109 protein-coding genes and 1 other RNA gene (1 of these 110 running past the window's edge) are annotated in these 113,975 nt (G+C 65.3%); 71 read left to right on the top strand and 39 right to left on the bottom strand.

Annotated elements, in window-relative coordinates:
- Positions 1-212 precede the first annotated feature (212 nt).
- A complete protein-coding gene (infA, locus tag XF30_RS08660) occupies positions 213-500 on the bottom strand; it encodes a translation initiation factor IF-1 (RefSeq protein ID WP_035998101.1) in 288 nt (95 codons plus the stop codon).
- Positions 501-523: 23 nt separating this feature from the next.
- On the bottom strand, positions 524-2,107 hold the full coding sequence (locus XF30_RS08665; protein ID WP_109142430.1) for a DEAD/DEAH box helicase: 1,584 nt from the start codon (positions 2,105-2,107) through the stop codon (positions 524-526).
- 480 nt (positions 2,108-2,587) lie between these two features.
- Here XF30_RS08665 and urtA point away from each other — a divergent pair, with 480 nt between their 5' ends.
- The 15 genes from urtA (at position 2,588) to XF30_RS08740 (ending at position 16,577) form a co-directional block, all read left to right on the top strand.
- The gene (gene urtA / locus XF30_RS08670) at positions 2,588-3,910 is read left to right on the top strand and encodes an urea ABC transporter substrate-binding protein (protein ID WP_035998103.1); all 1,323 of its coding nucleotides are present in this window, start codon (positions 2,588-2,590) and stop codon (positions 3,908-3,910) included.
- An 84-nt stretch (positions 3,911-3,994) separates the two neighbouring features.
- A complete protein-coding gene (urtB, locus tag XF30_RS08675; RefSeq protein WP_109142431.1) occupies positions 3,995-5,602 on the top strand; it encodes an urea ABC transporter permease subunit UrtB in 1,608 nt (535 codons plus the stop codon).
- A complete protein-coding gene (gene urtC / locus XF30_RS08680) occupies positions 5,599-6,768 on the top strand; it encodes an urea ABC transporter permease subunit UrtC (RefSeq protein WP_109142432.1) in 1,170 nt (389 codons plus the stop codon). The genes urtB and urtC overlap by 4 nt, the downstream gene beginning before the upstream one ends.
- 6 nt (positions 6,769-6,774) lie before the next feature.
- On the top strand, positions 6,775-7,536 hold the full coding sequence (gene urtD, locus XF30_RS08685; RefSeq protein ID WP_036021617.1) for an urea ABC transporter ATP-binding protein UrtD: 762 nt from the start codon (positions 6,775-6,777) through the stop codon (positions 7,534-7,536).
- An 88-nt stretch (positions 7,537-7,624) separates the two neighbouring features.
- Positions 7,625-8,320, top strand: coding sequence for an urea ABC transporter ATP-binding subunit UrtE (gene urtE / locus XF30_RS08690; protein WP_036021619.1), 696 nt, complete (start codon positions 7,625-7,627; stop codon positions 8,318-8,320).
- 38 nt (positions 8,321-8,358) lie between these two features.
- Positions 8,359-9,189 (top strand): urease accessory protein UreD, encoded by an 831-nt coding sequence (locus tag XF30_RS08695; protein WP_109142433.1) that lies wholly within the window; start codon positions 8,359-8,361, stop codon positions 9,187-9,189.
- Between the two features lie 38 nt (positions 9,190-9,227).
- Positions 9,228-9,530 (top strand): urease subunit gamma, encoded by a 303-nt coding sequence (locus XF30_RS08700; RefSeq protein ID WP_007605424.1) that lies wholly within the window; start codon positions 9,228-9,230, stop codon positions 9,528-9,530.
- Between the two features lie 9 nt (positions 9,531-9,539).
- Positions 9,540-9,845, top strand: a complete 306-nt coding sequence (locus tag XF30_RS08705; RefSeq protein ID WP_026202067.1) for an urease subunit beta — start codon at positions 9,540-9,542, stop codon at positions 9,843-9,845.
- A gap of 57 nt (positions 9,846-9,902) precedes the next feature.
- Positions 9,903-10,442 (top strand): HD domain-containing protein, encoded by a 540-nt coding sequence (locus tag XF30_RS08710; protein ID WP_036021623.1) that lies wholly within the window; start codon positions 9,903-9,905, stop codon positions 10,440-10,442.
- Between the two features lie 34 nt (positions 10,443-10,476).
- Entirely contained in the window at positions 10,477-12,192 is a 1,716-nt protein-coding gene (gene ureC, locus XF30_RS08715; RefSeq protein WP_035998126.1) for an urease subunit alpha, read from the top strand.
- 130 nt (positions 12,193-12,322) lie between these two features.
- On the top strand, positions 12,323-12,622 hold the full coding sequence (locus XF30_RS08720) for a putative quinol monooxygenase (RefSeq protein WP_035998129.1): 300 nt from the start codon (positions 12,323-12,325) through the stop codon (positions 12,620-12,622).
- 13 nt (positions 12,623-12,635) lie between these two features.
- Positions 12,636-13,247, top strand: coding sequence for an urease accessory protein UreE (locus XF30_RS08725; protein ID WP_109142434.1), 612 nt, complete (start codon positions 12,636-12,638; stop codon positions 13,245-13,247).
- Complete coding sequence (locus XF30_RS08730; protein ID WP_109142435.1) at positions 13,228-13,956, top strand: urease accessory protein UreF; 729 nt, start codon at positions 13,228-13,230, stop codon at positions 13,954-13,956. The genes XF30_RS08725 and XF30_RS08730 overlap by 20 nt, the downstream gene beginning before the upstream one ends.
- Before the next feature lie 39 nt (positions 13,957-13,995).
- Complete coding sequence (gene ureG / locus XF30_RS08735) at positions 13,996-14,619, top strand: urease accessory protein UreG (protein WP_025033975.1); 624 nt, start codon at positions 13,996-13,998, stop codon at positions 14,617-14,619.
- A 299-nt stretch (positions 14,620-14,918) separates the two neighbouring features.
- The gene (locus XF30_RS08740; protein WP_109142436.1) at positions 14,919-16,577 is read left to right on the top strand and encodes a CHASE domain-containing protein; all 1,659 of its coding nucleotides are present in this window, start codon (positions 14,919-14,921) and stop codon (positions 16,575-16,577) included.
- Here the strand turns inward: XF30_RS08740 and XF30_RS08745 are convergent.
- The 5 genes from XF30_RS08745 to XF30_RS08765 form a co-directional block, all read right to left on the bottom strand.
- Positions 16,574-17,182 (bottom strand): TetR/AcrR family transcriptional regulator, encoded by a 609-nt coding sequence (locus XF30_RS08745; RefSeq protein ID WP_036021630.1) that lies wholly within the window; start codon positions 17,180-17,182, stop codon positions 16,574-16,576. The genes XF30_RS08740 and XF30_RS08745 overlap by 4 nt on opposite strands.
- A gap of 92 nt (positions 17,183-17,274) precedes the next feature.
- Positions 17,275-18,423, bottom strand: a complete 1,149-nt coding sequence (locus XF30_RS08750; protein ID WP_035998141.1) for an OpgC domain-containing protein — start codon at positions 18,421-18,423, stop codon at positions 17,275-17,277.
- 168 nt (positions 18,424-18,591) lie between these two features.
- Positions 18,592-19,047 (bottom strand): hypothetical protein, encoded by a 456-nt coding sequence (locus tag XF30_RS08755; protein ID WP_057028148.1) that lies wholly within the window; start codon positions 19,045-19,047, stop codon positions 18,592-18,594.
- Positions 19,048-19,135: 88 nt separating this feature from the next.
- Positions 19,136-19,507: an ElaB/YgaM/YqjD family protein gene (locus tag XF30_RS08760; RefSeq protein WP_035998171.1), complete on the bottom strand. Its 372-nt coding sequence runs from the start codon at positions 19,505-19,507 to the stop codon at positions 19,136-19,138.
- Between the two features lie 78 nt (positions 19,508-19,585).
- Complete coding sequence (locus tag XF30_RS08765; protein WP_035998174.1) at positions 19,586-20,698, bottom strand: AI-2E family transporter; 1,113 nt, start codon at positions 20,696-20,698, stop codon at positions 19,586-19,588.
- A 208-nt stretch (positions 20,699-20,906) separates the two neighbouring features.
- Here XF30_RS08765 and XF30_RS08770 point away from each other — a divergent pair, with 208 nt between their 5' ends.
- The 3 genes from XF30_RS08770 to XF30_RS08780 all read left to right on the top strand — a co-directional run bounded on the left by XF30_RS08770 (position 20,907) and on the right by XF30_RS08780 (position 22,697).
- Positions 20,907-21,722: a L,D-transpeptidase gene (locus XF30_RS08770; protein ID WP_109142437.1), complete on the top strand. Its 816-nt coding sequence runs from the start codon at positions 20,907-20,909 to the stop codon at positions 21,720-21,722.
- Between the two features lie 13 nt (positions 21,723-21,735).
- Positions 21,736-22,386, top strand: coding sequence for a DUF2865 domain-containing protein (locus XF30_RS08775; RefSeq protein ID WP_035998181.1), 651 nt, complete (start codon positions 21,736-21,738; stop codon positions 22,384-22,386).
- 155 nt (positions 22,387-22,541) lie between these two features.
- Complete coding sequence (locus XF30_RS08780; RefSeq protein ID WP_008546817.1) at positions 22,542-22,697, top strand: Thivi_2564 family membrane protein; 156 nt, start codon at positions 22,542-22,544, stop codon at positions 22,695-22,697.
- A 156-nt stretch (positions 22,698-22,853) separates the two neighbouring features.
- Here XF30_RS08780 and XF30_RS08785 read toward each other — a convergent pair whose 3' ends face one another.
- From XF30_RS08785 to cysD, 4 genes are all read right to left on the bottom strand, one after another.
- Positions 22,854-23,054, bottom strand: coding sequence for a CsbD family protein (locus XF30_RS08785; protein ID WP_008546815.1), 201 nt, complete (start codon positions 23,052-23,054; stop codon positions 22,854-22,856).
- A 178-nt stretch (positions 23,055-23,232) separates the two neighbouring features.
- The gene (locus XF30_RS08790; protein WP_109142438.1) at positions 23,233-25,398 is read right to left on the bottom strand and encodes a malate synthase G; all 2,166 of its coding nucleotides are present in this window, start codon (positions 25,396-25,398) and stop codon (positions 23,233-23,235) included.
- Positions 25,399-25,687: 289 nt separating this feature from the next.
- A complete protein-coding gene (gene cysC / locus XF30_RS08800; RefSeq protein WP_109142440.1) occupies positions 25,688-27,604 on the bottom strand; it encodes an adenylyl-sulfate kinase in 1,917 nt (638 codons plus the stop codon).
- 14 nt (positions 27,605-27,618) lie between these two features.
- Positions 27,619-28,413, bottom strand: coding sequence for a sulfate adenylyltransferase subunit CysD (cysD, locus tag XF30_RS08805; RefSeq protein WP_035998209.1), 795 nt, complete (start codon positions 28,411-28,413; stop codon positions 27,619-27,621).
- A 244-nt stretch (positions 28,414-28,657) separates the two neighbouring features.
- Between cysD and cysG the strand changes: the two genes are divergently transcribed.
- The 12 genes from cysG (at position 28,658) to XF30_RS08865 (ending at position 39,884) form a co-directional block, all read left to right on the top strand.
- Positions 28,658-30,082, top strand: a complete 1,425-nt coding sequence (gene cysG / locus XF30_RS08810) for a siroheme synthase CysG (RefSeq protein ID WP_109142441.1) — start codon at positions 28,658-28,660, stop codon at positions 30,080-30,082.
- Entirely contained in the window at positions 30,079-30,396 is a 318-nt protein-coding gene (locus tag XF30_RS08815) for a DUF2849 domain-containing protein (protein ID WP_036021663.1), read from the top strand. Before cysG ends, XF30_RS08815 begins: the two co-directional genes overlap by 4 nt.
- A gap of 11 nt (positions 30,397-30,407) precedes the next feature.
- Entirely contained in the window at positions 30,408-32,063 is a 1,656-nt protein-coding gene (locus XF30_RS08820; RefSeq protein ID WP_109142442.1) for a nitrite/sulfite reductase, read from the top strand.
- A complete protein-coding gene (locus XF30_RS08825) occupies positions 32,050-32,565 on the top strand; it encodes a DUF934 domain-containing protein (RefSeq protein WP_035998199.1) in 516 nt (171 codons plus the stop codon). Before XF30_RS08820 ends, XF30_RS08825 begins: the two co-directional genes overlap by 14 nt.
- Positions 32,562-33,287 carry a phosphoadenylyl-sulfate reductase gene (locus XF30_RS08830; protein WP_109142443.1) on the top strand — a complete coding sequence of 242 codons (726 nt, stop codon included), beginning with the start codon at positions 32,562-32,564 and terminating at the stop codon, positions 33,285-33,287. The genes XF30_RS08825 and XF30_RS08830 overlap by 4 nt, the downstream gene beginning before the upstream one ends.
- A 120-nt stretch (positions 33,288-33,407) precedes the next feature.
- Positions 33,408-34,409, top strand: a complete 1,002-nt coding sequence (locus tag XF30_RS08835) for a sulfate ABC transporter substrate-binding protein (protein WP_192893080.1) — start codon at positions 33,408-33,410, stop codon at positions 34,407-34,409.
- 37 nt (positions 34,410-34,446) lie between these two features.
- Positions 34,447-35,283, top strand: a complete 837-nt coding sequence (gene cysT, locus XF30_RS08840) for a sulfate ABC transporter permease subunit CysT (RefSeq protein ID WP_074447692.1) — start codon at positions 34,447-34,449, stop codon at positions 35,281-35,283.
- Between the two features lie 9 nt (positions 35,284-35,292).
- Complete coding sequence (cysW, locus tag XF30_RS08845; RefSeq protein ID WP_109142445.1) at positions 35,293-36,204, top strand: sulfate ABC transporter permease subunit CysW; 912 nt, start codon at positions 35,293-35,295, stop codon at positions 36,202-36,204.
- A complete protein-coding gene (locus tag XF30_RS08850; RefSeq protein ID WP_035998225.1) occupies positions 36,194-37,228 on the top strand; it encodes a sulfate/molybdate ABC transporter ATP-binding protein in 1,035 nt (344 codons plus the stop codon). The genes cysW and XF30_RS08850 overlap by 11 nt, the downstream gene beginning before the upstream one ends.
- Positions 37,229-37,335: 107 nt before the next feature.
- Positions 37,336-37,839, top strand: coding sequence for a CAP domain-containing protein (locus XF30_RS08855; RefSeq protein WP_035998228.1), 504 nt, complete (start codon positions 37,336-37,338; stop codon positions 37,837-37,839).
- Between the two features lie 79 nt (positions 37,840-37,918).
- Positions 37,919-39,094, top strand: a complete 1,176-nt coding sequence (locus tag XF30_RS08860) for a DUF3734 domain-containing protein (protein ID WP_036036932.1) — start codon at positions 37,919-37,921, stop codon at positions 39,092-39,094.
- 1 nt (position 39,095) lies between these two features.
- Complete coding sequence (locus XF30_RS08865) at positions 39,096-39,884, top strand: 3-hydroxybutyrate dehydrogenase (protein ID WP_057028138.1); 789 nt, start codon at positions 39,096-39,098, stop codon at positions 39,882-39,884.
- A gap of 156 nt (positions 39,885-40,040) precedes the next feature.
- Here XF30_RS08865 and XF30_RS08870 read toward each other — a convergent pair whose 3' ends face one another.
- Entirely contained in the window at positions 40,041-41,408 is a 1,368-nt protein-coding gene (locus tag XF30_RS08870; protein ID WP_502696158.1) for a flippase, read from the bottom strand.
- Positions 41,409-41,484: 76 nt separating this feature from the next.
- Positions 41,485-42,324, bottom strand: a complete 840-nt coding sequence (locus XF30_RS08875; RefSeq protein WP_109142447.1) for a protein-disulfide reductase DsbD domain-containing protein — start codon at positions 42,322-42,324, stop codon at positions 41,485-41,487.
- Positions 42,325-42,466: 142 nt separating this feature from the next.
- Here XF30_RS08875 and XF30_RS08880 point away from each other — a divergent pair, with 142 nt between their 5' ends.
- Positions 42,467-43,111 carry a YqgE/AlgH family protein gene (locus tag XF30_RS08880; protein ID WP_036021679.1) on the top strand — a complete coding sequence of 215 codons (645 nt, stop codon included), beginning with the start codon at positions 42,467-42,469 and terminating at the stop codon, positions 43,109-43,111.
- A 235-nt stretch (positions 43,112-43,346) separates the two neighbouring features.
- Here the strand turns inward: XF30_RS08880 and XF30_RS08885 are convergent, their stop codons facing one another.
- Both XF30_RS08885 and XF30_RS08890 read right to left on the bottom strand, forming a co-directional pair.
- Complete coding sequence (locus XF30_RS08885) at positions 43,347-44,234, bottom strand: TauD/TfdA dioxygenase family protein (RefSeq protein WP_035998242.1); 888 nt, start codon at positions 44,232-44,234, stop codon at positions 43,347-43,349.
- 96 nt (positions 44,235-44,330) lie between these two features.
- Positions 44,331-45,110 carry an SDR family NAD(P)-dependent oxidoreductase gene (locus XF30_RS08890; protein ID WP_035998245.1) on the bottom strand — a complete coding sequence of 260 codons (780 nt, stop codon included), beginning with the start codon at positions 45,108-45,110 and terminating at the stop codon, positions 44,331-44,333.
- Positions 45,111-45,210: 100 nt separating this feature from the next.
- Here XF30_RS08890 and XF30_RS08895 point away from each other — a divergent pair, with 100 nt between their 5' ends.
- Positions 45,211-45,948: an SDR family NAD(P)-dependent oxidoreductase gene (locus tag XF30_RS08895; RefSeq protein ID WP_036021684.1), complete on the top strand. Its 738-nt coding sequence runs from the start codon at positions 45,211-45,213 to the stop codon at positions 45,946-45,948.
- A 64-nt stretch (positions 45,949-46,012) separates the two neighbouring features.
- The gene (locus tag XF30_RS08900; RefSeq protein ID WP_035998251.1) at positions 46,013-46,387 is read left to right on the top strand and encodes a CsbD family protein; all 375 of its coding nucleotides are present in this window, start codon (positions 46,013-46,015) and stop codon (positions 46,385-46,387) included.
- Positions 46,388-46,550: 163 nt separating this feature from the next.
- Here the strand turns inward: XF30_RS08900 and XF30_RS08905 are convergent, their stop codons facing one another.
- Together XF30_RS08905 and XF30_RS08910 are read right to left on the bottom strand one after the other, a co-directional pair.
- Complete coding sequence (locus XF30_RS08905; protein WP_109142448.1) at positions 46,551-48,260, bottom strand: SGNH/GDSL hydrolase family protein; 1,710 nt, start codon at positions 48,258-48,260, stop codon at positions 46,551-46,553.
- Positions 48,261-48,430: 170 nt separating this feature from the next.
- Positions 48,431-49,813, bottom strand: a complete 1,383-nt coding sequence (locus XF30_RS08910; RefSeq protein ID WP_109145627.1) for a lytic murein transglycosylase — start codon at positions 49,811-49,813, stop codon at positions 48,431-48,433.
- 208 nt (positions 49,814-50,021) lie between these two features.
- Between XF30_RS08910 and XF30_RS08915 the strand changes: the two genes are divergently transcribed.
- Positions 50,022-50,897: a UTP--glucose-1-phosphate uridylyltransferase gene (locus XF30_RS08915; protein ID WP_109142449.1), complete on the top strand. Its 876-nt coding sequence runs from the start codon at positions 50,022-50,024 to the stop codon at positions 50,895-50,897.
- A 57-nt stretch (positions 50,898-50,954) separates the two neighbouring features.
- Here the strand turns inward: XF30_RS08915 and XF30_RS08920 are convergent, their stop codons facing one another.
- Positions 50,955-52,451, bottom strand: a complete 1,497-nt coding sequence (locus XF30_RS08920; RefSeq protein WP_109142450.1) for a sensor domain-containing diguanylate cyclase — start codon at positions 52,449-52,451, stop codon at positions 50,955-50,957.
- 143 nt (positions 52,452-52,594) lie between these two features.
- Between XF30_RS08920 and XF30_RS08925 the strand changes: the two genes are divergently transcribed.
- A complete protein-coding gene (locus XF30_RS08925; protein ID WP_035998268.1) occupies positions 52,595-52,858 on the top strand; it encodes a DUF7662 domain-containing protein in 264 nt (87 codons plus the stop codon).
- A 159-nt stretch (positions 52,859-53,017) separates the two neighbouring features.
- Here XF30_RS08925 and XF30_RS08930 read toward each other — a convergent pair whose 3' ends face one another.
- Complete coding sequence (locus XF30_RS08930) at positions 53,018-55,894, bottom strand: EAL domain-containing protein (RefSeq protein ID WP_035998272.1); 2,877 nt, start codon at positions 55,892-55,894, stop codon at positions 53,018-53,020.
- A 153-nt stretch (positions 55,895-56,047) separates the two neighbouring features.
- Positions 56,048-57,046: an NAD(P)H-quinone oxidoreductase gene (locus XF30_RS08935; RefSeq protein ID WP_109142451.1), complete on the bottom strand. Its 999-nt coding sequence runs from the start codon at positions 57,044-57,046 to the stop codon at positions 56,048-56,050.
- A gap of 119 nt (positions 57,047-57,165) precedes the next feature.
- On the opposite strand from XF30_RS08935, the gene XF30_RS08940 reads away from it, so the two are divergent.
- Both XF30_RS08940 and rcdA read left to right on the top strand, forming a co-directional pair.
- Complete coding sequence (locus XF30_RS08940; protein WP_036021698.1) at positions 57,166-57,357, top strand: DUF1192 domain-containing protein; 192 nt, start codon at positions 57,166-57,168, stop codon at positions 57,355-57,357.
- Positions 57,358-57,834: 477 nt separating this feature from the next.
- Positions 57,835-58,344 carry a protease adaptor protein RcdA gene (gene rcdA / locus XF30_RS08950; RefSeq protein ID WP_035998279.1) on the top strand — a complete coding sequence of 170 codons (510 nt, stop codon included), beginning with the start codon at positions 57,835-57,837 and terminating at the stop codon, positions 58,342-58,344.
- A 200-nt stretch (positions 58,345-58,544) separates the two neighbouring features.
- Here rcdA and rpmE read toward each other — a convergent pair whose 3' ends face one another.
- Entirely contained in the window at positions 58,545-58,772 is a 228-nt protein-coding gene (rpmE, locus tag XF30_RS08955) for a 50S ribosomal protein L31 (protein WP_027573780.1), read from the bottom strand.
- Positions 58,773-58,969: 197 nt separating this feature from the next.
- Here rpmE and XF30_RS08960 point away from each other — a divergent pair, with 197 nt between their 5' ends.
- A complete protein-coding gene (locus XF30_RS08960; protein WP_109142452.1) occupies positions 58,970-60,817 on the top strand; it encodes an ABC transporter ATP-binding protein/permease in 1,848 nt (615 codons plus the stop codon).
- 31 nt (positions 60,818-60,848) lie between these two features.
- Here the strand turns inward: XF30_RS08960 and XF30_RS08965 are convergent, their stop codons facing one another.
- The 3 genes from XF30_RS08965 to XF30_RS08975 all read right to left on the bottom strand — a co-directional run bounded on the left by XF30_RS08965 (position 60,849) and on the right by XF30_RS08975 (position 63,484).
- Complete coding sequence (locus XF30_RS08965; protein ID WP_109142453.1) at positions 60,849-61,295, bottom strand: GNAT family N-acetyltransferase; 447 nt, start codon at positions 61,293-61,295, stop codon at positions 60,849-60,851.
- Positions 61,295-62,323: a peptidoglycan -binding protein gene (locus XF30_RS08970; protein WP_036021776.1), complete on the bottom strand. Its 1,029-nt coding sequence runs from the start codon at positions 62,321-62,323 to the stop codon at positions 61,295-61,297. Before XF30_RS08970 ends, XF30_RS08965 begins: the two co-directional genes overlap by 1 nt.
- Before the next feature lie 147 nt (positions 62,324-62,470).
- Positions 62,471-63,484, bottom strand: a complete 1,014-nt coding sequence (locus XF30_RS08975) for a hypothetical protein (protein ID WP_036021706.1) — start codon at positions 63,482-63,484, stop codon at positions 62,471-62,473.
- A gap of 168 nt (positions 63,485-63,652) precedes the next feature.
- On the opposite strand from XF30_RS08975, the gene XF30_RS08980 reads away from it, so the two are divergent.
- The 3 genes from XF30_RS08980 to XF30_RS08990 all read left to right on the top strand — a co-directional run bounded on the left by XF30_RS08980 (position 63,653) and on the right by XF30_RS08990 (position 69,441).
- Complete coding sequence (locus tag XF30_RS08980) at positions 63,653-64,672, top strand: SAM-dependent methyltransferase (RefSeq protein WP_109142454.1); 1,020 nt, start codon at positions 63,653-63,655, stop codon at positions 64,670-64,672.
- Positions 64,673-64,901: 229 nt separating this feature from the next.
- Positions 64,902-66,095, top strand: a complete 1,194-nt coding sequence (locus XF30_RS08985; protein ID WP_085968706.1) for an efflux RND transporter periplasmic adaptor subunit — start codon at positions 64,902-64,904, stop codon at positions 66,093-66,095.
- 184 nt (positions 66,096-66,279) lie between these two features.
- Positions 66,280-69,441 (top strand): multidrug efflux RND transporter permease subunit, encoded by a 3,162-nt coding sequence (locus XF30_RS08990; protein WP_109142455.1) that lies wholly within the window; start codon positions 66,280-66,282, stop codon positions 69,439-69,441.
- Positions 69,442-69,582: 141 nt separating this feature from the next.
- On the opposite strand, the gene XF30_RS08995 is transcribed toward XF30_RS08990, so the two are convergent.
- The 8 genes from XF30_RS08995 to tkt form a co-directional block, all read right to left on the bottom strand.
- On the bottom strand, positions 69,583-70,374 hold the full coding sequence (locus XF30_RS08995) for an inositol monophosphatase family protein (RefSeq protein WP_109142456.1): 792 nt from the start codon (positions 70,372-70,374) through the stop codon (positions 69,583-69,585).
- Positions 70,375-70,459: 85 nt separating this feature from the next.
- Positions 70,460-71,533, bottom strand: a complete 1,074-nt coding sequence (locus XF30_RS09000) for a tetratricopeptide repeat protein (protein ID WP_035998306.1) — start codon at positions 71,531-71,533, stop codon at positions 70,460-70,462.
- A gap of 8 nt (positions 71,534-71,541) precedes the next feature.
- Entirely contained in the window at positions 71,542-72,246 is a 705-nt protein-coding gene (locus XF30_RS09005) for a thiamine phosphate synthase (RefSeq protein ID WP_109142457.1), read from the bottom strand.
- A 3-nt stretch (positions 72,247-72,249) separates the two neighbouring features.
- Entirely contained in the window at positions 72,250-73,275 is a 1,026-nt protein-coding gene (locus XF30_RS09010; RefSeq protein WP_109142458.1) for a class I fructose-bisphosphate aldolase, read from the bottom strand.
- A 218-nt stretch (positions 73,276-73,493) separates the two neighbouring features.
- Positions 73,494-74,561, bottom strand: a complete 1,068-nt coding sequence (gene fba, locus XF30_RS09015; protein ID WP_109142459.1) for a class II fructose-bisphosphate aldolase — start codon at positions 74,559-74,561, stop codon at positions 73,494-73,496.
- Positions 74,562-74,600: 39 nt separating this feature from the next.
- Entirely contained in the window at positions 74,601-75,797 is a 1,197-nt protein-coding gene (locus XF30_RS09020) for a phosphoglycerate kinase (protein WP_109142460.1), read from the bottom strand.
- A gap of 182 nt (positions 75,798-75,979) precedes the next feature.
- Positions 75,980-76,987, bottom strand: coding sequence for a type I glyceraldehyde-3-phosphate dehydrogenase (gene gap / locus XF30_RS09025; protein WP_035998321.1), 1,008 nt, complete (start codon positions 76,985-76,987; stop codon positions 75,980-75,982).
- Positions 76,988-77,135: 148 nt separating this feature from the next.
- A complete protein-coding gene (tkt, locus tag XF30_RS09030; protein WP_109142461.1) occupies positions 77,136-79,121 on the bottom strand; it encodes a transketolase in 1,986 nt (661 codons plus the stop codon).
- Between the two features lie 368 nt (positions 79,122-79,489).
- Between tkt and XF30_RS09035 the strand changes: the two genes are divergently transcribed.
- From XF30_RS09035 to XF30_RS09055, 5 genes are all read left to right on the top strand, one after another.
- Positions 79,490-79,810: a DUF4164 domain-containing protein gene (locus tag XF30_RS09035; RefSeq protein WP_020608063.1), complete on the top strand. Its 321-nt coding sequence runs from the start codon at positions 79,490-79,492 to the stop codon at positions 79,808-79,810.
- Positions 79,807-80,190, top strand: coding sequence for a cell division protein ZapA (locus XF30_RS09040; RefSeq protein WP_035998340.1), 384 nt, complete (start codon positions 79,807-79,809; stop codon positions 80,188-80,190). The genes XF30_RS09035 and XF30_RS09040 overlap by 4 nt, the downstream gene beginning before the upstream one ends.
- 282 nt (positions 80,191-80,472) lie before the next feature.
- Positions 80,473-80,633, top strand: a non-coding RNA gene (gene ssrS, locus XF30_RS09045) — 6S RNA.
- A gap of 170 nt (positions 80,634-80,803) precedes the next feature.
- Positions 80,804-81,400, top strand: coding sequence for a 5-formyltetrahydrofolate cyclo-ligase (locus tag XF30_RS09050; protein ID WP_109142462.1), 597 nt, complete (start codon positions 80,804-80,806; stop codon positions 81,398-81,400).
- Positions 81,378-82,202, top strand: coding sequence for a TIGR00282 family metallophosphoesterase (locus tag XF30_RS09055; protein WP_192893083.1), 825 nt, complete (start codon positions 81,378-81,380; stop codon positions 82,200-82,202). The genes XF30_RS09050 and XF30_RS09055 overlap by 23 nt, the downstream gene beginning before the upstream one ends.
- Positions 82,203-82,366: 164 nt before the next feature.
- Here the strand turns inward: XF30_RS09055 and XF30_RS09060 are convergent, their stop codons facing one another.
- From XF30_RS09060 to XF30_RS09075, 4 genes are all read right to left on the bottom strand, one after another.
- Positions 82,367-82,954 (bottom strand): GNAT family N-acetyltransferase, encoded by a 588-nt coding sequence (locus tag XF30_RS09060; RefSeq protein WP_085971997.1) that lies wholly within the window; start codon positions 82,952-82,954, stop codon positions 82,367-82,369.
- Positions 82,955-83,058: 104 nt separating this feature from the next.
- Positions 83,059-84,195: a DSD1 family PLP-dependent enzyme gene (locus XF30_RS09065; protein ID WP_109142463.1), complete on the bottom strand. Its 1,137-nt coding sequence runs from the start codon at positions 84,193-84,195 to the stop codon at positions 83,059-83,061.
- A 281-nt stretch (positions 84,196-84,476) separates the two neighbouring features.
- Positions 84,477-85,901, bottom strand: a complete 1,425-nt coding sequence (locus XF30_RS09070) for a methyl-accepting chemotaxis protein (protein WP_109142464.1) — start codon at positions 85,899-85,901, stop codon at positions 84,477-84,479.
- 140 nt (positions 85,902-86,041) lie between these two features.
- A complete protein-coding gene (locus XF30_RS09075; RefSeq protein ID WP_109142465.1) occupies positions 86,042-87,790 on the bottom strand; it encodes a methyl-accepting chemotaxis protein in 1,749 nt (582 codons plus the stop codon).
- Positions 87,791-88,006: 216 nt separating this feature from the next.
- On the opposite strand from XF30_RS09075, the gene XF30_RS09080 reads away from it, so the two are divergent.
- From XF30_RS09080 to XF30_RS09110, 7 genes are all read left to right on the top strand, one after another.
- Complete coding sequence (locus XF30_RS09080; RefSeq protein ID WP_035998371.1) at positions 88,007-88,753, top strand: YebC/PmpR family DNA-binding transcriptional regulator; 747 nt, start codon at positions 88,007-88,009, stop codon at positions 88,751-88,753.
- 79 nt (positions 88,754-88,832) lie between these two features.
- Positions 88,833-89,360 (top strand): crossover junction endodeoxyribonuclease RuvC, encoded by a 528-nt coding sequence (gene ruvC / locus XF30_RS09085; protein ID WP_057028112.1) that lies wholly within the window; start codon positions 88,833-88,835, stop codon positions 89,358-89,360.
- Positions 89,357-89,974 carry a Holliday junction branch migration protein RuvA gene (ruvA, locus tag XF30_RS09090; protein WP_035998377.1) on the top strand — a complete coding sequence of 206 codons (618 nt, stop codon included), beginning with the start codon at positions 89,357-89,359 and terminating at the stop codon, positions 89,972-89,974. The genes ruvC and ruvA overlap by 4 nt, the downstream gene beginning before the upstream one ends.
- A 131-nt stretch (positions 89,975-90,105) precedes the next feature.
- Complete coding sequence (gene ruvB, locus XF30_RS09095) at positions 90,106-91,164, top strand: Holliday junction branch migration DNA helicase RuvB (RefSeq protein WP_109142466.1); 1,059 nt, start codon at positions 90,106-90,108, stop codon at positions 91,162-91,164.
- Positions 91,165-91,293: 129 nt separating this feature from the next.
- Positions 91,294-92,214, top strand: a complete 921-nt coding sequence (locus XF30_RS09100; RefSeq protein ID WP_109142467.1) for a metallophosphoesterase — start codon at positions 91,294-91,296, stop codon at positions 92,212-92,214.
- 68 nt (positions 92,215-92,282) lie between these two features.
- Positions 92,283-92,732 (top strand): tol-pal system-associated acyl-CoA thioesterase, encoded by a 450-nt coding sequence (ybgC, locus tag XF30_RS09105; protein ID WP_036021745.1) that lies wholly within the window; start codon positions 92,283-92,285, stop codon positions 92,730-92,732.
- 79 nt (positions 92,733-92,811) lie between these two features.
- Entirely contained in the window at positions 92,812-93,279 is a 468-nt protein-coding gene (locus tag XF30_RS09110; RefSeq protein ID WP_035998395.1) for a nuclear transport factor 2 family protein, read from the top strand.
- Positions 93,280-93,473: 194 nt separating this feature from the next.
- Here the strand turns inward: XF30_RS09110 and XF30_RS09115 are convergent, their stop codons facing one another.
- Positions 93,474-94,181: a type 1 glutamine amidotransferase gene (locus XF30_RS09115; protein WP_109142468.1), complete on the bottom strand. Its 708-nt coding sequence runs from the start codon at positions 94,179-94,181 to the stop codon at positions 93,474-93,476.
- A 28-nt stretch (positions 94,182-94,209) separates the two neighbouring features.
- Positions 94,210-95,136: a LysR family transcriptional regulator gene (locus XF30_RS09120; RefSeq protein WP_109142469.1), complete on the bottom strand. Its 927-nt coding sequence runs from the start codon at positions 95,134-95,136 to the stop codon at positions 94,210-94,212.
- Between the two features lie 151 nt (positions 95,137-95,287).
- Here XF30_RS09120 and XF30_RS09125 point away from each other — a divergent pair, with 151 nt between their 5' ends.
- The 8 genes from XF30_RS09125 to XF30_RS09160 are packed head-to-tail and all read left to right on the top strand — an operon-like array spanning position 95,288 to position 103,381.
- Positions 95,288-96,244: an N-carbamoyl-D-amino-acid hydrolase gene (locus XF30_RS09125; protein WP_074447730.1), complete on the top strand. Its 957-nt coding sequence runs from the start codon at positions 95,288-95,290 to the stop codon at positions 96,242-96,244.
- Between the two features lie 37 nt (positions 96,245-96,281).
- Positions 96,282-97,109 carry an ABC transporter substrate-binding protein gene (locus XF30_RS09130; RefSeq protein ID WP_109142470.1) on the top strand — a complete coding sequence of 276 codons (828 nt, stop codon included), beginning with the start codon at positions 96,282-96,284 and terminating at the stop codon, positions 97,107-97,109.
- On the top strand, positions 97,106-97,963 hold the full coding sequence (locus tag XF30_RS09135) for an amino acid ABC transporter permease (protein WP_036021759.1): 858 nt from the start codon (positions 97,106-97,108) through the stop codon (positions 97,961-97,963). The genes XF30_RS09130 and XF30_RS09135 overlap by 4 nt, the downstream gene beginning before the upstream one ends.
- The gene (locus tag XF30_RS09140) at positions 97,960-98,742 is read left to right on the top strand and encodes an amino acid ABC transporter ATP-binding protein (protein WP_109142471.1); all 783 of its coding nucleotides are present in this window, start codon (positions 97,960-97,962) and stop codon (positions 98,740-98,742) included. The genes XF30_RS09135 and XF30_RS09140 overlap by 4 nt, the downstream gene beginning before the upstream one ends.
- Complete coding sequence (locus XF30_RS09145; protein WP_192893084.1) at positions 98,742-99,557, top strand: ABC transporter substrate-binding protein; 816 nt, start codon at positions 98,742-98,744, stop codon at positions 99,555-99,557. The genes XF30_RS09140 and XF30_RS09145 overlap by 1 nt, the downstream gene beginning before the upstream one ends.
- Positions 99,544-100,428 carry a polysaccharide deacetylase family protein gene (locus XF30_RS09150; RefSeq protein ID WP_109142473.1) on the top strand — a complete coding sequence of 295 codons (885 nt, stop codon included), beginning with the start codon at positions 99,544-99,546 and terminating at the stop codon, positions 100,426-100,428. The genes XF30_RS09145 and XF30_RS09150 overlap by 14 nt, the downstream gene beginning before the upstream one ends.
- Entirely contained in the window at positions 100,428-102,011 is a 1,584-nt protein-coding gene (locus XF30_RS09155; protein WP_109142474.1) for an ABC transporter substrate-binding protein, read from the top strand. Before XF30_RS09150 ends, XF30_RS09155 begins: the two co-directional genes overlap by 1 nt.
- A complete protein-coding gene (locus XF30_RS09160; protein WP_109142475.1) occupies positions 102,008-103,381 on the top strand; it encodes an amidohydrolase family protein in 1,374 nt (457 codons plus the stop codon). Before XF30_RS09155 ends, XF30_RS09160 begins: the two co-directional genes overlap by 4 nt.
- Here XF30_RS09160 and XF30_RS09165 read toward each other — a convergent pair.
- Positions 103,371-104,291: a LysR substrate-binding domain-containing protein gene (locus XF30_RS09165; RefSeq protein WP_036021792.1), complete on the bottom strand. Its 921-nt coding sequence runs from the start codon at positions 104,289-104,291 to the stop codon at positions 103,371-103,373. The two genes, XF30_RS09160 and XF30_RS09165, sit on opposite strands and share 11 nt — an antisense overlap.
- Positions 104,292-104,568: 277 nt before the next feature.
- Between XF30_RS09165 and XF30_RS09170 the strand changes: the two genes are divergently transcribed.
- From XF30_RS09170 to XF30_RS09215, 10 genes are all read left to right on the top strand, one after another.
- A complete protein-coding gene (locus XF30_RS09170) occupies positions 104,569-105,603 on the top strand; it encodes an ABC transporter substrate-binding protein (protein ID WP_109142476.1) in 1,035 nt (344 codons plus the stop codon).
- Between the two features lie 23 nt (positions 105,604-105,626).
- On the top strand, positions 105,627-106,667 hold the full coding sequence (locus XF30_RS09175) for an ABC transporter ATP-binding protein (RefSeq protein WP_192893085.1): 1,041 nt from the start codon (positions 105,627-105,629) through the stop codon (positions 106,665-106,667).
- A complete protein-coding gene (locus XF30_RS09180) occupies positions 106,664-107,539 on the top strand; it encodes an ABC transporter permease (RefSeq protein WP_109142478.1) in 876 nt (291 codons plus the stop codon). Before XF30_RS09175 ends, XF30_RS09180 begins: the two co-directional genes overlap by 4 nt.
- Positions 107,536-108,342: an ABC transporter permease gene (locus tag XF30_RS09185; protein ID WP_109142479.1), complete on the top strand. Its 807-nt coding sequence runs from the start codon at positions 107,536-107,538 to the stop codon at positions 108,340-108,342. Before XF30_RS09180 ends, XF30_RS09185 begins: the two co-directional genes overlap by 4 nt.
- A gap of 8 nt (positions 108,343-108,350) precedes the next feature.
- On the top strand, positions 108,351-109,487 hold the full coding sequence (locus XF30_RS09190; protein WP_109142480.1) for an NAD(P)/FAD-dependent oxidoreductase: 1,137 nt from the start codon (positions 108,351-108,353) through the stop codon (positions 109,485-109,487).
- A gap of 31 nt (positions 109,488-109,518) precedes the next feature.
- Positions 109,519-109,815 (top strand): (2Fe-2S)-binding protein, encoded by a 297-nt coding sequence (locus XF30_RS09195; RefSeq protein WP_025034065.1) that lies wholly within the window; start codon positions 109,519-109,521, stop codon positions 109,813-109,815.
- Positions 109,812-111,230 (top strand): FAD/NAD(P)-dependent oxidoreductase, encoded by a 1,419-nt coding sequence (locus XF30_RS09200; RefSeq protein WP_109142481.1) that lies wholly within the window; start codon positions 109,812-109,814, stop codon positions 111,228-111,230. Before XF30_RS09195 ends, XF30_RS09200 begins: the two co-directional genes overlap by 4 nt.
- Positions 111,227-112,348, top strand: a complete 1,122-nt coding sequence (locus tag XF30_RS09205) for an NAD(P)/FAD-dependent oxidoreductase (RefSeq protein WP_109142482.1) — start codon at positions 111,227-111,229, stop codon at positions 112,346-112,348. Before XF30_RS09200 ends, XF30_RS09205 begins: the two co-directional genes overlap by 4 nt.
- Before the next feature lie 13 nt (positions 112,349-112,361).
- Positions 112,362-112,709, top strand: a complete 348-nt coding sequence (locus XF30_RS09210) for a RidA family protein (protein WP_109142483.1) — start codon at positions 112,362-112,364, stop codon at positions 112,707-112,709.
- 171 nt (positions 112,710-112,880) lie between these two features.
- Positions 112,881-113,975 carry the 5' portion of an ABC-F family ATP-binding cassette domain-containing protein gene (locus XF30_RS09215; protein ID WP_109142484.1) on the top strand. It continues 519 nt past the right edge of the window, so the window shows 1,095 of its 1,614 coding nt (coding positions 1-1,095); the start codon lies at positions 112,881-112,883; the stop codon falls past the right edge of the window.

Raw genomic sequence — 113,975 nt, forward strand, 5'->3', positions numbered from 1 at the left:
GGGCAGGGTTAGGATCGAATTTCTGGAAGGGTCGTCAGCGTGTCTGAACCGGCTGTACCGGTGGATGCCAATGTCGTCCGGCCGAAAATCGATTAATTCATTTTATCGGAAGCAACGGTTCGAAACAATCCGGACGCGCACGATTTTTTGATCCGCCGATGTCAACGGCGGATCAATCTACAGATCGGAATTCGAACCCGCGCCGCAGCCGACTAGCGGCGGCGGAATTGGCCGCCGCGCTGTCCGGGACGGGGCGGTCCGCCCGGCGTGCTGGGACGTTCGTCCTTGTGGCGGAAAATCAGCCGGCCCTTCTCGAGGTCATAGGGCGACATCTCCACCGTCACGCGGTCGCCCGCGAGCGTCTTGATGCGGTTCTTCTTCATCTTGCCGGCGGTATAGGCAACGATCTCGTGTCCGGCGTCGAGCTGCACGCGGTAGCGGGCATCGGGGAGGATTTCGGTGACCAGTCCTTCGAACTGGATCAGCTCTTCCTTAGCCATTGATATCTCCAGGTCGTGGACGGCTAGTGCGAATAGGGTTTGCGGTTCGGTTGGCTGTTTGGCCGACTCTGGCGGCGCAAAAAGGCAACGCCTTGTATCCCATCAGGGGTCCCGGCGCTATGCGCGGAACGCTGTTCCGGACGGTCGACAGGCGATGAATGCATCTTACCACCGGAGCGGCGGCGGCGAGAACCCTTGGAAGCATTCGGGCCACTGCCGGGCCGTCCGTCGGCATGCCTCGCCTCGGCGTGCCGGCCTTCACCGTGCCTGCCGTCGCCTTGCTTACCGGCACTATGGTGGCGCCCGTCGGCATGCCGTTCGTCGGCGCGACGTCCGTCACCGTGGCGTGCGCCTTGCGGGCGCTGGCCCGGACGACCGCCCGGCCGGCCCTGTCGTTGCTGCGACGGGGCGGGACCAGCATCGCGGCGGCCGGCGTCGGTGCGGTGGTCCTCCCGCGGCAGGGCGACGCGAATCAGCCGCTCGATGTCGCGCAGATAGCCGAGCTCCTCGCCGCCCGCGACCAGCGAGATTGCGGTGCCGTCGGCTCCTGCGCGCGCGGTGCGGCCGATGCGGTGGACGTAGGTCTCCGGCACGTTCGGCAGGTCGAAGTTGATGACGTGACTGATGCCGTCGACGTCGATGCCGCGAGCGGCGATGTCGGTGGCGACCAGGGTGCGGATCTCTCCCGAGCGGAACTGGGCCAGCGTGCGCTCGCGATGGTTCTGCGACTTGTTGCCGTGGATGGCGTTGGCGGCGATCCCGGCCTTGGCCAGCGTCTTCACCACCTTGTCGGCGCCGTGCTTGGTGCGGGTGAAGACCAGCGCGCGGTTGATCGCCTCGTCCTGCAGCAGCTTGGTCAGGAAGGCCGGCTTGGCCGCGAAGTCGACCTGCAGGATGCGCTGGTTGATCCGCTCGGCGGTCGAGGACACCGGGGTCACCGCGACACGGGCGGGGTCGCGCAACATGGAATCGGCGAGCTCGGCGATGTCCTTCGGCATGGTGGCCGAGAAGAACAGGGTCTGCCGCTTGATCGGCAGCTTGGCGACGATTTTGCGGATGTCGTTGATGAAGCCCATGTCGAGCATGCGGTCGGCTTCGTCGAGCACGAGGAACTCGACGCTTGAAAGCTTCAAGCCGTTGCTCTGCACGAGGTCGAGCAGGCGGCCGGGGGTGGCGACCAGCACGTCGACGCCCTGCATCAGCGCACGGACCTGGCGGCCCATCGGCACGCCGCCGATCGCGAGCGTCGAGGACAGGCGGATGTGGCGGCCGTAGGCGTTGAAGCTGTCGAGGATCTGCCCGGACAGCTCGCGGGTCGGCGACAGCACCAGCACGCGGGCGGTCTTGGGCTGCGGCTTGATGCGGTTCTCGAGCAGACGATGCAGGATCGGCAGCGCGAAGGACGCGGTCTTGCCGGTACCGGTCTGGGCGATGCCGACGACGTCGCGGCCGGTCAATGCCAGCGGGATGGTTTGGGCCTGGATCGGAGTGGGGGTGACGTAATTCTCTTCACGAAGAGCGCGCGCGATGGGTTCGGCGAGGCCGAAGTCCTGAAACGAAGTCAAAAGAGGGGTTCTTTCCATGTCAAAAGCGAACGCCCGGCGCATCAGCGCGGCGCGCGCAAAAGGGTGTCGAGAAGACACCTGCGTGTTTGGGGTGTCGGATGGCTTGGATGATATGGGGCAAGCCAGAGGCCCGTAGAGGGCTTAAGAACACGCGGCTCGCTACGACCCCTTGATTCGCAAGAGGTCTCGGACGCTCATATGGAACATCGAGGGGGCGCTTTCAAGGCACTTGCCTCCAAAACAGCGGGTGCGGTGCAAAAATACTGCTGCCAGAAATTTAGCCAGCATTAGCGATTTGCTTAGAAAGTAGTCTGACTGCCGCTTTCGCATACATTTATGTTGCCTATGATTTAGGCTGCAAGTCTGCGGAGAAACTTCGATTTCTGGCAATTAGTTTTGCAAATTCAATAAGTTGATGGGTGTCCAGCCCATGGCATGGTTCTTGCGATTCCGTTAACCGCAGGCGGCCGTGGGGCCGTTTCGCAGCGTTTTTCACGTCTGCGTCAGGGAGATGAGGCACTCATGTTTAACAAATCCACTCACGATATAGCGGCGTCATTTAGCCGCCGCGGCGTGCTCGCTGCGACCGCCGGACTGATGCTCGGTCTGGCTTCATTGACTGGCGCAAAGGCCGCCGACGACACCATCAAGGTGGGTGTACTCCACTCCCTGTCCGGCACGATGGCAATCAGCGAAACCACGCTGAAGGACACCATCCTCTTCCTGATCGACGAGCAGAACAAGAAGGGCGGCGTGCTCGGCAAGAAGCTGGAGGCCGTCGTCGTCGATCCCGCATCGAACTGGCCGCTGTTCGCCGAGAAGGCGCGCGAGCTGATCACCAAGAACAAGGTCTCGGTCGTGTTCGGCTGCTGGACCTCGGTGTCGCGTAAGTCGGTGCTCCCGGTGTTCAAGGAGCTCAACAGCATCCTGTTCTACCCCGTGCAATACGAGGGTGAGGAGAGCGAGCGTAACGTGTTCTACACGGGGGCTGCGCCGAACCAGCAGGCGATCCCTGCCGTCGACTACCTCATGAAGGACGAGAAGGTGAAGCGCTGGGTGCTCGCGGGAACCGACTACGTCTATCCGCGCACCACCAACAAGATCCTGGAGGCCTATCTGAAGTCCAAGGGTGTCGCCCAGGAAGACATCATGATCAACTACACGCCGTTCGGTCATTCCGACTGGCAGACGATCGTGGCCGACATCAAGAAGTTCGGCTCGGCCGGCAAGAAGACCGCGGTGGTCTCGACCATCAACGGCGACGCCAACGTTCCCTTCTACAAGGAGCTCGGCAACCAGGGCATCAAGGCCAAGGACATCCCGGTGGTGGCGTTCTCGGTGGGTGAGGAAGAGCTCGCCGGCATCGACACCAAGCCGCTGGTCGGCCACCTCGCCGCCTGGAACTACTTCCAGTCGATCAAGTCGCCGGAGAACGAGAAGTTCATCAAGGCGTGGCAGGCCTACACCAAGAATCCGAAGCGCGTGACCAACGATCCGATGGAAGCGCACGTGATCGGCTTCGACATGTGGGTCAAGGCGGTCGAGAAGGTGAAGTCGACCGATCCCGACAAGGTCATCGACGCTCTCCCGGGCATCGAAGCCAAGAACCTGACCGGCGGCACCTCCAAGATGCTCCCGAACCACCATATCACCAAGCCGGTGTTCATCGGCGAGATCAAGGGCAACGGCCAGTTCGACGTGGTTTGGAAAACCCCGAGCCTCGTCCCCGGTGACGCCTGGTCGAAGGAGCTCGACGGCTCCAAGGACCTGATCGGCGACTGGGTCGGCAAGAAGTGCGGCAACTTCAACACCAAGTCCAACAAGTGCCTCGGCTCGGGCTCCTGATCCCGATCTGACGCTCCATTGCAAGACCGGAGAGGGCGGCGATCCCGCCGCCTTCTCCACTCATTTCTGCCGGGGTCATTCACAGTGCCAGCCCATTTGTCCGCTCGTCTCTGTTCGCTTGCACTCTCGTTGTTCCTGATTGCGTTCGCGCTGCCGGCCTTCGCCGGTCCGTTCGAGGATGCGGTCGCCAAATTCGCCAACGACGATTTTTCCGACACGGAAGAAGCGATCGGTGTGATCGCGGGCAGCGGCAGCAAGCTGGCTTTTCCCATCATCAATGCGCTCCAGGACGGCCGTCTCATGGCCGATCCCGACAGCAAGAAGGTCTACGTGACCGATGCAGACGGCAAGTCGATCGACGCTGCGACCGGCGAGGCCGTCGCCAGCGTTCCCGACAGTGCGACCGCGGTTCGCCTCAACAACCGCCTGCGCCGCAGCGTCGATGCCGCGCTGGGCAGCCTGACGCTGCAGTCTCCGGATCTGGGAACGCGCCTGCAAGCCGCGCAGTCCGTCTTCAAGTCGCACGAGGAGACCGCGCTCGAGGCCGTCGACGCCGCGCTTGCCAAGGAAGCCAACAAATCCGTCAAGGCGGCGCTGGGTGAGGCCCGCGCGGCGATCCTGCTGTTCAAGTCCGACGCCACCGAGGTCGAGAAGCTCGAAGCGGTCGCGACCCTCAAGGCGCGGGGCGACCAGGATGCGCTGGCGCTGCTCACCGGCATGGGCGATCAGCCGGCCTCGGTCACCAAGGCCGCCGCGAGCGCGATCGGCTCGATCCAGAATTCGCTCGCGGTCTGGTCGATGGTGCAGAATGCCTGGTACGGCCTCTCGCTCGGCTCGGTGCTGCTGCTCGCCGCGATCGGGCTCGCCATCACCTTCGGCGTGATGGGCGTCATCAACATGGCGCATGGCGAGATGGTGATGATCGGGGCCTACACCACCTTCGTGGTGCAGGAGGTGATCCGCACCCGCTATCCCGGCCTGTTCGACTATTCGCTCTTGATCGCCGTGCCGCTCGCCTTTCTCGTCGCCGGCGCGATCGGCGTGCTGATCGAGCGCAGTATCATCCGCTTCCTCTACGGCCGCCCGCTCGAGACGCTGCTCGCGACCTGGGGCCTGTCGCTGGTGCTGCAGCAGGCGGTACGCACCATGTTCGGCCCGACCAATCGCGAGGTCGGCAACCCCTCCTGGATGAGCGGCGCGTTCGAGCTCGGCCAGATCACCATCACCTATAACCGGCTCTGGATCCTTCTCTTCACGCTCGCCGTGTTCGCGATCCTGCTCGCGATGCTGCGCTACACCGCGCTGGGCCTCGAAATGCGCGCCGTGACGCAGAACCGCCGCATGGCGGCTTCCATGGGCATCGCCACCTCGCGCGTCGACGCGCTGACCTTCGGCCTCGGTTCGGGCATTGCCGGCATCGCCGGCGTCGCGCTGTCGCAGATCGACAATGTCAGCCCCAATCTCGGCCAGAGCTACATCATCGACAGCTTCATGGTCGTGGTGTTCGGCGGGGTCGGTAATCTCTGGGGCACGCTGGTCGGCGCCTTCACGCTCGGCATCGCCAACAAGTTCCTGGAGCCGGTCGCCGGTGCCGTGCTCGGCAAGATCGCCATCCTGGTCCTGATCATCCTTTTCATTCAAAAGCGGCCGCGCGGCCTGTTCGCGCTCAAGGGCCGTGCGGTGGAAGCATGACCCCTCACATGCTGACGCGATCGCTGGACCGCAGCGCGACGATCTTCCTTGCCGTCGTCGCGGCCTGCGGCATCCTCATTCCGCTCTCCAACCTGCTGCTTCCCGCGGGCTCGATCCTGCAGGTGCCGACCTATCTCGTCGCGCTCTGGGGCAAGTATGTCTGCTACGCCATCCTGGCGCTGTCGATCGACCTGATCTGGGGCTATTGCGGCATCCTCTCGCTCGGTCACGGCGCCTTCTTCGCGCTCGGCGGCTACGCCATGGGCATGTACCTGATGCGGCAGATCGGCACCCGCGGCGTCTACGGCAATCCGATCCTGCCCGACTTCATGGTGTTCCTGAACTGGGAGAAGCTGCCCTGGTACTGGTACGGCTTCGACATGTTCTGGTTCGCGGCGCTGATGGTGCTGGTCGTACCGGGCCTGCTCGCCTTCTGCTTCGGCTGGCTCGCCTTCCGCTCACGTGTCACCGGCGTTTATCTGTCGATCATCACGCAGGCGATGACCTACGCGCTGCTGCTCGCCTTCTTCCGCAACGACTTTGGTTTCGGCGGCAATAACGGCCTGACCGACTTCAAGGACATCCTGGGCTTCAACGTCCAGGCGGAGGGGACGCGCGCCGCGTTGTTCGCGCTGAGCTGTCTGGCGCTGATCATCGGCTTCCTGATCTGCCGCGCCATCGTCTCCTCCAAGCTCGGCAAGGTCTTGATTGCCGTGCGCGACGCGGAATCGCGCACGCGCTTCCTCGGCTACCGCGTCGAATCCTACAAGCTGTTCGTGTTCACGGTGTCGGCCTGCATGGCCGGCGTTGCCGGCGCGCTCTACGTGCCGCAGGTCGGCATCATCAACCCGAGCGAATTCGCCCCCGGCAATTCGATCGAGGCGGTGATCTGGGTCGCGGTCGGCGGCCGCGGCACGCTGGTCGGCGCGGCGCTCGGCGCCGTCGTCGTCAACTACGCCAAGACGTTCTTCACCTCGGGCGTGCTCGCGCCGTACTGGCTGTTCATGCTGGGCGCATTGTTCATCCTGGTGACGCTGCTGCTGCCCAAGGGCATCGTCGGCACCTTCAATGCCTGGTGGGATCAATCGAAGGAAAGACGCACCTCCGCCACCTCCATGAGTGCCGCGGCCGAAGACGGCGTCACCGAACCCAAGATGGCGGAGTAAGCGGTCATGAACGTCATGGACACCCGCGCGACCTCCGCGATGCTTTATCTGGACGGCGTGCACGTCTCGTTCGACGGCTTCCACGCCATCAACAATCTGTCGCTGACGCTCGAGCCCGGCGAGATGCGCGCCATCATCGGCCCGAACGGCGCCGGCAAGACCACGATGATGGACATCATCACCGGCAAGACCAAGCCGGATGAAGGCACCGTGCTGTTCGACGGCGTCACCGACCTGACGCGCCTCGACGAGACCCGCATCGCCGAGCTCGGCATCGGCCGCAAGTTCCAGAAGCCGACCGTGTTCGAGAGCCAGACCGTGCAGGACAACCTCCTGCTGGCGCTCAATGTCGACCATTCGGTCCGCGGCACGCTGTTCTGGCGCGGCAGCAAGGCGGAGGCCGAACGCATCGACAAGGTGCTGGAGACGATCCGCCTCACCGAGGCTCGCAATCGTCTCGCCGGCAGCCTCAGCCACGGCCAGAAGCAATGGCTGGAGATCGGCATGCTGCTGGCGCAGGATCCGAAACTGCTGCTGGTCGACGAGCCCGTCGCGGGAATGACCGACGTCGAGACGCATCTCACCGCCGAGCTGCTGAAGGAAATCAACAAGACCCACACCGTCATGGTGGTCGAGCACGACATGACCTTCGTGCGCGAGCTCGGCGTCAAGGTCACCTGCCTGCACGAAGGCACGGTGCTCGCGGAAGGGACCATCGACCAGGTCTCGTCCAACGAGAGGGTCATCGAAGTGTATTTGGGAAGGTAGCGAATGGCGAATAGGGAATGGCGAATGGACTGGCCGCTTCTCCTATTCGCTACTCGCCATTCGCTATTCGCCCGCAAAGGTGTTTCCGATGCTTGAAGTGAAAGACATCAACCTGTTTTACGGTGCTGCCCAGGCGCTGCGCGGCGTCTCGATCTCGGCCGAGCCCGGCAAGGTCACGTGCGTGCTCGGACGTAACGGTGTCGGCAAGACCTCGCTCCTGCGCGCGATGGTCGGGCAATATCCGATCTCGTCGGGCGCAATCGTGTTCGACGGCAGCGATATCACCGGCCTCAAGCCGTACGAGCGGGCGCGCAAGGGCATCGGCTTCGTGCCGCAGGGCCGCGAGATCTTCCCGTTGCTGACAGTCGAGGAGAACCTCAAGACCGGCTTCGGTCCGCTCAAGCGCGAGGACAAGCACATTCCGGACGATGTGTTCTCGCTGTTTCCGGTGCTGCAATCCATGCTGGGCCGGCGCGGCGGCGACCTCTCCGGCGGCCAGCAGCAGCAGCTCGCGATCGGCCGCGCGCTGGTGATGCGGCCGAAACTACTTTTGCTCGACGAGCCCACCGAAGGCATCCAGCCCTCGATCATCAAGGACATCGGCCGCGCCATTTCGTATCTGCGCAACCTCGGCAACATCGCCATCGTGCTGGTCGAACAATATCTCGACTTTGCCTGCGAACTCGGCGACAGTTTCGCGGTGATGGATCGCGGCGCGGTGAAGTTCACCTGCGACCGCTCCAATCTCGATCCGGGCGAGATCAGCCGCCAGATGGCGCTGTAAGCCGGAACAGACCTGCCGCGACCGGTTGGGGGAGACGGATGCGCAGCGAATTGTCAGCCACGTCCACGCTGTTCGAGGCCAACCGTGCCCGTGGCACCGTGCGCTTCGACGTGCATGCGCGCGACGGGGTGACACGGCGCGGCACCTTGCATGAATCCGGTTCGCTCCGCGTCCGCTTTCCCTCGCCGGAAGATCAGGGCCTGTCCGGCGTGTTCGTCAACACGGCCGGCGGTGTTGCCGGCGGTGATCGCTTTGATATCGAGATAGCGGCGGCGGATGCAGCGCGGCTGACGCTGACCACAGCGGCCGCCGAAAAGGTCTATCGCACGCCCGGAGCGGCAGCGCAGCTCAACATCGCCCTGAAGGTCGGCGCGGACGCGCATCTTGCCTGGCTGCCCCAGGAGACGATTCTGTTCGACCGTGCCCGCGTCCAGCGCCGCTTCGACATCGACCTCGACGAGGCGGCCTCGCTCCTGTTCTGCGAGATCGTGGTGTTCGGCCGCACCGCCATGGGCGAGCGGATGGAGCAGGGCGAGTTCGTCGACCGCTGGCGGCTACGCCGCGGCGGGCGGCTGGTGTTCGCCGAGACGGTCCGGCTCGACGGCGATATCGGTGCCAAGCTTGCACGGCCCGCGGTCGCCAAAGGTGGCGCGGCGATCGGCACAGCCCTGATCGTGCCCGGCGACGAAGCCCTGGTCGAGCGCATCCGCGAGGCGTCGGAATCGTTCTCCGGCGAAGCCGGAATCTCGGCCTGGAATGGCTTTGCAATGGCGCGGTTCTGTGCCCAAGATGCGGCGCGCTTGCGCGCCGACATGATGACGGTGCTGGCGCGCACCGGTGCGGCCCTGCCGCGGCTCTGGCTGAACTAGACTGGTTGAATTGACGTGTTGAACGGAAGAGATGTCGCATGAATCTGTCTCCCCGCGAAAAGGACAAGCTTTTGATCTCGATGGCGGCGATCGTGGCCCGCCGCCGGCTGGACCGCGGCGTCAAGCTCAACCATCCCGAGGCGATCGCGATCATCTCCGACTTCATTCTGGAAGGCGCGCGTGACGGCCGCACCGTCGCCGAGCTGATGCAGTCAGGCGCGCAAGTTCTGACCCGCGACCAGGTGATGCCGGGCATTCCCGAGATGATCCACGACATCCAGGTCGAGGCAACTTTTCCTGATGGCACCAAGCTCGTCACCGTGCACGAGCCGATCAGGTAGGAGCAGAGCATGATCCCCGGCGAACTCTTCATCCAGGACGGCGAGATCGAGCTCAATGCCGGCCGCAAGACGGTGACGTTGACCGTGGCCAATACCGGCGACCGCCCGATCCAGGTCGGCTCGCACTACCACTTCTTCGAGACCAACCCGGCGCTGAAGTTCGACCGCAAGAAGGCGCGCGGCATGCGCCTCGACATCGCCGCCGGCACCGCCGTCCGCTTCGAACCCGGCCAGACCCGCGACGTCCAGCTCGTCGCCATGGCGGGGAAGAAGACGATCTACGGCTTCCGCGGCGACGTGATGGGAAAGCTGTGACCTCCGCAGGAACGAGCACGGCGCGGCATGGTTGAGGCGGAAACGGAGGTATTTTCCATGCTTTCACCAATCCGCCTCGTCTCGGAAGCTGCCGAGCTCGCCGCGCAGCGCCATAACGGCATGGCGCGCAAGGGCCGCGGCAACGAGCCCTATATCAATCATCTCGCCGAGGTCGCGAACCTGCTCGCGACCGCGACCAACGGCGCCGATGCCGAGCTGGTCGCGGCCGGCTGGCTGCACGATACCATCGAGGACACCGACACCACGCGCGAGGAACTCGCGCAGAGATTTTCCGATCGGGTAGCGTCCCTCGTTGCCGAGTGCACCGACGACATGAGCTTGCCGAAAGCGAAGCGGCGGCAGAAGCAGATCGAGGACGCGCCCCACAAATCGCCGGGCGCCAAGCTGATCAAGATCGCCGACAAGATCAGCAATACGGGCGCGCGCATTCAAACCGATCCGAGTGCTGGGGAGCGCGAAGATCTCGCCGACTATATCGCCTGGGCCACGCAGGTCGTGGCGGGGTGCCGCGGCGGCAATGCGTGGCTCGACGAAAAATTCGATGACGCCGTGAAAGCAGCAAAGGCCTTGCTGTGACCAACCAGACATTCAATCGCAAACGGGGCTTGTGATGTCCGTCAAGATGAAGCGTTCCGTCTATGCCGACATGTTCGGCCCGACCACCGGCGACAAGGTGCGGCTGGCCGACACCGACCTCATCATCGAGGTCGAGAAGGATTTCACCACCTATGGCGAGGAGGTGAAGTTCGGCGGCGGCAAGGTGATCCGCGATGGCATGGGGCAGTCGCAGGTCACCAACAGGCAGGGCGCGGCCGATACCGTCATCACCAATGCGCTGATCGTGGACCATTGGGGCATCGTGAAGGCCGACGTCGCTATCAAGGACGGCATGATCGCAGGCATCGGCAAGGCCGGCAATCCCGACATCCAGCCCGGGGTCACCATCATCATCGGCCCCGGCACCGACGTGATCGCGGGTGAGGGCAAGATCCTCACCGCCGGCGGCTTCGACAGCCACATCCATTTCATCTGTCCGCAGCAGATCGAGCACGCGCTGATGTCAGGGGTCACCTCGATGCTGGGGGGCGGCACCGGCCCGTCGCACGGCACCTTCGCGACCACCTGTACGCCGGGGCCCTGGCATATGGGGCGGATGATCCAGTCGTTCGACGCCTTCCCGGTCAATCTCGGCATTTCCGGCAAGGGCAACGCCTCGCGGCCCGCCGCGCTGGTCGAGATGATCAAGGGCGGCGCCTGTGCGCTGAAGCTGCACGAGGATTGGGGCACCACGCCGGCCGCGATCGACAATTGCCTGTCGGTCGCCGACGATCACGACATCCAGGTGATGATCCACACCGACACGCTGAACGAATCCGGCTTCGTCGAGGACACGATCAAGGCGTTCAAGGGCCGCACCATCCACGCCTTCCACACCGAAGGCGCCGGCGGCGGCCATGCCCCTGACATCATCAAGGTCGCCGGCCTGAAGAACGTGCTGCCGTCCTCGACCAACCCGACCCGGCCCTTCACCCGTAACACCATCGACGAGCATCTGGACATGCTGATGGTGTGCCACCATCTCGATCCCTCGATCGCCGAAGATTTGGCGTTCGCCGAAAGCCGCATCCGCAAAGAGACGATCGCGGCCGAGGACATCCTGCACGACCTCGGCGCGCTCTCGATGATGTCCTCGGACTCGCAGGCCATGGGCCGGCTCGGCGAGGTCATCATCAGGACCTGGCAGACCGCCGACAAGATGAAGAAGCAGCGCGGGTCGTTGCCGCAGGACAAGGGCAAGGACAACGACAATTTCCGCGTCAAGCGCTACATCGCCAAGTACACCATCAATCCGGCGATCGCCCACGGCGTGTCGAAGCTGATCGGCTCGGTGGAGAAGGGCAAGATGGCCGATCTCGTGCTGTGGTCGCCGGCCTTCTTCGGCGTCAAGCCGGACTGCATCGTCAAAGGCGGCACGATCGTCGCCGCGCCCATGGGCGATCCCAACGCTTCGATCCCGACGCCGCAGCCGGTGCACTACCAGCCGATGTTCGGCGCGTTCGGCAAGGCACGTACGGCATCCTCGGTGGTGTTCACCTCCAAGGCCGCGATCACCGGTGGCCTCGCGCGAAAGCTCGGCATCGAGAAGAAGCTCTATGCGGTCCAGAACACCCGCGGCAAGATCTCCAAGAAGAGCATGATCCACAACGACGCGACGCCCAATATCGAGGTCGATCCGGAGACTTATGAAGTGCGCGCCGACGGCGAGCTCCTGACCTGCGCTCCGGCGGAGGTGCTGCCGATGGCGCAGCGATATTTCATGTACTGAAATAGCGCCTCAACGCATGTCCCCGGCGGTGTCCGGAGACGGCTTTTTTGCGGTTTTGCGTTCGGTCCCGCCTGGTCTAATGTCCCGCCCGGTATCGTAACCCTCAGAAGAAAAGCCGGGAGGATTTCTCGTGATCTATGTCGTTGCCACCTTGACCATCAAGCCCGAGACGCGCGCCGAATTCATTGCAGCCGCCACCGCCTGCATCAAGGAGACGCGGAAAGAGCCCGGCAATATCGCCTATGACTTGCATGAGAGCGTCACCGACCCCGCCAAGATGGTGTTCGTCGAGCAGTGGGAGAATATGGAGGCGCTGGGGCCGCATCGCGCTGCCGAGCACATGAAGACGTTCGGCCGCGTGGCGGTGAAATGCTTCACGGCGCCGCCGAAGATCGAATACATCACGCCCGAGAAGGTCGAGACACGGTAAAGAGGTACGACGCATGATCCGGGCGACGCAGGTCAGGGGACAGCACCGCTTCACGGAAGCGCCAGTGGACACGGTCGTGCTCGGTTTCGACGACCGGCACCGCCGCCGCATGGCGATGACCGGCACCCGGGGCCTCGAATTCCTGCTCGACCTGGAGCATGCCGTCGCGCTGCGCGGCGGCGATGCGCTGGTGCTGGAGGACGGAAGGCTGATCGAGGTGGTCGCGGCGCCCGAGCCGCTGCTCGAAATCCGCGGCCGCGATCCGCACCACCTCGTCCGCGTCGGCTGGCATCTCGGCAACCGTCATCTGCCGACCCAGATCATGGCCAAGGCCCTGCGCATCCGCCGCGATCACGTCATCGAGGCGATGGTGAAGGGCCTTGGCGCGCGTGTAATCGAGATCGAGGCGCCGTTCGATCCCGAAGGCGGCGCCTACGCCGATGCCGGCCACGCGCATGGACACGACCATGCGCATCACGATCACGGCCATCATCACCATGACCATGGCCACCACCATGATCATGGCTCGCACGACCATAGCCACGAGCACCACCATCACCACGACGAGCATTGCGATCATCCCGACCATCACCACGGCCACAAGCATGCTCATGACCACAAATGAGCCGGTCGGCGCCGGTGATCTTGCCGAGGGCGAGGCGGCGGCGTTGTACCGGCTGATGACCTGGCTTTCGCCGGCATTTCCCGTCGGCGGCTTCTCCTATTCCAGCGGCATCGAATGGGCGGTCGAGGCGGGCGACGTCACCGACACGACGACGCTGGCGGATTGGCTCGATGCGATGCTCGGCGACGGCTCCGGCTTCTGTGACGCCACGTTTCTGGTCCACGCCTATCGCGCCACGGAATCGGGCGAGACGGCCGCTTTGAACGAGATCGCCGAGCTCGCGAGCGCCTTCGTGCCGTCGCGCGAGCGGCAGCTGGAGACGACCTCACAGGGCCGCGCCTTCATCGACATCTCGCGCGCCGCGTGGGATGCCGACGGACTGGACGCGACGGTCGCGGCATGCAGCGCGCCATTGGTCTATCCGGTCGCGGTCGGTGTGGTTGCCGCGATGCACGCCGTGCCGTTGGCGCCGACGCTGCACGCCTTCCTGCATGCGCTGGTCTCGAACTGGATTTCCGCCGCCAGCCGGCTCATTCCGCTCGGCCAGACCGATAGCCAGCGTGTGCTGGTGAAGCTGGAAGCCGCCGTCGCCGCCACCGCCAATCGCGCGCTGAATGCAACCTTGGACGATCTCGGCAGCGCGACGTTTCGCGCCGATCTCGCCAGCTTGCGGCACGAGACGCAATATACCCGCTTGTTTCGGTCGTGAGCGGTGCGGCCGTCAAGTCATCAGGAGAGAACAAGTCACATGGCGAAATCTCACGGTCCCTTGCGTGTCGGCGTCGGCGGTCCGGTCGGATCCGGCAAGACCGCGCTGATGGACCTGCTCTGCAAGACCATGCGCGAGCGCTATGACATTGCGGCAATCACCAACGACATCTACACCAAATGGGATGCGGAGTTCCTGGTGCGTTCGGGATCGCTGACGCCGGATCGCATCGCCGGCGTCGAGACCGGCGGTTGTCCGCACACGGCGATCCGCGAGGATGCCTCGATGAATCTCGCTGCGGTCGCGGACATGCGCGCCAAGTTTCCCGGACTTGACCTCGTGCTGATCGAATCCGGCGGCGACAATCTCGCTGCCACTTTTTCCCCGGAGCTGGCCGACCTTACCATCTATGTCATCGACGTCGCCGCCGGCGACAAGATCCCGTCCAAGGGCGGCCCGGGTATCACCCGGTCCGACCTCCTGGTCATCAACAAGACCGACCTTGCGCCCCATGTCGGCGCCTCCCTGGAGAAGATGGAGACGGATGCCAGGCGCATGCGCGGCGAGCGGCCCTTCGTCATGACCAACCTCAAGAAGAGTGAGGGGCTCGACCGAATCGTCGGTTTCATCGAGGCCAAAGGCGGCCTGAAACGGGCCGGCTAACCGGACGCGACCAGTTGGCGCAGGCGTTTTTCGCCGTTAACGCCTGGGCCATGCCGCAACCGCGGAACAAATCTCGCACGCGGCGATTAACTACCTCCGGCGCCCGGGGCGAAGATCAACCCGGCCAGACCATCGGCCGGGCGGATTAAGCTTTTCAGGCGACCCAAGTTGCGTACTGATGCCTCCTCCTTCATTATCTCCGCCACTGGGGTTTACCCTGCTTCGGCCTCTGGCCGTTCGAGCGGCGTTCATGTGCTCCGTGTTCATTGCCGACGTCCTGCTTTCGCCTGAGTAATCGCGTGGTCAGGCTGGGTTTCATCATCGGCTTCATCGCTCTGCTCGGGGCCTTGCTCTCCGGGCTTGCGGCTTATCGCGTCCACGACCAGGAGCTGGCGCTGGACCGGATCGCGCTGGCGCGTGCGATCGACGTGCATGCGAGCCTGGTTCAGGACCGCCTGACCGAGCGGGAGCTGCTCGCGCGTGTCGCCTCGGGCCTGTTCCGCGCGCCGTCGGTGATCAAGCCGAACATGCTGGAGCCGCTGCGCTCGGCGATCTACGCCTTCAAGACCGACTTTGTGGTGGCCGGCTGGATCGCCCGGCTGAAGCCGAACGAGCTTGCGGACGCGCAAGCCGCCATCGCCAGCGCCGGCTTCCCGAATCCGCAGATCCGCTCGTTTGACGACAAGCCGATCAATCCTGCCGATGTCACCCAGCCGATCGACGTGCTGTTGGATCTCGAGCCGCGCAGCAACGAGACCACGGCCTTGCCCGGCCGCAGCTACGATCAGGATCCGGTTCGCAGCGCGATGCTCACGCGGGCGCGCGCCGAAAAGAGGTCGGTTGCCTCCGACCCGGTGCCGTTGATCCGCGGCAACGGTCCGATCGGCATCATCGTGGCCGCGCCCGTCGTTCCCGAGGGCGCGACGGAGCCGGCCGGGTTCGTCACATTTTCCTACGAGCTCGCCTCGCTGATGCTGGCCAATGACGACATGTCGCTGTTCGCGGTGGCGCTCAGGGATCCGCGCAAGGACGGCGGCGAGCTGATCGCCAATGATCAGGGCGTGGTCTCGACGCGGATCGCGGCGGCGGACGGGGCGCCGTCGGCGACGCGCACGGTGAGCTTCGGCGGCCGCGATTGGCAGCTCGGCTATTACGCGAAGACCAATTCGGTGCGCCGCGCCGAGCAGACCGCCATCATCGTGGCGGCGATCGGCTTTGCCATCACCGCAATGGTGTGCGGCCTGTTCGGTTACGTCGCCTACAACAATCTGCGGCTCAGCCGGGAGATCCAGGTCAGGATCGGCTTCGAGCGGCGGTTGACCGCGGTGATCGACGAGCTCAACCACCGCGTCAAGAACATCCTGGCGGTGATCCAGTCGATCGTGACGCGCACCTTGCGCCACGGCTCGGACATCGACATCGCGCGCGAGCTCCTGATCGGGCGCATCCACGCCATGTCCAATGTGGTGTCGCTGCTCAGCGAGAGCCAGTGGCAGGGTGTCAAGTTGAAGGGCCTGTTCGAGGCGCGCGCGATTCCGCATGCCGATCGCATCGCCGTCACCGGCCCCGACATCGCGGTCAGCGCGCGTGCCGCACAGAGCCTGTCGCTGCTGTTCTTCGAGCTCGCCTCGCATTCCGACGAGGGCCTGTCGCTGGTCGGCAAGCACCCGCACATCACCGCCAACTGGACGGTGACCGGCGAGGAGGGCGACGAGGTCTTCCATTTCCGCTGGGAGGAGTTCAACACCAGCGAGGCGACGCGCCGGCCCGATTCTGATTTCGGCCTGATCCTGCTCGACCGCGTCGCGCCCGAGGCGCTGGGCGGGACCGCCAAGCGCTTCTTCACCGACGTCTCCTACGTCTATGAATTGACCGCGCCGATGGAGACGGTGGTCGACATGACCGAGCGCGACCGCACGGATAAAATCTCGGCGCCGGTCAGGCCGGTGCGAAGTTAGCCCTTCGGCCGCAACACCAGATCGACGAGGCTGCGCGCGTAGCCGGGTGTGATCGGTGCGATGCCGAAGATATAGCGGTAGAACAGGCTGCCATAGATCGCGTCGTAGAGATTCTCAGGAGGACCCTCGGCCTGAATGCTGCCGTCCTTCTGGCCGGCGGCGATCATGTCCACCAGCGCGTCGCGGCGGAATTGCAGGTACCGGGCGTAGAACAGCTCGGCCGACCCGGTCTTGGAAATGCATTCGGAGACGACGGCGAGCTGGACCTTGCCGAACTCGCCCTGCAGCGCCTCGGCATAGGCGGCGGCGTGGCGCCGCGCGCGCGCCGCGGGCGTGCCGGCGCTCGCGGGCGGCAGCGGCAGCATTTGCGCGGCATGGTGGAGGAAGGCGTCGATCAGCAGCGCTTCCCGCGACGGCCACCATTTGTAGATCGTCATCTTGGACACGCTGGAGTGGCGTGCGATCGCATCGATGGTGGTGGCGGCAAGGCCGGTGGCCGCCATCAGCGCATAGGCGCTTTCGAGGATGGCGTTGGTGGTCTCGATCGACCTTGGCCGGCCGCGCCGGGGCGCGCGCTCCGCCTCTTCACGCCCGTCTTTCGCCATCGCCACGCCCGGTCTCCTCACGCAGGGTCCCGGCATAGCGCAGGGGCGGCATTCGGCCTAGCAGAATCACACGATGTTGTCGCGAGAAGCGATCAGCTCTGGGCCTGCTGCCGCAGGGCTGCCGGCAGATCCTGCCGTTTCGACCAGGCGATGTAGTAGGCGAGCCCGGTCATCGCCGCGAAGCCGGTGATGCTCACTGCCACCTGCATCACCGCCAGGTTCGGCCCGGTGATCAGGATGAGGTGGCCAGCGAAGGATAGGAACACGGCGACGCAGAATACCGCGAGCCATTCCTCACCACATGCGATCACCGCTTGCAGCGGTTTCCATCTCAGGCCGGGGTGATCTGCCGGAATGAGATGGGTGGCAATGAATGCGAGGGCGAGGAAGTGGACCACCCGATAGGGAGCGAGGTTTTCCTTGTCGGTCGGAGCGATGCTGTTGAGGAGCAGATCGGGCAGGTAAGCCGACAGCGCCGGCGAATGGCGCATCAAGGTGACGGCCATCGCGAAGACCAGGTAGGCGCCGGCGAGGATCCGCAGCCAGGACATGCCGTGCAGCGCACGTCCCGGAGCGCCCGTCACGGCGAACCAGCCGCCCAGCACCATCAACATCTGCCAGCACAGCGGATTGAAGGTCCATTCCCCGTCCGGATAGATCCGAAAGTTCCAGTCGAACCAGCGTGCGGCGAGATACAGCGCGACCGATGCCGCCAGCGTCAGGTTCGGGCCCCGCAGCAGGCCCCACAACGCGAACGGAAAGAACGCCATCAGCGGGACCATCAACTGCAGCAGGTCGAGGTTCAGCGGCTCTTCCTGGAGCACGAGACCGCGGACCAGGATGCGCAGTGGATGCTCGAGAATTCCGGAGATGTTGTACTGGTGGATGATCTCCGGCGCCATCGATTGCCTGGCGACATAGGCGATGGCATCGATATAGATCACGAACAGCACGACATAGGCGGCATAGAGCCGCCAGACCCGGCGAAAGATGCGCGTCGCCGCGACCAAGTAGCCGCGTTCCAGCGCCATCCTGCCATGGATGATGGCGACCCCGTAGCCCACCACGAACACGAACAGGTCCGCCGCGCCGCTGAAGCCGAAATTGCGCAGCGTCAGCAGGTTGACGACGTTGTTGGGAATATGGTCGACGAATATGGACCAATTGGCGATGCCGAGCGTCAGATAGAGCCTGGCGTCATGCTGGAATGCGGCGAGGTTCGCCTTGACGGACGGTTTCATTGAGCAAAATAGCTTTGGGAATCAGGATGATGCTTTTAACGGCAACCGCCTGCTCGTCCGAGTAGCGTTTGCGTGAGCAGGGAAGAACCGCGCCAAACGGCGTCAAATGTGCCGCTTGCTCTATGAAATGCAGATAGATGCGCGCGCAGTAATTATAGCGCCGGACCTCTACTCGGCAGGTTCGGCCGACACCTCGTCGGACACGCCGGCGCGGCTCGCCAGGATGCCCAGGGCGACGCCCCCGATCGCCAGGATCGGCAGCAGCCGCTTGACGCCGATGGCACGAACGATCTGGAGCCCGGTGGCGAGGAGCATCGGATCTGCAAGCATGCTCTGCGCGGCCGATTTCGCGGCGCGCTCGGCCGCGATCTGGGCGCGTTTCTGCACCTCGCGCTTGTAGCTCCAATAGGAGCCTGCCGCGGCCAGGGTCAACAGGAAGAAGATGCCGGCGCCGGCAAGACAAGCCTGCACCGGGCCATATTTCTGCAGCACCCAAATGAAGACGGCGGCACAGAGGAAGCCTGTGGTCACGAGCAGCGCGAAGGCAGCGCCCGCGGCAAGGGAGGTCAGCCGAACCGTCGTGCCGGTTGATGCGCTGATGCCGTCGATGATGCGCTGAAACATGGCCTTGCTCCTCAATCCCCGCCAGCCGAATGGTCACGAGCCAACAGCGGCGGCGTGCCGCCGCCGTATCAAATGGGCGTCGACATCCTTAGCGACGCCAGGCGACGCCGATCAGGAAGCCGATGCCGAGCGCCAGCCCGACGGTCGCCAGCGGCCGCTGCGTGATCGCCTCTTCCAGCGTCTCCTCGATCGAGCCGTAGGCGTCATGTGCAGCTTCCATCATCGCGCTGCCGCGCTCGGACATGTCGTCCATCGCGGAGTCCATGTTCTCGCGCGCCTGGCGATAGCCGCGGCGAGCCTGCTTGCTGGTGGAGTTGGCGAAAGTATTGAGCGCGTCGGTGATCTGGTCGGTGAGGGCGGCGATATCGCTTTTCACGGCTGCTACATCCTTTTCGAGGCGGTCTCGGGTGGCTTTGTCGGTCCAGTCTCTCATCCCGGCTTCGGCATTGGGCGTGGACATCGGGAGCTCCGAACTGTTGACGGCTGAGATGGGCGGAGAACGTTTCGTCGCCGGGTAAGTTCCGTTCGCTGAAACCGGTCAGGCTTGCGGCAGCTGCGGCGAATTCTCCGGCAGCAGGTGGTCCTTCAGGATCAGCGCGACGATCAGGAGCGGCGACGACAGGAACGCGCCCATCGGCCCCCACAGCCAGGTCCAGAACGCGAGCGCGAGCAGCACGGCGAGCGCGTTCAGGGCGAGCCGCCGCCCGATGATCGTCGGCGTGATGAAGTGACCCTCAAGAAAGGTGAGGCCACCGAAGGCGAGCGCGGCCATCAGGCCGCCGCCGAGGGTCGGGAAGGCGATCAGCCCGACCACGACCAGCACCACGAACATCGCCACGGGCCCGATGATCGGGATGAAGTTGAGCGTGGCCGCCAGTGCGCCGAGCCCGGCCGGATTGGGCATTCCGGTCAGCGCACAGATCAGGCCGGTGGCGACGCCGACGCCGACATTGATGAGGGTGACGGTCAGCAGATAATTGCCGAGATGGACCTCGATCTCGTTGAGGATCCGGAGCGTGCGCAGCCGCGCGTCGTGATTGCTGAAGGTCATGATCATGGCCCGCCGCAGGTCGCGCCAGCTTGCGATGAACAGGATCAGGGTGACGAAGAACAGCAGGAATTCGGTAAAGGTCGGTGACAGGAATTCCAGCGTCGGCTGCACCCACTCGATCTTGGGCATGTGCAGGCTCGGCAATCCCTCCGAGCCGCCGAGCATGGCTTGAAGCTCCCGCCAGAGCGCAAGCGGCCGGTCGAACACGTGCAGCTTGTCCTTCAATTGCGCGCCGAGCTCTGGCAGGCGCGTGCTCCACGCCATGACCGGCGAAGCGATCAACGCGACGGCGAAAGCGACCACCGCGCTCACTGCGACCACGATCAGCACGGCGCCGACGCTGCGTGGGACCTTGCTTCGCTCCAGGAAGGTGGCCGCCGGAGACAGCATGGTCCCGATGACGAACGCCATCACGACCGGCAGGAAGAACGCCCGGCCGACATAGAGCACGGCGACGATGGCGATCAGCAACAGCCCGGCCAGCGCGAACGCGACGAATTCAGTGCGGCGGATCACCGGCGGCAGCTCGACATGGCTCTCGGGAAGCGGATCGCCTTCGCTGTTGCCGGAAATCAAACGTTCACTGGGTAGGACGCGCACAATATCTCTCCCGCACGGAATCCGTGATCCGCGCGCCCATTGATGACGTGACTAATGCTTGGGCGGCGTGCTGGTTCCATCGCGGCTTCGTGAACGGATGCTCGCTTGACTGTGACGTCGCTGCCGCACGCTGCGCCGGAACTTCGATCGAGGCGGCGGAGTTTGTTGAGGCAGCGCATCACCTGATGCACATCCAACGGGGCAGCTCATGACAAAGTTGTTTGCAGTCCGTCGCAGCTTCTCGCCGCGCGCCGTCGGCGCGTTCGCCTTCGCAACCGCTCTTCTCGCAGTGCCGGTGGGCACCGCAAGCGCCCAAACCTTCGGCTATGCGCCGATGCAGCGGGTGTATCCGCAGGACGTTTACTCGCAGGGCCAATACTTGCAGGGCCAACACTTGCAGGACCAAGGCTATTCACAGGATGACATCAACGAGGCGCCGCAGGTCGCCGATGAGGATACCCAATTGCCCGACCGGCTGCGCAGGCAGATCGTCGGCTTCGACCGGAGCGAGCCGGCCGGTACCATCGTCATCGATACCAACAGCACCTATCTCTATTACGTGCTCGGAGGCGGCCGCGCGATCCGCTACGGCGTCGGCGTCGGCCGCGAGGGCTTTACCTGGTCGGGCGTGCAAAGCGTCAGCCGCAAGGCCGAGTGGCCGGACTGGCATCCGCCGGCCGAGATGATCGCGCGCCAGCCCTATCTGCCGCGCTTCGTCGCCGGCGGGCCCGGCAACCCGCTCGGTGCGCGCGCGATGTATCTCGGCTCGAGCCAATACCGCATCCACGGCACCAATGATCCCTCCACCATCGGCAAGTTCGTCTCGTCCGGCTGCATCCGCATGACCAACGAGGACGTCGTCGACCTGTATAGCCGCGTCAATGTCGGCGCCAAGGTCGTGGTGCTGCCGAAGAACGCGCCGTTAATGGCGAAGGGAGGTGATCCCGTGCGCAAGCGTCCGGCCGTGACGACACTGCCTTCGGGTCGGCAGGCGCTGAACATGACCACGTCGGCCGTGAATTAGTCTGCGAGGTCCTATGGCGAGACGGCTGATTGACAAACTGGCGGGCGGAGCGGCGATTGTCGTCGTCGTCTCCAGCGGGCTGGCGATGGCGCCGTCGGCGCATGCGCAGGATTTCTTCTCGGGCCTGTTCGGCGGCTTTCGGATGCGGCCGCCGCCGGAAATCCGGATGCCTTTCCCCACCGACGATATGCCGCGCTATGAGGCGCCACGCCAGCGCGCGTCCTACGGCGGCGGCACCGCCTATTGCGTGCGCAGCTGCGACGGTCGCTACTTCCCGGCACAAGGCAATGATGCCGAGAGCAAGGCGCAATCCTGCAAGAGCTTCTGCCCTGCCTCGGAGACCTCGCTCGTCTATGGCGGCAACATCGACGATGCCACGACTGAGAAGGGAAAGTCCTATTCCGACCTGCCGAACGCGTTCCGCTATCGCAACGAGATCGTCGCGGGCTGTACCTGTAACGGCAAGGACCCGGTCGGGCTCGCATCGGTCAAGGTCGAGGACGACCCGACCCTGCGCAAGGGCGACATCGTCGCCGGCGCCAATGGCCTCGTGGTCGCCAGCCGCAATGCCAATGACCGCCGTGGCGTCGCGATGAACTTCTCGCCGCTGCCGGAATCGGTGCGTGCCAGATTCCGTCAAGTCCCGGTGGTGGCGAAGGAGTAGGGAGCGCCCGATCGGACGGCGTCCGAACCTTGTCGGACGGCCAAATGCTGGACTAGGCCCGCCGCGGGACGTTGCGCGGCAGGGTTTCCGAGATGGAACCGGCTTGGGTGCAGCGCGTTAGAACAGCGTAGCAATTGCCTGAAGGGGGCCTCGCGATGCTGGTCGGCGTACTCGTCACCTTTCTCGTCGTCATTCTTGTGCTTTATCTCATCAACATGCTGCCAATGGACGGCCGCGCCAAGCAGATCGCGCGCGTCATCGTCATCATCATCGGCATTGTCTCATTGCTGAAATATCTCGCGGTGTTCTAGCGGGGGTAGGCGCGTAGCCCGGATGGAGCGAAGCAAATCCGGAGTCTTGCCACAGCGAAACCGATCCCGGATTGCGCTACGCTGCATCCGGGCTACGAATGCAAATGTTTTCAAATCAAAAGCCCCGGCTTTCGCCGGGGCTTCGTTCGTGCTGCTTCAGTGCAGCGACTTCAGCCAGTCGTCGACATCCTGACGGACCTGGTCCTTGGCCTTGCCGTAACGCTCCTGCAACCGGCCCTCAAGCTGCTCGCGGCGGCCCTCGATCAGCTGGAGGTCGTCGTCAGTGAGCTTGCCCCATTTCTCCTTGGCCGATCCCTTGAACTGCTTCCAGTTTCCTTCGATCCGATTCCAGTCCATGACCATCTCCCGTTGGTTGATGGCCCGACAACGCGAGGCGCACGCAGCCTGTTCCGTGACACAGCGCGACGTTTCGCCCAACGAAAAAGCCCCGGTTTCCGCCGGGGCTTTCGATGTTCCGTGACTCTGCTCAGCCGAGCGCCTCTTTATCCAAGAGCCTCTTTATGCAAGAGCCTTTTTATGCAAGAGCCTTGGCCTCGCGGCGGCGCGCGGTGAGGATGTATTCGGTGTAGCCGTTCGGCTGCTCGCGCCCCTTGAAGATGAGGTCGCAGGCGGCCTTGAAGGCGACGCCGTCGAAGGCGGGCGCCATCGGCTTGTAGATGGGATCATCCGCGTTCTGCTTGTCGACGACGACGGCCATGCGCTTAAGCGATTCCATCACCTGCGCCTCGGTGATGACGCCCTGATGCAGCCAGTTGGCAAGGTGCTGGCTGGAAATGCGCAAGGTGGCGCGGTCTTCCATCAGGCCGACGTCGTGGATGTCGGGCACCTTCGAGCAGCCGACGCCCTGGTCGATCCAGCGCACGACATAGCCCAGGATGCCCTGGCAATTGTTGTCGATCTCCTGCCTGACGTCATCGGGCGCCCAGTTCGACTTCGACACCGGAATGGTGAGGATGTCGGACAGCTTTGCGCGCGGTCCGCCCTTGGCGAGTTCCTCCTGGCGCGCGATGACGTTGACCTGGTGGTAGTGCAGCGCGTGCAGCGTCGCCGCGGTTGGCGAGGGCACCCAGGCGGTGGTGGCGCCGGCCTGCGGATGGCCGAGCTTCTGGGCCAGCATGTCCGCCATCTTGTCGGGCGCGGCCCACATGCCCTTGCCGATCTGGGCGTGGCCGGGCAGGCCATCGATCAGGCCCATGTCGACGTTCCAGTCCTCATAGGCCTTGATCCAGGCCTGCGCCTTCATCTCGTTCTTGCGGATCATCGGACCCGCTTCCATCGAGGTGTGGATCTCGTCGCCGGTGCGGTCGAGGAAGCCGGTGTTGATGAACATGATGCGCTTGGAGGCGCGCTGGATGCAGGCCTTGAGGTTGACGGTGGTGCGTCGCTCCTCGTCCATGATGCCGACCTTGAGCGTGTTCTCGGGCAGGCCGAGCATCTTCTCGACGCGGTCGAAAATCTCGCAGGTCAGCGAGACCTCGTCCGGGCCGTGCATCTTCGGCTTCACGATGTAGGCAGAACCGGTGCGGCTGTTCTTGACCTTGGAATTGCCCTTGAGGTCGTGGATCGCGAGCAGGCCCGAGACGGCGGCGTCCAGCAGGCCCTCCGGAACCTCTTCGCCCTTCTCGTCGAGCACCGCGTCCGTGAACATGTGGTGACCGCAATTGCGCATCAACAGCAGGCTGCGGCCGTGCAGCTTGAGCTCGCCCTTGCCGTCCGGCGTCTTGTAGAGGCGGTCGGAATTGAGCGAACGCGTCAGCGTCTTGCCGCCCTTCTCGAAATCGGCCGACAACGTGCCGTTCATCAGGCCGAGCGTGTTGCGGTAGACCAGCACCTTGTCCTCGGCATCGACAGCGGCGACCGAGTCCTCCATGTCCAGAATGGTGGAGACCGCAGCCTCCATGATCATGTCGGCGACGCCGGCCGGATCGTCCTTGCCGATCGCGCTGCTGCGGTCGATCTTGACCTCGATATGCAGGCCGTTGTTGACGAGCAGCACGGCGCTCGGCGCGGCTGGATCGCCCTGGAAGCCCGCGAACTGCGCGGCGTTCTTCAGCGCGGTGGCGTTGCCGCTCTTCAGCTTCACCGCGAGCTGGCTCGCGACGATGCTATAGCCGGTCACGTCGGTGTGGCTGCCGGTCGCGAGCGGCACCGCGTTATCGAGGAACGCCTTGGCCTTGGCGATCACCTTGTCGCCACGCGCCTTGTTGTAGCCCTTGCCGCTCTCGGAAGGGTCGTGCGGGATCGCATCGGTGCCGTAGAAGGCATCATAGAGCGAGCCCCAGCGCGCATTCGCCGCGTTCAGCGCGTAGCGCGCATTGGTGAGCGGCACCACGAGCTGCGGGCCGCAGATCTTGCCGATCTCCTCGTCGACATTGGCGGTCTCGACCTTCTGCGTCGCCGGCTCCGGGACGAGATAGCCGATCTCCTTTAGGAAGGCGGTATAGGCATCGAGGTCGAACGCCTTGCCCTTGCCCGCGCGGTGCCAGTCGTCGATCTTGGCCTGCAGATTGTCGCGGAATGCGAGCAGCTCGCGGTTCTTCGGTCCCAGCTCCTTGATGATGCCGGCCAGCCCGGCCCAGAACGCATCCGGCGCGATCCCCGTTTTCGGGGCCGCTTCCTTGGCGATGAAGTCAAACAGGACGGGTGCGATCTTCAATCCGTGGGCGTCGACGCGTTTCATGATGGGCTTTCTTGTTGGAAATGGCTGTTTTTGGCTGCTTTTGACCCGACAGCAGCAAAATGCGCCCGCGCGGGGCAGCTTTCGGGGGCCTATTAGCCCCAAAAAAGAGGCCGTGAGAAGACCCCCGGGAGCTTGTCAAAATGTCAAGGAGAGGTGGGAGACGGTCCCACGCACCGGTGTCATTCCCCGCGAAAGCGGGGAATCCAGTACGCCGCGGCTTCTTCGTATTCCAACGCTGTCTCTGGAATACTGGGTCGCCCGGCCGAGCCGGGCGACGACTAGGGCCGCCTCAAATGTTCGCGGCGAGGTCCACGAGCTCGTCGAACAGCACGCCTGATGCCTTCAGCATCTGCTCGATCTCGTCGGCCGCTTCCGCAACCGTCCGCTTCGACGTATCGATCACGAGCTCGGCGGCCTCAGGCTTCTCGTAGTCGTTGCCAATGCCAGTGAACGAGGCGAGCGCGCCGGCGCGGGCTTTCTTGTAATGGCCCTTGGGATCGCGCTCCTCGCACACCTCGGCGGGCGTCGCGACATGGATTTCGCGAAACGCGGTGTCGGCGATGCGACGCGCGGCGGCGCGATCTTCGCGCGCGGGCGAGACCGCCGCGACGATGGCGATGTGGCCGTTGCGGGCGAGATGCGTCGCGACCTCGGCGAGGCGGCGGATGTTCTCGCTGCGATCAGTGGCGGAGAAGCCGAGATCGCTGTTGAGCCCGGCGCGCAGCGTGTCGCCATCGAGCAGGATCGGCGAGCCGCCATTGGTGAAGAGACGCCGCTCCAGCGCCCGCGCCAGCGTCGACTTGCCGGAAGCCGGCAGGCCGGTAAGCCAGACCACGGCGCCATTGTGGCGGTAGCGGGCTGAACGCTCGTCGCTGCGCAGCGCCGATTCCACCGGCACGATGTCGACAGGCACGGCACGCTGGCCGGCATCGACCGACAGCACCAGGCCACCGCCGGCGATGCGCCCGGACACCTCGATCACGAGGCGGCCGGTGCGCGGATTTTCGGTGTAGGGATCGGTCGCGATCGGATTGGACAGGGAGATGTCGATCTCGCCGACATGGTTGCGACCGATCGCCTTGTTCTCGCTGCTTGAGAGCTCGCCGGGATCGACCGCCTTCTCGATGGCGACCACGGTGGCGCGGCTTTCCTTGGGGCCGCAGCGCACCAAAAGCTGGTCGCCCTTGGCAAGCGGCTTGTCGTGCAGCCAGAAGATGCGCGCGCGCAGCCGCCGCGTCTCGCGCGGGGCGCTGCCCGCATGCGCGATGATGTCGCCGCGCTCGATGAACAATTCGCGGTCGAGCGTGATGCCGACCGAGCGGCCCGCGCCCTGCCGTCCTGCCACCGGCGTCGCCGGCCAGCTCTCGACCGTCTTGATCTTGGCGATCTTACCGGCCGGCATGATCACGATCTCGTCGCCGGCAATCAGGCTGCCGGATTCGATGCGGCCGGCGACGATGCGGCGGTCGTCGAACTTGTAGATCGCCTGCACCGGCAGCCGCAGCGCCAGCGCTTCCAGCGGACGCGCCGGCTCGAGGCGATCAAGCGCCTCGACCACGGTCGGCCCCTTGTACCAAGAGATGCGGTCGGTGTGCATCGCGACGCCGTCGCCGTCACGCGCGGAAATCGGGATCACGGCCGTGGGGGTCACGCCGAGGCCGTTCAGATGCGCGGAGATCTCGTCGCTGATGTCCTTGAAGCGTGCGGCGGAGAAATCGACGCGGTCCATCTTGTTGACGACGACCGCAACCTGCTTCACCCCGAGCAGATGCAGGAGATAGCCGTGCCGCCTGGTCTGGTCGCGCACGCCCTCCAGCGCGTCGATGATCAGCACCGCACCGTCGGCCTGCGAGGCGCCGGTGATCATGTTGCGCAGGAATTCGGCGTGACCGGGCGCATCGATCAGCACGATGTCGCGCGAATTGGTGCGGAAGCGGATCTGGGTGGTGTCGATGGTGATGCCCTGGTCCCGCTCGGTCTGCAGCGCGTCGAGCAGGAACGACCATTCGAACGGCATGCCGCGCCGCGCGCTGACGGCCTTGAGCATTTCGAGCTTGCCCTCGGGCAGGCTGCCGGTTTCATGCAGGAGGCGGCCGACCAGGGTCGACTTGCCGTGGTCAACATGGCCGACGATGACGATGCGGACCTGGGGACGCGTGGTGCCGTTCGGCGTGCCGGGCGAGGCTGACGTGACGATCATGTTCATGGCCGCGTCCTTGATCAGAGATAGCCGGCGACGCGAAGGCGCTCGAAGGCGTCCTCGGTCTCGTGGTCGAGCGCGCGCCCCGAGCGCTCCGGCACCTTGGTCTGTTCGAGCTCGATCAGGATCTCGTCGATGTTCGAGGCATTCGAGGCAACCGGATTGGTGATGTCCTGGTCACCTAGCGAGCGATAACGCTTGCCGTTCTTGGCGAGGTACAGCGGAATAATCGGGATGTTCTCGCGCTTGGTGTAGGCCCAGATGTCGGCCTCGGTCCAATGCAGGATCGGATGGATGCGCAGATGCGCGCCTTGCGGCGGCGAGGCGTTGAAATGATCCCAGAATTCCGGCGGCTGGTCGCGCACGTCCCAATTGCCCTCCAAGCCGCGCGGCGAGAACACCCGCTCCTTGGCGCGCGTTGCTTCCTCGTCGCGGCGGATGCCGGCGATCAGGCCGTCAAAGCCATACTTTGCGAGCGCCATCTTGAGGCCCTCGGTCTTGCGCGCGGCGGAACGGGCGGCCGGCGGCAGCGTTGGGTCGACGGCATCGATCGGCGGGCAGGGCTCGACGCGCAGATCGAGATCCCATTCCTTGCCGTAATGATCGCGGAAGCGATACATCTCCGGAAACTTCTTGCCGGTATCGACGTGAAGGGCCGGGAACGGCATCTTGCCGAAGAAGGCTTTCCGCGCCAGCCAGATCATGACGTTGGAGTCCTTGCCGAGTGACCACAACAGGGCAATCTTCTTCAGCCGGGCAAAGGCCTCACGGAAGATGTAGATGCTCTGCGCTTCGAGCTGGTCGAGATGGTCCATGCTCGAGGCAAGTTCGGTAGCAAATTCTTGCGCGCGCACGCGCTCAGCCAGCGCCGGATTGCTCAGTCGATCAGCAGCGGAATCGTCCTTGAGAAGATGCATCTCTGCCACTTTGCGTTTGGAGGCGAAAATTCTATAGTTGCGGTGCGGAAGAGAAGAAAAAATTTTCTCTTTGCGCGCTCGAAACGAGACATATATAGAAAATAATTCCAGTCAACCCCGTTTGTGGGGAAGCGAGTATCACATGCGGTTCTTGCCGGTGTTTCTCGATCTCAAGGCCGGCCCGGTGGTCCTAATCGGGACGGGCGAGCTTTTGCGCGCCAAGCTGCGCGTGCTCGCCGCTGCCGGCGCGCGCCTGCGCGTGCATGCGATCGATGGCAATCACGACCTTGGCCTCGGCTCCGAAGACTTGGCGCGCATCGAGATCGCGGCAGGCGATCCGCTCACGGCGGATATTTCCGGCGTCATCGCCGTCGTCTGCGCGGGCGCAGGTGATGTCGGTGTCGCCATGTCGGCTCGCGCCAAGGCGGCTGGCCTGCCCGTCAACGTCATGGACGACCTCGAGCATTCCAGCTTCATCTTTCCGGCCATCGTCGATCGCGGCGATGTCGTGGTCGCGGTCGGCACGGGCGGCACCTCCCCGGTGGTGGCGCGGCGCGTGCGCGAGAAGATCGAGGCGCTGCTGCCGGCGCGCATTGGCGAACTCGCCGAGTTCATCGGCACCTTCCGCAAGTCGATCAACGAGCGCATCGCCGAGTTTCCGCTGCGCCGCCGCTTCTGGGAGCGCGTCATCGACGGTCCGATCGGCGCCGCCGTGCTCGCCGGCCGCAACAGCGAAGCCGATGCATCGCTCAAGGCGATTGCCGACCTTTCCGCATTCGCGCGCGCCGACAAGCCGGAAGGCTCCGTCGCACTGGTCGGCGCCGGACCCGGCGATCCCGATCTGCTCACCATCAAGGCGCTGCGCGCTTTGCAGGACGCCGACATCGTCTTCCATGACGAGCTGGTCTCGCCCGAGATTCTCGACCGCATTCGCCGCGACACCACGCGCGTTGCGGTCGGCCGCCGCGTCGGCAAGCCCGGCATCGGCCAGGACGCCATCAACAAGCGCATGATCGAGGCCGCGCAATCGGGCCAGCGCGTCGTGCGGTTGAAGGGCGGCGATCCCTTCGTGTTCGGCCGCGGCGGCGAAGAAGTGGAAGCGCTGCGCGCCGCCGGCATCGCCTATTCGATCATTCCCGGCATCACCGCAGGGCTCGGCGCCGCCGCCGATTTCGAGGTGCCGCTCACTTACCGCCACGAAGCGACCCGCATCACCTTCCTCACCGCACACAAGGCCCGCGATGCAGAGAACGTGGATTGGTCGACACTGACCGACACCAAGATGACCGTCGTGGTCTACATGGGCATGACCGCAGCGCCCGCCGTGCGCGCAGGCTTGTTCGCGGCCGGCCGCTCGCCGGAGACGCCGGTCGGCGTGTTCGCCCGCGTCACGCGGCCGGATGCGCAAGGCGCAATTGGCACGCTGCGCGATCTGCCGGAACTGGTGCGGCGGATCCATGGCGGTCCCGCCATCCTCATCATCGGCGACGTGGTCCGGCATGCCGGCTCGCTTCGCCGCCAGACACCCAAACAAATCATCTCTGACCTATTGGATGCAGCCGAATGACCTCTCCGCTCGAACAAAAGAAGATCCGTATCGCCGGCCCCTCGGTCGTGACCGCCAACCGCACCTGGGACGGCATCGTGGTCTACCGCACCGCCGCCAACAGCTGGTCCGCCGAGCTGTCGGAAGCCGCGATCGTGCGCAACTCCGACGAGGCCAAGGCGTTGCTTGCGGAAGCCGTGGCCGATGACGTCGGCGCCATCGGCCCCTATATCGCGCCGGTGCAGATCGGCGACGATGGCAAGGTCCAGCCCGGCAATCTGCGCGAGCAGATTCGCCGCACCGGCGTCACCATCGGACAGCCGGCCCAGGTTTAAGGCACCCACTTATGTATGCTTACGACGAAATCGACCGCACGCTCGTCAACGAGCGCGTCTCGGAGTTCCGCGACCAGGTGAAGCGGCGCCTTTCCGGCGAGCTCACCGAGGACGAGTTCAAGATCCTGCGTTTGCAGAACGGCGTCTATCTGCAGCTGCACGCTTATATGTTCCGCGTCGCGATTCCCTATGGCACTCTGGCGACGAACCAGATGCGGGCGCTCGCCCATGTCGCGCGCAAATACGATCGCGGCTACGGCCACTTCACCACGCGGCAGAATATCCAGTTCAACTGGATCAAGCTCGCCGAGCTGCCGGATGCACTCGAAGACCTCGCCAAGGTCGGCATCCACGCGATGCAGACCTCCGGCAACAACATGCGCAACGTCACCTCGGACCAGTGGGCCGGCGTCGCGCCGGGCGAGATCGAGGATCCGCGCATCTGGTCGGAGCTGATCCGCCAGCACACCACGTTGCATCCGGAATTCTCGTTCCTGCCGCGCAAGTTCAAGATCGCGATCACCGCCTCGGACCACGACCGCGCCGCGATCAAGATCCACGACATCGGCCTGCGCTTGATCAAGAACGAGAAGGGCGAGACCGGCTTCGAGGTTCTGGTCGGCGGCGGTCTCGGCCGGACGCCGTTCATCGCCAAGACCATCAAGCACTTCGTGCACGGCCGCGACATCCTCAGCTACATCGAGGCGATCTTACGCGTCTACAATCAGTACGGCCGCCGCGACAACATCTACAAGGCGCGCATCAAGATCCTGGTGCACGAGCTCGGCATCGAGAAATTCTCGCGCGAGGTCGAGGACGAGTGGCAGCATATCCGCAACTCCTCGCTCCAGATCGACGAGGAGGTGATCGAGGACATCCGCTCGCGCTTCACCTATCCGGCTTACGAGAAGCTGCCGCATATGCCGGACGAGCTGCGCCAGGCCGCGGCCGACCCCGATTTCGAGGCATGGCGCAAGAACTCGGTGGCCCCGCACAAGGTGCAGGGTTACTCCATCGTCACGATCTCGCTGAAGCCGACCGGCGGGCCTCCGGGCGATGCCACCGCCGAGCAGATGGACGCGCTGGCAGATCTTGCCGACAAATATTCCTTCGGCGAGATCCGCGTCGGCCACGAGCAGAATCTAGCGCTGCCGCACGTCGCCAAGCGCGACCTGCCGGCACTGTGGAAGGCGCTCGACAAGCTCGGGCTGGCGACGCCCAACGTCAACCTGATCACCGACATCATCGCTTGCCCCGGGCTCGACTATTGCTCGCTGGCGAATGCCCGCTCGATTCCGATAGCGCAGGAGCTGACGCGGCGCTTCGCCAATCACGAGCTCGCTAACCTGATCGGCCGTCTGCACATCAACATCTCCGGCTGCATCAATGCCTGCGGCCATCACCATGTCGGCCATATCGGCATTCTCGGCGTCGAGAAGAACGGCGAGGAGGTCTACCAGATCACCATCGGCGGCCGTGCCGACGAGAACGCCGCGCTCGGCACCCTGATCGGTCCCGGCGTCAAGTTCGACGAGGTCGCCGACGTGGTCGAGGACATCGTGGAAGCCTATCTGGCGCTGCGCGAGCGGCCCGAAGAGCTGTTCATGGACACGGTGAAGCGCCTCGGCGTCGAACCCTTCAAGGAGCGCGTCTATGCCACTCGTTAATGGCGGAAAGATCACGGACGACCGCTTCGTCAAGCTCGCCGTCGACACGCCGCTGCCCGAGGGCGGCGACATCCTGGTGCCCGCCGAGCGCTTCCTCGGCGAGGCCGAGGGCTTGCTCAAGCGCGCCGGAAAGGTCGGGGTGATCTGGCCCAACAATCGCGACATCGCCGAGCTCGTGCCGTATCTCGGCCAGATCGCCGCCGTCGCGCTGGTGTTCCCGACCTTCCGTGACGGGCGCGCCTACAGCCAGGCGCGGCTGCTGCGCGAACGTTACAACTACCGCGGCGAATTGCGCGCGACCGGTCAGGTGCTGCGCGACCAGTTCGTGTTCATGCTGCGCGCCGGCTTCGATGCCTTCGAGGTCAAGAAGCAGGCCGATGCGGAGGCCTTCATGCAGACCGCGAAGCGCTATTCGGTGTTCTACCAGCCGACCGGCGATGGCCGCATCACAGCGCTGCACCGGCGCATGCAATTGCGCCACTCCGAAGGGGTCGGCACGTGAACGCGATCGCGCCTCAGGTTTCGCCCGTGTCTGCGCTACCTTCGGCGGACGAGCTCGATCGCGCCTTGCGCGATGCCTCGCCTGCGGAGGTCATTGCCGCGGCGCTGAAGACGGTCGGGCGCGAGAAGCTTGCGCTGGTGTCCTCGTTCGGTACTGAATCGGCGACGCTGTTGAAGGTCATGTCGGATGTCGATCCCGCAATCCCCGTGATCTTTCTCGACACCGGCTGGTTGTTCGAGGAGACGCTGGCCTATCGCGATACGCTCATTGCGACGCTGGGCCTGAAGGACGTTCGCTCGATCAAGCCGGCCGAGGAGACGCTGTCGCGCGAAGATCCCGACCGCGACCTCTGGTTCTCCGATCCCGACGCCTGCTGCCGCATCCGCAAGGTCGAGCCGCTGGCGCGTGCGCTGAAGCCGTTCGGCGCCTGGCTCAACGGCCGCAAGCGCTTTCAGGGCAATGCGCGCGCCGACATTCCGGTCGTCGAGGACGATGGCGCGCGGCTGAAGTTCAATCCCTTCGCCAACGTCTCGCGCGAGGAGATCGAGGCGATCTTCACCCGCGCTAAATTGCCGCGGCACCCTCTGGTTGTGTCAGGATTCCTGTCGGTTGGGTGTATGCCTTGCACCAGCAGAACGACTGAGGGCGAGGATGCACGCGCCGGCCGGTGGCGCGGCCGGGCCAAGACAGAATGCGGCATCCATACGATGAAGACTTCGTAGCACAGTCACGCTGCGAGCTAGCGAACAAGAAAATCGGGTTCCGTTGACACAAGAGCGTTTCGCCACGAGTTATGCCTGCCGTCGATGACGCCGATGTCGTCGAGGTGAATGGAGATGGACATGATGCGCCGTATCGTTCCGCTCGCCGCAGGATTGCTCGCGACGGGGTTCTGGGCAGGCTCGGCTCTGGCCGCCGACATCAATTTGCTGAACGTGTCGTACGATCCGACGCGCGAGCTCTATGTCGAGTTCAACAAGGCGTTCGCGAGCGCCTACCAGAAGGAAACCGGCAAGAGCGTCGAGATCAAGCAGTCGCACGGCGGCAGCGGCTCGCAGGCGCGCGCGGTGATCGACGGCTTGCAGGCTGATGTGGTGACGCTGGCGCTCGCCTATGACATCGACGCCATCGCGAGCAAGCGCCTCACCGCGACGGATTGGCAGAAACGGCTGCCACAGAATTCGTCGCCCTACACGTCGACCATCGTGTTCTTGGTGCGCAAGGGCAATCCCAAGGGCATCAAGGACTGGGATGATCTGATCAAGCCGGGCGTTGCCGTCATCACGCCGAACCCGAAAACGTCGGGCGGCGCGCGCTGGAATTATCTTGCCGCCTGGGGCTTTGCGCAAAAGAAATACGGTTCGGCCGACAAGGCCAAGGACTTCGTTGGGAAGCTCTTCCAGCAGGTGCCGGTGCTCGATACCGGCGCCCGGGGCGCCACTGTGACCTTTGTCGAGCGCGGCGTCGGTGACGTGCTGCTCGCCTGGGAGAACGAGGCGTTCCTGGCCCTCAAGGAATTCGGTGCGAACAAGTTCGAGATCGTTGCACCGCCGCAGTCGATCCTCGCCGAGCCGCCGGTCGCGATCGTGGACAAGGTTGCCGACAAAAAGGGCACCCGCAATGCGGCTGACGCCTACCTCCAATACTGGTACACCAAGGAAGGGCAGGAAATCGCCGCGCGCAATTTCTACCGTCCGCGTGATGCCGAGACCGCCAAAAAGTACGAAAATGCCTTCGCCAAGGTCGAGCTGTTCACGATCGACGACGTCTTCGGCGGCTGGACCAAGGCACAGAAGGAACATTTTGCAGACGGCGGCGTTTTCGATCAGATTTACAAGAACTGATCGGGCGCTGTCGTAGGGGGCTTTAGCAGGGGGCCTGGTGAGCGCACTCGCAGCACGACGCCGGACATTGCCGGGCTTCGGTCTCACCATGGGACTGACGCTTTCCTGGCTGTCCGTGATCATCCTGATTCCACTCGCCGGCCTGTTCCTGAGATCGCTTGAGCTCAGCCCCGAGCAGTTCTGGAACATCCTCTCCAGCCGCCGCACCCTGAACGCGCTCCGCGTCTCGTTCGGCCTCGCCTTTGCGGCGGCTTGCGTCAATCTGGTGATGGGTAGCATCATCGTCTGGGCGCTGGTGCGCTACCGCTTCCCCGGCCGCCGCATCTTCGATGCCATCGTCGACGTGCCGTTTGCGCTGCCGACGGCGGTGGCCGGCGTCGCGCTGACGGCGCTGTTCGCCGAGAAGGGCTGGCTGGGGGCGCCGCTCGCCGCGCTCGGCCTCAAGGTGGCGTTCACGCCGGTCGGCATCTTCGTCGCCATGATCTTCATCGGCATTCCCTTCGTTGTCCGCACCGTGCAGCCGGTGCTGCAGGATCTCGACCCTGAAATCGAGGAAGCCGCGGGCAGCCTGGGGGCCAGCCGCTTGCAGACCATCGTTCGCGTGATCCTGCCTTCGCTCGCGCCGGCGCTGCTCACGGGCCTCGCGCTCGCCTTCGCCCGCGCGGTCGGTGAATACGGCTCGGTGATCTTCATCGCCGGCAATCTGCCCAACGTCTCCGAGATCGCGCCGCTCTTGATCGTGATACGCCTGTCCGAATTCCGTTACGCCGATGCGACCGCGATTGCGGTGGTCATGCTGGTCGTCTCCTTCGTCATCATCTTCGCGGTCAATCGGCTCCAGCGCTGGGCGCAGAGCCGGATCCCGGCGCGCTGAGGGCGGACCATGACGATGCAGATCGCAGATTCCGTGTCGCTCTCGGCCTCCGACTCGCAGGCACGCGCGCACGCGGCGGCGGCGCGGAACAATTTGCGCACCGAGCCGCGCGCTGTCCGCATCGTCATCATCACGCTGGCGTTGCTGTTTCTCACCGTCTTCGTCGTGCTGCCGCTGGTCGTCGTGTTCGCGCAGGCATTTTCGCGCGGCATCCTCGCCTATTTCGCCGCGCTCGCCGAGCCGGAGGCGAAGGCGGCGATCAAGCTGACGTTGATCGTCGCGGCGATCTCGGTCGGGCTCAATCTGGTGTTCGGCCTCGTCGCCGCCTGGGCGATTGCAAAATTCGAGTTTCCGGGCAAGACCTTCCTGATCACGCTGATCGACCTGCCGTTCTCGGTCAGCCCGGTGATCTCGGGCCTCGTCTTCGTGCTATTGTTCGGCGCGCAAGGCTATTTCGGCAGCTGGCTGCGCGAGCACGACATCCAGATCCTGTTCGCGGTCCCCGGCATCGCGCTCGCCACCACCTTCGTGACCTTCCCCTTCGTGGCGCGCGCGCTGATCCCCCTGATGCAGGAGCAGGGCACGCAGGAGGAGGAGGCCGCGATCTCGCTCGGCGCCTCCGGCCTGCAGACCTTCTTCCGCGTCACCCTGCCCAACATCAAATGGGGCGTGCTCTACGGCGTCCTGCTCTGCAACGCGCGCGCGATGGGCGAGTTCGGTGCGGTCTCCGTCGTCTCCGGCCACATCCGCGGCGAGACCAACACCATGCCGCTCTTGGTCGAGATCCTCTACAACGAATACCAGTTCGTCGCCGCTTTCGCGATCGCCTCGCTGCTCGCAATGCTGGCGCTGATCACGCTGATCGCAAAAACCGTTCTCGAACGTCATCTCGACGAAGGACAAGACGCCAGTGACCATTGAAGTCAAGAATCTCGTCAAGAAATTCGGCAGTTTTGCAGCCCTCGACGGCGTCGATCTCAAGGTCAATGACGGTGAGCTGCTGGCGCTGCTCGGCCCGTCCGGCTCCGGCAAGACCACCTTGCTGCGGATCATCGCCGGCCTCGACTGGCCGGACTCGGGCGAAGTCTCCTTCAACGGTGAGGACGCGCTGGCGCAAGGAGCCCGCGAGCGCCACGTCGGCTTCGTGTTCCAGCACTATGCGTTGTTCCGCCACATGACGGTGTTCGAGAACGTTGCCTTTGGCCTCCGCGTGCAGCCGCGCGCGGTCCGAAAGGATGAGGCTGCGATACGCTCGCGCGTCAAGGAGCTGCTCGATCTGGTGCAGCTCGACTGGCTCGCCGACCGCTATCCAAGCCAGCTCTCCGGCGGCCAGCGTCAGCGCATCGCGCTCGCCCGTGCGCTTGCGATCGAGCCGCGCATCCTCCTGCTCGATGAACCCTTCGGCGCGCTCGACGCCAAGGTGCGCAAGGAGCTGCGCAAATGGCTGCGCTCGCTGCATCACGAGATCCACGTCACCTCGATCTTCGTCACGCACGATCAGGAGGAGGCGCTGGAAGTCGCCAACCGCGTCGTGGTGATGGACAAGGGACGGATCGAGCAGATCGGCTCGCCCGACGACGTCTACGACAATCCGGCGACTGCGTTCGTGCACGGCTTCATTGGCGAATCCATCGTGCTGCCGATCCAGATCGGCGATGGTGCGATCCGGCTCGGCGACCGGCAGCTCGATCTGGCGGCCGATGGGCTTGCGCCTGGCGCGTCGAAGCTGTTCGTGCGGCGACATGACATGCTGGTCGGCCCGCCCGGCAGCGGCGCCTTCGAGGGCGCGGTCCAGCACGTCCGCAATTTCGGTCCGGTGCAGCGGGCGGAAGTAGCCCTGTCCGGCGGCGAGACCATCGAGATCGACGCCCCCCGCGACAAGGAACTGCGCGCCGGCGACACCATCGGCCTCAATCCGCGTCGCTACCGGATTTTTGCGGGCTGAGCCCACCGTCATTCCGCCGCGGAATGACGGCTCAAATTCTCTTCAAAATTCACCTTTCAGCCATTGTTGGTATGCAACAACAGCCCCTCATTTGGGGGCCCCGATTCATGCGCGCTGCGGCCGCAATTCTCATCATGTTGCTGCTCGCCGGTTGTGCCGGCAACGAAGCACCGGTCCAGCAGCCGTCGATGTATGCCGATATGGCGGTGCCGGGCTCCAAGCTCGACGTCCAGGCAGCTGCGATCATGATCTCGCAATACCGCCAGAACAACGGGCTCGGTACGGTCGTGGTCGACCCGGATTTGACGCGGCTCGCCGAATCCCAATCGGGCGCGATGGCGGCGGCCAACAAGATGGACCACGACGTCCGCGCGCCGCTCGCCAAGCGTCTGGCCTCTGGCGGTTATCCTGCCACCGTGGCGGTCGAGAACATCTCGGCCGGCTATCATACGCTGGCGGAAGCGTTTTCCGGCTGGCGCGACTCGCCTCCGCACCGCGCGAACATGCTCAAGAGCGGTGTCACAAAATTGGGCATCGCGGCGAGCTATGCTCCAGGCACCAAATACAAGGTGTTCTGGACCATGATCCTGGCCTCCACCGAGCCTCGATAAGCCAGACTTGATCCCGGGGATGCATTGACGTCGCGGCGGAGTGTCGCCACGGTGGCCAGCCTTTTGCTATTGTTCCCGCATGACCGATCATAGTCCGGAAACCGCAACAATCCCCACGAATGCGCAACGCGTCCTGGTCCTCCAGGGCGGCGGCGCGCTCGGCTCGTACCAGGCTGGCGCCTTCCAGGCGCTGTGTGGCTACGGCTTCGATCCGGAATGGGTCGCCGGCATCTCGATCGGCGCGGTCAATGCCGCCATTATCGCCGGCAATGAGGGGCACACCCGCGTCGAGCGGCTCAAGGAATTCTGGGAAATGGTGTCGGCCCCGGTGCCGTGGAAGCCGGTCGGCAAGAGCGACCGCAGCCGCGAGCTGTTCAATTCCACCAGTGCCGCGCTGATTGCGACGTTCGGCGTGCCCGGCTTCTTCACCCCACGCATTCCGCCGGCGCCGCTGTGGCCGCCGGGGCATCCCGAGGCCGAAAGCTATTACGATACCTCGCCGCTGAAGAAGACGCTGGAGCGACTCGTCGATTTCGACCGCATCAACGATCTGAAGACACGCCTGTCGGTCGGCGCGGTCGGCGTCACCTCGGGCAATTTCAGATATTTCGACAATTACGCGTTCAAGAAGCTCGGCAAGAAGATCGGCCCCGAGCACATCATGGCCTCCGGCGCGCTGCCGCCGGGCTTTCCCTCCGTCGTCATCGACGGCGAGCATTATTGGGACGGCGGCATCGCCTCCAACACTCCGCTCGACTACGTGCTCGATGCCGAGGTCGAACGCGACATGCTGATCTTTCAGGTCGATTTGTTTTCCGCGCGCGGCGACCTGCCGAACTCGCTGCTGGAGGCGGCCGAGCGCGAGAAGGACATCCGCTATTCCAGCCGCACGCGGATGAACACCGACAAGAACAAGCAGCTGCACAACGCCCGCAGGGCCGTGCGCGATCTGATCGGCAAATTGCCGGACTATCTCAAGAACGATCCTTCCGTCGAATTCCTGGCGAAAGTGTCGCGCGAAAGCACCGTCACCGTGGTGCATCTGATCTATCGCAGCAAGAACTACGAATCCTCGTCCAAGGATTACGATTTCTCGCACATTGCCATGGTCGAGCATTGGGAGGCCGGCGTGCGTGACGTGCACCTGTCGATGCGCCACAAGGACTGGCTGGAGCGGCCGCAGTCCGGCGAGACCATGGTGACCTACGATCTCACGGGGGACGTCACCGCGCCCCCGGCAAAAAGGAGCGAATAGAATGGGTACTCTGTCAGGCAAGAACGCCGTCGTGACCGGATCGACCAGCGGCATCGGGCTCGCTTACGCACGCGCCTTCGCCGGCGCCGGTGCCAACGTCGTCATCAACGGTTTCGGCTCGCCGGAGGACATCGAGAAGGAGCGCGCCAAGATCGAATCCGATTTCGGCGTCAAGGCGGTCTACTCGCCCGCCGACATGACCAAGCCCGCCGAGGTCGCCGGCATGATCGCGCTCGGCGAGAAGACGTTCGGCTCGGTCGACATCCTCGTCAACAATGCCGGCATCCAGTTCGTTTCGCCGATCGAGGAATTCCCGCCGGAGAAATGGGACCAGATCATCGCGATCAATCTGTCCTCGGCCTTCCACGCCATCCGCGCCGCAGTGCCCGGCATGAAGAAGAAGGGCTGGGGCCGCATCATCAACACGGCGTCGGCGCACTCGCTAGTGGCCTCGCCATTCAAGTCGGCCTACGTCTCGGCCAAGCACGGCATCGCCGGCCTCACCAAGACCGTGGCGCTGGAAGTCGCGACCCACAAGATCACCTGCAACTGCATCAGCCCCGGCTACGTCTGGACCCCGCTGGTCGAGAAGCAAATCCCCGACACGATGAAGGCACGCAATCTGACGCGCGAGCAGGTCATCAACGATGTGCTGCTCGATGCGCAGCCGACCAAGGAGTTCGTCACCTCCGAGCAGGTCGCCGCGCTCGCCCTGTTCCTGTGCAGCGACGACGCCGCCCAGATCACCGGCACCAACCTCTCGATAGACGGCGGCTGGACCGCGGAGTAATTCGTGCCGACCTGACAACTCTCGGTCATGCCCCGCGAAGGCGGGGCATCCAGTACACCGCGGCCTCTCGGTTAATCACAGCCGCCTCGGAGTACTGGATCGCCCGGTCAAGCCGGGCGATGACAGCGAGAGTGGATCGGCGTTTTCGATCGTCGTCTATTTGCCGAACGCCAGCACGTGCAGCCCCAGCCGCTGCCGCACGATCCAGAACAGCAGCACCGTCTCGAAGGTGAGGGAGATCGAGGTTGCAGCCGCGGCGCCATGGCCGCCGTAGCGCGGCACCAGCGCGATGCAGAGCACGAGGTTCATCATGAAGGCTAGCGCATAGGCGAGCGCGCAGATCTTCTGCTGGCCGAGCATGTTGAGCAGGCGCTCGACCGGCCCGATCGCAGAGCGGACCACGAGCCCGATCGCGGCGACGAACATGATGTCGTAGCCGACGGTGAATTGCGGCCCGAACAGCCAGAGCAGCGGCTTGCCGAGCGCGAGCAGCACGATGGTCGCGGCCAGCGACGGCCAGAACGTCCAGGTGATGGCATGCGCGACGTAGGCCGACAGGCGCGCCTTGTCGCCGCTGGCATTGTATTCGGCGAAGCGGTGTGCCGTCGTGGCTGACATCGCGTAGTGGATGAACGAGACCAGCGCCAGCGTCTTCACCACGGCGAAATAGACGCCGACCTCGTCCGAGGGACGGAATTGCTGCAGCACCAGCACGTCGGTGTAGGACAGGAGCAGGTAGAAGCTCTCGACCAGCAGGATCGGTAGCGAGACGGCGAGCCAGCCCTTGACGTCATAGGCCTTCGGTCCCGGTGTGATGTGATCGGCGAGCTTGCGGTTCAGCACCACCATCTGCCCGGCCATCGCGATCCATACCGCGCAAAGGCTTGCGACCATCGCGGCGACGGCGCCGAGGTGATAGCCGAGCAGGAAGGCGAGCGCCGTGATGCCGATGATCAGCGCCTGGCGGATGATGAATTGCGGCATCAGGCCGAGTTGCACCCAGTCGTGCGAGCGCGCGATGCCGTCCTGGGTGTTGGCGACCACGAAAGCGGGCAGCGTCATGCAGCCGATATAGAGCGGCAGCACCTCGGCGGGATCGATCCAGGGCGACAGCAGTTTGACGATGCCAGCAAGGCCGAGCGACGTCAGCGTGGACACGGCAAAGGTCAGCCAGCGGCTGCCGGACAGGAAGCCGCGCAGCAGCGCGTGCGCGCCGTTGGCGCGGTACTCCGGAATGATTTTCTGCGCGGAGGCCGAGATGCCGAAATCCATCATGCTGCCGAGCAGCAGCACCCAGGTCCAGACATAGACGTAGATGCCGTAATCGGACGTGCCCATCCAGCGCGCCAGCAGCACCTGCGAGACATAAGCGAGGCCGGCGCTGATGACGCGAATGATGAAGATGGTGCCGGCGAGCCGCCGCGTCAGCGACGCCTCGCTCGATCCGCCCGCGAGCTTGGCACGCAGCCGCGCGACCAGCCCGGCCGGTCCGGTCGTTGCGGGTGGTGCATCCATCACGGCCAATTCGAACAATCCCCAGCGACCTGCAGCGGCAGGCGAGGGATTAGCAACCATTCGTTAAGATTCGGTTGGGCGGACGCTAGTTCAAATTCGTGTTGAACTCGTACGCCTTCTCCGGCCCGACCAGCGTGAACTTCAGCGCCGCGCCCTCGGGCTTGGCGCCCGGCGGCAGCCCGTCGAGCTCGAACGAGAAGCGCACGACCCCGGGCGGGCTGGGCTGCACCGGCGCCGGAATCGGCAGCGCCCAATCGGGCGTCGGGCCTTCCACGAACAGATTGACCTTGCGGCTGTCCGGCGCCACCACATCGACCACTACGTTCTTGGGCCCGTCCCGCTTGACGTCGCGAATGGTGAGCGGATTGGGGTCGCCGATATTGGCGGGCTTCGGCACGGTGTCGAGCGCGGCACGCAAGTTCGCGTCCTCGGTCGAGGCGACGCTGTTGAAGCCGAGCTCGGCGCTGGCCTCTACGGGAATGCAGAGCTTCTCGCACACCGCGTAGTTGATCTCGGCCCTCAAGGTCACCGGCTTGTCCGCGGCCTTGGCGACGATGCGCAGGGGCAGCACGACTTGGTCGCGATAGCCGATGGAATGGCCGCCCGCGCCGTCGTCGAACTTCAGCGGCGCCGGCCACATCACCGTCACCGCCTCTACATTGTCGGACTTGGAGAAGTCGAACCGGGGTGGAACGCCGGAATCGCCGGGCGACCGCCAGTAGGTCTTCCAGCCGGGCTGCAGCTGGAAGGCGATACCGCCGAGCAGCACCGCGCCGCTGCGCGAGCCCGCCAGGAGCCGCACCGCGGAATGTCCATCGCGCTGCCAAGGCGATGCGTCATCGGCACGGGCCGCGATAGCCAACGACGACGCGAGCAGGGTTGCCGCGACGCCAATCGCCGCACGCAGGGGAACAATGCTGGACATGGCACGTCTTTACAGGGTCACCCAGGGCCAAACCATTGAATTGCTTGTGATGGATGCACTCGAATCAACTCGCCGCAAGCCTTGATTTGACAGCCGCCCGGCCCGACATCAGGATAGGAATTGAAACCGGAGTGCTCGAGCGATGGCTCCCACAGGCAAGAGGACGGGCGAAAGCACCCGCAGCTCGGGCGCCGCGCTGCCCAGTTCCGGCGGCTATCTCGACGGCCGGCTCCTGATCGCAATGCCCGTGATGGGCGATTCCCGCTTCGAGCGCTCGGTGATCTATCTTTGCGCCCATTCGGCGGAGGGGGCGATGGGCATCATCGTGAACCACCCCGCCGGCAGCATCGATTTCCCCGAGCTCTTGCAGCAGCTCGGCATCATCAAGAAGGGCGAGCACATCAAGCTGCCGGAGAATGCCGAAAGTATGAAGGTGCTGCGGGGCGGGCCGGTCGACACCGGGCGCGGCTTCGTGCTGCATTCCAGCGACTTCTACATCGAGAACGCCACGCTGCGGATCGATGACGGCGTCTGCCTGACCGCGACGGTCGACATTCTGCGCGCCATCGCCAACGGCTCCGGCCCCAAGCACGCCATCCTCGCGCTCGGCTATGCCGGCTGGGCGCCGGGCCAGCTCGAGACGGAGATCCAGAGCAACGGCTGGCTGCATTGCGACGCGGACGCGGATCTGATTTTCGGCGACGACGTCGACGACAAGTACAACCGCGCTTTGCAGAAGATCGGCATCGACCCCGGCATGCTCTCGAACGAGGCCGGGCACGCGTAGCTGGTGCTGCAACACTCTCAGCTGTCGTCCCGGACAAGCGCGCCAAGCGCGCGCAGTCCGGGACCCATAACCCAAGGGAGCAGTTCGAGGCAGGCTGGTCACCACGAGTCTTCGCCAAACCACTCCCTGTGGTTATGAGTCCCGGATCGGCGCTTCGCGCCGGACAACGCTACGCGTTGCCCAGCGCTCCGCTTGTCCGGGACGACGACCGAATTTGTGGCTACTCCGACCCGGCCTACTCCGCCGCCTGCTGCTGCACCGTCGGCTCCGTCCCCGCCACCGTCGCGCGGCGCATGTCGCGGGGCTGGGACTGGTCGTAGCGGCGGACGCGGTGCATGGTCTGGCGGTTGTCCCACATCACGAGGTCATGCAGCTTCCATTTGTGCACGTAGACGAACTCGGGTTGCGTGGCGTGCTCGGTCAGATCGCGCAGCAATAGCCGCCCCTCGGGCATGCTCATGCCGACGACCTTGCCGGCATGCGATGACAGATACAGCGACTTGCGGCGATGCACGGGGTGCGTGCGCACCAGCCGTTGCAGCACCGGCTTGAACATCTCCTTCTCTTCGTCGGTGTATTCGGTGAAGCCGAGCGATCCCCGCGAATACATCAGCGAATGCTCGCAGACGAGATCCTCGATCTCCGCCTTGGTCTCGTCGTCGAGCGCGTCATAGGCCGCGCGCATGTCGGCGAACTCGGTGTTGCCGCCCTTCGGGTTCACCACGCGCGCCGATAGCAGCGAGAATTTTGCGGGGATCGGACGGAACGAGCTGTCCGAGTGCCACAGGCAATTGCCGAGGTTGAACAGATTGGCGCGGCTGTCCTTGGGCAGCGGCTTGCCGTCCTTGCCGAGGTTGGAGACGTCGTTCAGGCCTGAGGTGAGGCGGTGTTCATCCGCCTTGGTGATGTTGCCGCCGCGCGCCTCCTCGCGCTGGCCAAAATTCAGCGCGAATGCCATCTGCTGCTCGTCGGTGATGTCCTGGTCGTGGAAGACGAGCACCGCGTACTTGTCCATGGCGGCCTCGATCTCGCGCGCCTGATCCGGCGTGAGCGGCTTGCGCAAGTCGAGGCCGGACACCTCGCCGACGAAATGTTTCTGAAGCTGCCGGATGGCGATGGTCATTGCGTTCCTCCCGCATCTACGAGCGGTTTCCCCGCTCTGTTTGTGGAAAAAATGACTCCCGCATCCGGCGATGTCAACGCGCCGCGCGCATGGCTCTCACGCGTTCCGCGCCATCAGCCCGCCATCGACCGGGATCACCGCGCCGGTGAGGAAGGACGCCGCCGGAAGGCACAGGCTCAGCGTCATATGCGCGACCTCTTCAGGGTCGCCGTAGCGGCCGAGTGCGGTGCGGCGCTTGGCGTAGATGGTCTTGTGCTCCTCCGGGATGCGGTCGGTGATTTTTGTGCGGATCGGTCCGGGGCAGATGCAGTTGACGGTGATGCCCTCGCGGCCGAGCTCCACCGCCAGCGAGCGGGTGAGGCTCACGACGCCGCCCTTCGCGGCCGAATACGGGCTGTGCAATGCGGTGGCGCCGAGCGCCTCGGTCGAGGCGATGTTGACGATGCGGGGACTCTTCGACTTGCGCAAGTGCGGCAGCGCGGCGCGGATGATGCGTGGGTGCGCCGTCAGCATCACGGCGATGCCCTTCGCCCAGGCGTCCTCAAAGCCCTCATCGTCGATCGCGACGCGCACGGAGATGCCGGCATTGTTGACGACGATGTCGAGGGCGCCGAAATGCGCGGCGACATCGCCGACCACACGTTTGATTTCGCCGCCGTCGGCGACGTCGAGCTTCCACGCCCTTGCCGCGCCTCCGCTTGCCGCAATCTCCCTGGCGACGTCCTGCGCGCCTTGCTCGTCGAAATCGGTGACGGCGACGTTCGCACCTTCGTTTCCGAACACGCGCGCTGTGGCGCGCCCCATGCCGCTGGCTGCGCCAGTGACGAGCACGGTGAGCCCCTTCACGGACCGGCTGAGCTCCCTGACGTCGGACATGCTGTTCCCTCGCGCCGAGCTGGTTCTTGTTGTGATTGACAAGGCTGGCATCGATCCGCAGACAGGTCAAACAAGCAGAAAACAAAAGGGGAGGCCGACAATGGCAAATGAGCTCGATTACTCAGGCAAGCAGGTGCTGGTGGTCGGCGGTTCCAGCGGCATCGGCAACGGCATCGCGCAGGCCTTTCGCGCCAAGGGCGCAGCTGTTGCCGTCTGCGGCACGCGTGCTCGCGCAACGGAATATTCAGCCGACGAAGGCTCCGATCTCGAAGGTCTTGCTTACGCGCAGCTCGATGTCGGCAATTCCGGTGCGATCGAAGCATTCAAGCCGTCGTTCGACCGTCTCGACATCCTGGTGCTCGCGCAGGGCGCGGTGATCTACCGCCGCGGCGAATTCGAGATGGCGGGCTTCCGCAAGGTCGTCGAGATCAATCTGATGAGCCTGATGGCCTGCGCGACGCGCTTTCATTCCATGTTGCGGGACGCGAAGGGCGCGCTGATCATCGTGTCCTCGACCGCGGCCTATCATTCCACCATGGGCAATCCCGCCTACAATGCCTCGAAGACCGGTGCGGTCGGATTGACGCGGACGCTGGGCGAGGCCTGGGCCGAGGACGGCATCCGCGTCAACGGCATCGCGCCAGGGCTCGTCGACACCAAGATGACGAAGGTGACGACCGACAATCCGAAGCGGCTCGAAGGCGCGCTCGCACGCATCCCGTTGCGGCGATTGGGTACGCCGGCCGACATGGCGGGCGCGGCGCTGTTCCTGGCCTCGCCGCTGTCGTCCTACATCATCGGCCAGACGCTGGTCGTCGATGGCGGCCTGATTCTATAGGAGAGCCTAAGGAACCGCGCTGCGTCTGATCGGTTACTTCGGCTGACCACCGAGGAGGATCATCATGGACACGGATCGGATTGTTGGATCGGCGAAGGAATATGCCGGACGCGCGGAAGGCGCGATCGGAGACATGGCAGGCGATGCCAAGACGCAGGCGTCGGGCAAGGCGCGGGAAGCCGCGGGCACGGTGCAGAATCTCTACGGCCAGGCCAAGGATGCCGTGCGCGACGCGACGGACACCGCCGCGGGCTATGCCAAGGACGCCTACGAGAACAGTGGTGAGACTTTCCGCGACGGCTCGAAGGCCATTGCGCAGAAGGTGCAGGACAATCCGCTCGGCGCGCTGCTGGTTGCCGGCGGCATCGGCTTCGCGCTGGCGCTGCTGATGTCGCGTCCCGCCCGCCGTCCGCCGTCACGCTGGCGCTATTACGGCTAGTTGCCGAAACGCCTGTCACGCGTGCCCCGGCTCAGCGATGCAGCGTGAGACGCTGCATCGCTGAGCCGGGGCCATCTTTTCTGAATGCCGCACGAATTGGGTCCCGACTCTGCGCCGCATCACCAGAAGGTGCAGCGTCGCGTCCGGGACACGAGATCTTACCTTACCGGAACATCTCGGCGGAACGGCCGACGTTAGCCGGCGGACGCGGGATCCCAGGATTGGGATTCGGATTGCGCGGCCCGGGCGGCGGCGCCATTTGGCGCGGCGGCGGGGGCTGCGGCGAGCCGAAGCCGAAGAAATCACGGAATGTGGGCGTTGCCTGGGCCGGCAGTTGCGGGGCGACCTGCGGCTTCTTCGGCGCGAGCTTTGGCGGTGCGATCGCGGCGGCCGCGCCCGATACGCCTTGAGCTGCCCCGCCGTCCGGCGTCGTTGCCGCCATCGGCGTATCGCCCTTGGCCTGCTCGCGGCCGACTTCCCGGCGCGGCCAGGCATAATCGTCGGCGCGGCCGGCCGGGGCTGCCAGCGGTTCACCCTTTACCATGGTCTTGGCGGCGAGCGCATCGACGGCGGCGGGACGCGTGCCCGGTCCGCCCAGCAATTGATCGGTCGAGATCGAGGCTGCAACCAGCGGCACGATCGGTCCGGCCAACGGCCGCGGCGCGGGCTTGCCCGGCTCGGCGCTGGTGTCGGGCGTCGCGGGCTCGCTCGGCAGCGCGATCGGGCCGGAGCGTCCGGCAAGCAGACGCGTGATCTCGCGCTCGACATAATGCGCGAGCTTGCGCGCGCCGGCCTTGGTGAAATAGATGCCGTCGGAGCTGCGGAGCTGGCGGATCTGGCCTTCGAAGTCCGGGCCCTTCTGCAGGAAGCGGCCGGCTTCGTCGACGAAGCCGTCCCATACGTCGACATAGGTGATGCCGGCCTTGGCCGCGCCCTCACGGTACAGCGAATCCAGGAACAGCGTGTCCGCGGTGCCCTTCGGTCCGCGGACCGCGGGCAGGCCGACCCAGAGCACCGGCACGCCCTTGGTTTTGAGGACGGCCGCGAGCTCCTCGATCTTCTTGCCGTAGAGCTCGACCCAGCGCTCGTCACGGAATTCGTAGAGGCCGTTCGGATTGCGCGCGGTCTTTTCCGGCGCGGCTGCCGGCGTGTCGGCATTGTCGGCGTCGTCCTGCGGCAGGTCGGCGTCGGCAGGCTTATCGTCCGGCTTGGCGGCGCTGTCGCCGGGCTTGGCGTCGCTGGGCTTGCCTTGCGGCTTTGCGCGCGCACCCTTGTCGTTCTTCTTATCTTTGTCCTTCTCCGCGGCCGGCTTGTCGGGTTTGTCGGCGGCCGGCTCGCGGATCGCGACGCGGTCGTTGAGGCCGAGCATGACGACGATCACGTCGGGCTTTTCGGTCTCGAGAATGCCCTTGGCCGCCGCGGCCCAGTCCGCGGGCTCGCCCTTGGGCTGGTACCTGATCAGGCCGGACGTGGTCTTGTGCTTGCGGATCACGCCCATGTCGGGCTGCTCGGCGTAGGCGTCTTCGAGGCCATAAGCGAGCCAGTCGGCCATGGCATCGCCGATCACCAGCACGTTCTTCTCAGGAATGGTGTCGCGCTTGGCCGGTGCCGGCGCGCGCGAAAAATCCTGGCGCGGCGCCTGCGGCGGCGGCTGGAAGGGTGCGAAGAAGTCGCCGCCGAACCATCCGCCACCTCCGCCGCCCCGTGGTGGCGGTGGTGGGGCCGAACGCTGCGGCGGACCGCCGAAGCCGGGGAAGTTGAAGAACTGCGCCGAAGCGGGTGCCGCCACCGACACCAGGATCGCAAGCGCCGTCCCCAGCGCGATCAACGGGCCGGTCTCGGTCAGCGCCTTGAACAGGGACTTCTTCGACATGCGATCTCGGGCACGTGCAATGGGGGATCGAAGTTAGCTCAATATAATAACGGAATCAGGCGCCAAACGGGCAAATTCCATCGCAGATTCTTGTCTATAGACCGGGGAACACCAGTCCCGGTCAAGGCTATCAGCCAAAATCCCCCTTCAAGGTTACGTCAGGCGCGATTTTACCGCCCGCGCAGCCGGTCCAGCACGTCGGAGGAGGCAAAGCCATCGGCGGGGACCCCGATCGAGGCCTGGAAGTTGCGCAGGGCCTCCCTGGTCATGCCGCCGAATTGGCCGTCCGGGGTGCCCTTGTAGTAGCCGCGCTGAGCCAGCAGCTGCTGCAGCTCCAGCCGTTCGGTGCGGGACAGCTCGCGCTCCTGCCGCGGCCAGGGCTGCACGAAAGGCTGTCCCCCGCGCAGGCGGTCGGCGAAATGGCCGATCGCCAGCGCATAGGCCTCGGCCGGGTTGTACTTCATGATGACGCGGTAATTCTGCAGCATCAAAAAGCCCGGTCCCTGCGCGCCGGCGGGTGCCAGCAGGTAGGCCTTGTCCGCAGGATGCGGGAAGGCCTGGTTGTTCGGACGCTTGAGCCCGAGCTTCTCCCATTGCGCGATCGGCATCGCCTTGGCGCGGTCGGCCAGCATGTAGTTGAAGCCTTGCGGCACCACGACCTCGTAGCCCCAGGTCTGGCCGGGCTGCCAGCCGTCCTTCTTCAGATTGTTGGCGGTCGACGCGATCAGGTCGGTCGGATTGTCGACGACGTCGCGCCGGCCGTCGCCGTCGCCGTCCACCGCGAAGCGCTTGAACGCGGTCGGCATGAACTGGGTCGGGCCGAAGGCGCCGGCCCAGGAGCCGCGCAGCTGCTCCGGACGCAAATCGCCGCGGTTGAGGATCTCCAGCGCGGAGAGGAATTCGTCCTTGAAATAGGCTTGGCGGCGGCCGATGCAGGCGAGCGTCGCAGTCGATTGCAGCACGCTGCGATCGCCGATCTGCGTCGAGTAATTGGACTCGATGCCCCAGATCGAGGCGATGATGTAGCGGTCGACGCCGGTGGCTTTCTCAGTCGCGTCGAACTGCGCCTTGTATTTGGCGAGGACCTCGCGGCCCTTGGCGAGGCGGTTGTCGTTCACCAGAATGTCGAGATAGGCCCAGATCGACTTGGTGAATTCCGGCTGCGAATCCATGAGGTCCATGATGCGCAGGTCGGGCGACAGTCCGGCGGTGAAGCGCTGAAAGTTCTCCTGCGTGACGCCGCGCCGTGCGGCATCGGGCCACATCGCAGCGACGCAATTGTTGAAATTGCCGGCAGCCTCGCGGATCGCGGCGGCCGTCATCAAGGGATGGCCGGAGGCGCCGTCCTCGCCGCTCCACGGCAATGGACCCGTCGGCGCGCCGCTCGGGCCCGGCGAGGGCTGCGCCGGTGCCGGGTTCGATCCGGAGAAGATGCCGCCGAACAGGTTGGACAGGCCGTTCTGCGCCTGGGCGTGTGCGCCGGCCGGCAGCAGCAAAGCGGCCGCAACGACTGCGCCGCCAGCCCGTCTCGCCAGTCCTGCCATTGATTGCATCATGTTCCACCCGTCGGCCTGAAAAACCCGCCACAGGAGGCCTGGTTAGCGTTGCCAATAGCTTAACAAAGGTGAAATTTTGGTGGCGGCCTTTTTCTTAACTCCGTCGGGGCGAGGCCCCACATCCGCCTTTGTTGGCGGCTGCAAACAGGCTAGCAAGGATGCCATTGCTCCCGTCCCATGTGCCCCAAGGTATTCGATCGATCCCATGAAGATTCGCAAAGCCGTATTCCCCGTCGCCGGCCTCGGCACCCGCGTTCTGCCTGCCACCAAGGCGATGCCGAAGGAAATGCTGACCATCGTCGACAAGCCGCTGATCCAATACGTCTATGACGAGGCGAAGGAAGCCGGCATCGAGCACTTCGTCTTCGTCACCGGCCGCAACAAGGCTGTCATCGAGGATCACTTCGACCGGATGTTCGAGCTCGACACGACGCTGGCCGCGCGCGGCAAGAAAGCGGAGCAGGACATCCTGGCGCAGAACCAGCCCGAGGCCGGCGCGGTCAGCTTCACCCGCCAGCAGGCGCCGCTCGGCCTCGGCCACGCGGTCTGGTGCGCGCGCGACATCGTCGGCAACGAGCCGTTCGCCGTGGTGCTGCCGGACGAGCTCGTGCTCAACACGCCCGGCTGCCTGAAGCAGATGATCGAAATGGCGTCCTCGCTCGGCGAGAAATCCAATCTGATCGCGGTCGAGGCGGTGCCCGATCACCTGACCCATCAATACGGCATCTGCGGCGTCGGCAAGCGCAACGGCAAGATGTTCGAGGTCGACGGCATGGTCGAGAAGCCGGCCAAGGGCACCGCGCCCTCCAACCTTTCGATCACCGGCCGCTACATCCTGCAGCCGGAGATCTTCAAGATCCTGGAGACCCAGGAGCGCGGCGCCGGCGGCGAGATCCAGCTCACCGACGCCATGATCGGGCTTGCCAAGACGCAGAAATTCTACGGCGTCGAGTTCGAGGGCGAGCGCCATGATTGCGGCTCCAAGCCCGGCTTCCTGCGCGCCAACATCGCCTATGGCTTGAAGCGGCCAGAATTGCGCGACGGCCTGGTCGCGGAGATGAAGAAGTATCTGGGGCAGTAGCTCCCGCCGTCATCGCGAGCCAACGGATCCGCGCGAAGCGCGGCCCAGAAGGGAGCCTCACGCCACCAGCGACAGCTGCGGCAGGCTCGCCACCACCGACTGGTTGCGCCCGCCGGCTTTGGCGGCGTAGAGCGCCTTGTCGGCGGCGGCAACCAGTAGCGGCCAGTCCATGCCGGCGGCCGGGACGAGGCTCGCGATGCCGCAGGACACCGTCGACATCGCCTGATCGTCGGACCAGCCCTGCACCTTGAGGCGGATCATCTCCGCCACCTTGTGGGCCTCAGTGGCCGAGGTGTTCGGCAGCAGCACGGCGAATTCCTCGCCGCCGTAGCGCGCCGCGCAATCGCCGGCGCGGCTCACCGAATCGGAAATGCAGATGGCGATGCCGACCAGCACCTGGTCGCCGGCCTGATGGCCGAACGTGTCGTTGTAAGCCTTGAAGTGATCGGTATCGATCATGAGCAGCGCGATCGGCGCCTTCTGGCGCATGGCGCGCCGCCATTCGACGTCGATGACGGAATCGAATTTGCGGCGGTTTTTCAAGCCCGTGAGCGCGTCGGTCGTCGCCAACTCCTCGAGCTTGCGCTCGGCCTCGGCGCGCCGGCCGATCTCGCGCGCGAGCACGAGGGTCGATCCCAGCACGAACAGGATGAGCGCCAGCACCACGGTGCCGATGCGGAGCGCCTCCCTTTGCCAGAGCGCGAACACCGCGGCCAAAGGCTTGCCGGCGACCACGAACAGCGGACCATTGTTCTTGCTGCGGACATAGAGCCGCGGCGTCGCATCGACCGGGCCCTGTCCCGAATAGGCGGCGCCGACCCTGAGATTGTCGGCCTTCCAGTTCTGACGGTCGTTCAGGTTCGTGCCGATGATGTCGAGATCGAACGGCCGCCGCATGATGATGGTGCGGTCGCGCTTGAGCACGGTGATGGTGTCCTCAGGGTCGAGGGTGAGCCGATCGAACAGCTCGTGGAAATAGCTGAAGCGGATCGAGCCGGCGACGACGCCCATGAAGCCGCCGTCAGCGTCACTGATGCGCCGGCTCAGCACGATCGAGTAGGCGCCGCGAAACAGCATGGGACGGCTGATGAACAGGCCTGCGCCGGGACTGTCCCGGTGAGCCCTGAAATAATCCTCCTCACTGCGGTCCTCGGGCAGGGGATCGAGCGTGGAGGCATCGATGGTCAGCCGGCCCTCGGCGTCGAACACCTGGATGGCGCCGAAATGTTTGGCGGTGGTCGCGTGGTCGAACAGGATCAGGTGACGGATCGTCTTTGAGACCGTCGCCAGCTCGGGCAGCAGCATGTTGCTGGCCACCGCCTTCAGCGACAAATCGTAGATCTCGACGTTGCGGCTGACGTCGGACTCGATCGTGGTCGCGAGGTTCTCCAGCGTCTGGCGGGCGAGTGCCTCCTCGCCGCGGCGCATGTCGAGCATGACGTTGACGCAAATGGCGGAAAAACCGATCACCGTCACCACGGACGAGATGATCAGCAGCTTCGCCGAAATCCGCCACGGCCGGCGGGCCGCAACGTCGCGCCATCCAGAGAACATTTTTCGCTCCTGTCCATAGTGGATGCGCCCGAAAGCTTGCGTAGTGTTTAAGCCGCGACGGCGCTGCCGCAATGAGTTAAGAATCGGTTTATGCGGCTGACGGTTTTGAGCAGCCTGACTTCGCCCCGGACGAGAGGACGAGTGTGAACGACTACGACGCGTTGCGCGATTATCTGCTGCGGCAGAAGCAGGAGGAGCTTGTGCTGAGCTTTGAGCAGATCGAGGAGATCATCGGCGCGGCGCTGCCGCGCGCGGCCCAGCGTGCCTCATGGTGGGACAGCCTTCGCAGCCCCGACATCCAGATGCCGCAACGCGAAGCCTGCCTCGCCGCCGGCTTCGTGGCGACACGCATGCCGGACGGCCAGAGCGTCCGGTTCAGGAAGCAGAAGGGTGAGCGGCGGCGCTAGTGCGTGACTTCCCTTCTCCCCTTGCGGGAGAAGGTGGCGCGAAGCGCCGGATGAGGGGTATGTCTCCGCGCATTCAGATGGATTTGGACGTGGGGAGAGATACCCCTCACCCCCGCTCGCTTGCGAGCGGACCCTCTCCCGCAAGGGGAGAGGGGAAGATCAGCTCGCAGCTTCCAGCCGCACTTCCGTGAGCAGCCGCATCGCCGCGTCCGCGTCCATCGGCTCGCCGAAGGCAAAACCTTGCGCGTATTCGCAGCCCATCTGGTAGAGCTCGACGGCGTCCGAATCGGTCTCGGCGCCTTCGGCGACGACGTCCATGCCGAGGTCATGCGCGAGCGCGATGATCGACTTCAGGATCACGGGGCGGGTGCCGCGGCTGGTGGTGCGCACGAACGACTGATCGATCTTGATAGTGTCGAACGGGAAGCGCTGCAGATAGGCCAGCGAGGAGTGGCCTGTGCCGAAATCGTCGAGCGACAGCCCGGTGCCGAGCTCGCGGATCCGGGTCAGCATCTGGGCTGCGTGCTCCGGATTCTCCATCACCAGCGATTCCGTCAATTCCAGCTTCAGCGTGCCGCGCGCCACCGAGGAGCGCGACAGCACGGTACGGACATCGTGGATCAAATCGTGGCGCAGCAGCTGCCGCGAGGATACGTTGACGGAAGCGAAGATCGGCTCGCGCGAGCGCATCGCCCGCTGCCACACCGAAAGCTGCTTGGCGGTCTGGTCGAGCACGAACATGCCGAGGTCGACGATCAACCCAGTCTCTTCGGCGATGGTGATGAACTCGGAGGGCGCCATGCGCCCGAGCTTCGGGTGGTCCCAGCGCGCCAGGGCCTCGAAACCGGCGATCGAGCGATCCTCCAGCCGCACGATCGGCTGGTACAGGATCGTGATCTCCTGCCGCTCGATGGCGCGGCGCAATTCGCTCTCCAAGGTCAGGCGATCGGTCTTGCGCGCCCGCATCGCCGGCTTGTAGACGTCGATGCGGTCGCCGCCGATCCGCTTGGAGTGATACATCGCCAGCTCGGCGTCCTTGATGATCTCGTCCGTGAGCTGGGTTTGCGGATCGGAGAGCGCGAGACCGATCGACGCGGTGAGGAAGATCTCGCGGTCGTTGAAGGCGATCGGCGCGCGGATGGTCTTGCGGATGGTCTCGGCGAAAGCGGTGATGCGGGCCGGATCCTGCTCCGACAGCAGGATCAGGCCGAACTGGTCGCCGGCCATCCGGGCCAGCGTGTCCTGCGGCTTCAGGATGCGGGTGAGACGGCGCGCCAGCGTGAGCAGGATGGAATCGCCGACCGCGATCCCGACGGAATCGTTGACCTGCTTGAAGCGGTCGAGGTCGATCACCATCAGCGTCGGCCGCAGCGTCGGCATGGTCTTGGCGAAATGCGCGACCGCGCCCAGCCGGTCCATGAACAGTTTTCGGTTGGGCAGGCCGGTGAGATTGTCATGCACGGAATCGTGCAGCAGGCGCTCCTCGGCGTTGCGCAGCTCGGTGACGTCGGTCAGCGTGCCCACCACGCGCGAGACCTCGCCGTCCGAGCCGACCACCGGGCGCGCCTTGAGCGCGAACCACATGAAATGACCGTCCGGCGTGCGCAGACGGAAATCCTGCACGAGGCGGCCGCGGCGCTGGTCGAGCACGCTGTCGAGCGCGGCGCGGAAACGGTCCTGGTCGAGCGGATGCAGCACCTCTAGCCAGGACGCCGCCGGGCCTTCCAGCGTGCCGCGCTTCAGCCCGAGCAGGGCTTCGGTCTCGGGACTGGTGAACACCTTGTCGGCGGATACGTCCCAGTCCCAGATCAGGTCGCCGGAGCCGGCCAGCGCCAAAGCGCGCCGCTCGATGTCGGAGACGACGCCCGTGCTGGCGCCGCCGCCGGCAAAGGCGTGCTGCATCACCGTAAAGCCGATCAGCATCACGATCAGCACGAGGCCGCCGAGCAGGGCCGGGCCGACGATGTCGTTGGTGACCGAGCCCGCCACCGTCATGCCGGCCGCGACCACCCAGACCACGAGGAGGAACCAGGTCGGGATCAAGAGCACGGCGCGGTCGAAGCCGTGGGTGGAGAGATAGACGATCAGCGCGAAGCCGGCGAAGGCGATCAGCACCAGCGAGATGCGGGCGATGCCGGAGGCCACCGCCGGGTCGAACAGCGCGAGCGCCACCAGCGAGCCGAGGAACGCGAGCCAGCCGACCGTGATGTGCGAATAGCGCACGTGCCAGCGGCTGAGATTGAGATAGGCGAACAGGAACACCAGGAGTGTCGCCGCCAGGATCGCTTCGCCCGCCGCGCGCCAGATGCGCTCGGCGTTGTTCGACATGTCGAGCACCTTGCCCCAGAAGCCGAAATCGACGCCGATGTAGACCAGCACCGCCCAGGCCAGCGCCGCCGCGGCCGGGAACATGATGCTGCCCTTCACCACGAACAGGATGGTCAGCACCAAGGCAAGCAAGCCGGAGATGCCGATCACGATGCCCTGGTACAGCGTGAAGGAGTTGACCTTGTCCTTGTAGGCTTCCGGCTCCCACAGATAGAGCTGCGGCAGCTTGTCGGTGCGCAGCTCCGCAACGAAGGTGACGACGGCGCCGGGGTCGAGCGTGATGCGGAACACGTCCGCGGTGGCGCTTTCCTGCCGTTCCGGGCGGTCGCCGATCGAGGGCGTGATGGTCGCGATGCGCGACAGGCCGAGGTCGGGCCACAGCAATCCCGAGGAGACGATGCGGTAATGCGGAGCGACGATCAGGCGGTCGAGCTGGTCGTCGGTGTTGTTGGCGAGCGCGAACACCACCCAGTTCTGTCCGCCCTCGCGGGCGCGCACCTCGATGCGGCGGACGATGCCGTCGGTGCCGGGTGCGGTGGAGACCTGGATACGATCGGCATCGCTGCGCTGATGCTCGAGCACGCCGGTGAGGTCGATCGCGGGCGCGTCGCTACGGACGCTGACGGCGTCGAGCGCGCGCGCGGGATACGCGGCGACAAGAATCATGAGGCCCAGCGCGATGGGCGCGAGGCACCTGATCAGACGCAAGGTCAGTTCTCCGCGTTCGACGCAAACTCGTCAGTGCAAGGCAAATCTAGAAGGCGATTTCTGACCGGACCGATGCGGTTCGGTGCGTCGCGATAGATGCCACGAAAGCGAGGAAAATCAAAGGGTTTCCGGCTTGCCCTGTCGGCCAGCGGCCTAGGCCTCCAACACAATTTTGCCAATATGTGCGCTCGTTTCCATGCGCCGGTGGGCGTCTGCCGCCTTTTCCAGCGGGAAAGTGCTGTCCATCACCGGCTTGACGCGGCCTTCGCGCAAAAGCGGCATCACTTTCTGCTCGATAGCAGCCACCATCGCCGCCTTGTCCGCATTACTACGGGGGCGCAAGGTCGAGCCGGTATGGGTCAGGCGCTTGACCATCACCTTGGCGATGTTGACGCTGACCTTGGGGCCGTTGAGGGTCGCGATCTGGACGATGCGGCCGTCGACCGCGGCGGCATCATAGTTGCGGTCGACATAGTCGCCGGCGACCATGTCGAGGATCAGGTTGATGCCAACGTTGTTGGTCTCCGCCTTCACCACGGCCACGAAGTCTTCGGTCTTGTAGTTGATGGCGCGGTCGGCCCCCAGTTTGAGGCAGGCGTCGATCTTGTCCTGCGATCCCACGGTGACGAACACTTTCGCACCGAAGGCTTTGGCAAGCTGAATGGCCATAGTGCCGATGCCGGACGAGCCGCCATGGATCAGCAGTGTCTCGCCGGCCTTGAGGCCGCCGCGTTCGAACACATTGTGCCAGACCGTCATCAGGGTTTCCGGCAGCGCGCCGGCTTCCTTCATCGACAGCGCCGGCGGCACTTTCATCGCCTGGGCGTCCTGGGCGATGCAGTACTGCGCATAGCCGCCGCCGGCGACCAGCGACATCACCTTGTCGCCGACCTTGTGCCGCTTGGCGTTGCTGCCGACCGCGACGACTTCGCCCGATATCTCGAGGCCGGGCAGGTCGCTGGCGCCGGGCGGCGGCGGATAGGCGCCGGAGCGCTGCGCCACATCGGGCCGGTTGACGCCGGCAGCCATCACCTTGACCAGGATCTCGTCGGGACCGGGCTGCGGAACACTGCGTTGCTCCGGCACCAGCACCTCCGGCCCGCCGGGCTTGGAGATGGCGACCACGGTCATTTGCGCGGGCAGCTTGTCCATGATGTGTCCTTGAGCAAAAGTGCGGGAGGAAACGAGGCCCTTGCTTAGCCAGCGCGGTGCAGGCTGGCAACCGCCTTAGGCCATGTGGTCCGACCCGCGGACGGAGAGGAGCAACGACGATGCCGATCGAAGACGACGACCGCCCGCGCAAGAAGATCAGTCATGAAATTGGACAGGACCTCTCACTTTTGTCAGTGGAGGAACTGACCGAGCGCGTGGCGCTGCTCAAGACCGAGATCGCAAGACTGGAAGAAGCCGCCACCAAAAAGCGCGCCTCGCGCGATGCGGCGAACAGTATTTTCAAGTCTTAGTGGTCGCCACACAGCGACTGTCGTCCCGGACGCGTGGGCCGAACTTTCCCCGCCTCGTCATTCCGGGCTCGCGACTTCGTCGCGCCCCGGAATGACGACGGAGAGTCTGTTCCCGCAGCACACTCGGCCACTGGCTCACATGACTAATGAACTCTGAAAAAATTAGCTCGTTTACTTCAGATTAAGCTTTCGGGTTTATGACTGGAACTGTCCTCGTTTGGACACCGAGTGGCTCCTGTCCACTCTGTTTGACGCCTCCCTGTTATCAACTTTCAAAGCCGCCGGTCTCCGGCGGCTCTTTTTTGCGTTCACTGCCCGGTTTGCACCTCTCATCCCGGTTGCATTCGAAAGGATTGACCCGCGGAAACCATATCCGCGCTTGTCACTGGACTCCGCGTCCCGCCCGCGCAATGATTTGTTCATCATAAGCCGGCGGCAAAGCCGGGCAGTCAAACAGTTGCGTAAGAGGCGTTAACCATGGAACGTTTGCAGGCCGACGGCGCGCTCGTTCAGCTCAGTGAGCGATTCACCAATTCTGCGGCGTTCGGCAATTTGTTCCGTGAGGGCATGGACCTCGTCGAGGAGACCGCCGCCTATCTCGACGGCGCCGGCCGCGTCGAGGCCAAGGCGCTCGACCGCGCCGTCAGCCTCACCTATGCGACCGAGAGCATGCGCCTCACCACGCGCCTGATGCAGCTCGCCTCCTGGCTGCTGCTGCACCGCGCGGTCAAGGAAGGCGAGATGACGCTAAGCCAGGCCAATCGCGAGAAGACCAAGGTCAAGCTCACCGCCGCCGATCCCGGTCCCGCCGACACCATCGAGAAGCTGCCCGCGCAGCTTCAGGACCTGATCCATCGCTCGATGAGCCTGCAGACCCGCGTCCGCCGCCTCGACAGCACGATCCACACCCCGCCGGCCGAGCAGGCCACGATCGGCAACCCGCTGGTGCCGCACCTCAACGCGCTGAAGGCCGCGTTCGAGCGGTAGGGTCTATCAACAATCGTAATTCCGGGACGCGCCTCTTGGCGCGGGCCCGGAATCCATACTCCCGATCGAGGTTATGGATTCTCAGATGCGCAATTGCGCATCGTAGCTCGCGACTTCGTCGCGCCCCGGAATGACGGCTAGAAACAAAAAACGCCCCCGGTCTCCTCGGGAGCGTTTTCATCTCCAGCCTTGTGGCCGGCTCAATCCTTCTTGAGAAAGCCCGAAAACTTCTTCTGGAAGCGCGAGACGCGGCCGCCGCGGTCCATGATCTGGGCGGAGCCGCCGGTCCAGGCCGGGTGCGACTTCGGGTCGATGTCGAGGTTCAGCGTGTCGCCTTCCTTGCCCCAGGTCGAGCGGGTCAGGTACTCGGTTCCGTCGGTCATGACGACCTTAATCGTATGATAATTCGGGTGAATTTCGGCTTTCATGGCAATTCCTCGGCGCTCCGGCGCCTTCTTGGGTGGCTCGCGAATGACGGATTTGGGCGGCTCTATACCTCACGAAACCCCGCAAAACAAGCCATGCCCGCGCGCTGGACCGGGTTTGCCCCTAAGGGACTTCCCGGATTTGCCACTACTCCTGCACCGGCCTATTGGGAGCAGATCAATGCAACGGGTCGGATCTCATGAGCGCAGTGGAACGGCTGGATGACCACGATGTCGAACGGCCCGCAATGAACGCCGCGGACAATCCGATCGAGGCCGAGCTGATCGAAGCGCCGGCCAAGGGCCGCGCCAAGCTGCGGCCGCTGCTCGCGCTCGCGCCGTATGTGATCCGCTATCGCGGCCGGGCGGCGCTGGCCTTCGTCGCGCTCACGATCGCCGCGCTGACCACGCTGCTGGTGCCGGTCGCGGTGCGCCGGATGATCGATTTCGGCCTGACGCCCGAGGGCATCGAGCTGATCAACAGCTACTTCTCGGTGATGCTCGCGGTCGTCGCCGTGCTCGCGATCGCCAGCGCTGCGCGCTACTACCTCGTGATGAGCATCGGCGAACGCATCGTCGCCGATCTCCGGCGCGACGTCTTCGCCCATCTATTGTCGCTCTCTCCCGCCTTCTTCGATTCCGCCCGCAGCGGCGAATTGATCTCGCGCCTCACTGCCGACACCACCCAGCTGAAATCGGCGGTCGGTGCCTCCGTCTCGATCGCGCTGCGCAACCTGATGATGTTCCTCGGCGCGACGGCGATGATGGTGATCACCAGCCCGAAGCTGTCGGGCTTCGTGCTGCTGGCCATCCCTTTGATCGTGCTGCCGCTGGTGGCGTTCGGGCGCTGGGTGCGGCGCCTGTCGCGCAATGCGCAGGACACGCTCGCCGACGCCTCCGCCTATGCCGGCGAGCTGGTCGGCGCGATCCGCACCGTGCAGGCCTATACCAGCGAGCAATTTGCCGAGAAGCGTTTCGGCGGCGAGGTCGAGCAGGCCTATGAAGCCGCGCGCACCTCGACCCAGGCCCGCGCCGTGCTCACGGCGATCATCATCTTCATCGTGTTCGCAAGCGTGGTCGCCATCCTCTGGATCGGCTCGCATGACGTGCTCACCGGCGCGATCACGCCGGGCCGGCTCGGCCAGTTCGTTCTCTACGCCGTGTTCGCCGCAGCGGGCCTCGGCCAGCTCAGCGAGGTCTGGGGCGAGGTCTCGGCGGCGTCGGGCGCGGCCGAGCGCCTGTTCGAGATCCTCCACGTCAAGCCCGAGATCACCGCGCCTGCGACGCCGCTTGCGCTGCCGGTGCCGGCGCGCGGCGAGGTCGGCTTCGATCGGGTCAGCTTCGCCTATCCGGCGCGGTCCGACGTCAAGGTGCTCGACGCGGTGTCGTTCACCGTGCGCCCCGGCGAGAAGGTCGCGATCGTCGGTCCCTCCGGGGCCGGCAAGAGCACCATCTTTCATCTGCTGCTGCGCTTCTACGATCCGCGCAGCGGGACGATCTTGCTCGACGGCGTGCCGGTCAAGTCCGCCGACCCCGGCGATTTCCGCGCGCGCATCGCATTGGTGCCGCAGGAATCCGTGGTGTTCGCCGCGAGCGCCCGCGAGAACATCCGCTTCGGCCGGCCCGATGCGACCGATGCCGAGGTCGAGCGCGCCGCCGAGCTCGCCCATGCCGCCGAATTCATCCGCCGCCTGCCCGAAGGTTTCGAGACTGCGCTCGGCGAGCGCGGCGTGACGCTCTCCGGCGGCCAGCGCCAGCGCATCGCGATCGCGCGCGCCATCCTGCGCGACGCGCCGCTGTTGCTGCTGGACGAAGCCACCTCCGCGCTCGACGCCGAAAGCGAGACGCTGGTGCAGACCGCGCTGGAAGAGCTGATGCGCCACCGCACCACGCTCGTCATCGCCCATCGCCTCGCCACCGTGCTCTCCTGCGACCGCATCCTGGTGATGGACCAGGGCCGGATCGTCGAGCAGGGCACGCATGCCGAGCTCGTCGCGGCGAACGGGCTCTATGCGCGGCTGGCGCGGCTGCAGTTCGAGGGCGCGTAGACGCCTCATACGGCGGAAAGTACCGGGGACCTCACGCCTTCCACACCATCTTCAACACCGGCCGCCCCGAGGTCGGGTTCACGTCGTCGCCCGCATGGGCGAAGCCGTTGCGCTCGTAGAAGCGGATCGCGCGGGCATTGTCCTTGTTGACGAGCAGCGTGACGCCCGAGGGCGACAGCCGCTTGGCCTCGTCCACCAGCAGCCTTGCCGCGTCGGAGCCCCAATGCGCGGGATCGACGACGAGCTGGTCGAGATAGCCTTCGCCGTCGACGGTGACGAAACCGACCAGCGCGCCGCCCTGCTCCGCCACCACGATCTGGGCCTTCGGCACCAGATCCCTCAGCCAGCGCTCGCGCCACCATTCGAGCCGTGCGGCGAAGTCGATCTGCGGATAGGCCTGCTGCCAGGTGCGATGCCAGAGATCGATCGCGACGGCTTCGTCGTCGGGTCGGTAAAGGCGGAGGTGGAGCGCGCTCACTATCGCTCCGTCAGCTTCAGCTCGATGCGGCGATTGCGCTTGTAGGCCTCCTCGGTGTTGCCGGTATCGAGCGGCTGGAATTCGCCGAAGCCGGCCGCGACGAGGCGCTGGGCGGGCACGCCGAGCGAGACCAGATATTGCACCACTGAGATCGAGCGCGCCGCGGACAGGTCCCAGTTCGACCTGAAGTTCGCGCCGCTCACCGGCCGCACGTCGGTATGGCCGTCGACGCGCAGCACCCAGGGGATGTCGCTCGGGATCTTCTTGTCGAGCTCGATCAGCGCCGCTGCCAAGGTGTCGAGCTCGGCGCGGCCCTCGGGCAGCAGCACCGCTTGTCCCGTGTCGAAGAACACTTCGGACTGAAACACGAAGCGGTCGCCGACGATGCGGATGTCGGGGCGGTTGCCGAGGATGGCGCGCAGGCGGCCGAAGAATTCCGAGCGGTAGCGCGACAATTCCTGCACGCGCTGCGCCAGGGCGACGTTGAGGCGAGAGCCCAGGTCGGCGATGCGGTTCTGCGATTCCTTGTCGCGCTTCTCGGAGGCATCGAGCGCCTCCTCCAGCGCCGCCAATTGCCGGCGCAGCGCGCTGATCTGCTGGTTCAGCACCTCGATCTGCGCCAGCGCCCGCGCCGAAACCGCCTTCTCCGAGTCCAATGCCTTGCCGAGCTCGGCGGTCTTGCCTTGCGCATCGTTGCCGGCGGCAGCCAAGCCGTCATAGAGGCCCTTGATGCGGTCGCGCTCGGACTCGGCCGAGGCGAGCCCGGCTTTCAGCGACGAGACCTGGTCGTCGAGGGTGAGCTTGCCGAGCTTCTCCAGCGACAACAGCTCGTTGAGCTGGGCGATCTTGGCGTTGAGCTGCTCCAGCGCCTTGTCCTTGCCGGTGACCTCCTGCGACAGGAAGAACTGCACCACGAGGAATACCGACAGCAGGAACACGATCGACAGCACCAGCGTCGACAGCGCGTCGACGAAGCCGGGCCAGTAGTTGAGACCGCCTTCGCTGCGGCGGGCGCGGGCAAGGGCCATGTCATCCGTCTCCACTCTTGTGTCCCGGACGCGGTGCAGCGTGCAACGCTGCTGCGCAGAGCCGGGACCCATCTTGTCCCTGACGCTGGGCCCCGGCTCAGCGATGCATCATTTCATGCTGCGTCGCGTCCGGGGCACAACACCGTCTCAACTCTTCTCGGGCTGGCGCGCGATCCGCTCCAGCAGGCGGCGGATCTCGCGGTTCTGCTCGCCCTGGCCGTCGGCCCATTCGCGGATCATCTGCTGCTCGGTGCGCATGTGCGAGACCAGCGCCTGGATGGCTTCGGCAAGGCTCGCCATCGCCGCGGTGGTGCCGCGGCCGGCGCTGCCTTCCTCGAGCACGGACCGCAGCCGTTCGACCGCGGCCTGAAGCTCGCCGCTGGCGACGCCGCCGCCGGTCGCGACAGGCGCCTCGCCGTTGCCATATTCGCGCACGGTGGTGGCGAGCCAGTCTTCGAGATCGGTGTAGAAGCGGTTCTGCGCCTGGCTCGATTGCAGATCGAGGAAGCCGAGGATCAGCGAGCCGGCGAGGCCGAACAGCGAGCTGGAGAAGGAGATGCCCATGCCGCCGAGCGGAGCGGCGAGGCCTTCCTTCAGCGTGTCGAACAGCGCCCCGGAATCGCTCCCGACCTTGAGCCCGTCGATCACTTTGCCCACCGAGCCCACCGTCTCGATCAGGCCCCAGAAGGTGCCGAGCAGGCCGAGGAAGACCAAGAGGCCGGTCATGTAGCGGGAGATGTCGCGGGCCTCGTCCAGGCGGGTCGCGATCGAATCGAGCAGGTGCCGCATCGTGGTCTGGGTGATGGTCATCCGCCCCGAGCGCTCCCCGCCGAGGATCGCAGCCATCGGCGCCAGCAGCTTGGGGTGGCGGGCCGGCGCCAGGCCGGGATCGGCGACGCGGAAATTGTTGACCCAGGAGACTTCGGGATAGAGCCGGATGACCTGGCGGAAGGCCAGGATGATGCCGATGAACAGCACCCCCCCGATCAGGGCGTTGAGCCCGGGATTGGCGAAGAAGGCCTGGACGATCTGCTTGTAGAGCACCACGCTCACCAGCGTACACAGCACCAGGAAGACCAGCATCCGCACCAGGAAGACGCTGGGCGAGGACAGTTTGGTGTACTCGATGTCCATGGTGGATCGGGAAGTGCCAGACCGCATGCCGGTATCATCCGTTACGTAAAGCTTGCTTGCGGCGCGCACTATGGCACAGCGCCGGCCCAAAAAAAGCGCCGGATGCGCCGATTTCGGGGACAGCTCGGGGAACCCGGACCGGAAGCGGTGCTTTGATAAGCAGGTCTCTGCAGAAGTTCGCCATTCGGGGGGCGCATGAGCGTCGTTTCCGCGATCATCGGGACTGCCGAGCGTGTGCCGCTGCCGGACGTGGTGATCCGCGCCGCGATCCAGCGCCTATGCTCCCGCATGGCGACGCGCCTGTCCGGGCTGGGCCTCGGCGACGATGCCGCCTTCGCCGGGCGGATGATGCTGCGGCCGATCGCCGAGGGCGCGGCAGCGGGGCATGACGAGGTGCCCGCGGCCTTCTTCACCGACTTGCTCGGCCCCAAACGCAAATTCTCCTCCTGCTTCTACAAGACCGACGCGACCACCTTGCGGGAGGCGGAGGAGGAGGCGCTGCGCCAGACCGTCGAGCATGCCGGCCTGACCGACGGCCAGGCCATTCTGGAGCTTGGCTGTGGCTGGGGCTCGCTGTCGCTGTGGATGGCACGGCAATTTCCGCACGCGACGGTGACGGCGGTCGCGGCCTCGCAGGCGCAGCGCGCCTCCGTCGAGGAGGAGGCGCGGCGGCGCGGGCTGCTGAATCTGCGCGTGGTCACGGCCGACATGAACGTGTTCGCGCCCGATGGCCAGTTCGACCGCATCGTCTCGGTCGAGATGTTCGAGCGGATGAGCAACTGGCGCAAGCTGATGACGCGCGTGCGGTCATGGCTCGCGCCGGAGGGACGGTTCTTCATGCACGTCGTCACCCACCGGTCCGGCTCGCATCTGCCTGACCCGGCCGATCGCGACGACTGGATCGCGCAATACGTCTACACAGGCGGGCTGATGCCGAGCCATCACCTCGTCAGGCAGTTCGATGATATCTTTGCCATCGAGAAGGAATGGTGCTGGAGCGGCACGCACTACCAGCGCACCGCCAACGACTGGCTGGCCAATTTCGATGCCCATCGCGAGGCCATCGAAGCCTCCTTGCACGGGGTCCACGGCGAGGAGACCGCTCTCTGGATGCGTCGCTGGCGCTGGTTCCTGCTCGCGACCTCGGGCCTGTTCGGTTACGCCGACGGAACAGAATGGGGCGTCAGCCATTACCGGATGAAGGCCGCCGAGTAATTGCGATGTTCGGCCGCACACGCGGCGGTGGAACTTAGATTCACAATCAAGTTACACCGCAAAAGACTTCTGATTTCAACAGGATAAGCTGTGTGACAATGAGCCGCCTGCGCCATGCGTTGCATCGCAGCAGATGCATTCTATTTTGGCGGCATCAGCCGCGTGCAAAAGGTCCAGAACGGGCTTCGCGCGAGCATGATCAGTTTCAACAATCGGGGCATCCCACTTCATGTTTGGAATTCGAGCGCGATCGGCATGCGTTGCAATGATGCTCGCGGCCCTTGCGCCGCTGCTGGGTGCTTGCGAGGAATCCAGTTCCGCGGTGTCCGCCGCCCAGCCGCCTGCCCCTGACGTCAGCATCGTTATCGTCAAGCCGCAGCCGCGCGCCGTGGTGCGCGAGCTGCCGGGCCGCATCGCCCCGACCCGGGTCTCCGAAGTCCGGCCGCGCGTGTCCGGCATCGTGGTAGAGCGCCTGTTCCGCCAGGGCAGCGAGGTCAGGGCCGGCGATCCGCTCTACCGCATCGATCCGCGCCCGTTCGAGGTCGAGGTCATGGCCAACGAGGCCGCGCTGGCGAAGGCCGAAGCGGCATTGGCGCAGGCCAAGCAGCAGGCGCATCGTATCGCCACCCTGACCAGGGATCGCGCCGCGCCCGAAGCCGAGAACGAGAAGGCGATTGCGGCCGAACGCCAGGCCCATGCCGAGGTCGAGGGCCGCAAGGCCGAGCTCGCGCGGGCCAGGCTTAATCTCGACTACGCCACCGTGCGTGCGCCGATCGACGGCGTGGTCGGCGCGGCCCTCGTCAGCGAGGGCGCGCTCGCCGTGCAGAACGAGACCAATCTCGCCACCATCCAGCAGCTCGATCCGATCTATGCCGACTTTACCCAGTCGGTGACCGAGCTCAACCAGCTCCGCCGCGCCTTCGAGACCGGCGACCTCGATCGCATCGCCGCCGATGCCGCCAAGGTGCGCCTCGTGCTCGACGACAACACCATCTATTCGCTCGACGGCAAGCTGCTGTTCTCCGACGCCAAGGTCGACGCCCACACCGGGCAGGTGACGTTGCGCGGCGAGTTCCCCAATCCCAAGCGCGAGCTGCTCCCGGGCATGTATGTCCGGGTCCGCATCGACCAGGGTCTCGATTCCGATGCGATCGCGGTGCCGCAGCAGGCGATCCAGCGCAATGGCGGCGGCGGCAGCGAGGTGTTCGTCGTCAAGGACGACAATCACATCGCGGTGCAGCCGGTGCGCACCGGCTCGGTGCAGGACGGCCTCTGGTTCATCACCGAAGGCCTGAAGTCCGGCGACAAGGTCGTGGTCGAAGGCTTCCAGAAATTCGCGGCCGGCGACAAGGTCAAGCCGCAATCCTGGTCGGAGGCGGAAGCGACCGCAGACAACCGGCACGCTCAGCAGCTCACGCGGTAACGCTCCGCGCAGCAAGTGTCGTCCTTAACCTGAGGAGCCCGCTGCAAGCGGGCGTCTCGAAGGATGGCCGCGGGAGAGAGCCGGGCCTTCATGGTTCTCGCGGCGATGCGCGGCATCGTCCGGAGCGCGCGTTCCGCGCTCCTCACCATGAGGGTCTAACCGAACAACGAGGATAAAACGGCCAATGCCGAGTTTCTTCATCGACAGGCCGATCTTCGCCTGGGTGGTCGCGCTGTTCATCTGCTTGATCGGCGCGATCGCGGTGCCGCTGCTGCCGATCGCGCAATATCCGATCATCGCGCCGCCCTCGATCTCGGTCTCGACCAGCTATCCCGGCGCCTCGCCGGAAAACCTCTACAATAGCGTCACGCGACTGATCGAGGAGGAGCTCAACGGCGCCGCCAACATCCTCAATTTCGAATCGACCAGCGACTCGCTCGGCCAGGTCGAGATCATCGCCAATTTCCAGCCGGGCACCGACACCAGTGCCGCCTCGGTCGAGGTCCAGAACCGCATCAAGCGCGTCGAGGCGCGCCTGCCGCGCGCGGTGATGCAGCAGGGCATCCTGATCGAGGAAGCCTCGAGCGCAGTGCTGCAGATCATCACGCTGAACTCGACTGACGGCAGCCTGGATGAAGTCGGCCTCGGCGACTTCATGATCCGCAACGTGCTCGGCGAGATCCGCCGCATTCCCGGCGTCGGCCGCGCCACGCTGTACTCGACCGAGCGCTCGCTTCGTGTCTGGGTCGATCCGGCCAAGCTGGTCGGCTATGGCCTGACCGCCGACGACGTCAACAAGGCCATCACCGCGCAGAACGCGCAGGTCGCTTCCGGCAGCATCGGCGCCGAGCCGTCGACCTCGAACCAGCGCACCTCGGCACTGGTGCTGGTCAAGGGCCAGCTCTCCTCGCCCGACGAGTTCGGCGCCATCATCCTGCGTGCCAACGCCGACGGTTCGACCGTGCGCCTGCGCGATGTCGCGCGGATCGAGGTCGGCGGCCTCAGCTACCAGTTCAACACGCGCCTCGACGGCAAGCCGACGGCGGGCCTGTCGGTCCTGATGTCGCCAACCGGCAATGCGCTGGCGACCGCCAGCGCAGTCGAAGCGAAGATGAAGGAGCTGTCGCGCTTCTTCCCGGCCAACATCACCTACGAGATCCCCTACAACATCACCCCTGTGGTCGAGGCCTCGATCGAGAAGGTGCTGACGACGCTGGTCGAAGCTGTGGTGCTGGTGTTCGTGGTGATGTTCTTGTTCCTGCAGAACATCCGCTACACCATCATTCCGACCATCGTGGTCCCGGTGGCGCTGCTGGGCGCCTGCTCCACTCTGCTGCTCGCCGGCTATTCCATCAACATGCTCTCGATGTTCGGCATGGTGCTGGCGGTCGGCATCCTCGTCGACGACGCCATCGTCGTGGTCGAGAACGTCGAGCGGATCATGGCCGAGGAAGGCCTGCCGCCGAAGGAAGCGACGCGGAAAGCCATGTCGCAGATCACCGGCGCCATCATCGGCATCACGCTGGTGCTGATGGCGGTGTTCGTGCCGATGGCGTTCTTCCCGGGCTCGGTCGGCATTATCTACCGCCAGTTCTCCGTCACCATGGTCGCCGCGATCGGCTTCTCCGCCTTCCTGGCGCTGTCGTTGACGCCGGCGCTGTGCGCGACGCTGTTGAAGCCTGTGGCAAAGGGGCACGGTCATTCGACCAACTTCGTGTTCGGCTGGTTCAACCGCATGCTCGAAGGCGTCAAGGAACGCTATTCGCGCACCGTCGGCTTTTCGCTGAATCGCACCGGCCGCCTGATGCTGGTCTATGCCGCGCTGCTGGTCGGCCTGTCCTGGGCCTTCGTCAACCTGCCCGGCGGCTTCCTGCCCGTCGACGACCAGGGCTTCATCACCACCGACGTGCAGACGCCGTCGGATTCGTCCTATGCCCGCACCGAGGCCGTGATCGAGAAGGTCGAAAAATATCTCGCCGCGCGGCCGGGCGTCGACAACGTCACCTTCCTCACCGGCTTCAGCTTCTCCGGCCAGGGCATGAACACCGCCCAGGCCTTCATCACGCTGAAGGACTGGTCGGAGCGCGGGCCGAAGGACTCCGCTGCCGCGATCGTCAACGACGTCAACCGCGACCTGGGCTCGTCGATCCGCGACGCAAAAATCTCGGCGCTGCAGCCGCCGCCGATCGACAATCTCGGCAACTCGTCCGGCTTCTCGTTCCGCCTCCAGGACCGCGGCCAGAAGGGCTATCAGCAATTGATGCGCGCCGCCGACCAGCTGATCGCGGAGGCCAATGCCAGCCCGGTGCTGCAGAAGGTCTATATCGAAGGCCTGCCCGAGGCGGGCGTGGTCAATCTCATGATCGACCGCGAGAAGGCCGGCGCGTTCGGCGTCACCTTCGAGGACATCAACAACACCATTTCGACCAATCTCGGCTCGAACTACATCAACGACTTCCCGAACCGCGGCCGCATGCAGCGCGTCGTGGTGCAGGCGGACGCGCGCGACCGCATGCGGGCCGAGGACATCCTCAACTACAACGTCAAGAACAGCCGCGGCCAGCTGGTGCCGTTCTCGTCCTTCACCACGATCGAATGGGCGCGCGGCCCGACGCAGATCGCCGGCTTCAACTATTATCCGGCGGTGCGCATCTCCGGCGAGGCCAGGCCCGGCTTCACCTCGGGCGATGCCATCGCCGAGATGGAGCGGCTCGCCGACCGGTTGCCGCGCGGTTTCGGCTATGAATGGACCGGACAGTCGCTGCAGGAGAAGCTGTCGGGCTCGCAAGCGCCGTTCCTGCTCGCCCTGTCGGTGTTCGTGGTGTTCCTGTGCCTCGCCGCGCTCTACGAGAGCTGGACCATTCCGCTCGCGGTGCTGCTCACCGTGCCGCTCGGCATCGTCGGCGCGGTCACTGCCGCTATGCTGCGCGGCCTGCCCAACGACGTCTATTTCACCGTCGGCCTGATCACGATCATCGGCCTCGCCGCAAAGGACGCGATCCTGATCATCGAGTTCGCGAAAGATCTGCGGAAAGAAGGCAAGCCTCTGGTCGAAGCCACCATCGAAGCCTGCCGCCTGCGCTTCCGCCCCATTTTGATGACCGGCCTTGCCTTCATCTGCGGCGTGCTGCCGATGGCCATCGCCCACGGCGCCGGCGGCGCCAGCCAGCAGGCGCTCGGCAGCGTGGTGATGGGCGGCATGATTGCGGTGGTGATCCTGGCGCTGTTGATGGTGCCGGTGTTCTTCGTCTCGGTGCAGCGCGTGCTGGGCGGGGACAGGGAGCCGAACGCGGCGCGGGAAGCTGAAGCGCACGGCCGACCGGCGCGGGCGCACACCGGCCACTGATGCACCCCCGTCATTCCGGGGCGTGCGAAGCACGAGCCCGGAATCCAGCGGGCCACCATTGACGAGGATCAATGGATTCCGGGCTCGCGCCAAGAGGCGCGCCCCGGAATGACAGGGGAATGTGGAGCGCGAGCTTCCGCCTTAAGCCGGCTTCCGCAAGATCTTCACCAGCTCCCCGTGCACGTACTCATTCCCGCACACGACGTGCCCGGTGACCAGCGGGTCGCCCGGCGTTGCGATATCGCTGATGGTACCGCCGGCTTCGCGCACCATCAGCATACCGGCGGCGATGTCCCAGGATTGCAAATCGCGCTCCCAATACCCGTCGAGCCGGCCGGCGGCGACGAAGGCGAGATCGAGCGAGGCGGCGCCGAAACGGCGGAGGCCCGCGACGCGGTCCTGGATCGCCATCATTTCGCGGCGGAATTCCTCGTGGTCGCCGCGGCCGATATGGGGCAGGCCGCAGGCCACGACGCATTCGCTCAGCTGGCGGCGGCCGGCGACGCGCAGGCGCTGGTCGTTGAGGAAGGCGCCCTTGCCGCGCTCGGCGATGTAGAGCTCGTCATTGGCGGGGTTGTAGATCACGCCGGCGATCACGGTGCCCTCGCGCGCAAGCCCGATCGAGATCGCGAATTGCGGGATGCCGTGCAGGAAGTTGGTCGTGCCGTCCAGGGGATCGACGATCCAGGTGTGGCTCTTGTCGGTGCCTTCGCGCGTGCCGCCTTCCTCGCCGATGAAGCCGTAGCCGGGCCGGGCCTTGGCGAGGTCCTGGTAGAGGATCTCCTCGGCGCGCTTGTCGGCAAGCGAGACGAAATTGGCCGGTCCCTTCAGCGAGACCTGCAGATGCTCGATCTCGCCGAGATCGCGCTTGAGGCTGCGGCCGGCGCGGCGCGCCGCCTTGACCATGACGTTGATAGTGGCGGAATACAGCATATGCTTCTGGTCTTGATCGGGGAGAGGGGCGCGGAAACGCGCCTGTTTGGGGGACTGGGTGCCCCGTGAGGGGCCCCGCGTCAAGTCATTTGGACCCGAGCCACTTCCTGGCGGCGGCCTCGGCCTTGGCGCGGTCATCGGCCGGCAGATCGGAGAGCTGCTTGTCGAGCTCGGGGTCGCCCTTGCCGGCGGTCTTGGCCACCAGGTGCCATTTGAAGCCTTCGATCTTGTCCACGGGCGTGCCCACGCCGTTGATCAGCACCCAGGCCAGCCGGTTCTGCGCGATCGCGCTGCCCTGGCGGGAGGCCTTGCGCAGCAGGGCGACGGCGGCCGGCTGGTTCTTCGGCGTGCCGGTGCCGTTGAACATCGCGATGGCATATTCGACCTCGGCATCGACATTGTCGGCGATCGCGGCGGCCTGGAGCAGCCGCACCGCGCGTTCGGGGTCCTTCGGCACACCGGTGCCTTCCTTGTAGAAGGTCGCGAGCGCGTATTGCGCTTCGGGCAGGCCTGCATCGGCGGCTTGGCGCAGCAGTTCCGCCGAACGCCGGACGTCCTGCGGCAGCGTCTGGCCGTCCAAATAGAGCAGGGCGAGGTTATAGGCCGCCTTGGGCTCGCCGAGCTTGGCGGCGGAGGCCATCAGCCTGACCGCCTCGCTTTTGTCGACCGGGCCGCCGCGGCCGGAGATGCGCAGCATGGCGAGCGCGAACATCGCCTCGCGATCGCCGGCATCGGCGGCGCGCTTGTACCATTCGGCCGCCTTGGCGTAATCGCGCCTTATGCCCATGGCATTGGAATAGAGCTCGCCGAGCATGGTCATCGCCTTGGCATCGCCGGCTTGAGCGCGCACCGTGGCGAGCTCGAACGCGGTCTTGTATTGGCCGCGCTGATAGGCGCCGAACACAAGGTCGACGTTGGGATCGTCGGACGGCGGCGCGGGGATCACGGTTGCCGGCTTGGGCGAAGCGGACGGCTTGGGAGATGCCGTAGGCTTCGGCGCCGGTGCTGCCTCCTTCTTCTTGGCAGGCGCGGGCGGCTTTGGCTTCTGCTTCTCTGCCGGTGCGCTCGGCGTCGTCGCCGGCGGGGTGATCTGCAGCTGCGCGGCCGCGGGCACTGTCAGCAGCAGCGTGGCGAGCATGGTGATGCACGGGAGCTTCATGTCGGGCGCTAGCCGTGCTCCTGGCCCGCAGGATCTTGGCTCGCAGGATCTTGGCCGGCCAGTGCCGTCGCATGAGCCTTCTTGATCGCGGCATCGACCTCGATCAGGGCGGCCTTGGGCCCGCGCGGATCGGCCCAGATGAAGTCGCCGACCAGCACGAAATCGGCGCCGCTGGCGGCGAAATCGTAGGCCTCGTCCAGCGTGGTGGCAAAGCCGACGCAGGGCGGCTCGAACAGCTCGGCCCACCACTCGAGCCGCTCGGCGATCGCCTGCGCCGACGGCCGCTGGCCTTTCGCATCGGGCTCGCCGAACAGCACGTAATCCGCGCCCATCTCGCCGGCATCCATGGAATGGTGCCGCGTCGTCAGCCCGCCGACACCGGCGATGCGATCTGGCTTGAGCGACGGCAGCGCCTCCTTCAGCGCGGCGATGCCGGGCAGGTGCGCGCCGTCGGCGCCGCCGCGCGCGACGATGTCGGCATGGCCGTCGACGAGGAGTGCCGCGCCCGCCTTCTGCACCGGCGGCGCCAAGGCCTTGACGCGCGAGATCATGCCGCGCTGATTGGTCTCCTTCAGCCGCAGCAGCACGGCGGCGACGTCGGCGGACGCGATCAGCCCCGGCAGCTCGGCGACCAACGTCGCGGGATCATCGACGACGGGTGTCGCGAGATAGAGGCGCGGCGCCGGGCGCGGCGGAGGCGGTTTGTTCGACAAGGTCTAGGCTGCCTTCTGTTCCAGGCTGCTTTGCCATTCGCCCTTGGAGGCGAGGCCGTTCATGCGGGCGCGATGACTGAAGGCGCGCTGGCCGGCCGCGACGTTCTCAGGCTTGCCCGACCAGGCCTTCTGCGGCGCGGCCTGCAGCGCGCGGCCGTAGGAGAAGGTCAGGCCCCAGGGCAGCGGACCGAGCTTGTGCATGGCGTTGAGATGCGCGGTCGCCTCTTCGTCCGACTGGCCGCCGGAGAGGAAGGCGATGCCGGGCACCGCCGCCGGCACGCAGGCCTTCAGCAGCCGTATCGTCTTCTCCGCGACCTCCTCGACCGAGGCCTGCTTTGCGCATTTCTTGCCGGCGATTGCCATGTTCGGCTTCAGCACCATGCCTTCCAGCGCCACGCGCTGCACGCGCAATTCCTGGAAGGTCTTGTTGAGCACGCGTTGTGTCACCTCATAGCAGCGCTCGATGTCGTGGTCGCCGTCCATCAGCACCTCCGGCTCGACGATCGGCACGATCTGCGCGGCCTGGCACAGCGCGGCATAGCGCGCCAGCGCGTGGGCGTTGACGCTGATCGCGGTCATCGAGGGGATGCCGCTGCCGATGTCGATCACCGCGCGCCATTTGGCAAAGCGTGCGCCGCGCTCGTAATATTTCTGTAGGCGCTCGGCGAGCTTGTCGAGCCCGACCGTGACCAACTCTCCCGGGCACATCGGTAAGCCTCGCGTGCCCTCGTCGACCTTGATTCCGGGAATGGCGCCGGCCTGCTCGATCAGCTTGACCAGCGGCGTGCCGTCCTTGGCATTCTGCCAGATCGTCTCGTCATAGAGGATCACGCCGGAGATGTACTGGCTCATGGCGTCCTTGGCGCGAAACAGCATTTCGCGATAGTCGCGGCGGTTCTCTTCGGTCGATTCCACGCCGATGGCGTCGAAGCGCTTCTTGATGGTGCCGGAGGATTCGTCGGCGGCAAGGATGCCCTTGCCCGGCGCGACCATGGCGGTCGCGATCTTGTTGAGCTCAGTCAGATTCATCGAGAGGTCCTCCCAAAACGATTCTGCCCTTGCCCGGGAAAATAGACCGTTCTCGGGCAATTGCCGAGTTATCGTTCGTCGCAGGGTAAAGGGTCTTTCTGTCATTCCGGGATGCGCCGAAAGGCGCAGGCCCGGAATCCATAACCCCAGGCTGTGGTTATGGATTCCGGGCCCACGCTTCGCGTGTCCCGGAATGACGGGAGGATGTGACGGAGGCCTTAGGCGACCCGGGGATCGAGCTCGCCCTTGGCGTAGCGCTTGGCCATCTCGGCGGTGGTCAGCACCTTCTTGATCTTGGAGGCCTGGCCTGCGGTGTTGAACTCCTGCAGGCGCTGCTTGCACAGCTTGGTCATCGCCTCCATCGCCGGCTTCAGGTACTTGCGCGGATCGAACTCTTCCGGGTTGTCCTTCAGAACTTTCCGGATCTGGCCGGTCATCGCCATGCGGTTGTCGGTGTCGATGTTGATCTTGCGCACGCCGTTCTTGATGCCGCGCTGGATCTCGGCCACCGGCACGCCCCAGGTCGGCTTCATCGTGCCGCCATAGGCGTTGATGATGTCCTGCAGGTCCTGCGGCACCGAGGAGGAGCCGTGCATGACGAGATGCGTGTTCGGCAGCTTGCGGTGGATCTCCTCGATCACGTTCATGGCGAGGATGTCGCCGTCGGGCTTGCGGGTGAATTTGTAAGCGCCGTGCGAGGTGCCCATCGCGATCGCGAGCGCGTCGACCTTGGTTTCCTGGACGAACTTCACGGCCTCGTCCGGATTGGTCAGGAGCTGGTCGTGGCTAAGCTTGCCTTCGGCGCCGTGGCCGTCTTCCTTGTCGCCCATGCCGGTCTCGAGCGAGCCGAGCACCCCGAGCTCGCCCTCGACCGAGATGCCGCCGAGATGGGCCATGTCGGTGACGGTCTTGGTGACGCCGACATTGTAGCCCCAGTCGCCGGGGGTCTTGCCGTCGGCCTTGAGCGAGCCGTCCATCATCACCGAGGTGAAGCCGGCCTGGATCGCGGTCATGCAGGTCGCCGGCTCGTTGCCGTGGTCGAGATGAACGCAGACCGGAATGTGCGGATAGATCTCGGTCACCGCGTCCATCATGTGCTTGAGCATGACGTCGTTGGCGTAGGAGCGCGCGCCGCGCGAGGCCTGGATGATGACGGGCGCGTCGACCTGGTTGGCCGCATCCATGATGGCCAGCGCCTGCTCCATGTTGTTGATGTTGAAGGCCGGTACGCCGTAATCGTTCTCCGCCGCGTGGTCGAGCAATTGACGTAACGTGATCCGAGCCATCTGTCTTTGTCTCCCGTTGGGGCCTCAAAGGCCGCTTGATTACTTGCTACGCAGAACTTCAACGCCGGGCAGGGGCTTGCCTTCCATCCATTCAAGGAACGCGCCACCGGCGGTCGACACATAGGTGAAGTCACCGGCCACATGGGCCTGGTTGAGCGCCGCGACGGTGTCGCCGCCGCCCGCGATCGAGATCAGCTTCTTGGCCTTGGTGCGCTCGGCGGCGTGCTTGGCGGCCGCGACCGTGCCGCGGTCGAACGGCTGCATCTCGAATGCGCCCAGGGGGCCGTTCCAGACCAGCGTCGCCGCATCGTCGATCGCGGCATGGACGCGCGCGATCGATTGCGGGCCGACGTCGAGGATCATGCCGTCGGCCGGGATCGCATCGAGTCCATAGGCATGCGACGGCGCGTTGGCGGCGAAGTGATAGGCGACGGTGGCGTCGACCGGGAGGATGATGGCGCAATTGGCGGCTTCCGCCTTCTCCATGATGCGCAGCGCGGTGGGGCTAAGATCCTTCTCGGCCAGCGACTTGCCGACCGCAACGCCCTGCGCGTGCAGGAAGGTGTTGGCCATGCCGCCGCCGATCACGAGCGCGTCGACCTTGGTGACGAGGTTTTCCAACAGGTCGATCTTGGTCGAGACCTTGGCGCCGCCGATGATGGCGATCACGGGCTTGCTCGGCGAGCCCAGCGCCTTCTCCAGCGCGTCCAGCTCGGCCTGCATGGTGCGGCCGGCATAGGCCGGCAGCTTGTGGCCGAGACCTTCGGTCGAGGCGTGGGCGCGGTGCGCGGCCGAGAACGCGTCATTGACCCAGATGTCGCCGAGCTTCGCGAGTTCCGCGACGAAGGCGGGATCGTTCTTTTCTTCCTCTTTGTGGAAGCGGGTGTTTTCCAGGCACAGGATGTCGCCATCCTTCAGGCCGGCGACCGCCTTGGCCGCGGGCTCGCCGATGCAATCCTCGGCAAACGCGACGGGCTTCTTCACCACCTTCGCCAGCGCCTCCGCGACGGGCTTGAGCGAGTCCTTGGCGTCGCGTCCCTTCGGCCGGCCGAAATGCGCGAGCAGGATGACCTTGCCGCCCTTGTCGGCGAGCTCGGTGATGGTCGGCGCCACGCGCTCGAGCCGGGTGGCGTCGGTGACGCGCCCGCTCTCCATGGGCACGTTGAGGTCGACGCGCAGCAGCACGCGCTTGCCCTTCACGTCGACGTCGTCGAGGGTGCGGAATTTAGCGGGCATCGTTCATCATCCGTGCGTCGGAGTGTCGGAATCGGGGGGAGGCGAATGGCCGTGGTCGCCGCTCCCTCCACCGTCTTTCGGAGACTTCACTGCGAGGCCCCGGCGAAATCCGTACGCGATCAACGCGATCAACAGTATGACGCCAGGGATGCCAATCCAGTGAGGAAGCACCTTGGCTTCCCTCAGATCACCTTCGCCATCGCGGCGGCGGTGTCCGCCATGCGGTTCGAAAAGCCCCACTCGTTGTCGTACCAGGACATCACGCGCACCAGCGTGCCGTTCTGCACCTTGGTCTGGTCCTCGTGGAAGGTCGAGGAGTGCGGGTCGTGGTTGAAGTCGATCGAGACGTTCGGCGCATTGGTGTAGCCGAGGATGCCCTTGAGCTGCTGCTCGCTGGCGCGCTTCATCGCCGCGTTGATCTCCTTGGCGTCGGTGGCGCGCTTGGCGACGATCTTGAGGTCGACGACCGAGACGTTCGGGGTCGGCACGCGGATCGCGACGCCGTCGAGCTTGCCCTTCAGCTCGGGCAGCACGAGGCCGATCGCCTTCGCAGCACCCGTCGAGGTCGGGATCATCGACATCGCCGCCGCGCGGCCGCGGTAGAGATCCTTGTGCATCGTGTCGAGCGTCGGCTGGTCGCCGGTATAGGCGTGGATCGTGGTCATGAAGCCGGTCTCGATGCCGACGAGATCGTTCAGCACCTTGGCAACCGGCGCAAGGCAGTTGGTGGTGCAGCTGCCGTTGGAGACGACGAGGTGATCCTTGGTCAGCGTGTCGTGGTTGACGCCGTAGACGATGGTGGCGTCGGCGCCGTCGGCGGGCGCGGAGACCAGCACGCGCTTGGCGCCGGCGGTCAGATGCGCGCTAGCCTTGTCCTTCGAGGTGAAGATGCCGGTGCATTCCATCGCAATGTCGACGCCGAGATCCTTCCAGGGCAGCTTCGAGGGATCGCGCTCGGCGGTGACCTTGATCTTGCCGTTGCCGAGGCTGATGGAGTCGCCGTCGACGGTGACGGTGCCGGGAAAGCGGCCATGGACGCTGTCGAAGCGGAGGAGATGAGCGTTGGTCTCGACCGGGCCGAGGTCGTTGATGCCGACGACCTCGATGTCCTTGCGGCCGGACTCGGCGATAGCCCGCAGGATGTTGCGGCCGATGCGGCCAAAACCGTTAATTCCGACGCGGACTGCCATGTTTCGTCTCCTTCAATGACCGTTGTCATCCCGCACAACGCGCTATACGCGCCTGCGAGGGTTTTTTAGGGGCGGACGCCCGGTTCGGCCGGGCGGTGCTTGATCATATGGGAGATTAGGTAGTCCTTTTTTGCGGCAAGCTCAACTCTCAGGAAACGCGCTTCAGCACAGCGTTAACCGCGGCCTCGGCGGTAATGCCGAAATGCTTGTAAAGCTCCTTGGCAGGGCCGCTTTCGCCGAACGAATGCATGCCGATGAATTCGCCATCCTGGCCAATCACGGCGTCCCAGCCCCAGCGCACGGCGGCCTCGATCGCGATCTTCACCGGCGCGTTGCCGATGATGGCGGCGCGCTTGGCCTCTGGTTGCGCTAACAACAGCTCCAGCGAGGGAACGGAGACAACGCGCGAAGCGACGCCGCGTTCCGCCAATTGTTTCTGGGCCGCGACCGCGATCTCGACCTCCGAGCCCGAGGCGAACAGCGTCGCCTTGGCTTCGCCCTGGGCGGCGACCAACTCGTAGGCACCAGCCGCGCACGGATTGTCGTTCGGTGCGGTGGTCCGCAGCTGCGGCAGGTTCTGCCGCGTCAGTGCCAGCACGGTCGGGCCATCGACGCGGTTGAGCGCGAGCTCCCAGCACTCGGCGACCTCGATGGCATCGCAGGGACGGAACACGCGCATGTTGGGAATGGCTCTGAGCGCTGCGAGATGCTCGACCGGCTGATGGGTCGGGCCGTCTTCGCCGAGGCCAATCGAGTCATGAGTCATGACGTAGACGACGCCGGCGCCCATCAGCGCGGCAAGGCGCATCGCCGGACGCGCATAATCGGTGAAGACGAGGAAGGTCGCGCCGTTCGGCGCGAAACCGCCGTGCAGGAAAATGCCGTTCATCGCGGCCGCCATGCCGTGCTCGCGGATGCCGTAATGGATGAAGCGGCCCTTCGGCGTCTTGGCCGAGAAGGCGGTCGCCGACTTCGCCTTGTTGTTGTTGGAGCCGGTGAGGTCGGCCGAGCCTGCCAGGAATTCCATCGGCATGGCGCCGGCGATGACTTCGATCACCGCTTCCGACGACTTGCGGGTGGCCGCGGTCATCGGCTTTTCCAGCAGCTCCTTCTTGTAGGCGCGGACGGCCTTGGCGAGCGAAGCAGGACGCTCGTGACGCAGGCGGCGCTCGAACTCGGCGCGCTTGCGGCTGCCGAGCTCACCGAGCCGCGCTTCCCATTCCTGGCGTGCCGCGGCGCCTCGGCTGCCGGCCGCGCGCCATGCCTTCAGCACGTCGTCGGCGACCGCGAACGGCTCGAGCGAAATGCCGAGATTTTCCTTGGCAGCCTTGAGCTCGTCGGCGCCGAGCGCTTCGCCGTGCACCTTCGAGGTGCCTTGCTTGTGCGGCGCGCCGAAGCCGATCGTGGTGCGGCAGGCGATCAGCGTCGGCTTGCTGGATTTCTTCGCGCGCGTGATCGCGTCGGCGATCGCGGCCTGGTCGTGGCCGTCGATCTTCTCGGCCGCCCAGCCCGCCGACTTGAAGCGCTTCACCTGGTCGACGGAATCGGAGATCGAGGTCGGGCCGTCGATCGAGATGCCGTTGTCGTCGTAGAGCACGATCAGCTTGTTGAGCTTCCAGTGGCCGGCCATCGCGATCGCTTCCTGCGACACGCCTTCCATCAGGTCGCCGTCGGAGGCGAGCACATAGGTGTGGTGGTCGACGATCTTCTTGCCGAATTCGGCGGCGAGCATCTTTTCGGCCAGCGCCATGCCGACCGCAGTCGAGATGCCCTGGCCGAGCGGGCCGGTGGTGGTCTCGATGCCATTGGTGCGGAAGTTCTCGGGGTGGCCGGGGGTCAGCGAGTCGACCTGGCGGAACTGCTTGATCTGGTCCAGCGTCATCTCGGCATTGCCGGTCAAATACAGCAGCGAATAGAGCAGCATCGAGCCGTGGCCGGCCGAGAGCACGAAGCGGTCGCGGTCCGGCCAGGCGGGCGCGGCGGCATCGAATTTCAGGAACTGCGTGAACAGCACGGTGGCGATGTCGGCGGCGCCCATCGGCAGGCCGGGATGGCCCGATTTCGCCTTCTCGACAGCGTCCATCGAAAGGCCGCGGATCGCGTTGGCCATACGGGTGTGATCGACCTGCGTCATGTCTGAAATCCGTCTGAAATGAAGCGCTTGGCGATGGTTGCCCGCGCGGGGAGAAGCCTGGCGGCCACTGAAGGTTGGCGCTGGGATAGCACCTCGGTTCCGGGAGTCCAAGGCAATCGAACGCCGGTTTGGCGGCAAAAGTTGCCTGTGTGGACATCGGTTTTCCGCCGGGATCGCGCCGGGCGGAAGCGACGCAGCGACACGTCGTCCCGATTGAACAGTGCATAGTTTTGCGGCGGCGTTGCGCTTGGCTAGCTTGCTTTGTAAATTTCTGCTTCTAACCGCTTGCCGAACCGAGTCTTTTGCCGGACGGCAAGCTCCAGGGAAAGGCCACTGGGCAAAGGCCGCCAGGTTCCGCCGCTGACTGCATGAACGATCGCGTATCCAACAGTTCCGCCATGACGGAGTCGTCCGCCGTCGAGATCGAGATTGCGACCCGCAGACTCATGGCGGCGCTCGATGCGCTCGAAAGTGCGGTGGAGCGGCGTCGCGATGCCGATCGCGACGAGAACGAGCTTGCGGCGCGCATCCAGGCGCTCGGCGCGGATCGCTCGCGTCTTGCCGACGAGCTCGACGGCGCGCTGGTGAAGGCACGCAAGCTCGAGCGCACCAATCGCGAGATTTCCGACCGGCTGGATTCCGCGATCGTCACGATACGCTCGGTGCTCGATACCGGAGAGGACGGATGAGCCACATCAACGTCACCATCAACGGCCGGCAATATCGCATGGCCTGCGAGGAGGGCCAGGAGGTGCGGCTGCTCAAGCTCGCCGAGACGCTGGAGACGCGCATCCAGTCGCTGCGCGGAAAATTCGGCGAGATCGGCGATGCGCGCCTCACCGTCATGGCTGCGCTCACCGTGTGCGATGAGCTGATCGACACCACCAACCGCGTCCGCACCCTTGAGCAGGAATTGACCGAGCTCAGGGATTTCCGCAATGCCGCCGTCGAGCGCGCCAGGATGACGCAGACCGCGGTGGTCAACGCGCTGAACGCCGCCGCCGAGCGCATCGAGAAATCGACCCAGGTCCTGAACCGGACGGTGGGGAACGGCATCGCGATCGGCTGAAGCTCGATAGGAGCCGTGCCCTTACCCTCCCCTGGGGGGCCCTGGAGGGGGAGGGTCGATCGCGCGTAGCGCGAGCGGGTGGGGTGATCTCTCCACACGAACAGTGCCCGTGGGGAGAGATCACCCCACCCCGTCTCACATTTCGCTGCGCTCCATGTGAGCCGACCCACGGGCGAGCTTCGCTCGTCCCGGACCCCTCCAGGGGAGGGTAAGAAAGCGCGCAGCGGAAGCCGCACTCTCGTCGCACTGGCGATTCGTCAGTACAGTTGTTACATTGCCTGCGCGAGGCTGCGACGTGCGTCAGGAGCCATATATCCCCGGGGCCTTATCGATCCTTTAGGGAACTGTCCCTGGCCGGGCCCGTGGGCTCGGACATATGGTGCCCACCTACTTTCGTAGGGAACTCCGGGATCGAGTGCTTCAACGGCGTTCGCGGCTTCGCACTTTCGTTTGCTTCGTTTGTGCTTGTTGAAACGACTGCGGCCAATTCAACAGGTGTCATTCCCCGCGAAGGCGGGGAATCCAGTACGCCGCGGCCCTTGTGTGAATCACCACCGCCTCTGGAATACTGGATCACCCGCATTCGCGGGTGATGACGTGGGGACCAAAGCACATGTCCAACTCCAAAGCCGAGCTCCGTGCCAAAGCCCTCGCCAAGCGCGATGCGCTGAGCGAGAAGAAACGCATCGCGGCCGCCGCAAAGCTCGCCAAGCGCGGGCTGCCGTTCAAGCTGCTGTCCGGCAGCATCGTCTCCGGCTACTCGCCGATCCGCAGCGAGATCGATCCGATGCCGCTGCTCGCAAAGCTCGCGGAAGAGGGCGCCAGGCTGGCGCTGCCTTGCGTCACCGCGCGCGGCCAGTCGCTGATCTTCCGCATCTTCCATCCGAACGACCGCCTGATGCTCGGCCCGCTCGGCATTCCCGAACCTTCACCTGCTGCGGCCGAAGTCATTCCCGACATCATGCTGACGCCGCTCGCCGCCTTCGACCGCCTCGGCCATCGCATCGGCTATGGCGCCGGGCATTACGATTTCACCTTTGCGCATTTGCGCAAAACCAAGCACATCGTCGGCATCGGCGTTGCGTTTGCAGTGCAGGAGATCGAGGCGGTTCCGGCACTATCCCACGACGTGGCGCTGGATTATGTGCTAACGGAATCGGACGTGTTCGATTTCCGGAGTTCTGAAGTTGCGCATTCTCTTCGTGGGTGACGTCGTCGGCCGCAGCGGACGCGAGGCCGTTTCCGAATATCTCCCCGGCATGGTCAAGGACTGGTCGCTCGATCTCGTCGTCGTCAACGGCGAGAATTCGGCCGGTGGCTTCGGCATCACGGAAGCGATCTACCAGGAGTTTCTCGAGGCCGGCGCCGACGCGGTGACGCTCGGCAATCACTCCTGGGACCAGCGCGAGGCGCTGGTGTTCATCGAGCGCACCGACCGCCTGGTGCGCCCCGCCAACTATCCGCGCGGCACGCCCGGCCGCGGCGCCGCCTTGGTCGAGACCAAGAACGGCAAGCACGCCCTCGTCGTCAACGCGCTCGGCCGCGTCTTCATGACCCCGTTCGACGATCCCTTCGCCGCGCTCGAGCGCGAGCTTGGCGCCTGTCCGCTCGGCGTCGCCGCCGACGCCATCGTCGTCGACTTCCATTGCGAGGCCTCAAGCGAGAAGCAGGGCATCGGCTTCTTCTGCGACGGCCGCGCCAGCCTCGTCGTTGGCACGCACACGCATGTGCCGACCGCCGATCACCAGATCCTCTCGGGCGGCACCGCCTACATGACCGACGCCGGCATGACCGGCGACTACGATTCCATCATCGGTATGCAGAAGGAAGAGCCGCTGCGGAGGTTCACGTCAGGGATTCCGTCGGGACGTTTCGAGCCGGCCGCAGGCGCCGCGACGCTCAGCGGCGTCGCCGTGGAAACGGACGATGCGACAGGGCTCGCGCTCAAGATCGCGCCGGTGCGCGTGGGTGGAAGGCTGGAGCCGACGACGCCGAAATTCTGGTTGAGCTGAAGCGCGAGCGAAATCACCCGGTGTCGTCCCCGGACGATTATATCAAACTTTGCCCTCAGCAGCGGACATCGACGGGCAACAAGGGAACTCCGCTTTGGGCCACAAGCGGAAGTCAACAGTCATTGGCGGCTGCGAGCCCTTCTCTTCGACAGATTGGATTCCGTTCAAGAAGCTGTCCGCAACATTGGTGTCATCGTCGGCGAAGAACCATGTTGTATCTCGCCGATGATCTTGAAGCCGTGGCGTTCATAAAGGGAGATGTTTCGCGGATTCGAACTTTCGAGGTAGGCGGCGATGCCCTCCTCGTCGCATCGTCGAAGAGCGTGCTTCATCAACAATGTGCCGAGACCTTGGCCGATCCAGTTCGGATCGGAGGCAATGAGAGGCAGATACCAATGGGGCTCGTGGGGATGATGTTCGGCCATTCCCTGGAGCATGTGTCCAATATCATCGGCGATCTCCGGACGCAGGGATTGTGCCATGAGTGCGTCCATGGCCGTTTCATCGGGCTCGACGCCGGGCGGCAGCCACAGGGCGGCCGCGCGAGCCCCTTCTGTGATGTAAGCTGTGCCATGCTCGAATGCCCGTCCGCCAAATGCCTTGACGAATTGAGGCATAATCCTGAGATATTCGGATGAATCGGGCCAAACCCAACGCGCCATCGGATCGGCTGCAAAGCCAAGTACAATGGTGCTGATAGTGCTTGCCTGAATGTTGGCGCCCGCAGATTTGATTTCCGAGTCTGCGCTCATGATATCGTCTCCAAGTCGTCGATGGCGTCGGCCACATTCATTCTAAGATGCAGCACAGGATAGTGGCCGGGCGCTACGGCGTCGCGCGCAATCACGCGTCAATCTCAGGTGACCGCGCCCCGCGCCGCGACTGGCCAAAGTGCCTCCACGCGGGCATCGGGCGTGTTGAAGCCGCGCACGCCGACATACCAGTCGTAGAGATTGACGGTCGGGTCGCAATGGCCGGGGATCAGCGTCACCTTGTCGCCGATCGCCAATCGCGACGAAGCGCTGTCGAAATCGAGCAAGCCATGTTCGTCAGAGGGCCGATGATAGCGCAGATCGGGCCGGCCGAGCACGACCGGAAATCCGCTGTCGTTCGACAGGGCCTTGTGGCCGGCATCGATGACCGCGTGTTCGCCGGCGCCGGTGCTCATCACCGTCGCGATCACGAACAGCGCATGCTCGAACGGGTTGGCGTTGCGCGCCCCGTCGGCGAGGTTCTTGGCGTAGTCGGCGTCCATGAAGATATAGGAGCCCGCCTGCAATTCGTTCCAGATGCCGCTCGCGCCTTCGAGCTCGAATGTGCCGGTTCCCGCACCTCCAATCGTCCGGCACTGAAAGCCCGCGTCCTTGAGGACGCGCAGTGTCTCCGCGGTCGCGTTCGCGGCACCGGCGATGGCAGCGCGCCGCTCCTCCGGCGTGCGTAAATGTTGCGCAGAGCCGTGATAGGCCTGCAAGCCGCCGAACGATAGGAAGCGTGAAGCCGCCACCTGCCGCGCCAGGGTGGTCGCCGCCGGCCCCGGCCTGACGCCGCAGCGACCGGCGCCGACGTCGATTTCGACCAGGACTTCGATTTGCGATCCTGCCCGCTCCGCGGCGTGCGACAGTTGCTCGACCATGATCGCATCGTCCACGCAAACGCTGATGCGTGCGTGGCGCGCGAGGCCTGCGAGCCGTTCCAGCTTCCGCAGGCCCACCACCTCATTGCTGACGAGCACGTCACTCACCCCGCCCGCAACCAGGATCTCGGCCTCGGCGACCTTCTGGCAGCAGATGCCGATTGCGCCGCGCGCTATCTGCTTGGCCGCAATGATCGGTGATTTGTGGGTCTTCGCATGCGGACGCAAGCGAACGCCGAGCTTGCTCACCGCCGCCGCCATCGTGTCGAGATTGCGCTCGAAGGCGTCGAGGTCGATGATCAGCGCCGGTGTATCGATCTCGGAAAACGGCGCGCCGATTTGGGCGGGTGGACAGGACATCGAAAAGCCCGCTTGCTGTGTTCGGGTTCGCGCGGATGCGCGGCGGCATTTCTACGGCAACGTCGGCCGCCGCACCAGTGCAGTCGGCTTTTGTGCTCGGCGGACGGCGGGGAGAACCGCACGCCTCTCACAATTTCGGAATAATAGCATTTTGCCCCTGTTTTGCCCGACGAGTCAACGTGCGCCGGGGCCCGCCGGCGTAAGCCATTGATTCCGCACACCCCGGCTACTGTGCATGGGGTTGTTTTTAGGTTTTGAGTCAAAGGCCTTAGCGCCGCCCGTCAGCCCTGCCGGAATCCCATCCGGAAGGCGCCCCAGTGCTTGCCGCGGATCATGATCGGCGAGGACAGGTCCTTCATCAGCACGAACTGCCCGCCGCCCATGTCGCGGCGATAGGTTTGCAGCAGGAAGGGTTTTGTGTTGGCCGCGACCTTCTTCACCGCGCGGTCGGTGAACAGGCGGCGGTTGCGGCAATTGGCGTTGTTCCAGACCGGGTCCTTGCCCTGCGGCAGGCGGTAGTTCGGATTGTGGGTCGGAAGGTAGCCGCCCCGCGCCCAGGCGACGCAGAACACGATGCGCGGATCGGTCTTCTGGATCGGGTCCTGGATCGCGGGCAGCACGCGGTCGGTGAACTCGACGTAATTGGTGAGGTACTGCTTCGGATCGGTGCCTGATATCTCGCGGTAGGTCTCGTCCATGAGCTGGTCGAGCGTGATCTCGCCGCGGTCGATCGCAGCTTCGAACTCGGCCGAGATCCGCTTCGCGGTGTCGACGACGATGCGGATCAGCGGCGCGTCCGACGTCTCCACGCCGCTGTCGGCGATCAGCGCGATCAGGCCTTCGGAGGCGTCGAGCAGCTTTGCTACCCGCTCGTCGGCGCTTCGGAGGTCGCGCGAGGAGAGGTCGACGCCCTTGGCGAGCTCGTTGAGCTCGCTGATCACGGTGTCGCAGTGGCCGAGGTTGGAGGTCGCCGCGCGCGCGACGCCGTCGATCTCGGCTTCGACCGAGGCGAAGCCCTGCTGGACCCGCGAGATGATGCCGGAGATCGCTTGCGCGCCTTCGCCGGCGGTCTTGGCGCGCTGCGAGGCGTCGCTGCTCTCGCCGATCAGGCCTTCGATCTGGCCGTCGAGATCGCGCACCGTGTCGGAGATCTCATGCGTGGCCTGGCGCGTGGCATCCGCGAGGCTCTTGACCTCGCTCGCGACCACCGCGAAGCCGCGGCCGGCATTGCCGGCGCGCGCCGCCTCGATAGTGGCGTTGAGCGCGAGCAGATTGGTCTGCTTGGCGATCGCCTCGATCGAGCCGGAGACCTTCGCCACCTGCGCCAACGCCGCGCCGACGGCGGACAGGCGCGCCTCGATCCGCTCCACCGCCGCGACGAGCTCGGAGATGTGGCTGACCGCGGTGTCGACGGCGCCGCGCGACTGCGCGATCTCGCCGACCGCGGCCGACGTCGTGGTTTGCACCGCCTGCGAGGCATTGGCGATGTCGTGGTTGGCCGAGACCATCGTCTCGGCCGTCTTCTGCAAATGGTGAAACCGTTCCGACTGGCTCGCGACGCGGTTGGCGACGTCCTGGACGTTGCCGGCGATGTCGGCGAGCTCGACGCCGAGACCGCCGATGCGGTCGGCGAGCTGGTCGATCAGGCGTTCGGCCAGCGTCCGGTTGGAGGCAGTGTCCAATACGGCAAGTTGTGCAGAGGACATGTACGGGCTCTCTCCAGTCGGAGCCGTTGATCGGCTCCTTGGCGGCATTCCGATTCCAGATCCGACCTTAGAGGATGATTCGCGCCCGGCGTCTTGCCCAGGAGTGCAGGTGCGTGCAGGTGCGTGCACGCGCGGGAGCGCTACAGCTTGTAGGCCGTGCGGAAGCCGCCCCAGTGCCGGCCCTGCACGCGGATCGGGACGTCGATCTCCCGCATCATCACCGTGTTCCCGTTGCCCATGTCGCGCGCATAGCTCTGGACCAGGTACGATCGCAGGTTGCGCGCGGCGGCCAGCCCCGCCGGATCGTTGAAGATGCGCCGGTTGCGGCTGTTGGCCGTGTTCCAGGCGACGTCGCCCGGCCGCTGCGGATGCGAATAGATCTTGTTGTGCACCGGCAAAAAGCCGTTGCGGTCGACCATGGCGCAGAACGCCATCCGCGACTCCCGCGCCAGAAAGGCTTCCTGGAACGGCGGCAGGGCGCGATCGGCCCAGTCGAGATATTTGGTGCGGTATTGCTGCGGATTGGTGCCGGCGATTTCCAAATAGTCCGTGTCGAAGAGGTCGTCGAGCTTGACCTCGCCGCGCGCAACCGCCTGCTCGAATATCTGCGTCAGCGCATTGCCGGCTTCCATGGCACGGGTGACGAACTCGGTGTTCTCCTCATGGATCGACCAGAGCTTGTCCTCGATCTTCTCGTTGAGAGCGGCGGTGGCGCCGACGAATTGCGCGCGGGCGCCGGCCTTGGATTGCTCGATCACGCGCAGGCGGCAGGCGCCGATGTCCGCTAAGCTGCCTTCGATCGTCGCTTGCGTTGCCAGCCGGCTTGCGTCGGCGCCGCCGATCAGCACGCCCTCCATCGCGATTTCATAGACCGGCATCACGGCGCGCGCGGTTTCGAATTTGAGGTGGCAGGGCAGCCGCTCGGTCTTGCGGCGGTCGTCGTGCTCGCTCTGGCGCAGCAGCACCGCGCAGCGCGATTTCAGCTTCTGGGCGAAGGTGGTGACGGCCTTGCCGGCGCTGGCGACGCTCTCGCCATGGGTCTCGGCCGCCTTGGTCGCCGCGTCGATCTCGGCCGCGCTCTTGCCGACCGAGATGATGAACTCCGAGGCGCTGGCGGCATTGCCGGAGACTTCGCTGGTCGTGGCATTCTGCTCGGCGACCGCGCCGTTGACGGTGTCGAACACCGGACGGATCGCCTCGATCGCCTGCGAGATGCGGTGCACGGCGTCCGCCGAGCCGGCGGCGTCGCGCTGCAATGCGTCGATCTTCTTCGTGATCTCCTCGGTCGCACTCTGGGTCTGCACCGCGAGCGCCTTGACCTCGGTGGCAACGACGGCAAAGCCTTTTCCGGCTGCGCCCGCGCGCGCGGCCTCGATCGTCGAGTTGAGCGCGAGCAGCGTGGTCTGCCGCGCGATCTGCGCGATCAAATTGACGACGTTGCCGATGGCGGCGGAGGATTCGCGCAGGCGGTCGACATTGGCGCGGGCTTCCTGCGCGGCGGCGCTGGCCTCGTCGGCGAGCTTGCCGGCTTCCCGGACCTGCGCGCCGATCCCTTGCGCGGACTGGGTGAACTTGTCGGCGGCATGGGCGAAGGTGGAGGCGGTGGATTGCGCCGCGTTGGTCCGGCCGGTCAGGGCGTCGGTGCGGTCGCGAATGGCAGCGAGGGTCGCCGCGGTCGCCTCGGCGCCGCCGGCCACCGAATTGGCGGCGCGCTCGAGCTGGCGGATCATGGCGCCGAGCTCGAGTTCCAGCAATTCCAGGATTTCCCGGGCCGAATCACTTTCGGCGGTCGGGGCGGGTGCGGCAGGGGCCGCCGGCTGCGCAGCCTCCGGGCCTGCCGCGGGCGCGGCCGTGTCCGGCAGACGCTTCCGAAATAATCCGAACGCCATCGGGTCTCTCTTGTCGGGGGACGGTCGGGCGCTATTTTCGCAGTCCGGAATGAAATCAGGGTTAACGGTGCCCATCTAGGCAGGCGCCGTTACGGCGGCTACCTTTACAGTGCTACCTCAGGCGCAGCCGAGCCCTTTGATTCCGGTGGGTTGGCGGCCTATAAGGCCGCGCTTCCCACGCTCATCTTTGGCTGACGATTTCTCAAGAGACCACGCATGGCCGGACATTCCCAATTCAAGAACATCATGCACCGCAAGGGGCGGCAGGATGCCCAGAAGTCGAAACTGTTCGGCAAGCTGGCGCGGGAAATCACCGTCGCTGCCAAGCTGGGCACCCCCGACCCCGCCATGAACCCGCGCCTGCGCGCCGCCGTGATCGCTGCGCGCCAGGAGAACATGCCGAAGGACAATATCGAGCGCGCCATCAAGAAGGCGCTCGGCAGCGACGGCGAGAACTATGACGAGATCCGCTACGAGGGCTACGGCCCCGGCGGCGTCGCCGTCATCGTCGAGGCGCTGACCGACAATCGCAACCGCGCCGCCTCCGACATCCGCTCCTTCTTCACCAAGTCCGGCGGCAATCTCGGCGAAACCGGCTCGGTCTCCTTCATGTTCGACCGCACCGGCATCATCGAATACGACCGCAGCGTCGCCTCCGACGATGCGGTGCTGGATGCCGCGATCGAGGCCGGCGCCGACGACGTCGTCTCGGGCGAGAACGGTCACGAGATCTACGCTTCGACGGAAAGCTATCGCGATGTCGCCAAGGCGCTGGAAGCCAAGTTCGGCGAGCCGCGCAAGGCCGCGCTGATCTGGAAGCCGCAGAACACGGTTGCGGTCGACGACGAGACCGGCGAGAAGCTCCTGAAGCTGATGGACCTGCTCAACGAGCACGACGACGTGCAGAACGTCTACGCCAATTTCGAGGTGTCGGACGCGCTTGTTGCGAAGATGGGCGGGTAGGGCTCGACGGCCCTACTTCCCTTGTTACTTCCGTTCTGTTTCTGTTTCCTCCAGGGCAGCCAGCCGCTATCACTGGCGCATGACCGCGCTCCCGATTCGTGGCCCCGTTCGCATCATCGGCATCGACCCCGGCCTGCGCCGCACCGGCTGGGGCGTGATCGAGGCCGAGGGCAATCGCTTGGCCTACGTCGCCTGCGGCTCGGTGGAACCGCCGGACGATTTGCCGCTGGCGAGCCGCCTGCTCGCGATCCATGAGGGGCTCGCTTCCGTCTTGTCCGATCACCGGCCGGTGGAAGCGGCGGTGGAGCAGACCTTCGTCAACAAGGACGGCGTTGCGACGCTGAAGCTCGGCCAGGCCCGCGGCGTCGCCATGCTGGCGCCGGCAATGTTCGGCATCTCTGTCGCCGAATACGCGCCGAACCAGGTCAAGAAGACCGTGGTCGGCGCCGGCCACGCCGACAAGCAACAGATCGCGATGATGCTGAAAATTCTGCTGCCGAAGGCTGAGCCGCCGTCCGCGGACGCAGCCGACGCGCTCGCCATCGCCATCACCCACGCCCATCACCGCCAGAGCACCGCTCTCAGGCTGAAGGTGGTGGGGATATGATCGGCAAGCTCAAGGGCTTGATCGATTCCTACGGCGAGGATTTCGTCATCCTCGACGTTGGCGGCGTCGGCTATCAGGTACATTGCTCCTCGCGCACCTTGCAGCATCTGCCCTCGCCGGGTGAGGCCGCTGTGCTGTCGATCGAGACCTATGTCCGCGAGGACCAGATCAAACTGTTCGGCTTCCGCACCGATCAGGAGCGCGAATGGTTTCGCCTGCTCCAGACCGTGCAGGGCGTCGGCGCCAAGGTCGCGCTGGCCGTGCTCGGCACGCTGTCGCCGGCCGATCTCGCCAATGCCATCGCGCTGCGCGACAAGGCCGCGGTGGCGCGAACGCCCGGTGTCGGCCCGAAGGTCGCCGAGCGGATCGTCACCGAATTGAAGGACAAGGCGCCGGCCTTTGCCAATGTCGATCCCGCCGTCGTGCATCTCGCCGGCGCCGTCGACGACCAGCGCGCGCCGCGCCCCGTCGCGGATGCGATCTCTGCGCTGGTCAATCTCGGCTACGGCCAGCCGCAGGCCGCCGCGGCGATTGCATCGGCCTCGCGCAGCGCGGGTGAGGGCGCCGAGACGGCGCAGCTGATTCGGCTCGGGCTGAAGGAATTGGCAAAGTGAGTGCGTCAATGGTCAGTCTCGTAGGGTGGGCAAAGCGAAGCGTGCCCACCATCTACAAAGCGAGCAGCGACATGGTGGGCACGGCGCGAAGTGCGCCTTTGCCCACCCTACGATCCGATGGAGTTCGCTGAGTGAGCGACCCCAAGGCCAGCCGCATGGTCTCGCCCGAGCGCCGCAGCGATGATGTCGGCGACACCGCGCTGCGGCCGCAATCGCTGTCCGACTTCGTCGGCCAGGCGCAGGCGCGCAAGAATCTCTCGATCTTCATCGAAGCGGCGCGCAAGCGCGGCGAGGCGCTGGACCACGTGCTGTTCGTAGGTCCCCCGGGGCTCGGCAAGACCACGCTGGCGCAGATCGTGGCGAAGGAGCTCGGCGTCGGTTTCCGCGCCACCTCGGGGCCCGTGATCGCCAAGGCCGGCGATCTTGCCGCCCTCTTGACCAATCTCGAAGAGCGCGACGTGCTCTTCATCGACGAGATCCATCGCCTCAGCCCCGCGGTGGAAGAGGTGCTCTATCCCGCGATGGAGGACTTTCAGCTCGACCTCATCATCGGCGAGGGCCCGGCGGCGCGCTCGGTCAAGATCGAGCTGTCGAAATTCACGCTGGTCGGCGCCACCACGCGCGCCGGCCTTCTCACCAATCCCTTGCGCGACCGTTTTGGCATTCCGGTCCGGCTCAACTTCTACACGATCGAGGAGTTGGAGAGCATCGTCAGCCGCGGCGCGCGCGTGCTCAACGTCGGCATGAGCGCCGATGGCGCCAACGAGATCGCGCGCCGCGCCCGCGGCACGCCGCGCATCGCCGGCCGCCTGCTCCGCCGCGTGCGCGATTTCGCCTCGGCGGCCGATGCCGACAAGATTGACCGTAAGATTGCCGACCATGCGCTGAGCGCGCTCGAGGTCGATGCCGCAGGGCTGGACGCGATGGATCGGCGCTATCTCTCGACCATCGCGCTCAACTATGGCGGCGGACCGGTCGGCGTCGAGACCATGGCTGCGGCCTTGTCGGAGCCGCGCGACGCCATCGAGGACATCATCGAGCCCTATCTGATCCAGTGCGGCTATCTGCAGCGCACCCCGCGCGGCCGCCTGCTGACCTCGCACGCCTTCCGTCATCTCGGCATCGCCGAACCCTCGCGCGATGCGGCGGCGCAGTTCGGCCTGTTCGGCACGGATGATAGCGACGAGTGAGCTGCTGAACCTCGCGCCGTTCCGCCTATGATGAATTTCCGTTAACCTCGTGCAGACGATCTGCACGAACGCACCCCAATTCCGCTCCAATCGGATATCATCAAGGCGCCGCATCATCATCGGGCTTCCATGATCACGCGCCGTCATCTTATCCGTTCCATTGGCGGTCTGTCCGCCCTCGGCGTCTCGACCGCAGCCTACGGCGTCGGTGTCGAGCCGGTGCTGCGCCTTCGCGTCACGCGCTATCATCCGATGCCGCGGCAGTGGCCGGCGGATTTTCCGCTGAAGATTGCCGCCATCGCTGACATCCATGCCTGCGATCCCTGGATGTCGCTGGAGCGCATCGAGGGCATCGTCGACCGGACCAACGCGCTCAACGCCGATCTCATCGTGCTGCTCGGCGACTATGTCGCCGGCCTTCACCACGTCACGCGCTTCATTCCGTCGAGCGAATGGGCAAGGGTGCTGGCGCGCCTGAAGGCGCCCCTCGGCGTTCATGCCGTTATGGGCAACCACGACTATTGGGATGACAGAACCGTGCAGCAGGCAGGGCACGGGCCGACCATCGCGCATCGGGCGCTGGAGGCGGCCGGCATCCCCGTCTACGAGAATGATGCCGTCCGCCTCACCAAGGACGGCCGTCCGTTCTGGCTTGCCGGCCTCGGCGATCAGCTCGCCTTCCTGCCGGCGCGGCGCTTCCGGAGCATGGCGCACTTCGGTGCCGACGATCTCAATGCTACGCTGGCGAAGATCACCGACGATGCGCCGGTCATCCTGCTCGCGCACGAGCCCAATGTCGCTCCGCTCGTGCCCGCGCGCGTCGCGCTGCAATTGTCCGGCCATACCCATGGCGGCCAGGTCCGCCTGCTCGGCTGGTCACCGGCCGTCGCGCCCAGGAACGGCCTGCGTCTCGCCTATGGCCATTTCCGCCTGAAATGCGATCTCATCGTGTCCGGCGGCCTCGGTTGCAGCATCATGCCGCTCCGCTTCGGCGTGCCGCCTGAGATCGTCGAGGTGACGCTGGGAAGGTCAGGACCGGTCGTGTCCTAACACGCTTGCGCGTCCGGCTGTTTTTGCGCAAAACGTGCCGGTTACCGACCAGCGAAGAGGCTCCGGACGTGACAGCTCATCTCGACGGCGAGATCCGCGACGGCCGCCACCACATGCAGGTCCGGGTCTATTACGAGGACACGGATTTTTCCGGCATCGTCTATCATGCCAATTACCTGCGCTACATGGAGCGCGGACGCACCAATCATCTCAGGCTGATGGGTGCCGAGCAGCAGGTGCTGTTCGAGCAGACCGAGACGGACGGCGCGGGCTTCGCCTTCGTGGTGCGCTCGATGCATCTGGACTTCCTGAAGCCCGCGCGAATGGACGACGTGCTCGACGTCGTGACCTGGCCGGTCGCGGTGAAAGGGGCGTCAATCATGCTGGCGCAGGAGGTGCGGCGCGGTGACGACGTGCTGGTGAAAGCCGAGGTCCGCGTCGCCTTCATCAGCGGCGGCCGGGCCCAGCCGATTCCGAAGTCGATCCGCCAGCTGATGAAGGCCGATCTGGTTACGTGATCGCTCGATAGCGGATCGCCTATCGACTCCGCCAATTGCGACGATACATTCGCTGACACGATCAACCGATGAGGCCACCATGTCGCGCCCGCCGCTTCCACCCTTCACCCGCGAGACCGCCGCGCAAAAGGCCCGCATGGCCGAGGACGCCTGGAATTCACGCGATCCGGTGCGGGTCTCGCTCGCCTATACCGAGGACAGCCGCTGGCGCAACCGTTCGGAAGTGTTTCAGGGCCGCGAGGCCATCGTCGCCTTCCTCACCCGCAAATGGGAGAAGGAGCAGGATTACCGCCTGATCAAGGACCTCTGGGCCTTCGACGGCAACCGGATCGCGGTGCGCTTCCAGTACGAATGGCACGATGCGAGCGGCCAGTGGTACCGCTCCTACGGCAACGAGCAATGGGAGTTCGACGAGCACGGCCTGATGAAGCGGCGCGAGGCCTCGATCAACGACATCGCCATTGCGGAGAAGGATCGCCGGTTTCACTGGGCGGCGCCGGGCCCGCGGCCGGCCGATGTGCCGGGGCTGGGAAGCGAGCCGTTCTGAAATTAACAAAGCGACCGCTGCTTCACCCTCTCCCGTTGCGGGAGAGGGTGGCTCGCCGCATAGCGGCGAGACGGGTGAGGGGTCTCTCTCCTCACGAGCAGTCCGGCGAATGGATAGAACCCCTCATCCGGCGCTTCGCGCCACCATCTCCCGCAAGGGGAGAAGGGAAGACGAGTGCGTCTCGAGCTTCGTAGTCAGGTGCGCTTAGCCAGAAACCGCGTAATCGCCCCGCCGAGCTTCGCATTATCCATCGGCTCCGCCAGCGACGCCCTCGCCGTGGCAACGACATCCTCAGGTGCCTTGCCATCGCGCAGATCGCAGCACACTTGCGCGAACCCGACATCGAATTCCGGATGCGGCTGCACTGTCAGCGTCGCGCCATTGGCATAGAGCAGGCCGGCATGCGGGGTGAATTCGGAGGAGAGGATCGTCAGCGCATCGCTTGGCGGCTCGATCACCTGGTCCTGATGCGAGGCGGCGACCGCGACCGCTTCACCGTCGATGAGGCCGTTCTCCGGCAGCACCTGATAGACATGCCGGCCGATGCCCCAGCCCTGTTCTGATTTGCGCACGGTGCCGCCGAGCGCCTGCGCGATCAGCTGGTGGCCGAAGCAGACACCGACCATCGGTGTCTTGTTGGCGTAAGCCGTCCGCACGAAATCTTCCAGCGGCGCGATCCAGTCGAGCCCGTCATAGACCCCGGCCGCCGCGCCGGTAATGAGGATGGCCTCGAGCTTGCTCGGATCGGGCAGCGCATCGCCGTTGGGAATGCTGACGACCTCGATCGTCGCGGCCGGCTCCTCGGCGCGGATCATGCGCGAGAACATGTCCGGAAACGAACCGTGGCGCTCTCGGTATTTTTGCGGCACCTCTCCGGTCTCGATGATGGTGATGCGTGCCATGGGCCTCCCGGTCAAAAGGTTGCGAAGCTCAGCCGCTTTCTGCCCCCTGTTGCTGGTGCGGCGCTGTGCGCTCGAGCAGAGCGCTCTCCTTGCGGATCTCGTTGAGAAAGGCCTTGGCCAGACGCGACAGCGGCTCGGCTTCAGACCATAGCATATAGGCGACCGCCTGCGTCGTCGGCGTGAACGGACGGACGACGAGGCCGCTGCCGCCGTTCTGCCGCGGCGAGAAAGGATCGACCACCGCCGCGCCGACGCCGGCGGCGGCCAGCACGCAGGCCGTGTTGCAGTAGCGCACCTCGATCGTCGGCCGGAACGGCGCGCCGGCGCGGGCAAAGCTGTCGCGCACGGCTTCGCCGAGCCGCGTGCCGCGTTCGAGCCCGATGAAGGGTAGGCCGGAGAGATCGGAAGCGGAGATCATCGGCCGGTCGGCGAGTGGATGCTGTGGCGGCAGCACGCAGACCATCTCGCCGGTGTGCACCACCTCATGCGCGATGCCGGGATGATGCGTGAGGCCGAGCGCGAAGCCGAGCTCGGCGACGCGGCTCAGCACACCCTCGATGATGCCCTCGTAGCGCCGTACGTCGAAGAACACCCGCGTCTCCGGGCGGCGTCGCAGGAAGCCCGACAACGCGGACGGAATGATGCTGTACGCGAGCGGCGGCGTCGCCACGATGGCGAGATGCCCGGACCGGTTCTCGCGCAAATCGCGCATGCGGTTCTCGAGCTTGGCGTGCAGCGCGAAGATCGCCTCGCTCTCCTTGTAGAGCGCCATCGCTTCGGCGGTTGGAAACAGCCGGTTGTTGACGCGCTCGAACAGCGCAAAGCCCGCCTGCGCCTCCATCGTCTTCAGCGCGTTGCTGACCGCCGGCTGCGACAGCGCCAGCTCGTCCGCCGCCGCCACCGTGGTGCGGTGGCGGATCACGGCGCGAAGGATCTCGAGCTGACGCAGGTTCATATCACTGCCGATTATAGTCAGGGCCAAAACATCATAGCAACGCGAATTGATTTTGCAGCACCGCTCGCCCGTAATGGCAGCGGATTTGCACGTCGCATCAAAGGGTTCGTTCGCCCATTGAGGCAGCACTGCGCACAGATTGGAGGCAATCTTGGTTCGTGTCCTTCGCGCCGCAGCCGCTCAGATGGGGCCGACGCAAAAAGCCGATACGCGCGAACACACGTTGTCGCGGATGCTCGACATGCTGGAGGAGGCGGCCGGTCGGGGTGCGAGCCTTGTGGTGTTTCCGGAGCTCGCCTTCACCACCTTCTTCCCGCGCTGGCTGCTCGAAGGCGAGGCCCTCGACCGGTATTTCGAGCGCAGCATGCCGAACCCCGCGGTGGCAAAGCTATTCGATCGCGCACGTGCGCTGCGCGTCGGCTTCTATGTCGGCTATGCCGAGCTGACGCCGGAGGGGCGGCGCTACAATTGCTCCATCCTGGTCGATCGCGACGGCGAGGTTCTCGGCCGCTATCGCAAGGTGCATCTGCCGGGCTCGGTCGAGCCGCGTCCGGGCGCGCGCTACCAGCAACTCGAGAAGCGCTACTTCGAATATGGCGACCTCGGCTTTCCCGCCTTCCGCGCTGGCTCGTCCTGGGCCCATGCCATCATGGGCATGATGATCTGCAATGATCGTCGCTGGCCGGAATCCTGGCGCGTGCTCGGTCTGCAAGGAGTCGAGCTCGTCTGCATCGGCTACAATTCGGCGGCCTACGATCCCAACGGCGGCACGACCGAAGACGGAGCCTTGCGCACCTTCCACTCGACGCTGGTGACGCAGGCCAACGCCTACATGAACGCGACCTGGGCGATTTCGGTTGCGAAGGCGGGCGAGGAGGACGGCTCCGGCCTGATCGGCGGCTCCTGCATCGTTGATCCCAACGGCCGCATCGTCGCGCAGGCGCAGACGCTGGCCGACGAGGTGATCGTCGCCGACATCGATCTCGACCTCTGCCGCCAGGGCAAGGACAAGATGTTCAACTTCGCCGCCCACCGGCGGCCCGACCAATACAGGGTGATCACCGAGCGTGCCGGAATCATCGAGCCGGCCGTTCTCGACGCGGATTGACCAACGGCCGGTCGCAGCATTGACAAAAGGAGCTGACATGACACGCCTCTCGTATTTGCTTGCCTGCGCAGCGCTGGCCGCGGCGACGTCGGCGCGAGCCGCCGAGCTGCCGGCGGAGATCAAGCAGGCCGGCACGCTGAAGCTCACGGTCAACTCCACCTACGCGCCGGTGGAATATCGCGATCCCGCAACCAACGAGCTGGTCGGGCTCGACATCGATCTGGCGAAAGAGCTCGCCAAGCGGCTTGGCGACCTCAAGATTGTCTGGAGCGAGACGCCGTTCGCCGAGCTGATCCCCTCGCTCCAGACCAAGCGCGCCGACTTCATCATTTCCGGCATCTCCGATCGTGCCTCGCGGCGCGAGACCGCCGACTTCGTCGATTACCTCGCAACCGGCCCGCAGTTCTTCGTGATGGCGGAGAGCGCGGTCAAGGACGCCACCGATCTGTGCGGCAAGAAGGTCGGCACCACCCGCAGCACCAGCTTCCCGGTCGAGATCGAGAAGTGGAGCAAGCAGAATTGCGAGCCGGCCGGCAAGCCGGCGATCCAGTACGTTCCGGGCGAGAATTCCATCGACGTCCGCAACCAGCTCAAGCAGGGCCGCATCGACGCCGCCGTGCAGGGCAGCGAGACGTTGCCTTATGCGCAGCAACAGGAGCCCGGCAAGTACCGCATCGTCGGCGAGCCCTTTGCCAAGGGCTATCAAGGCATCATGTTCCGCAAGGACGATGCCGCCTTGCGCGAAGTCGTGACCGAGAAACTCGCGGCGATGATCGCTGACGGCTCGTACAAGGCCATTCTCGACAAATGGGGCTTGGGGACCAATGCAGTCGCCCAGCCCATGCTGAACGCGGCGCCGCAATGAAGCAGGCGCCGGCACTCGCGCAAGGATTTCCCGATCTGTCGGGCATGCGGATCGCGCGCGAGCCGCACTGGTTTCGCTGGATCAGCGCGGCCCTGATCGTCCTCGTGCTGGCGGCGATCGCGCGCGCCTTTGCGAACGGCCAGATCGAATGGTCCTATGTCAGCCGCTTCCTGACCGCAAAGGTCATCCTCGAAGGCATCGTCAACACCATGGTGATGGCGGTGCTGGCGATGATGCTCGGCATCTTCCTTGGCATCGTCGTCGCGATCATGCGGCTGTCGCCCAATCCGGTGCTGAAGTCGGTCGCCGCCGGCTACACTTGGCTGTTCCGCGGCACGCCACTGATCCTGCAGCTGCTGTTGTGGTTCAATCTCGCGCTGGTGTTTCCGACCATCGGCATCCCCGGCCTGTGGTCCGCGCGCGCCGTCGACGTCATGACGCCGTTCCTTGCCGCGCTGCTCGGGCTCGGCATCAACCAGGGCGCCTACACCTCCGAAGTGATGCGCGCCGGCATGCTGTCGGTCGATATCGGGCAATATGAGGCGGCGCAGGCGATCGGTATGGGACGGCTGCGCGCGCTGCGCCGCATCGTGCTGCCGCAGGCGATGCGCGTGGTGATCCCGCCGCTCGGCAACGAGTTCATCGGCATGGTGAAGGCGACCTCGCTCGCCAGCGTGATCCAGTATCCGGAGCTGCTGCACAATGCCGAGAACATTTACTACGCCAACTCCCGCGTCATCGAGCTGCTGATCGTCGCCGGGCTCTGGTACCTGCTCGCGGTCTCGATCCTGACACCGCTCCAGATGTTGCTCGAACGCCGCTTTGCACGCGGCACATTGCGGCTGGCGCGATGACAAAGCCGCTCGTCGCGATCCGCTCCGTAGCCAAGAACTTTGGAGAGTTTCAGGCTCTCAAGAACGTCTCGCTCGACGTCTGGCCCGGCGAGGTGATGTGCCTGATCGGCGCCTCCGGCTCCGGCAAGACCACGCTGCTCCGCTGCATCAATCAGCTCGCCACGATCGATGCCGGCGGCATCTGGCTCGACGGCGAACTGCTCGGAGTGCGCGAGCAAGGCGGGAAACTCCATCGCCTGAGCGAGCGCGAAATCGGGCGGCAGCGGCTCAAGACCGGCATGGTATTCCGGCGCTTCAACCTGTTTCCGCACAAGACCGCGCTGGAGAACATCACGGAAGGCCCGACCCAGGTGCAGGGGCGCAAGCCGGATGAGGTGCGCGCCGAGGCGACCGAGCTGCTTCGGCGCGTCGGATTGTCGGCCAAGGCCGACTGGTATCCGGCGCAGCTCTCCGGCGGCCAGCAGCAGCGCGTCGCGATCGCGCGGGCGCTCGCCATGAAGCCGATGCTGATGTTGTTCGACGAGCCCACCAGCGCACTCGATCCCGAGCTGGTCGGCGAGGTGCTCGCGGTCATGAAGGAGCTGGCGCGAAGCGGCATGACCATGATGGTGGTGACGCACGAGCTCGGCTTCGCCCGCGAGGTCGCCGACCGCGTCGTCTACATGGATCAGGGCGCGATCGTCGAGCAAGGCCGCGCCTCCGACGTGTTGGGCGCGCCGCGCGAGGAGCGCACCAAGGCATTTTCTTTCGGCAGTGATCTGACATTGGGGGTATGGTGATGAAGAGATTCTTGCTTGCGGCGGCGTTCCTGGGCGCCATGAGCGTGTCGGCAATGGCGGCCGAACTGCCGCCTGAGATCGTAAAGCGCGGCAGCATCAAGGTCGCGGTGGTGCCGAACTATCCGCCGATGGAGTTCCGCGATCCCGCCACCAACGCGCTCTCCGGTTTCGACGTCGATCTCGGCGAAGCCATCGGCCGCAAGCTCGGCCTCAAGATCGAATGGACCGAGACCAGCTTTGCCGAGTTCATGCCCTCGATCTCGACCGGGCGGGTGGATGCGATCCTGTCCGGTTTCACCGACTATGCGAGCCGGCACGAGGTCGCGACCTTCGTCGATTATTTGCGCAGCGGCCCGCAGTTCTTCGTGCAGGCGTCACGCAAGGCGGAATTCAAGGATGCGACGTCGCTGTGCGGCAAGAAGGTCGGCGCCAGCCGACGCACCATGTTCCCGGCCCAGATTGCGGCGTGGAGCGAGAAGAATTGCGGCAGCTCTCCGATCCAGTTCGTCGGCACCGACGGCTCGGCCGATGCGCGCACCCAGCTGAGGCAAGGCCGCATCGATGCCGCCGCCCAGGGCAACGAGACGCTGCCCTACATCATGGACCTCGAGCCCAACACCTATGCGACCGTGGGCGCGCCCATCGCACAGCAATTCACCGGCATTGCTCTGCCGGTGAAGGAGAAGGCATTGCAGCAGGCAATGCTGGAGGCGGTCGACGCGCTGATCGCGGACGGCACCTACAAGACGCTGTTGGCGAAGTGGAAATTGAGCGACAACGCAATCGAGAAGGCGACCATCAATGCTGGACAGTAAGGCACTCCAGAGCATTCCGCTCGTTCCGGCCAACACCGCGGATCCCGCGCCCGAATATCCGTGGCTGAAGCCGTACACATCCGCGATGTTCCTGTCGTTCGACGTGGACGCCGAGAGTGCCTGGACCAGCAAGGACGCAGGTCATGCGCAGCGGCTCATCACCATGAGCTATGGCGGCTATGAGGCGCGCGTCGGCACGCCGAAACTCCTGGAGCTGCTCGACCAGCTCGATCTCAAGGCGACGTTCTTCGTCACGGGGTGGTCGGTCGATGCGCATCCGGCGATGGCGGAGTCCATCCTCAAGGCCGGTCACGAGATCGGCCATCACGGCTATCACCATCTGCTGCCAGATCCCGGCGATCCCTGGATCGAGGAGGAGCTGGAGCGCGGCTTCGAGGCGCTGAAGCGCCGGCTCGGCGTCAAGCCGACCGGCTATCGCGCGCCCTATGGCGAGTTCACCGAGGAGCTGCGCGTCGCGCTGGTGCGCCACGGCATCGTCTATACGTCATCGTTCCGCGACGACGTCAGGCCCTATCGTCATCGCCTCGCCGACGGCAAGCCCGGCACGATCGAGCTGCCGGTGACCGCGAGCTATGACGACTGGATGCACGGCCTGTCCGCGCGCTTCAGTCCGCGCTCGATCTTCCCTAGGGAACACGTGCTCTCGATGTGGAAGGACGAGCTGGATGAGGTCCGCGACTGGGGCGCGATGGTGACAACCGTGCTGCATCCGCAATGCAGCGGCCGCCCGATGCGGCTGCGGCTGGCGCGCGAATTCCTGACCTACGCAAAATCGTGCCCGGATGTCTGGATCACCACCGGCGAGAACATCGCGGAGAACTTCCTGCGCCACGAAGCGGGTCACCGCTAATGTCCATCTCCCGCCGTTCGCTCCTCAAGGCCGGCGCGGCGCTGCCGGCGCTGTCGCTGCCGGGCATCGTCCGCGCTGAATCGCAATCCACGCTGCGCTTCATCCCCGTCATCGATCTCGCCTTCGTCGATCCCATCTATTCGACCGCGCAGGTGTCGCGAAACCACGGCTTCATGGTTTACGATACGCTCTACGGCATGAGCGCCTCGCTCCAGGTCTCGCCGCAGATGCTGTCGGGCCACGCCATCTCCGCCGACCAGCTGCAGTGGGACCTCACGCTTCGCGACGGCCTGTTCTGGCACGATGGCGAACGCGTGCTGGCGCGCGATTGCGTCGCCAGCATCCGTCGCTGGGCCGCGCGCGACGGCTTTGGCGGCGAGCTGATGGAGGCGACCGCCGAGCTCTCGGCTGCCGACGACCGCACCATCCGCTTCCGTCTGAAGCGTCCTTTTCCGCTGCTGCCGCAGGCGCTCGGCAAGGCAGCCATCAATGCCTGCTTCATGATGCCGGAGCGGCTGGCGAGCCAGGATCCGTTCAAGCCGCTCACCGAGGTGATCGGCAGCGGTCCGTTCCGCTATCTCGCCGACGAGCGCGTGCAGGGCGCGCGCAATGCCTATGCCAAGTTCGAGCGCTATCAGCCGCGCACCGACGGCAAGCCGGATTGGACTGCGGGGCCGAAGATCGTGCACTACGATCGCGTGGTCTGGACCACTACGCCCGATGCCGGCACCGGCGTCGCCGCGCTCCAGACCGGCGAGCAGGATTGGCAGGAGACTACGCCGCACGATCTGCTTCCGGTGATCAAGGCGGCCGGCGATATCGAGATGCGCATCCTCGATCCCCGAGGCTACGCCTGCATGCTGCGCCTCAACCACCTGCAGCCGCCGTTCGACAATCCCGCCATCCGCCGCGCGCTCCTGGGTGCGATCGACCAGTCCGCATTCATGACCGCCGTCGCCGGCACCGATCCGGCGTTCCAGGTCTCACCGGTCGGCTATTTCGCACCCGGCACCCCGATGGCAAATGAGGTCGGCCTCGACGTGTTCCGCGGCCCGCGCGACTACGCCAAGGTGAAGGCCGACCTGAAAGCCGCGGGCTACAACGGCGAGAAGATCGTGCTGCTCGTTCCGACCAACTCGCTGGCGCAAAAGCCGCTTGGCGAGATCGCGGTGGACTCGTTGCGCAAGGCCGGCATGAACGTCGAATATGCCGGCCTCGATTTCGCCGTGGTGCTGCAGCGCCAGCTGAAGAAGGATCCGCTTCCGCAGGGCGGCTGGAGCGCCGCGGTCGGCAACTGGCAGGGCATCGACTGGCTCAACCCGGCCGGCAACACCAACATTCGCGGCGAAGGCAAGGTCGCCGGCTGGTACGCGAGCACGAAGATGGGCGAGTTGCGCAGCCAGTGGCTGGCGGCCTCCGAACTCGCCGAACAGCAGCGCATCTGCCGCGAAGTCCAGAGGGTGGCGTTCGAGGAAATCCCCTATATTCCGATCGGCCTCTACAAGCAGCCGACGGCCTATCGCAAGGCCATCACCGGCATTCTCGACGGCACCGCCGTGTTCTGGAACGTGCGCCCCGCATGAGCACCACAGCAATCTTCGGCAGCTATGTGCTGTCACGGAAAGACGGCGCGCAGGACGTGCTGCGCGACCGCTGGGTTCTGGTCGAAGGCAAGAAGATTGCAGCGATCACACGCGACAAGCCGCGCGCCGATCGGGTCTATGATCGTCCGGGCCGCTTCGTCCTGCCGGGCCTGCTCAACCTGCACAATCATTGCTTCTCGGAAGCGGTGGCGCGCAGCCACACCGAGGACGGCAATGGCCGCAAGAACAACCAGAGCATCGTCTACACGGTGCTGCTGCCGCTGACCAAGCGCGGCGCCGATATCCTGTCGGCGGAAGAGCGCCTTGCGGTGGCGCGGCTCGGCATCCTCCAGCTGCTCAAGGGCGGCGCCACCACGGTGATGGAGCCGTTCCGCAACTCGATCCCCGAGATGTTCGACGCGGCGGAAAAGATGGGCATCCGCTTCTACGGCGCGCCCTATCTGTTCTCGACCTCCGACGCCAAGGCCGGGCCTGACGGTGTGGTCCAATATTCCGGCGATGACGGCGCTGCGGATATGGCGGCGTGGGACGCGCTCTATCAGCGCTGGAATAATCGCGGCGACGGCCGCATCAGTCTTGCGATGAGCCCGCACGCCACCGACACCTGCGGCCCCGATCTCTTGAAAGCCTGCGCCACGCGGGCGCGCGAGCTCGGGGTTCTCATCACCACGCACATGGCGCAGAGCCGCGCCGAGGTCGAGACCATCGGCAAGCGCTATGGCGGCCGCACGCCGGCAGAATATCTGGACTGGCTCGGCCTGCTCGCGCCGGATCTGATGGCGGCGCATTGCATGTTCTCGAGCGACGACGATCTCAAGCTGATGGCCGCGCGCGGCATGACCGTCTTGAACTGCCCGCGCGTGTTCGCGCGTGCCGGCATCACCGCGGCGTTCAGCCGCTTCGCCGAGCACGGCGTGCGCACCGTGGTCGGCACCGACGGCTACAACATGGACCTGCTCGGCGAGCTCAATGCGGCGTCGCTGATCTCCAAGATCATTTCGGCGCGCCCTGACGTCGCGAACTCACCCGAGCTGATCGAGGCGAACACGACGGTCGCCGCCGACGTGATCAAGCGGCCCGATCTCGGCCGCATCGAGCCGGGCGCGACCGCCGATCTCACGGTGGTCGATCTCACCCATCCGCATCTGCAGCCGCTGTTCGACCCGCGCCGCGCGCTGATCGCACTCGCCAACCGCGCCAATATCGATCAGGTCATGGTCGATGGCCGGGTCCTGGTCGATGAGGGACGCTATCTCGGCGCGGATGAAGCCGCGATTACGGCGGCCGGCACCGCCGCGATCGGCAAGATCTGGGATCTGCCGGAGGCGCAGGCCGCGTTCAACGGCTGACCCCGGCTTCGTCGTCCTCGAACTCCACCAGCGCCTTGCGCATGGTCTCGACCAGGTCCAGCGCCACCGGGGACGGGCTGCGCTGCGCCGGAAAGACCGCGGAGAATTCGAAATCGATGCGCGGCAGGAAGCGGCGCACGATGACGCCGCGCGTTGCAAATTCCTGCGCCGTGAAGGGATCGCAGATCGCGACGCCGAGGCCTGACGACACCATGCCGCACATGATTTCCGACAGCGTGGTCTCAACGCGCAGCACGCGGCGGACATCGTGGCGGTGGAAGACCTGGTCGACGAGATGCCGACTCGAGGATCCCGCCGACAGCGAGATGAAGGTCTCGCCCTCGAAATCGCGCGGCTCCAGCACTTCCTTCTCCGCGAGGCGATGACCGGTCGGCAGCACTGCGACGCGCGCCGGCGCCGGCAGTCTCTGGCTCGGCAGACCGGAATGCGCGATCGGCACCTCGGCAAAGCCGACGTCACATTGATTGTTCAGCACCCAGTCGACCACGATCGGCGAGATGACACCGAAGAAGGCGAGGTTGAGGTTTGGCCGCTCCTTCAGGAAGTGACCGGTGAGCCGCGGCAGATAGCCGTTCGACAGCGCCGGCAGTGCTGCGATGCGTAGCGAGCCCGTGCGCCGGCCGCGGATTTCTTCCGCCGCCGCAGTGATGCGTTCCAGCCCGACGAAGGAGCGCTCGACTTCGGTGTAGAGCGCCATCGCCGCGGCGGTCGGCACCAGGCCGGTGCCGCGGCGTTCGAACAGCTCCATCTTCAGCAGGGCCTGGAGGTCGCGCAGCAAGCGGCTGACGGCCGGCTGCGTCACCTTCATCAGCGCCGCCGCCTCGGTCACACTGCCGGTCAGCATCATCGCGCGGAAGGCCTCCACCTGCCGCGAATTGATCCGCGCCATTCCACCATCCAATCATAACATTTCGGCATGCAGAGGGTGCCATTATTCATTGGACGATGGAAGTATAGGTCTGCGATCTTTTTCATCAGGACTGGAGACAGCCCGCTTTTTCGGCAGATTGGAGGTGTTCAACCCTCCAGATCGCGCCAAAACCCGCCGAATGGGGGCCGGAGCCCTGATCGGAAGCGGTTTGGCGCGGAAGGGAATGCGGCAACGCGCTTCAGCCAGCGAGACTCGTCGGCACGTCACCTCATTCCGGTATTGGAGATCGGTCCACATGAAGACTTTTCGCCTTCTGACCGCGGTCAGCATCGCAGCGCTCATTGCCGTCCCCTCGGTCGCCTCGGCCCAGCAGAAAACGCTCTACGTCGCCGGCTATGGCGGCTCGTTCGAGAAGACCATCCGCGACGAGGTGATCCCGGCCTTCGAGAAGGAGAACGGCGTCAAGGTCGAATACGTCGCCGGCAATTCCACCGACACGCTGGCCAAGCTCCAGGCGCAGAAAGGCAACCAGCAGATCGACGTCGCCATCGTCGACGACGGCCCGATGTACCAGGCGATCCAGCTCGGCTTCTGCGGCAAGCTCGACGGCCTGCCCGCCGATCTCAACGACACTGCGCGCTTCAAGGACGATCGCGCGGTCGCGATCGGCATCGTCGCCACCGGGCTGATGTACAACACAAAGGTGTTCAAGGAGAAAGGCTGGGCGCCGCCGACCTCGTGGAACGACCTGAAGGACACGAAATACGCAAAACAGCTCGTGATTCCACCGATCAACAACACCTACGGTCTCGAAGCGCTGGTGATGCTGTCGAAGATGAACGGCGGCGGCGAGACCAACGTCGAGTCCGGCTTCAAGATCTTCAAGGAGCAGATCAATCCGAACGTGCTGGCCTATGAGCCGTCGCCGGGCAAGATGACCGAGCTGTTCCAGTCCGGCCAGGCCGTGATCGCGGTATGGGGCACCGGCCGCGTGCAGAGCTTCGCCAATACCGGCTTCCCCGTCGACTTCGTCTACCCGAAGGAAGGCGCAGCGACGCTGCTGACCACGGCGTGCCCGATCAATAAGCCCAATGCTTCGCCGCTGGCTGCGAGCTTCGTCAAGATGCTGCTCGATCCGAAAACCCAGCTCGTGATGCTGAAGGATTACGGCTACGGCCCGGTGCTGAAATCGCTGGTGATCCCGCCCGAGCTCGGCAAGATGGCGCCGATCGGCGAGCGCGCGGCCAAGCTCTATAATCCGGACTGGACCGTGATCAACGAGAAGCGCGAGGAGTGGACCAAGCGCTGGAATCGCGAGGTCGAACGCTGATCGGTCGCCGCGGAGACAGCGCCATGGCCTATCTCGAGCTCGATCGGGTCGCAAAGCAGTTCGGCACGCAGACTGTGGTCGATGACTTCAGCCTGTCGGTGGGGAAGGGGGAGTTCATCTCCTTCCTCGGCCCGTCCGGCTGCGGCAAGACCACGACGCTGCAGATGATCGCGGGCTTCCTCGATCCGACGCGCGGCGCGATCCGCCTCGAGGGCAAGGACCTGACCGCGATCCATCCGGCAAAGCGCGGCCTCGGCATCGTGTTCCAGAGCTACGCGCTGTTTCCGCACATGACCGCGGCGGAGAACGTCGCCTTCGGCCTGGAGATGCGTGGCGTGCCGCGCGCTGAAAGGTCCGAACGCGTCCGCGCCGCACTCGCGATGGTGGGCCTCGCCGGATACGAGGATCGCCATCCGCGCCGCATGTCCGGCGGCCAGCAGCAGCGCGTGGCACTGGCGCGTGCGCTGGTGATCAAGCCCAGCGTGCTGCTGCTCGACGAGCCGCTGTCGAACCTCGACGCCAAGCTGCGCGAGGAGATGCAGATCGAGCTGCGCCAGATCCAGCGCACCGTCGGCACCACCACGATCCTGGTCACGCATGACCAGAACGAGGCGATGTCGCTGTCGGATCGCATCGTGGTGATGAGCCAGGGCAAGATCGAGCAGATCGGCACGCCACAAGAGACCTATGAAAGGCCGGCCTCGGCCTTCGTCTCGCAATTCCTCGGCAAGACCAACGATTTTGCCGGAACGATCGACCGGACCGTCGCGCCGACGCAGTTGGTGGCCGGCTCCTGGCGCGCACCGGCGCCGGCTGGGCTCGGCGGTCCCGTCACCGTCAGCGTTCGCCCCGAAAGAATCGGCTTTGGCGATACAGGGCTGGGCGCAAAAATCATCACGCGCATCTTCCAGGGCAATCACTGGCTGTTCCAGTGCGACAGTGAATGCGGCCCGGCGATCGTGATCCGCCAGAACGACGGCAAAGCGCAGCCGGCCGAAGGGGACGCGGTTCGCCTCACCTGGCGGCCCGAAGACATGAGCGTTCGCGTGAGGGCCGGCGCATGAGCATGGCGGCCGAGGAGCGCAGCCTGCGCGCCCCGTGGGTGCTGACCGCACCCGCCTTGATGCTGTTCGTCGGCGTGCTGGTGATTCCGCTGGCGATGACGGTAATGCTGTCATTCCACGATTGGGGCCAGTACAAGGGCATCGAGCCGGTCTTCATCTTCAAGAACTGGCACGAGATCGCGACCGATCCCTATTACGCGGAGATGTTCTGGCGGACCTTTCGCATCGCGATTCTGACCACGCTGCTCACCGTGCTGCTCGGCGCGCCCGAAGCCTATATCCTCAACCGCATGAGCGGCCGCTGGAAGAGTTTTTTCCTACTGGTCATTCTCGGGCCGCTCTTGATCTCAGTGGTGGCGCGAACGCTGGGCTGGGCCCTGCTGTTCGGTGGCAACAACGGCCTCGTCAACAAGCTGCTGATGTCGCTCGGGCTGATCGGCTCCCCCATTCCCTTCATGTTCACCGAAACAGGCGTGGTGATCGCGCTCGCGCATGTGATGATGCCGTTCATGGTGCTGTCGGTATGGGCCGCCCTCCAGCGGCTCGATCCGCAGATCGAGAATGCTGCGATGTCGCTCGGCGCGGGCCCCGCGACCATCATCCGCCGCATCATCATGCCCCAGATCATGCCGGGCGTGCTGTCGGGCGCCATCATCGTGTTCTCGCTCTCGGCCAGCGCCTTCGCAACGCCTGCGATCATCGGCGGCCGCCGGCTCAAGGTCGCGGCAACGCTCGCCTATGACGAATTCCTCAACACGCTGAACTGGCCGCTGGGCGCTGCGGTCGCAACGCTGCTGCTGGCCGCATTGGTGCTGATCGTCGTCGGCAGCAACGCACTGATCGAACGCCGCTATGCGGAGGTGTTCCGATGAGCCGGAACGGTCCGCTCGCGCTGATCTTTCACACCATCTTCGTCATCGTCATGGTGGCGCCGATCCTGGTGGTCTGCCTCGTCGCCTTCACGCCTGAGGGATACCTGTCGCTGCCGACCAACGGCTTCTCGCTGCGCTGGTTCAGGACCATTGCGAACTACCCCGAATTCATTCACGCCTTCTGGGTCAGCCTCGGCCTTGGCGCGTTGTCCTCCCTCGTGGCACTGCTGTTCGCGGTGCCGGCGGCGCTGGCGATCGCGCGCTATCGCTTCCGTGGTCGTGATGTGCTGGCGGCGCTGTTCCTGTCGCCGCTGATGATCCCACATGTGGTGCTCGGCATCGCCTTCCTGCGCTTCTTCACTTCGGCCGGTCTCGGCGGCAGCTTCGCGGCGCTGATCGTCGCGCATGTCATCATCGTGTTCCCGTTCGCGCTGCGGCTGACGCTGGCGGCGGCGACCGGCATGGACCGCACGGTCGAGATGGCGGCGGTCTCGCTCGGCGCCGGCGGCTGGACGCTGTTCCGCCGCGTGACCTTGCCGCTGATCCTGCCCGGCGTCATCAGCGGCTGGGCGCTCGCCTTCATCCAGTCCTTCGACGATCTCACCATGACCGTCTTCCTTGCTGCGCCCGGGACCGAGACGTTGCCGGTCCGCATGTTCCTTTACATCCAGGACAACATCGATCCGCTCGTGACGTCGGTCTCGGCCTGCGTGATCGCAATCACCATGGCCGCCCTCATTTTGCTCGACCGCTTCTACGGGCTCGACCGTGTGCTCGCTGGCAAGGGCGATACGGGACGATAGGAGAACTCATGTCAGGAGATTACGACGTCGCCGTCGTCGGCGGCGGACTGCTCGGCTCCGCCATTGCCTGGGGCCTCGGCCGGCTCGGCAAGAAGGTCGCCGTGCTCGACGAAGGCGACATCACCAAGCGCGCCTCGCGCGCGAACTTCGCATTGGTGTGGGTGCAGAGCAAAGGGCTCGGCATGCCGGCCTATACGCGGTGGACCGTGCAGGCCTCGCAGGCGTGGGGCCGGCTGGCCTCCGAGCTGAAGCAGCAGACCGGCCTCGACGTCGCCCTGCAGCAGAACGGCGGTTTTCATCTCACGCTCGGCGAGGACGAATTCGGCCAGCGCACCGAGCTCGTCAAGCGCATGCACAACCAGGTCGGCGCGGCCGACTACAAGATGGAGATGCTGCGGCCGTCCGAGGTGAAGGAGGCGCTGCCGCTGGTCGGCCCCGAGGTCTCCGGCGGCAGCTATTGTCCGCTCGACGGCCACGTCAATTCGCTGCGCACCTTCCGCGCCTTCCACACCGGCTTCATTGCGTTCGGCATCGACTATTTTCCGGAGCGTCCGGTCTCGGCGATCAGCAAGAGCGGGGGCGAATTTCGGCTGATCACGCCGCAGGGCGAGCTGCGCGCCGCCAAGATCGTGCTCGCCGCCGGCAACGCCAACCAGACGCTGGCGCCGATGGTCGGCCTCTTTGCGCCGATGGGCCCGACTCGCGGCCAGGTCGTCGTGACCGAGCGCACCATGCCGTTCCTGCCGCATCCGCTGACCACGATCCGCCAGACCGACGAGGGCACGGTGATGATCGGCGACAGCAAGGAGGACGAGCTCGATGATCGCACGCTGAAGCCGTCGATCAGCGGCGTCATGGCCGATCGCGCGCAGCGCATGTTTCCGCATCTGGCGCGGCTCAACGTGGTCAGGAGCTGGTCCGGAATCCGCGTCATGCCGCAGGACGGCTTTCCGATCTACGATCAGTCGGAGACGCATCCCGGTGCCTTCGTCGCCTGCTGCCATTCCGGCGTGACGCTCGCCTCCAACCACGCCTTCGAGATCGCGCGCATGGTGGCGCAGGGCGCGCTCGAGCCGGAGCTGGTCGGCGCGTTCTCGGCCAGCCGTTTTGGTGGCGCAGGTGCTGCGAACAGCAGCGGCTACTAGAGATTCTGAGAAGGAGCCAAGAGGCATCCCCATGTTCAAGCGATCCGAACAGGACAAGCGGCCACAGGTGCAGATCTTCGTCGACGGCGTCGCGGTCGCAGCGCGCCAGGGCGACACCGTCTCCGCCGCACTGCTGGCCTCCGGCGTTGACGCACGGCGTTCCACCGCGGTGAGCGGCGCGCCGCGTCTGCCTTATTGCATGATGGGCGTCTGCTTCGACTGCCTCGTCACCATCGACGGCGTCGGCAACCGGCAAGGGTGCCTCGTGCCCGTCGCCGAGGGCATGCAGATCGAAATCCAGAAGGGCAAGCGGGAGATCGGAAAATGAGCGTGGCTCCCAAGCGCGAAAACTATGACGTCGTGGTGATCGGCGCCGGGCCCGCGGGCCTTGCTGCTGCCGCAACATCCGCCGAGGCCGGCCTCTCGACGCTGCTGCTCGACGAGAACATCGGCCCCGGTGGCCAGGTGTTTCGCGCCATCGCCTCGACGCCGGTTACCGAGCGCAATCAGCTCGGCGCCGATTATTGGGTCGGCGCCGATCTCGTGCAGTCGCTGCGCGCGAGCAATGCGGAGGTCATTCACCGCGCCACCGTCTGGAGCCTCGACCGCAATCTCGATATCGCCGTCTCGATCGGCGGCGCCTCGGCCTTCGTCAAGGCGAAACGCGTGATTCTCGCGACCGGTGCGCTGGAGCGGCCGCTCCCAATTCCCGGCTGGACGCTCCCGGGCGTGATGACCGCGGGCGCGGCGCAGACCATGCTGAAGTCCTCGGCGCTGGTGCCCGACGGACGCACCGTGATCGCAGGGCAGGGGCCGCTGCTCTGGCTGCTCGCCGCGCAGATACTGCGGCTTGGCGGCCGCATCGATCGCATCCTCGACACCACGCAGCGCGGAAATTATTTCGCCGCGCTCCCGCACGCTTTCGCCTTCCTCACCTCGCCCTATTTCGCCAAGGGCCTGTCGATGATGCGCGAGGTGAGGGCGAAGGTGCAGGTCGTCTCCGGCGTCACCGAGCTTGCGGCTTCCGGTGATGGCCAGCTTGCCAGCGTGAGCTACGTCGCCGGCGGCAAGCGCGAGACCATCGCTGCGGACCTGTTGCTGCTGCATCAGGGCGTCGTGCCCAACGTCAATCTGGCGATGTCAGCCGGCATCGAGCATCGCTGGGATGATCTGCAATTGTGCTGGTCGCCAGTGCTCGACGCGAGCGGCAATTCGTCGGTCGCCGGCATCGCGATCGCCGGTGACGGGGCCGGCATCGGCGGCGCGAGTGCAGCCGTGGTGCGCGGTCGCATTGCCGCGCGCGCCGCCGTCGAAGCACTGGCGCCCGCTTCTGCCGCAAAACTTCCCGCAATGGCGACGCTCCGTTCCGACCTCGCCAAGGCTGAGCGTGGTCGCCTGTTCCTCGACACGCTGTTCCGCCCCGCGCCGCAGTTCCGGATTCCTTCAGGCGATACCATCGTCTGTCGTTGCGAAGAGGTCACGGCAAAGGACGTTCTCGATTCCGTCGCGATCGGCGCGACCGGGCCGAATCAGCTCAAGGCCTATCGCCGCACCGGCATGGGCCCGTGCCAGGGCCGGCTCTGCGGCCTCACCGTCACCGAGCTGATGGCGCGGGCGCGCGGCAAGACCCCGCAGGAGATCGGTTACTACCGGCTGCGCGCGCCGGTGAAGCCGATCACGCTGGCCGAACTCGCCGCCGTTCCCAAGAGCGAGGCCGACGTCAAGGCCGTGGTGCGCGGATGAGCAAGAACGTGGATGCGATCGTCATTGGCGGCGGCATCCACGGGTGCTCGACCACGCTGCATCTGTGTCTCGCCGGCCTGAAGCCGGTGCTGATCGAAAAGGACTATGCCGGCCGTCACGCCTCCGGCGTCAATGCCGGCGGCGTCCGGCAGCTCGCGCGGCACATCCCCGAGATTCCGCTGTCGATCCGCTCGATGGGCATCTGGGAGAAGATCACGGATCTCGTCGACGACGATTGCAGCTTCGAGAGCTACGGCCAGGTGCTGGTCGCCGAGAACGAGGAAGAACTCGCCCTCTGCCGCGCGCGCGTCGCCGAGCTCAATGCGCTGGGCTTCACCCACGAAGAGCTGATCGACGCCGCCGAACTGCGCCGGCTGGTGCCGGCGGTGGCCGAGACCTGTCCCGGCGGTGTGGTTTCTCGGCGTGACGGTGCGGCCAATCCGGCGCAGACGACGACGGCGTTCCGCCGCAAGGCCGAGCAATTGGGCGCGACTGTGCGCGAAGGCGTAGCTGCCGGCAGCATCCGGCACCGTGACGGCCTCTGGCATGTCGATGTCGGTTCGGAGAGCTTTGCCGCGCCGGTGCTGGTCAACGCCGCCGGCGCCTGGGCCGGCAGGATCGCGGCTGATCTCGGCGAGCCGGTGCCGGTCGAGACCGTGGCGCCGATGCTGATGATCACCTCGCGTGTGCCGCACTTCATCGATCCCGTCGTGATCCTGCGCGGTCGAAAGCTGTCCTTCAAGCAGTTCAAGAACGGCACCGTGCTGATCGGCGGCGGCCATCTGGCGACGCCCTATCAGGATCGCAACGAGACGGTGCTGGACTGGAAGAGCCTTGCGACCAGCGCGCAGACCGTGTTCGAGCTGTTTCCGGTGATGCGCAGCGCCAACATCGTCCGTGCCTGGGCCGGCATCGAAGCCAAGATGAAGGACGACATTCCCGTGTTCGGGCCGAGCTCGCGTCACAAGGGCCTCTATCACCAGTTCGGCTTCTCGCTGCACGGTTTCCAGCTCGGCCCTGGCGCCGGCGCCGTGATGGCGGAACTGATCGTCAACGGCGGCACCCAGACCCGTATCGGCGAACTCGGCATCGACCGCTTCCACCCTTCCACGCTCTAAACAAGAGGACATCATGAGCATCACCCGCAGCATCCGCACGCCCATCATGCACCGCGCCGTCGAAGCCAATGGCTTCGTCTTCCTCGGCGGCACGATCGCCGACGACACCTCGGTCTCGATGGGCGAGCAGACTCGCAACATCCTCGGCAAGATCGCCGGCTATCTGAAAGAGGCGGGAACCGACAAGAGCCGCGTGGTCAGCGCCTCGATCTTCGTCACCGATCTCTCCAAGAAGAAAGAGATGGACGCGGCCTGGATCGAATTCTTCGGCGACAACCTGCCGACCCGCGCCACCGTTGGCGTCGCCGATCTCGGCGGCGGTGCGCTAATTGAGGTGGTGGTGACCGCGCTCAAGGGCTGATGGCGCACGGCGAGGAAGGACGACAGCGCCCATCACGCTGTTGTCTCCTCGTGCCGCGCCTTGATCTCGCCCCTTGATGGGACTAGTTAGAGAGTTCCTCAATCAGGATCTTCGCAGCCATGGATTTCACCCCGACCGCAACGCCCATCCGCCTTGCTCACGGGGAATTCCATGCCTGCTTCAATCGTCCTGTCGAACCTGTCGCTGTCCACGCCTGACGGGCGCTCTCTTTTCTCAAACCTCGATCTGACATTCGGCGCCGAGCGAACTGGTCTCGTCGGCCGTAACGGCGTTGGCAAGACGACGCTGCTTGCGTCGATGCTCGGCGAACATGTTCCTCAGTCGGGACGCGTTCTGATCAACGGCACTATCGGCTTGTTGCGCCAGGACGTGCAGGTTCTTGCCGGCGGGACCGTGGCGGATCTGTTCGGCGTGCGGCCGGCGCTCGAGTTGATGCGCCGTGCCGAGCGGGGCGACGCCTCCGCCGACGAGGTCGCTGCGGTCGACTGGACGCTCGAGACGCGGCTTGAGGCCGCGTTGGCGCGCCTCGGGTTCGATCCGTCTCCCGATACGGCGCTGTCGTGCCTGTCCGGTGGCCAGATCACACGGGTTCGTCTCGCCGCGCTGGTGTTCGCTGCGCCTGACTTCCTGCTGCTGGACGAGCCCACCAACAATCTCGACCAGGACGGACGCAAGGCCGTCACCGATCTGCTGGCTGCCTGGCGCGGCGGCGCGATTATCGTCAGCCACGACCGGACACTGCTCGACACCATGGATGCGATCGTCGAGCTGACGTCGCTCGGCGCGACGCGATATGGTGGCAATTGGAGCAGCTTTCGAACGCAGAAGGCCATCGAGCTCGCGGCTGTGAGGCACGATCTCGCGCATGCCGAGAACCGCCTGTCCGAGATCGACGGGAGGGCGCAGGAGGCCGCGGAGAAGAAAGCGCGCAAGGACAGCGGCGGCAGAAAGAAGCGCGCCAAGGGCGACATGCCGCGCATCCTGGCCGGCGCCCGCAAGGATCGCAGCGAGGACACGGGCGGCAAGAATGCGCAAATCGCCGAGCGGCAGCGCGCGGAAGCGCTTCAAGCCATCGACACGGCGCGCCGGCGCGTCGAGGTTCTTCAGCCGCTCTCGGTCAAATTGCCCGCAACCGACCTGCCGGCGGGGAGGGAGGTGCTTTGGCTTGACGGTGTCAGCGCTGGCTTTTGGCCGGAGCAGCCAGTCGTGCGCGACCTCTCATTTGCGGTGGTCGGGCCGGAGCGC

Origin of the sequence: Bradyrhizobium sp. SUTN9-2, assembly GCF_003122645.1 — a bacterium.
In the GTDB taxonomy this organism is placed as follows: Bacteria; Pseudomonadota; Alphaproteobacteria; order Rhizobiales; family Xanthobacteraceae; genus Bradyrhizobium; species Bradyrhizobium yuanmingense.

Coding starts and splice junctions, on each gene's coding strand:
- infA (WP_035998101.1), bottom strand. CDS start 500: ATGGCTAAGGAAGAGCTGATCCAGTTCGAAGGACTGGTCACCGAAATC.
- XF30_RS08665 (WP_109142430.1), bottom strand. CDS start 2,107: ATGCGCCGGGCGTTCGCTTTTGACATGGAAAGAACCCCTCTTTTGACT.
- urtA (WP_035998103.1), top strand. CDS start 2,588: ATGTTTAACAAATCCACTCACGATATAGCGGCGTCATTTAGCCGCCGC.
- urtC (WP_109142432.1), top strand. CDS start 5,599: ATGACCCCTCACATGCTGACGCGATCGCTGGACCGCAGCGCGACGATC.
- urtD (WP_036021617.1), top strand. CDS start 6,775: ATGAACGTCATGGACACCCGCGCGACCTCCGCGATGCTTTATCTGGAC.
- urtE (WP_036021619.1), top strand. CDS start 7,625: ATGCTTGAAGTGAAAGACATCAACCTGTTTTACGGTGCTGCCCAGGCG.
- XF30_RS08695 (WP_109142433.1), top strand. CDS start 8,359: ATGCGCAGCGAATTGTCAGCCACGTCCACGCTGTTCGAGGCCAACCGT.
- XF30_RS08700 (WP_007605424.1), top strand. CDS start 9,228: ATGAATCTGTCTCCCCGCGAAAAGGACAAGCTTTTGATCTCGATGGCG.
- XF30_RS08705 (WP_026202067.1), top strand. CDS start 9,540: ATGATCCCCGGCGAACTCTTCATCCAGGACGGCGAGATCGAGCTCAAT.
- XF30_RS08710 (WP_036021623.1), top strand. CDS start 9,903: ATGCTTTCACCAATCCGCCTCGTCTCGGAAGCTGCCGAGCTCGCCGCG.
- ureC (WP_035998126.1), top strand. CDS start 10,477: ATGTCCGTCAAGATGAAGCGTTCCGTCTATGCCGACATGTTCGGCCCG.
- XF30_RS08725 (WP_109142434.1), top strand. CDS start 12,636: ATGATCCGGGCGACGCAGGTCAGGGGACAGCACCGCTTCACGGAAGCG.
- XF30_RS08730 (WP_109142435.1), top strand. CDS start 13,228: ATGCTCATGACCACAAATGAGCCGGTCGGCGCCGGTGATCTTGCCGAG.
- ureG (WP_025033975.1), top strand. CDS start 13,996: ATGGCGAAATCTCACGGTCCCTTGCGTGTCGGCGTCGGCGGTCCGGTC.
- XF30_RS08745 (WP_036021630.1), bottom strand. CDS start 17,182: ATGGCGAAAGACGGGCGTGAAGAGGCGGAGCGCGCGCCCCGGCGCGGC.
- XF30_RS08750 (WP_035998141.1), bottom strand. CDS start 18,423: ATGAAACCGTCCGTCAAGGCGAACCTCGCCGCATTCCAGCATGACGCC.
- XF30_RS08755 (WP_057028148.1), bottom strand. CDS start 19,047: ATGTTTCAGCGCATCATCGACGGCATCAGCGCATCAACCGGCACGACG.
- XF30_RS08760 (WP_035998171.1), bottom strand. CDS start 19,507: ATGTCCACGCCCAATGCCGAAGCCGGGATGAGAGACTGGACCGACAAA.
- XF30_RS08770 (WP_109142437.1), top strand. CDS start 20,907: ATGACAAAGTTGTTTGCAGTCCGTCGCAGCTTCTCGCCGCGCGCCGTC.
- XF30_RS08775 (WP_035998181.1), top strand. CDS start 21,736: ATGGCGAGACGGCTGATTGACAAACTGGCGGGCGGAGCGGCGATTGTC.
- XF30_RS08780 (WP_008546817.1), top strand. CDS start 22,542: ATGCTGGTCGGCGTACTCGTCACCTTTCTCGTCGTCATTCTTGTGCTT.
- XF30_RS08785 (WP_008546815.1), bottom strand. CDS start 23,054: ATGGACTGGAATCGGATCGAAGGAAACTGGAAGCAGTTCAAGGGATCG.
- XF30_RS08790 (WP_109142438.1), bottom strand. CDS start 25,398: ATGAAACGCGTCGACGCCCACGGATTGAAGATCGCACCCGTCCTGTTT.
- cysC (WP_109142440.1), bottom strand. CDS start 27,604: ATGAACATGATCGTCACGTCAGCCTCGCCCGGCACGCCGAACGGCACC.
- cysD (WP_035998209.1), bottom strand. CDS start 28,413: ATGGACCATCTCGACCAGCTCGAAGCGCAGAGCATCTACATCTTCCGT.
- cysG (WP_109142441.1), top strand. CDS start 28,658: ATGCGGTTCTTGCCGGTGTTTCTCGATCTCAAGGCCGGCCCGGTGGTC.
- XF30_RS08815 (WP_036021663.1), top strand. CDS start 30,079: ATGACCTCTCCGCTCGAACAAAAGAAGATCCGTATCGCCGGCCCCTCG.
- XF30_RS08820 (WP_109142442.1), top strand. CDS start 30,408: ATGTATGCTTACGACGAAATCGACCGCACGCTCGTCAACGAGCGCGTC.
- XF30_RS08825 (WP_035998199.1), top strand. CDS start 32,050: ATGCCACTCGTTAATGGCGGAAAGATCACGGACGACCGCTTCGTCAAG.
- XF30_RS08835 (WP_192893080.1), top strand. CDS start 33,408: ATGATGCGCCGTATCGTTCCGCTCGCCGCAGGATTGCTCGCGACGGGG.
- cysW (WP_109142445.1), top strand. CDS start 35,293: ATGACGATGCAGATCGCAGATTCCGTGTCGCTCTCGGCCTCCGACTCG.
- XF30_RS08855 (WP_035998228.1), top strand. CDS start 37,336: ATGCGCGCTGCGGCCGCAATTCTCATCATGTTGCTGCTCGCCGGTTGT.
- XF30_RS08860 (WP_036036932.1), top strand. CDS start 37,919: ATGACCGATCATAGTCCGGAAACCGCAACAATCCCCACGAATGCGCAA.
- XF30_RS08865 (WP_057028138.1), top strand. CDS start 39,096: ATGGGTACTCTGTCAGGCAAGAACGCCGTCGTGACCGGATCGACCAGC.
- XF30_RS08875 (WP_109142447.1), bottom strand. CDS start 42,324: ATGTCCAGCATTGTTCCCCTGCGTGCGGCGATTGGCGTCGCGGCAACC.
- XF30_RS08880 (WP_036021679.1), top strand. CDS start 42,467: ATGGCTCCCACAGGCAAGAGGACGGGCGAAAGCACCCGCAGCTCGGGC.
- XF30_RS08885 (WP_035998242.1), bottom strand. CDS start 44,234: ATGACCATCGCCATCCGGCAGCTTCAGAAACATTTCGTCGGCGAGGTG.
- XF30_RS08890 (WP_035998245.1), bottom strand. CDS start 45,110: ATGTCCGACGTCAGGGAGCTCAGCCGGTCCGTGAAGGGGCTCACCGTG.
- XF30_RS08895 (WP_036021684.1), top strand. CDS start 45,211: ATGGCAAATGAGCTCGATTACTCAGGCAAGCAGGTGCTGGTGGTCGGC.
- XF30_RS08900 (WP_035998251.1), top strand. CDS start 46,013: ATGGACACGGATCGGATTGTTGGATCGGCGAAGGAATATGCCGGACGC.
- XF30_RS08905 (WP_109142448.1), bottom strand. CDS start 48,260: ATGTCGAAGAAGTCCCTGTTCAAGGCGCTGACCGAGACCGGCCCGTTG.
- XF30_RS08910 (WP_109145627.1), bottom strand. CDS start 49,813: ATGCAATCAATGGCAGGACTGGCGAGACGGGCTGGCGGCGCAGTCGTT.
- XF30_RS08915 (WP_109142449.1), top strand. CDS start 50,022: ATGAAGATTCGCAAAGCCGTATTCCCCGTCGCCGGCCTCGGCACCCGC.
- XF30_RS08920 (WP_109142450.1), bottom strand. CDS start 52,451: ATGTTCTCTGGATGGCGCGACGTTGCGGCCCGCCGGCCGTGGCGGATT.
- XF30_RS08935 (WP_109142451.1), bottom strand. CDS start 57,046: ATGGACAAGCTGCCCGCGCAAATGACCGTGGTCGCCATCTCCAAGCCC.
- XF30_RS08940 (WP_036021698.1), top strand. CDS start 57,166: ATGCCGATCGAAGACGACGACCGCCCGCGCAAGAAGATCAGTCATGAA.
- rcdA (WP_035998279.1), top strand. CDS start 57,835: ATGGAACGTTTGCAGGCCGACGGCGCGCTCGTTCAGCTCAGTGAGCGA.
- rpmE (WP_027573780.1), bottom strand. CDS start 58,772: ATGAAAGCCGAAATTCACCCGAATTATCATACGATTAAGGTCGTCATG.
- XF30_RS08960 (WP_109142452.1), top strand. CDS start 58,970: ATGAGCGCAGTGGAACGGCTGGATGACCACGATGTCGAACGGCCCGCA.
- XF30_RS08970 (WP_036021776.1), bottom strand. CDS start 62,323: ATGGCCCTTGCCCGCGCCCGCCGCAGCGAAGGCGGTCTCAACTACTGG.
- XF30_RS08975 (WP_036021706.1), bottom strand. CDS start 63,484: ATGCGGTCTGGCACTTCCCGATCCACCATGGACATCGAGTACACCAAA.
- XF30_RS08980 (WP_109142454.1), top strand. CDS start 63,653: ATGAGCGTCGTTTCCGCGATCATCGGGACTGCCGAGCGTGTGCCGCTG.
- XF30_RS08985 (WP_085968706.1), top strand. CDS start 64,902: ATGTTTGGAATTCGAGCGCGATCGGCATGCGTTGCAATGATGCTCGCG.
- XF30_RS08990 (WP_109142455.1), top strand. CDS start 66,280: ATGCCGAGTTTCTTCATCGACAGGCCGATCTTCGCCTGGGTGGTCGCG.
- XF30_RS08995 (WP_109142456.1), bottom strand. CDS start 70,374: ATGCTGTATTCCGCCACTATCAACGTCATGGTCAAGGCGGCGCGCCGC.
- XF30_RS09000 (WP_035998306.1), bottom strand. CDS start 71,533: ATGAAGCTCCCGTGCATCACCATGCTCGCCACGCTGCTGCTGACAGTG.
- XF30_RS09010 (WP_109142458.1), bottom strand. CDS start 73,275: ATGAATCTGACTGAGCTCAACAAGATCGCGACCGCCATGGTCGCGCCG.
- fba (WP_109142459.1), bottom strand. CDS start 74,561: ATGGCTCGGATCACGTTACGTCAATTGCTCGACCACGCGGCGGAGAAC.
- XF30_RS09020 (WP_109142460.1), bottom strand. CDS start 75,797: ATGCCCGCTAAATTCCGCACCCTCGACGACGTCGACGTGAAGGGCAAG.
- gap (WP_035998321.1), bottom strand. CDS start 76,987: ATGGCAGTCCGCGTCGGAATTAACGGTTTTGGCCGCATCGGCCGCAAC.
- tkt (WP_109142461.1), bottom strand. CDS start 79,121: ATGACGCAGGTCGATCACACCCGTATGGCCAACGCGATCCGCGGCCTT.
- XF30_RS09035 (WP_020608063.1), top strand. CDS start 79,490: ATGAACGATCGCGTATCCAACAGTTCCGCCATGACGGAGTCGTCCGCC.
- XF30_RS09040 (WP_035998340.1), top strand. CDS start 79,807: ATGAGCCACATCAACGTCACCATCAACGGCCGGCAATATCGCATGGCC.
- XF30_RS09050 (WP_109142462.1), top strand. CDS start 80,804: ATGTCCAACTCCAAAGCCGAGCTCCGTGCCAAAGCCCTCGCCAAGCGC.
- XF30_RS09060 (WP_085971997.1), bottom strand. CDS start 82,954: ATGAGCGCAGACTCGGAAATCAAATCTGCGGGCGCCAACATTCAGGCA.
- XF30_RS09065 (WP_109142463.1), bottom strand. CDS start 84,195: ATGTCCTGTCCACCCGCCCAAATCGGCGCGCCGTTTTCCGAGATCGAT.
- XF30_RS09070 (WP_109142464.1), bottom strand. CDS start 85,901: ATGTCCTCTGCACAACTTGCCGTATTGGACACTGCCTCCAACCGGACG.
- XF30_RS09075 (WP_109142465.1), bottom strand. CDS start 87,790: ATGGCGTTCGGATTATTTCGGAAGCGTCTGCCGGACACGGCCGCGCCC.
- XF30_RS09080 (WP_035998371.1), top strand. CDS start 88,007: ATGGCCGGACATTCCCAATTCAAGAACATCATGCACCGCAAGGGGCGG.
- ruvC (WP_057028112.1), top strand. CDS start 88,833: ATGACCGCGCTCCCGATTCGTGGCCCCGTTCGCATCATCGGCATCGAC.
- ruvA (WP_035998377.1), top strand. CDS start 89,357: ATGATCGGCAAGCTCAAGGGCTTGATCGATTCCTACGGCGAGGATTTC.
- XF30_RS09100 (WP_109142467.1), top strand. CDS start 91,294: ATGATCACGCGCCGTCATCTTATCCGTTCCATTGGCGGTCTGTCCGCC.
- XF30_RS09110 (WP_035998395.1), top strand. CDS start 92,812: ATGTCGCGCCCGCCGCTTCCACCCTTCACCCGCGAGACCGCCGCGCAA.
- XF30_RS09115 (WP_109142468.1), bottom strand. CDS start 94,181: ATGGCACGCATCACCATCATCGAGACCGGAGAGGTGCCGCAAAAATAC.
- XF30_RS09120 (WP_109142469.1), bottom strand. CDS start 95,136: ATGAACCTGCGTCAGCTCGAGATCCTTCGCGCCGTGATCCGCCACCGC.
- XF30_RS09130 (WP_109142470.1), top strand. CDS start 96,282: ATGACACGCCTCTCGTATTTGCTTGCCTGCGCAGCGCTGGCCGCGGCG.
- XF30_RS09135 (WP_036021759.1), top strand. CDS start 97,106: ATGAAGCAGGCGCCGGCACTCGCGCAAGGATTTCCCGATCTGTCGGGC.
- XF30_RS09140 (WP_109142471.1), top strand. CDS start 97,960: ATGACAAAGCCGCTCGTCGCGATCCGCTCCGTAGCCAAGAACTTTGGA.
- XF30_RS09145 (WP_192893084.1), top strand. CDS start 98,742: ATGAAGAGATTCTTGCTTGCGGCGGCGTTCCTGGGCGCCATGAGCGTG.
- XF30_RS09150 (WP_109142473.1), top strand. CDS start 99,544: ATGCTGGACAGTAAGGCACTCCAGAGCATTCCGCTCGTTCCGGCCAAC.
- XF30_RS09155 (WP_109142474.1), top strand. CDS start 100,428: ATGTCCATCTCCCGCCGTTCGCTCCTCAAGGCCGGCGCGGCGCTGCCG.
- XF30_RS09160 (WP_109142475.1), top strand. CDS start 102,008: ATGAGCACCACAGCAATCTTCGGCAGCTATGTGCTGTCACGGAAAGAC.
- XF30_RS09165 (WP_036021792.1), bottom strand. CDS start 104,291: ATGGCGCGGATCAATTCGCGGCAGGTGGAGGCCTTCCGCGCGATGATG.
- XF30_RS09170 (WP_109142476.1), top strand. CDS start 104,569: ATGAAGACTTTTCGCCTTCTGACCGCGGTCAGCATCGCAGCGCTCATT.
- XF30_RS09175 (WP_192893085.1), top strand. CDS start 105,627: ATGGCCTATCTCGAGCTCGATCGGGTCGCAAAGCAGTTCGGCACGCAG.
- XF30_RS09180 (WP_109142478.1), top strand. CDS start 106,664: ATGAGCATGGCGGCCGAGGAGCGCAGCCTGCGCGCCCCGTGGGTGCTG.
- XF30_RS09185 (WP_109142479.1), top strand. CDS start 107,536: ATGAGCCGGAACGGTCCGCTCGCGCTGATCTTTCACACCATCTTCGTC.
- XF30_RS09190 (WP_109142480.1), top strand. CDS start 108,351: ATGTCAGGAGATTACGACGTCGCCGTCGTCGGCGGCGGACTGCTCGGC.
- XF30_RS09195 (WP_025034065.1), top strand. CDS start 109,519: ATGTTCAAGCGATCCGAACAGGACAAGCGGCCACAGGTGCAGATCTTC.
- XF30_RS09200 (WP_109142481.1), top strand. CDS start 109,812: ATGAGCGTGGCTCCCAAGCGCGAAAACTATGACGTCGTGGTGATCGGC.
- XF30_RS09205 (WP_109142482.1), top strand. CDS start 111,227: ATGAGCAAGAACGTGGATGCGATCGTCATTGGCGGCGGCATCCACGGG.
- XF30_RS09210 (WP_109142483.1), top strand. CDS start 112,362: ATGAGCATCACCCGCAGCATCCGCACGCCCATCATGCACCGCGCCGTC.